The 115343-nt window shown below is 64.5% G+C and carries 91 protein-coding genes, 2 tRNA genes and 4 pseudogenes (1 of these 97 running past the window's edge); 59 read left to right on the top strand and 38 right to left on the bottom strand.

Translation table 11 applies throughout. The features are described from left to right. Window positions 1–2167: the 3' portion of an exodeoxyribonuclease V subunit beta gene (recB, locus tag BX591_RS23525; RefSeq protein WP_111933703.1), read on the top strand. 1532 nt of this gene lie to the left of the window's left edge; only the last 2167 of its 3699 coding nucleotides appear in the window; its start codon lies beyond the left edge, outside the window; its stop codon occupies window positions 2165–2167. Beyond that, the gene (gene recD / locus BX591_RS23520) at window positions 2164–4185 is read left to right on the top strand and encodes an exodeoxyribonuclease V subunit alpha (RefSeq protein WP_111933702.1); all 2022 of its coding nucleotides are present in this window, start codon (window positions 2164–2166) and stop codon (window positions 4183–4185) included. The genes recB and recD overlap by 4 nt, the downstream gene beginning before the upstream one ends. On the opposite strand, the gene BX591_RS23515 is transcribed toward recD, so the two are convergent. Beyond that, entirely contained in the window at window positions 4186–4827 is a 642-nt protein-coding gene (locus tag BX591_RS23515) for a VC0807 family protein (RefSeq protein WP_111933701.1), read from the bottom strand. A 165-nt stretch (window positions 4828–4992) separates the two neighbouring features. Between BX591_RS23515 and arfB the strand changes: the two genes are divergently transcribed. Then, window positions 4993–5397 (top strand): alternative ribosome rescue aminoacyl-tRNA hydrolase ArfB, encoded by a 405-nt coding sequence (gene arfB / locus BX591_RS23510; RefSeq protein ID WP_111933700.1) that lies wholly within the window; start codon window positions 4993–4995, stop codon window positions 5395–5397. A gap of 101 nt (window positions 5398–5498) precedes the next feature. On the opposite strand, the gene BX591_RS23505 is transcribed toward arfB, so the two are convergent. Further along, window positions 5499–6797 carry an EAL domain-containing protein gene (locus tag BX591_RS23505; protein WP_111933699.1) on the bottom strand — a complete coding sequence of 433 codons (1299 nt, stop codon included), beginning with the start codon at window positions 6795–6797 and terminating at the stop codon, window positions 5499–5501. A gap of 599 nt (window positions 6798–7396) precedes the next feature. Here BX591_RS23505 and BX591_RS23500 point away from each other — a divergent pair. Further along, the gene (locus BX591_RS23500; protein ID WP_111933698.1) at window positions 7397–7687 is read left to right on the top strand and encodes a putative quinol monooxygenase; all 291 of its coding nucleotides are present in this window, start codon (window positions 7397–7399) and stop codon (window positions 7685–7687) included. A 114-nt stretch (window positions 7688–7801) separates the two neighbouring features. Here the strand turns inward: BX591_RS23500 and BX591_RS23495 are convergent, their stop codons facing one another. From BX591_RS23495 to BX591_RS23485, 3 genes are all read right to left on the bottom strand, one after another. Continuing rightward, window positions 7802–8059, bottom strand: coding sequence for a hypothetical protein (locus tag BX591_RS23495; protein WP_035550951.1), 258 nt, complete (start codon window positions 8057–8059; stop codon window positions 7802–7804). 236 nt (window positions 8060–8295) lie between these two features. Beyond that, window positions 8296–8541, bottom strand: coding sequence for a hypothetical protein (locus tag BX591_RS23490; protein ID WP_111933697.1), 246 nt, complete (start codon window positions 8539–8541; stop codon window positions 8296–8298). A gap of 250 nt (window positions 8542–8791) precedes the next feature. Beyond that, window positions 8792–9469: a YdcF family protein gene (locus BX591_RS23485; protein ID WP_420849407.1), complete on the bottom strand. Its 678-nt coding sequence runs from the start codon at window positions 9467–9469 to the stop codon at window positions 8792–8794. A 307-nt stretch (window positions 9470–9776) separates the two neighbouring features. On the opposite strand from BX591_RS23485, the gene BX591_RS23480 reads away from it, so the two are divergent. After that, entirely contained in the window at window positions 9777–10103 is a 327-nt protein-coding gene (locus BX591_RS23480; RefSeq protein WP_111933695.1) for a hypothetical protein, read from the top strand. A 307-nt stretch (window positions 10104–10410) separates the two neighbouring features. On the opposite strand, the gene BX591_RS23475 is transcribed toward BX591_RS23480, so the two are convergent. Together BX591_RS23475 and BX591_RS23470 are read right to left on the bottom strand one after the other, a co-directional pair. Next, on the bottom strand, window positions 10411–10665 hold the full coding sequence (locus tag BX591_RS23475; protein ID WP_111933694.1) for a hypothetical protein: 255 nt from the start codon (window positions 10663–10665) through the stop codon (window positions 10411–10413). 296 nt (window positions 10666–10961) lie between these two features. Further along, window positions 10962–11357: pseudogene (locus BX591_RS23470) on the bottom strand (transposase); the annotation flags it as partial. Window positions 11358–11766: 409 nt separating this feature from the next. On the opposite strand from BX591_RS23470, the gene BX591_RS23465 reads away from it, so the two are divergent. The 9 genes from BX591_RS23465 (at window position 11767) to truB (ending at window position 24696) form a co-directional block, all read left to right on the top strand. Beyond that, complete coding sequence (locus tag BX591_RS23465; RefSeq protein WP_111933693.1) at window positions 11767–12669, top strand: LysR family transcriptional regulator; 903 nt, start codon at window positions 11767–11769, stop codon at window positions 12667–12669. 179 nt (window positions 12670–12848) lie between these two features. Next, entirely contained in the window at window positions 12849–14075 is a 1227-nt protein-coding gene (locus BX591_RS23460; protein WP_111933692.1) for a pyridoxal phosphate-dependent aminotransferase, read from the top strand. A gap of 370 nt (window positions 14076–14445) precedes the next feature. Next, window positions 14446–15501 carry an SMC-Scp complex subunit ScpB gene (gene scpB / locus BX591_RS23455; protein WP_111933691.1) on the top strand — a complete coding sequence of 352 codons (1056 nt, stop codon included), beginning with the start codon at window positions 14446–14448 and terminating at the stop codon, window positions 15499–15501. A gap of 63 nt (window positions 15502–15564) precedes the next feature. Further along, window positions 15565–17457 carry a 23S rRNA pseudouridine(2605) synthase RluB gene (gene rluB, locus BX591_RS23450; protein WP_111933690.1) on the top strand — a complete coding sequence of 631 codons (1893 nt, stop codon included), beginning with the start codon at window positions 15565–15567 and terminating at the stop codon, window positions 17455–17457. A 623-nt stretch (window positions 17458–18080) separates the two neighbouring features. Beyond that, window positions 18081–18539 (top strand): ribosome maturation factor RimP, encoded by a 459-nt coding sequence (gene rimP, locus BX591_RS23445; protein WP_035550921.1) that lies wholly within the window; start codon window positions 18081–18083, stop codon window positions 18537–18539. Then, entirely contained in the window at window positions 18536–20011 is a 1476-nt protein-coding gene (gene nusA, locus BX591_RS23440; protein WP_111933689.1) for a transcription termination factor NusA, read from the top strand. The genes rimP and nusA overlap by 4 nt, the downstream gene beginning before the upstream one ends. A gap of 94 nt (window positions 20012–20105) precedes the next feature. Then, window positions 20106–23078 (top strand): translation initiation factor IF-2, encoded by a 2973-nt coding sequence (gene infB / locus BX591_RS23435; RefSeq protein WP_111933688.1) that lies wholly within the window; start codon window positions 20106–20108, stop codon window positions 23076–23078. A 199-nt stretch (window positions 23079–23277) separates the two neighbouring features. Next, a complete protein-coding gene (gene rbfA, locus BX591_RS23430; protein ID WP_111933732.1) occupies window positions 23278–23643 on the top strand; it encodes a 30S ribosome-binding factor RbfA in 366 nt (121 codons plus the stop codon). 117 nt (window positions 23644–23760) lie between these two features. Then, on the top strand, window positions 23761–24696 hold the full coding sequence (truB, locus tag BX591_RS23425; protein WP_111933687.1) for a tRNA pseudouridine(55) synthase TruB: 936 nt from the start codon (window positions 23761–23763) through the stop codon (window positions 24694–24696). A gap of 129 nt (window positions 24697–24825) precedes the next feature. Here truB and BX591_RS23420 read toward each other — a convergent pair. The 4 genes and pseudogenes from BX591_RS23420 to BX591_RS23405 all read right to left on the bottom strand — a co-directional run. Continuing rightward, window positions 24826–26400 (bottom strand): annotated as a pseudogene (locus BX591_RS23420) (DHA2 family efflux MFS transporter permease subunit); the annotation flags it as partial. A gap of 19 nt (window positions 26401–26419) precedes the next feature. After that, entirely contained in the window at window positions 26420–27661 is a 1242-nt protein-coding gene (locus BX591_RS23415; RefSeq protein WP_111933685.1) for an HlyD/EmrA/EmrK family protein, read from the bottom strand. A gap of 78 nt (window positions 27662–27739) precedes the next feature. Next, complete coding sequence (locus BX591_RS23410; protein WP_111933684.1) at window positions 27740–29248, bottom strand: efflux transporter outer membrane subunit; 1509 nt, start codon at window positions 29246–29248, stop codon at window positions 27740–27742. A 46-nt stretch (window positions 29249–29294) separates the two neighbouring features. Continuing rightward, window positions 29295–29813 (bottom strand): MarR family winged helix-turn-helix transcriptional regulator, encoded by a 519-nt coding sequence (locus tag BX591_RS23405; RefSeq protein WP_111933683.1) that lies wholly within the window; start codon window positions 29811–29813, stop codon window positions 29295–29297. A 345-nt stretch (window positions 29814–30158) separates the two neighbouring features. On the opposite strand from BX591_RS23405, the gene typA reads away from it, so the two are divergent. From typA to BX591_RS23375, 6 genes are all read left to right on the top strand, one after another. Beyond that, window positions 30159–31985, top strand: coding sequence for a translational GTPase TypA (gene typA / locus BX591_RS23400; protein WP_111933682.1), 1827 nt, complete (start codon window positions 30159–30161; stop codon window positions 31983–31985). A gap of 386 nt (window positions 31986–32371) precedes the next feature. Then, a complete protein-coding gene (locus tag BX591_RS23395) occupies window positions 32372–35233 on the top strand; it encodes a 2-oxoglutarate dehydrogenase E1 component (RefSeq protein WP_111933681.1) in 2862 nt (953 codons plus the stop codon). A 157-nt stretch (window positions 35234–35390) separates the two neighbouring features. Continuing rightward, window positions 35391–36668 (top strand): 2-oxoglutarate dehydrogenase complex dihydrolipoyllysine-residue succinyltransferase, encoded by a 1278-nt coding sequence (gene odhB / locus BX591_RS23390; protein WP_111933680.1) that lies wholly within the window; start codon window positions 35391–35393, stop codon window positions 36666–36668. 146 nt (window positions 36669–36814) lie between these two features. Continuing rightward, window positions 36815–38245, top strand: coding sequence for a dihydrolipoyl dehydrogenase (lpdA, locus tag BX591_RS23385; protein WP_111933679.1), 1431 nt, complete (start codon window positions 36815–36817; stop codon window positions 38243–38245). Window positions 38246–38334: 89 nt separating this feature from the next. Then, on the top strand, window positions 38335–39432 hold the full coding sequence (zapE, locus tag BX591_RS23380) for a cell division protein ZapE (protein WP_111933678.1): 1098 nt from the start codon (window positions 38335–38337) through the stop codon (window positions 39430–39432). A gap of 162 nt (window positions 39433–39594) precedes the next feature. Then, window positions 39595–40044 (top strand): transposase, encoded by a 450-nt coding sequence (locus BX591_RS23375; RefSeq protein ID WP_111933677.1) that lies wholly within the window; start codon window positions 39595–39597, stop codon window positions 40042–40044. Window positions 40045–40153: 109 nt separating this feature from the next. Here BX591_RS23375 and BX591_RS23370 read toward each other — a convergent pair whose 3' ends face one another. The 4 genes from BX591_RS23370 to BX591_RS23355 form a co-directional block, all read right to left on the bottom strand. Continuing rightward, window positions 40154–40639 (bottom strand): DUF2147 domain-containing protein, encoded by a 486-nt coding sequence (locus BX591_RS23370; RefSeq protein ID WP_111933676.1) that lies wholly within the window; start codon window positions 40637–40639, stop codon window positions 40154–40156. Window positions 40640–40957: 318 nt separating this feature from the next. After that, the gene (locus BX591_RS23365; protein ID WP_111933675.1) at window positions 40958–42664 is read right to left on the bottom strand and encodes a ShlB/FhaC/HecB family hemolysin secretion/activation protein; all 1707 of its coding nucleotides are present in this window, start codon (window positions 42662–42664) and stop codon (window positions 40958–40960) included. Between the two features lie 318 nt (window positions 42665–42982). Then, window positions 42983–44413, bottom strand: coding sequence for a collagen-like triple helix repeat-containing protein (locus BX591_RS23360; RefSeq protein ID WP_111933674.1), 1431 nt, complete (start codon window positions 44411–44413; stop codon window positions 42983–42985). A 202-nt stretch (window positions 44414–44615) separates the two neighbouring features. Continuing rightward, window positions 44616–46136 (bottom strand): collagen-like triple helix repeat-containing protein, encoded by a 1521-nt coding sequence (locus BX591_RS23355; protein ID WP_111933673.1) that lies wholly within the window; start codon window positions 46134–46136, stop codon window positions 44616–44618. 658 nt (window positions 46137–46794) lie between these two features. Here BX591_RS23355 and BX591_RS23350 point away from each other — a divergent pair. The 14 genes from BX591_RS23350 to BX591_RS23285 all read left to right on the top strand — a co-directional run bounded on the left by BX591_RS23350 (window position 46795) and on the right by BX591_RS23285 (window position 60672). Next, window positions 46795–46971 (top strand): Flp family type IVb pilin, encoded by a 177-nt coding sequence (locus BX591_RS23350; RefSeq protein ID WP_111933672.1) that lies wholly within the window; start codon window positions 46795–46797, stop codon window positions 46969–46971. Between the two features lie 137 nt (window positions 46972–47108). Beyond that, window positions 47109–47609 carry an A24 family peptidase gene (locus tag BX591_RS23345; RefSeq protein ID WP_111933671.1) on the top strand — a complete coding sequence of 167 codons (501 nt, stop codon included), beginning with the start codon at window positions 47109–47111 and terminating at the stop codon, window positions 47607–47609. An 89-nt stretch (window positions 47610–47698) separates the two neighbouring features. Further along, window positions 47699–48127, top strand: coding sequence for a TadE/TadG family type IV pilus assembly protein (locus tag BX591_RS23340; RefSeq protein WP_244147098.1), 429 nt, complete (start codon window positions 47699–47701; stop codon window positions 48125–48127). A 115-nt stretch (window positions 48128–48242) separates the two neighbouring features. Next, window positions 48243–49199 (top strand): Flp pilus assembly protein CpaB, encoded by a 957-nt coding sequence (cpaB, locus tag BX591_RS23335; protein ID WP_111933669.1) that lies wholly within the window; start codon window positions 48243–48245, stop codon window positions 49197–49199. A gap of 40 nt (window positions 49200–49239) precedes the next feature. Then, entirely contained in the window at window positions 49240–50643 is a 1404-nt protein-coding gene (locus BX591_RS23330; RefSeq protein ID WP_111933668.1) for a type II and III secretion system protein family protein, read from the top strand. A gap of 132 nt (window positions 50644–50775) precedes the next feature. Beyond that, window positions 50776–52017 carry a fimbrial protein gene (locus tag BX591_RS23325; protein ID WP_111933667.1) on the top strand — a complete coding sequence of 414 codons (1242 nt, stop codon included), beginning with the start codon at window positions 50776–50778 and terminating at the stop codon, window positions 52015–52017. 3 nt (window positions 52018–52020) lie between these two features. Beyond that, on the top strand, window positions 52021–53391 hold the full coding sequence (locus BX591_RS23320) for a TadA family conjugal transfer-associated ATPase (RefSeq protein ID WP_111933666.1): 1371 nt from the start codon (window positions 52021–52023) through the stop codon (window positions 53389–53391). Next, window positions 53384–54403 carry a type II secretion system F family protein gene (locus BX591_RS23315; protein WP_111933665.1) on the top strand — a complete coding sequence of 340 codons (1020 nt, stop codon included), beginning with the start codon at window positions 53384–53386 and terminating at the stop codon, window positions 54401–54403. Before BX591_RS23320 ends, BX591_RS23315 begins: the two co-directional genes overlap by 8 nt. A gap of 2 nt (window positions 54404–54405) precedes the next feature. After that, window positions 54406–55416, top strand: coding sequence for a type II secretion system F family protein (locus BX591_RS23310; RefSeq protein WP_111933664.1), 1011 nt, complete (start codon window positions 54406–54408; stop codon window positions 55414–55416). 10 nt (window positions 55417–55426) lie between these two features. Continuing rightward, the gene (locus tag BX591_RS23305) at window positions 55427–56278 is read left to right on the top strand and encodes a tetratricopeptide repeat protein (RefSeq protein ID WP_111933663.1); all 852 of its coding nucleotides are present in this window, start codon (window positions 55427–55429) and stop codon (window positions 56276–56278) included. Between the two features lie 58 nt (window positions 56279–56336). After that, complete coding sequence (locus tag BX591_RS23300) at window positions 56337–56720, top strand: DUF3613 domain-containing protein (protein ID WP_244147097.1); 384 nt, start codon at window positions 56337–56339, stop codon at window positions 56718–56720. Window position 56721: 1 nt separating this feature from the next. Further along, complete coding sequence (locus tag BX591_RS23295) at window positions 56722–58494, top strand: TadG family pilus assembly protein (RefSeq protein ID WP_111933661.1); 1773 nt, start codon at window positions 56722–56724, stop codon at window positions 58492–58494. A 10-nt stretch (window positions 58495–58504) separates the two neighbouring features. Continuing rightward, a complete protein-coding gene (locus BX591_RS23290) occupies window positions 58505–59896 on the top strand; it encodes a sigma 54-interacting transcriptional regulator (protein ID WP_111933660.1) in 1392 nt (463 codons plus the stop codon). Window positions 59897–59943: 47 nt separating this feature from the next. Next, window positions 59944–60672, top strand: a complete 729-nt coding sequence (locus tag BX591_RS23285) for a DUF2968 domain-containing protein (protein WP_111933659.1) — start codon at window positions 59944–59946, stop codon at window positions 60670–60672. Between the two features lie 228 nt (window positions 60673–60900). On the opposite strand, the gene BX591_RS23280 is transcribed toward BX591_RS23285, so the two are convergent. Next, window positions 60901–61089, bottom strand: coding sequence for a hypothetical protein (locus BX591_RS23280; protein WP_111933658.1), 189 nt, complete (start codon window positions 61087–61089; stop codon window positions 60901–60903). Window positions 61090–61442: 353 nt separating this feature from the next. On the opposite strand from BX591_RS23280, the gene BX591_RS23275 reads away from it, so the two are divergent. Next, a complete protein-coding gene (locus BX591_RS23275; protein WP_111933657.1) occupies window positions 61443–61670 on the top strand; it encodes a hypothetical protein in 228 nt (75 codons plus the stop codon). Window positions 61671–61690: 20 nt separating this feature from the next. On the opposite strand, the gene hfq is transcribed toward BX591_RS23275, so the two are convergent. Beyond that, a complete protein-coding gene (gene hfq / locus BX591_RS23270) occupies window positions 61691–62209 on the bottom strand; it encodes an RNA chaperone Hfq (RefSeq protein ID WP_111933656.1) in 519 nt (172 codons plus the stop codon). A 348-nt stretch (window positions 62210–62557) separates the two neighbouring features. Between hfq and BX591_RS36560 the strand changes: the two genes are divergently transcribed. The 6 genes from BX591_RS36560 to BX591_RS23240 all read left to right on the top strand — a co-directional run bounded on the left by BX591_RS36560 (window position 62558) and on the right by BX591_RS23240 (window position 67226). Next, window positions 62558–62698 carry a hypothetical protein gene (locus BX591_RS36560; RefSeq protein WP_167444596.1) on the top strand — a complete coding sequence of 47 codons (141 nt, stop codon included), beginning with the start codon at window positions 62558–62560 and terminating at the stop codon, window positions 62696–62698. A 176-nt stretch (window positions 62699–62874) separates the two neighbouring features. Further along, complete coding sequence (locus tag BX591_RS23260; RefSeq protein WP_111933654.1) at window positions 62875–63405, top strand: sigma-70 family RNA polymerase sigma factor; 531 nt, start codon at window positions 62875–62877, stop codon at window positions 63403–63405. Further along, a complete protein-coding gene (locus BX591_RS23255) occupies window positions 63405–64328 on the top strand; it encodes an anti-sigma factor (RefSeq protein ID WP_111933653.1) in 924 nt (307 codons plus the stop codon). Before BX591_RS23260 ends, BX591_RS23255 begins: the two co-directional genes overlap by 1 nt. Window positions 64329–64666: 338 nt before the next feature. Then, window positions 64667–65149 (top strand): hypothetical protein, encoded by a 483-nt coding sequence (locus tag BX591_RS23250; protein WP_111933652.1) that lies wholly within the window; start codon window positions 64667–64669, stop codon window positions 65147–65149. A 33-nt stretch (window positions 65150–65182) separates the two neighbouring features. Next, window positions 65183–66760, top strand: coding sequence for an FAD-binding oxidoreductase (locus tag BX591_RS23245; RefSeq protein ID WP_111933651.1), 1578 nt, complete (start codon window positions 65183–65185; stop codon window positions 66758–66760). A gap of 43 nt (window positions 66761–66803) precedes the next feature. Beyond that, window positions 66804–67226 carry a hypothetical protein gene (locus tag BX591_RS23240; protein ID WP_111933650.1) on the top strand — a complete coding sequence of 141 codons (423 nt, stop codon included), beginning with the start codon at window positions 66804–66806 and terminating at the stop codon, window positions 67224–67226. On the opposite strand, the gene BX591_RS23235 is transcribed toward BX591_RS23240, so the two are convergent. The 8 genes from BX591_RS23235 to BX591_RS23200 form a co-directional block, all read right to left on the bottom strand. Further along, complete coding sequence (locus tag BX591_RS23235) at window positions 67223–68119, bottom strand: DUF1571 domain-containing protein (RefSeq protein ID WP_111933731.1); 897 nt, start codon at window positions 68117–68119, stop codon at window positions 67223–67225. The genes BX591_RS23240 and BX591_RS23235 overlap by 4 nt on opposite strands. A gap of 124 nt (window positions 68120–68243) precedes the next feature. Then, window positions 68244–70052: an AMP-binding protein gene (locus tag BX591_RS23230; protein ID WP_111933649.1), complete on the bottom strand. Its 1809-nt coding sequence runs from the start codon at window positions 70050–70052 to the stop codon at window positions 68244–68246. Window positions 70053–70201: 149 nt separating this feature from the next. Next, window positions 70202–71503, bottom strand: a complete 1302-nt coding sequence (locus BX591_RS23225) for an acetyl-CoA C-acetyltransferase (protein ID WP_111933648.1) — start codon at window positions 71501–71503, stop codon at window positions 70202–70204. Between the two features lie 37 nt (window positions 71504–71540). Next, window positions 71541–72512, bottom strand: a complete 972-nt coding sequence (locus tag BX591_RS23220; protein ID WP_244147096.1) for a MaoC family dehydratase — start codon at window positions 72510–72512, stop codon at window positions 71541–71543. A gap of 2 nt (window positions 72513–72514) precedes the next feature. Further along, window positions 72515–74008, bottom strand: a complete 1494-nt coding sequence (locus BX591_RS23215) for a 3-oxoacyl-ACP reductase (protein WP_111933647.1) — start codon at window positions 74006–74008, stop codon at window positions 72515–72517. A 216-nt stretch (window positions 74009–74224) separates the two neighbouring features. Then, entirely contained in the window at window positions 74225–76723 is a 2499-nt protein-coding gene (locus tag BX591_RS23210; protein ID WP_111933646.1) for an acyl-CoA dehydrogenase, read from the bottom strand. 330 nt (window positions 76724–77053) lie between these two features. Beyond that, window positions 77054–77944: a TetR/AcrR family transcriptional regulator gene (locus BX591_RS23205; RefSeq protein ID WP_111933645.1), complete on the bottom strand. Its 891-nt coding sequence runs from the start codon at window positions 77942–77944 to the stop codon at window positions 77054–77056. A 398-nt stretch (window positions 77945–78342) separates the two neighbouring features. Beyond that, complete coding sequence (locus BX591_RS23200; RefSeq protein ID WP_111933644.1) at window positions 78343–79557, bottom strand: MFS transporter; 1215 nt, start codon at window positions 79555–79557, stop codon at window positions 78343–78345. A gap of 416 nt (window positions 79558–79973) precedes the next feature. On the opposite strand from BX591_RS23200, the gene BX591_RS23195 reads away from it, so the two are divergent. Continuing rightward, the gene (locus BX591_RS23195; protein ID WP_111933643.1) at window positions 79974–81305 is read left to right on the top strand and encodes a chloride channel protein; all 1332 of its coding nucleotides are present in this window, start codon (window positions 79974–79976) and stop codon (window positions 81303–81305) included. 119 nt (window positions 81306–81424) lie between these two features. Here BX591_RS23195 and BX591_RS23190 read toward each other — a convergent pair. Together BX591_RS23190 and BX591_RS23185 are read right to left on the bottom strand one after the other, a co-directional pair. Then, window positions 81425–81511 (bottom strand) — tRNA-Leu (locus BX591_RS23190). A 238-nt stretch (window positions 81512–81749) separates the two neighbouring features. Next, window positions 81750–81836: transfer RNA gene (locus tag BX591_RS23185), tRNA-Leu, on the bottom strand. A gap of 341 nt (window positions 81837–82177) precedes the next feature. Between BX591_RS23185 and rnr the strand changes: the two genes are divergently transcribed. The 3 genes from rnr (at window position 82178) to rpiA (ending at window position 86396) form a co-directional block, all read left to right on the top strand. Further along, the gene (gene rnr, locus BX591_RS23180; protein WP_111933642.1) at window positions 82178–84691 is read left to right on the top strand and encodes a ribonuclease R; all 2514 of its coding nucleotides are present in this window, start codon (window positions 82178–82180) and stop codon (window positions 84689–84691) included. A gap of 199 nt (window positions 84692–84890) precedes the next feature. After that, entirely contained in the window at window positions 84891–85637 is a 747-nt protein-coding gene (gene rlmB, locus BX591_RS23175) for a 23S rRNA (guanosine(2251)-2'-O)-methyltransferase RlmB (protein WP_111933641.1), read from the top strand. 63 nt (window positions 85638–85700) lie between these two features. After that, window positions 85701–86396, top strand: coding sequence for a ribose-5-phosphate isomerase RpiA (gene rpiA, locus BX591_RS23170; protein WP_111933640.1), 696 nt, complete (start codon window positions 85701–85703; stop codon window positions 86394–86396). Window positions 86397–86539: 143 nt separating this feature from the next. Here the strand turns inward: rpiA and BX591_RS23165 are convergent, their stop codons facing one another. Next, window positions 86540–87880 carry a glycosyltransferase family 4 protein gene (locus BX591_RS23165; protein ID WP_111933639.1) on the bottom strand — a complete coding sequence of 447 codons (1341 nt, stop codon included), beginning with the start codon at window positions 87878–87880 and terminating at the stop codon, window positions 86540–86542. A gap of 168 nt (window positions 87881–88048) precedes the next feature. Between BX591_RS23165 and BX591_RS23160 the strand changes: the two genes are divergently transcribed. The 3 genes from BX591_RS23160 (at window position 88049) to BX591_RS23150 (ending at window position 90215) form a co-directional block, all read left to right on the top strand. Then, window positions 88049–89266 (top strand): glycosyltransferase family 4 protein, encoded by a 1218-nt coding sequence (locus BX591_RS23160; protein WP_111933638.1) that lies wholly within the window; start codon window positions 88049–88051, stop codon window positions 89264–89266. Between the two features lie 89 nt (window positions 89267–89355). Continuing rightward, complete coding sequence (locus BX591_RS23155; protein WP_244147095.1) at window positions 89356–89796, top strand: type II toxin-antitoxin system HigB family toxin; 441 nt, start codon at window positions 89356–89358, stop codon at window positions 89794–89796. Beyond that, window positions 89793–90215, top strand: a complete 423-nt coding sequence (locus BX591_RS23150; RefSeq protein ID WP_111933636.1) for a helix-turn-helix domain-containing protein — start codon at window positions 89793–89795, stop codon at window positions 90213–90215. The genes BX591_RS23155 and BX591_RS23150 overlap by 4 nt, the downstream gene beginning before the upstream one ends. Before the next feature lie 137 nt (window positions 90216–90352). Here BX591_RS23150 and BX591_RS23145 read toward each other — a convergent pair whose 3' ends face one another. The 10 genes from BX591_RS23145 to BX591_RS23100 all read right to left on the bottom strand — a co-directional run bounded on the left by BX591_RS23145 (window position 90353) and on the right by BX591_RS23100 (window position 104268). Next, window positions 90353–92755 carry a polysaccharide biosynthesis tyrosine autokinase gene (locus BX591_RS23145; RefSeq protein WP_111933635.1) on the bottom strand — a complete coding sequence of 801 codons (2403 nt, stop codon included), beginning with the start codon at window positions 92753–92755 and terminating at the stop codon, window positions 90353–90355. 22 nt (window positions 92756–92777) lie between these two features. Next, window positions 92778–93977 carry a polysaccharide biosynthesis/export family protein gene (locus BX591_RS23140; RefSeq protein ID WP_111933634.1) on the bottom strand — a complete coding sequence of 400 codons (1200 nt, stop codon included), beginning with the start codon at window positions 93975–93977 and terminating at the stop codon, window positions 92778–92780. Between the two features lie 38 nt (window positions 93978–94015). Beyond that, window positions 94016–94966, bottom strand: a complete 951-nt coding sequence (locus BX591_RS23135; RefSeq protein WP_176343116.1) for a glycosyltransferase family 2 protein — start codon at window positions 94964–94966, stop codon at window positions 94016–94018. A gap of 2 nt (window positions 94967–94968) precedes the next feature. Next, window positions 94969–96363 (bottom strand): undecaprenyl-phosphate glucose phosphotransferase, encoded by a 1395-nt coding sequence (locus tag BX591_RS23130; RefSeq protein WP_111933633.1) that lies wholly within the window; start codon window positions 96361–96363, stop codon window positions 94969–94971. A gap of 35 nt (window positions 96364–96398) precedes the next feature. Continuing rightward, window positions 96399–97133, bottom strand: coding sequence for a Crp/Fnr family transcriptional regulator (locus tag BX591_RS23125; protein WP_006048767.1), 735 nt, complete (start codon window positions 97131–97133; stop codon window positions 96399–96401). Window positions 97134–97762: 629 nt separating this feature from the next. Next, window positions 97763–100351, bottom strand: coding sequence for a glycosyl hydrolase 2 galactose-binding domain-containing protein (locus tag BX591_RS23120; protein WP_111933632.1), 2589 nt, complete (start codon window positions 100349–100351; stop codon window positions 97763–97765). An 81-nt stretch (window positions 100352–100432) separates the two neighbouring features. Beyond that, window positions 100433–101527, bottom strand: coding sequence for a DUF1839 family protein (locus BX591_RS23115; protein WP_111933631.1), 1095 nt, complete (start codon window positions 101525–101527; stop codon window positions 100433–100435). Further along, window positions 101524–102600, bottom strand: a complete 1077-nt coding sequence (locus BX591_RS23110) for an amino acid--[acyl-carrier-protein] ligase (RefSeq protein WP_111933630.1) — start codon at window positions 102598–102600, stop codon at window positions 101524–101526. Before BX591_RS23110 ends, BX591_RS23115 begins: the two co-directional genes overlap by 4 nt. Window positions 102601–102604: 4 nt before the next feature. After that, window positions 102605–104020 carry an acyl-CoA dehydrogenase family protein gene (locus BX591_RS23105; RefSeq protein WP_244147094.1) on the bottom strand — a complete coding sequence of 472 codons (1416 nt, stop codon included), beginning with the start codon at window positions 104018–104020 and terminating at the stop codon, window positions 102605–102607. Further along, complete coding sequence (locus BX591_RS23100; RefSeq protein WP_111933629.1) at window positions 104017–104268, bottom strand: acyl carrier protein; 252 nt, start codon at window positions 104266–104268, stop codon at window positions 104017–104019. The genes BX591_RS23105 and BX591_RS23100 overlap by 4 nt, the downstream gene beginning before the upstream one ends. A gap of 289 nt (window positions 104269–104557) precedes the next feature. Between BX591_RS23100 and BX591_RS23095 the strand changes: the two genes are divergently transcribed. From BX591_RS23095 to BX591_RS23045, 11 genes and pseudogenes are all read left to right on the top strand, one after another. Next, the gene (locus tag BX591_RS23095; RefSeq protein WP_111933628.1) at window positions 104558–105091 is read left to right on the top strand and encodes a GNAT family N-acetyltransferase; all 534 of its coding nucleotides are present in this window, start codon (window positions 104558–104560) and stop codon (window positions 105089–105091) included. A gap of 8 nt (window positions 105092–105099) precedes the next feature. Next, window positions 105100–106653, top strand: coding sequence for a hypothetical protein (locus BX591_RS23090; protein ID WP_420849408.1), 1554 nt, complete (start codon window positions 105100–105102; stop codon window positions 106651–106653). Window positions 106654–106664: 11 nt separating this feature from the next. Continuing rightward, window positions 106665–107843 carry a glycosyltransferase family 4 protein gene (locus BX591_RS23085; RefSeq protein WP_111933626.1) on the top strand — a complete coding sequence of 393 codons (1179 nt, stop codon included), beginning with the start codon at window positions 106665–106667 and terminating at the stop codon, window positions 107841–107843. Then, the gene (locus BX591_RS23080; protein WP_111933625.1) at window positions 107840–108997 is read left to right on the top strand and encodes a glycosyltransferase family 4 protein; all 1158 of its coding nucleotides are present in this window, start codon (window positions 107840–107842) and stop codon (window positions 108995–108997) included. Before BX591_RS23085 ends, BX591_RS23080 begins: the two co-directional genes overlap by 4 nt. A gap of 13 nt (window positions 108998–109010) precedes the next feature. Further along, complete coding sequence (locus BX591_RS23075) at window positions 109011–111428, top strand: NHL repeat-containing protein (RefSeq protein ID WP_111933624.1); 2418 nt, start codon at window positions 109011–109013, stop codon at window positions 111426–111428. Then, a complete protein-coding gene (locus BX591_RS23070) occupies window positions 111425–112546 on the top strand; it encodes a glycosyltransferase family 4 protein (RefSeq protein ID WP_111933623.1) in 1122 nt (373 codons plus the stop codon). Before BX591_RS23075 ends, BX591_RS23070 begins: the two co-directional genes overlap by 4 nt. A gap of 202 nt (window positions 112547–112748) precedes the next feature. Continuing rightward, window positions 112749–113169, top strand: a pseudogene (locus BX591_RS36990) (PAAR domain-containing protein). Window positions 113170–113172: 3 nt separating this feature from the next. Continuing rightward, window positions 113173–113676 (top strand): DUF4123 domain-containing protein, encoded by a 504-nt coding sequence (locus BX591_RS23060; RefSeq protein WP_111933622.1) that lies wholly within the window; start codon window positions 113173–113175, stop codon window positions 113674–113676. Further along, entirely contained in the window at window positions 113669–114154 is a 486-nt protein-coding gene (locus tag BX591_RS23055) for a hypothetical protein (RefSeq protein ID WP_111933621.1), read from the top strand. Before BX591_RS23060 ends, BX591_RS23055 begins: the two co-directional genes overlap by 8 nt. After that, a pseudogene (locus BX591_RS23050) lies at window positions 114051–114641 on the top strand (restriction endonuclease fold toxin 5 domain-containing protein). The gene BX591_RS23055 and the pseudogene BX591_RS23050 overlap by 104 nt, the downstream one beginning before the upstream one ends. Before the next feature lie 11 nt (window positions 114642–114652). Continuing rightward, window positions 114653–115216: an Imm52 family immunity protein gene (locus tag BX591_RS23045; protein WP_167444595.1), complete on the top strand. Its 564-nt coding sequence runs from the start codon at window positions 114653–114655 to the stop codon at window positions 115214–115216. Window positions 115217–115343 lie beyond the last annotated feature (127 nt).

The raw sequence follows: 115343 nt of genomic DNA, 5'->3' as shown, positions 1-115343 counted from the left end.
CTGGACGTTGCCACAAGGCGACGCCGCGCTGACCAAGCGCGACGCGCAGCGCGAAGCGAGCGAAGCGTGCGCCGCCGAGATCGTGCGCCTGTTGCGCGGCGCGCGACACGGCGCGGTGACGATCGGCGACGCGCCGCTCGCGCCGGGCAATATCGCGGTGCTGGTGCAAACGCACCGGCAGGGCAGTCTGATCAAGCGCGTGCTGGCGGCGTGGGGCGTCGGCAGTGTCGAGCTGGCGCAGGCCTCGGTGTTCGCCACGCTCGACGCCGAGCAGATCGAGCGCGTGCTGGCCGCCGTCGATACGCCCGGCGATCTGCGTCGTCTGCGTGCCGCGCTGGCTACCGACTGGCTCGGGCTCGACGCCACGTCGTTGTGGCGTCTCGAGCAGGTCGCCGACTCGCCCGCGCCCGCCGACGATCCCGCGCATGCCGCGGACGCGATGGGTTGGGTCGAGCGTTTTTCGCGCTATCGCACGTTGTGGCACGAACGCGGCTTCGCGGTGATGTGGCGCACGCTGATGCGTGAACTGCGCGTCGCGCAGCGGCTGGTGGCGGGTGCGGACGGCGAGCGTCGTCTGACGAACGTGAATCATCTGGCTGAGCTGGTGCAGGCACGCGCCGCGACCCAACCGGGGATCGCGCCCACCTTGCGCTGGCTCGCCGCGCAACGCACGCAGGGCGGCGGAGAAGATGCGCAACTGCGGCTCGAATCGGACCGCAACCTCGTGCAGATCGTGACCGTGCACAAATCGAAAGGGCTCGAATATGCCGTGGTGTTCTGTCCGTTCCTGAACGATGGCGCGTTGCGCGATCCGCCGTCGTCCGGGTTGCCCGACGCCCGCGAGTATCACGACGAGGACGGCACGGCGGTACTGCACTACGGTTGCGACGACGAAGAGGCCGAACGCGCATCGCGCTATGCGTCGCGCGAGCAGGCGGCCGAACGCGCGCGGCTCGTGTATGTGGCGCTGACGCGCGCGGTGTACCGCTGCTATCTGGTCGCCGGTACGTACCTGTCGTCGCGCTCCACCAAAGAGTCGCGCCGCAGCGTGCTGAACTGGCTGGCGGGCGGTGGCGCGCACAGTTTCGACGACTGGCTTGCTGAACCACCCGACGAAGCCGCGCTGGCCGCGAGTTGGCAGGCGTTGGCGGGCGGTGCGGTGACGCTGCAACCGTTACCGGAGGTGGCGCGCCGCGTGCCGCTGGAAAGTCTGCAGGACAGCGGCGCGCGGATGCAGGCGCGCGCCAGCCGCCGGCCGTTGCGCGATCAGTGGCGGATGGCGAGCTTCAGCGGACTGATCGCAGCAGGCAGCAGGGCCGAGGAGATGCACGCGGCGGCGGAAGAAGTGCGTCCCGATCACGACGAGATCGCGGATGCACTCGCGCCGCCGCCCGTGCTCGCGCCCGCGCTGCAAACGCCCCCTTTCGCCGAGGACGACATTCTCGCGTTTCCGCGCGGCGCGGCGGCGGGCGAGTGTCTGCATCGCATGTTCGAACTCGCTGACTTCAGCGATCCGGGCACGTGGCCGGATGCGATCCGTGGTGCGTTGCGCGAGCGGCCGGCGCCGGCCGTGCCGGAACTCGCCGCGCGTCTGCCCACGATGATGCATAACCTGCTGACGGACATCGTCCATACCGAACTGGTGCCGGGCCTGACGCTCGCCAGGTTGAATCCGCAACGGCGGTTGAACGAACTCGAGTTTCTGTTCGCCGCGCCGTCGCTCGATTTCCCGGCGTTGCGCGAACTGCTGATCGAACACGGCTATCCCGACGTCGCACTCGAGCCGGGCGCGCTGCGGGGTTTCGTCAAAGGATTTATCGACATGATCGTCGAGCACGACGGACGCTTCTGGGTCGTCGACTGGAAGTCGAACCATCTTGGCGACACCGTGGCCGACTATGCGTCGGCGCCGCTCGAAGCCGCGATGGCGAGTCACGCATATCACCTGCAGGCTTTGCTTTATACGGTCGCCTTGCATCGCTATCTGAAGACGCGGGTGCGCAATTACACCTACGACACGCATATCGGCGGCTACCTGTATCTGTTCGTGCGCGGCGTGCGTCCGGATTGGCGGGATGCCGACGCGGTGGCCGGCGTGCATGTGCGCCGGCCCGCATTCGAACTGGTGGCGCTGCTCGACGCGGCCATGATTGGAGGTGGCGCATGAGCACGATCGAGCAGAGCGCGTCGACGCCGCCGGAGATCGACGACATCGGCGTAAGTTTGCCCGCGCCGGCCGATTTCAGCGTTGCGCTGGCCGAGGGTTTTGCGCGCCGCATCGGCACCTTGGCACGGCGTGGCGGGGCATCGACCGACGCGGTGAAATGGGCGGCGCGGGGCGCGTTTGCCGCCAGCCGCGCGACCGACGAAGGCCACGTGTGCGTGCCGCTGGCGGTGCTGGCGCGGCGTTTCGATGCGTCGAGCGCCGAAGTGCGCGCGGCGTTGTTCGCGAGCGGCATGGCGAGTGATGGGTCGCGGAATTCGGCGGCGTTGCGGCCGCTGGTGATCGACGGGCAAGGGCGTTTGTACCTCGCGCGTTACTACGATTACGAGCGGCGCCTGGCACGCTCGCTGGTGGCGCATGCGGGGGTGGGTGACCTTACTGCGGAAAGGCGTTCCGAACAGTCCGATGCAGCAACGCTTCATCAACGCCTGCTGCGCTATTTCGGCCGGCCCAAAGACGACGAAGTCGACTGGCAGCGCGTCGCGGCCGTCATGGCGTTGTCTGGGCGCCTGACGATCGTCAGCGGCGGCCCCGGCACCGGCAAGACCACCACCGTGGTCGGCGTGCTGGCCTGTCTGCTCGATGCCCAGGCCGATTTGCGCATCGCCCTCGCGGCGCCCACCGGCAAGGCCGCGCAACGCATGCAGGAAGCCTTGCTCGCGCGCGCCGGCGAGCTGCCCCCCGAGCTGGCCGCGCGTTTGCCGCAGACGTCGTACACGTTGCATCGCCTGCTCGGCTCCGGGCCGGGCGGACGTTTCCGGCATCATCGCGACAATCCGTTGCCGTACGACGTCGTCGTGATCGACGAGGCGTCGATGATCGACGTCGCCATGGCCGCGCATCTGCTCGACGCGATCGCGCCGCGGACGCGCCTCGTGATGCTCGGCGACAAGGACCAGCTCGCCGCCGTCGAAGCGGGCGCGGTGTTCGCCGAACTCAGCGCGCGGCCGGCGTTCACGCAGCCCGGCTTGCAGCGAGTCGCCGATGCTTTGGGACTCGACAAGGCACGGCTCGCGCAGGCGCTGCCCGACGTCTCGCGCGGTGTCGACGAAGAGCCGGGTGGGTTGTTCGCCGACATCGACATCCACGCCGACACTGGTGCGCTTGACGACGGGGCGTCGTCCGCCTCCCATGCCGGCAATCCGCTCGCCGATTGTGTCGTCTGGCTCGAGCGCAACTACCGTTTCGGTCTCGATTCGCCGATCGGCCGGCTGTCGGTGGCGATCCGTAACGGCGCGGCTGGCGCGGCGCTCGACGTGCTCGTCACCGATCCGCTCGAGGCGTGCGCCGCGGCGCTGCACGAAGACACCCACGCGACCCTCGCGGAGCGCACCGTCGCACGGCTCGCCGCCGGCTTCGCGCCGTATGCCGACGCGCTGGCCAAAGCACTCGCCGCCGGGACACCTGACCCGCTGCCCCTGTTCGACGCGCTGAACCGTTTCCGGATTCTGTGCGCCACCCGTTCAGGACCACGCGGCGTCGATCAGGTGAATACGCTCATGGCCGCGCAGGTGCGGCGCTCGGCTGGGGTGACGCTGGCCGTGGGCGCGCATTGGTTCGCCGGGCGCCCGGTGATGGTGACGCGCAACGACTACGCGCTGGGCCTGTTCAACGGCGATATCGGCATTGCATTGCCGGGGGCGGGCGGTGCGTTGCGCGTCTATTTCCGTACCGGCGACGGCGGTCTGCGAGCGGTGTCGCCCGCCGCGCTCCCGCCGCACGATACGGCGTTCGCGCTCACGGTCCACAAGTCGCAAGGCTCAGAGTTCGAGCACGCGGTATTGATGCTGCCGGCGGTATTCAGCCGTGTGTTGTCGCGCGAACTGGTGTACACGGCGATTACCCGGGCACGTGAGCGGGTCGAGGTAATCGGCTCGCGGGCCGTGCTGGCGCAAGCGATCGCGACGCCCACGCAGCGCGATTCGGGGCTGGCGGCGCGCATCGCGGAGGCGTGGCGCTGATCAGCCTGTCATGCCGTCCGCCGGTACGCCTGCTTCGCTGCGTTTGCGCAGGCTCTTGCGGTACCACACGGTCCAGGCCGTTAGCGCGCCGTAAATGCCATAGCCGATGAATGGCGACACCACCAGGAAGCGCTCGATCGGCCACGTCAGCGCCATCCACGATCTGAGCGCCGTTTCGCCGGTCAGGCCGACGCCCCACACCAGCGTCATCATGCGTAGCGCGGCCGGCAGGCCCGGCCGTTCCTGCATCAACGCTTCGAAGCGCGCGGCGCCGCCTTCCATTTCACGCGCGACACTGGCGCGCGCGAGGTAAAAAATCAGCGGACGGCGCATTGGCAGAGAGAGCAGAAACGCCACGCCGATCGCGCCGGACACCAGCGACTCGCGCAACAGCAGCATGCGCGGACTGCCGCCCAGCGCCATGGCGCCGATCGACAGCACGATGCCGGCGACGACGATCACGCTGAGCGCGTCGACGCGCCGGAAGCGCACCAGTTCGATCAGGCTCCAGAGGATCGGCGGCACCGCGGAGGCGATCAGCGCGCCGGTTTCACCGAGCTGCGGATGCGAATACCGGTACACGAGCCACGGCAGCAGAAAATTGACCACCAGTTCCAGCACAAAACCCGGACGGAGTTTCATATGAATTTACGCTGTAAGCGGAGAGCGCAGTATCCGCGAACCGGGTGCGTCGACGCAAATAGTTTTTCGCATCGGCGCTCGTGTCCGATAGTCCGTAGCCCGTGACAGGCTGCGCGCCGCGCGCCTCGCTGTGTACACTGACGTCTCTTTGCCCAGACTCGCCTCATGACTTCCCGCTATCCGATCCCGCCGAACGAAATCGAGTTGACTGCCGTGCGCGCGCAAGGCGCGGGCGGGCAGAACGTCAACAAGGTGTCGAGCGCCATTCATCTGCGTTTCGACGTGCAGGCTTCGTCGTTGCCGGAGGTGTTGAAAATGCGTCTGCTCGCGCTGTCCGATCATCGCCTCACGCGCGACGGCGTGGTGATCATCAAGGCGCAGGAGCATCGCACGCAAGATATGAATCGCGCGGCGGCGCTGGCGCGGCTCGATGAGTTGATCGAGAGCGTCAGCGTGACGCGCAAGCCGCGGGTTGCAACCCGGCCCACGCGCGCATCGAATCGGCGGCGCCTCGACGGCAAGGCGAAACGCAGCGAGATCAAATCCGGCCGCGGACGCGTGGAGGAGTGATTGGCGTGGGTTGGGTGACGCGACTAACGTGTCGGTGGGCGGCTAGACGGGCAAACCCGCCGCGCTTCAGGTCGACCAGGCAGCGCGACTAACTACCGCGACTACCGCTTACCGCCGCGCCCGCCATGACGCACATCCACCGGAGTCGCGATCGGCACGAAGTCGACACACAGCACATGCGTCGCGCCGTCGCGCTCGAACGCAATCGCCGCGGTATAGCAGTCCTGACCGTCAGCCAGCGAATAATGCGGACCCATCATCGCAACGCGGCCCGGCGCGGCGAGCGCGTGTTTGAAATAGGCGCGCCGCGACCAGTTGCTGCGCGTCTCGGTATAGAGCGGCGCGAGCCGCAGCGGCGGTGGCGGCACCGAGGCGGCGGTGACCGAAGGCTGGGTTTGCTCGCCCTGACCGTCGGTCACGAACACCCGGCGCGCTTCGCTCAGATGCCAGATCTTTTGCGCCGCCTGACGCAGATCGCCGGTGGTTTTGAACGTATCGACGGCGGCCAGCACGCTTTCCGCGAAACCTTCGAAACCGAGGCGCTGGTGGCCCGCATGCTGGCGTTCGTAAGCGGCGAACTTGGTCCACATCGACTCGATCAGTGCCGGTACTTTGGCGCAGGCCGCCTGTACCGATCCCTTCGGCTGACCGAGCCAGAAACCTTGCACGAAATCGACGTCGGCCTGCATCAGGATCATCAGTTCTTCGTCGGTCTCGACGCCTTCGGCCAGCACCAGCGTGCCGGACTGATGCAGCATCGCGATCAGATGGCTGATCATCGAATCGTCGCCTTCGCGCTTGCCCGCGCGCGCCACCAGCGAACGGTCGAGCTTGACGATGTCCGGACGGAAGCGCCACACGCGATCGAAGTTCGAAAAGCCGGTGCCGAAGTCGTCGATCGCGATCAGGAAATCGCGTGGTTGCGACGCGGCGAGCATGCTGGCGACGGCGGATTCGTCGTCGGCGGGTTGCTCCAGCACCTCGATCACGATGCGTTCCTGCGGCAGGCCGAAATGCGCCGACAGTTCATCGATAAAAGTACGCTGCGGCCAACCCGTTTCGAACACCTGCGGACGCGTATTCAAAAACAGCCAGCCGGTGCTGATGCCTTGCTCCATGAAATTGGCCACATGCAGGCAGCGCGCGATGCGGTCGAGTTCGCGCGCGTCGGCGGCGGAGCGGGTGCCGGAGAACAGTACTTCCGGCGAGACCGGCAGGCCGACCGGATCGAACGCGCGCAGCAAGCCCTCGTAACCCACCACGCACTGATGCGTGACCGACAGCACGGGCTGGAACACGCTATGCAGCGTCAAGGCACGCCACGTCGCGGTCCAGCCGGACTCGTCCCGGACCAGATGCGGCAGCAGGCCGCTCAGAGTCACTTCGCTGACGCTTGGCATAGACGCGGGCATAAAGGCGGGCACGAGAGCGGACATGGTGACATCGCGGCAAGCAGGTGACGGGGCGCGCAAACTGCTGCGGCGCGCAACGGATGCACAGCCCATTCGTCGGCAGGGCAGGACGGATACAGCCCAGGAACGCGCAGAGCGATGCCAGCCATGCCGGACTCCGGCGGAGTATTCAAACCAGTCTAGCAGTTTGCAATTTGCATGAATGTGCGGGTTATCACAGAGCGGGGGCCGAACTGATGGCCATGCGAAACCGCTTGCAACAACGTTTTACGGCGGGCTTGCCGCGCCCGCATTTCGCGCGATCCGCTCGACTCTGTCGGCGTGCTCGCCGCGCATGGAGACAGCTTGCGCGTTGCGCAATCAATCGTCCGTATGAAACCGAGCGTAGCAGCGCGGTAAATGGGCACCCGCCAAAATTTAGGCCAGGACGGTGCTCAGACGTTTTGGGCGGCACGAACGGGCTTAGGCGGTTTTGTCAGGCGAGACGCGAGACGGTTCCGGCGGTCGTTTCGGGTCGCGGCGCCCGCCTGCACGATCGACGCCCGGCGGGTATGCTGCTGCTTCTTTTCGTCAATTGGAGGTCAGGCATGTCGGAAATCGCAGTGGTCGCAATCTCGGTCGCGAAACCGGGCTATGAAGAGCAACTGCGTCAGGCGCTCGAAGGGATCGTCGGACCGACGCGCAAAGAGCAGGGCGCGCTTCAGTACGATCTGCATCGCGACGTGCAGGAGCCGCGCCGGTTTGTGTTCGTCGAGCGTTGGGAAAGTCAGGCGGCGCTGGCGGCGCATGCCAAATCCGCGCACATCGCGGCGTACAAGCAAGCCGTGGCGGACTGGGTCGAGCACTCGGAAATTCGCGTGGTGTCGAAGATCGCGTAAGTGGTCGAACGGGCGATCGAACGATTCGTTCGATCGCCAGAAGCAACGGCGAGCGGCTGGCGGTCCGGAAAACGGGGCCGCGCGGCGCTCGCCGTTGGTGTTGACGGCGTGGGTTTAATGCGTGGCTTGCGGGACGTCGAGGATCAGGATGATGGTCCAGTCGGCGTCGCCGTCATGGTGATACTGGCGTTCCGCGACGATGAACGGTTGCTGCTTGCCGTCCGGGCCGAGAAACAGCACGTCGCCTTCCATCGGCAGGCATTCGACGGGCGGCAGCGCCAGAAACGCTTCCTGACCGCCGCGCGGCATCAGTTTTTCGATTTTTTTCGATGCTGCTTCGGTCCATTCGATATCTAGCTGGATGTTGCTCATGCTGTCCTCCGCACCAGGGTGCGCACGGGTTAGGGGAGTCCGGCCAGGCGCCGGACGGTGCGCGACTTTAGCACACCGTCAGCGAGGCGCCGCGGCTTTGCCGACGGACCATTAGACAACAAAAAAGCCGAAGCCGGCGGTGCCGGCTTCGGCTTTTCACCTTCGCGGCGAGGCCGCGGGTGACGGTTGTCGTGCGCTAAAAATCCCCGCTGCGGATGCGTGCAGCGAAGCGGCGCTTACGAACTGGCGGCGTCGGCCTTGGCGGCCTTCTTGTGATGATGCGGAGCCATCTTGTGATGTTTCATCGGCATGGCCGGTGCGCTTTCCATCGCCTGCTGACGGTTTTGCAAATCTTGCGCACGTTGTTCGACGTCGGCGGCCTTGGCCGGATCGGTGCTCATCATGACGCCGTTGTCCTGCGCATACGCCGCGCCCGTTACGGCACTGAGGGAAACCAGGATCGCCAGGGACACTTTCTTCATCGTTACCTCCGCAGAGTGGTTATGGACCCGAGTATTTGCCTGTCCAAACGGAAAGACAATGCATTCTAGCGAGCAATATCCGCTCCAGCAGATGCTTTTGTAACTGCAATGACAATTGGTTACATCTCGTTACGTTCCATCAACAGATCGTGCCCGGGACGATTCAGGTCCATCTGCTTCACCGAGATGCATGGCGGATACGCGAATATTCGCATCTCTAAATAACGCGGCGCGTTTTGCCGCCGACGTTTCAAAACCACCCCATCGCGCGATACACATAAAACTGCGCGATGCCGATCAGCTCATGCAACGCGGTTTCCGCGCTCACCAGGTTGTCATAACGCGGCAGTACACCGAGTTGTGCGCGGCGTGCGCTCGAGATCAGCGGCTGCGGTTCCAGACCGAAGCGCTGGAAGTCGAGCAGCGCGCGCGGCATCTGATACGCGGACGTGACGAGTATCACGGCGTCGTAGCGCGATCGGTTGAGAATGGACGACACGTTGCGGGCGTTTTCGTAGGTCGTGCGGCTGGTGTTTTCCAGCACGATATCCGCGCGCGGCACCTGGTCGCGCAGCAGATAGGGCAGGTAAGTATCGGCCTCCGTCGCGCTATGCCGCTGCGGATTGCCGCCGCTCACGATCACCTGGCAACTGGCCGCGCTGCGCTTGCAGGCGGTGTAGCTCTGCGCGCTCACGGCAATACGCGCGAGGACGTCGTGCGGCGGCACGAGCACATGGTCGCGGTCGTAGAGAGTGCCGCCGCCGAGCAGAATGATCGCGGTGCGCGGCGCAAATCTGGCTGGGATGGCGCTCTGTTCGCGTGGCTGCGCGAGGTCGAGCAATGGCGCGGTAAGCCAGCCTGCGGCGAGCAGCCAGAACACGGCGAGCGCGCCGGCGGCAAGGGGGCGGCGGGCGCCTTTCCATAGCACGATTGCTGCAAAAAAAAGCGCTAATAAAGTGAATAGAATCAATTTAAATGGGGTAACGTATGACTTTCGGGATAAATCTACGGGCTTGCTATCGCGCCGCAGCGGTTGCATCGTCGGTTCGTGGACAGAACGCTAACATGCCGTTCAGACGGGGGTTCCGAAAACGAGGCCAGGCAGCACCTGGCGGATTCGGCCGCACGAGATGCAGCCAGATTCCAGCCAAGGGCGGGTGCTGAGCGCGTCACTGGTGGCGCGGTGACGTGTTGGGCATAAATGTGTCATAGCTGCACTTTAAGAAAGAAGTGAGATGACCACGTATTCCAACGAAGCGGTACTTGAAGCGCTGCGGCGGGCGCAATATCGCCAGGTCCCATGGGCCAGAAGGCCGGGTGTTTTCCAATATCTTCGCACGCTGGGTCTGATGGACACCGTTCGTCAACGCACCGTCGCACCGGCTCCGGGATTTCACGCACCTGTCGATATCGCCGTGCTCACCGAGCGGGGCAGAGCCGAATTCAATCGGCTCGCGCACGACGAACGCCTGCTCAGCTGGACCGCACAGCGCATGAACGACTACGTCGTCACCCCTGCGGAAACGCGGCCAGCCGCCGCGCTCGAAGTCCTCCGGTCCTAGCGCCGTAGACAGGGACGCTGACGCTGCTTTCCGGCCGCTTCGCGCGGCTGGAAGTGGCGGTATTGCTGCGGCGGTCCTACTCTCGGGGCGCTCCTGTTTTTGCACACTACTTTCACCCGCTCCGCGCGGCGCCGTGGGCTGCTACGTGCTTGCCGCTCCCGCCCGGAATCGCCCAAAAAAAAGCCCGTATCGCGAGGATACGGGCGTACCGGATTTACTACTGCCACGCTGTGCTAATGGCATTAAATCAGACTAGCGCAATGCCGCCTGGTTCCCCAGCGATTCAATTCGACGACGCGGTCGCGCCTTAACGTCGGCGTGGCGCATTCTCACGCGGCATATCCGGCCGCGCACGCACGTTACTGGCGATATCGCCGCGCAGATCGCCACGCGGCGCCGGCGGCGTGAAATCACGGCCGCGCGCGTCACCCTGTTGCCAGGCTTCCAGGCTGGCCGTTCGTTCCGGCCGCCAGTTCCATCCTTCGGGGCGCTGCTGGGCAAGCGCCGGTGCGGCCATTGATGAAATCACAATGCCGCACAGAAGCAGTGACATTGGTTTCATGCTGAGCTCCCGTCAAGCCGATCGATTCACGGCCTGTTTGCATAGCCATAAGGTATGCCGGGTTGCGAAAGCACGCTGTAAGTAATAGTAAATGGATGTTTCATCCGCAACAAACGCGCGGCTTCAGGCGTCTGAAGTCGCGCGATATCGAGCTTGGCCCGGCGGGAAGGGACGACGGTGGTGGGCGCGCCGAGGGCGGTGCCCATCCGGAGCCGGCAGACGTCGATACGGACGCACGGCGGCCCAGATACACGCCGGGCGCCCGCAGGCGCCCGGAGGCAAAACAATTCGCGTCAGGCCATCTTGACCGGCGCGCGCCACGATTCCGGATTGGTCCAGAACGCGCCACGCAGACGGTCACGGCTCGGCGGTGCTGGCGGCTTCGCCGCGGTGGCGCCAATGCGGCCGCGCAGCGAAACTTCACGACCGCTCGTGTTGAGTCGCTTAACTATTTCGGCGAGCGTACCATCGGCTTGCCACTCGTCGAAACGGCGGCGGCAGGTCGGCGGCGACGGATAGCGGCCCGGCAGCTTGGACCAGCCTTCGCCCGTCGACAGCACCCACAGCACGGCATTGACGACCGCGCGTGCTTCCACGCGTGGCCGGCCGCGCCGCTCGCTGCGTGCGGGCTCCGCACAGAACAAAGCCTCGACCAGCGCCCACTCGTTGTCTCTCAAATCGTCGAACAGCATCATGTTTCACCTCAGCGAAGCTAACTCCGGTGCGCTGCCCCGCGCCGCGCACTCTCCATGCACTCGATAGGCGAGTGCCAAGGGGGGTCGGGCTTGCCACGGTCTGCTATGCAGTCAGAAGTCATGGCGCCGACCCTGTGTGCATGTAAATGCAGGAAGTGTGCCAAGTTGAGTCCGACCGCCTGAAAGCCCTGTGACAGCGGGCCAGCGCGGGCGCTAGCTAGGGGCGTATGAGAATCCAAAAAACCCATCCCGCAAATCAGGACAATCACCAATCTTGTGCAATCAGGCCCGTCCAGCGTGCGTTTGCGCCTTATTGCTGCATTGCAGCGATGTGCTTAAAAGCGAGGAGGGGCGCCGGTTTCACCATACAATGCGCATTAAACGGCGAAATTGATGAGGTTGGTAAATGAATGTGACGCTGCGGCAACTAAGGGTTTTCATTGAGGTCGCACGCTTGCAAAGCTTCAGCCGGGCGGGGGATGAGATCGGTCTGACGCAGTCGGCCGTCAGCCGTTGCGTGCGGGAATTGGAGGGTGAGATCGGCCTGAAGCTGATCGATCGGACCACGCGCGAGGTGCAGTTGACGGATGTCGGCGGCAATCTGGTGTCGAGCGTGTCGCGGTTATTGACCGATCTCGACGACGCCTTGCGCGAGATTCGCGAAATCGGCGAGCAACGCCGCGGCCGGGTGGTGGTGGCCGCCAGCCCGACGGTGGCGTGCCGCCTGATGCCCGGCGTGGTGGCGGCTTGCGGGCGGCAGTTTCCTTATGTAACGCTGGGTTTGCGCGACGACGTGCAGAGCGACGTGGTGCGCAAGGTCAAATCGGGCGAGGTGGATTTCGGCGTGATCATCGGCCCGTTTTCCGCCGACGATCTGCTCAGCGAGTCCCTCATGACCGATTCGTTCTGCGTCGTGTCGCGCGACGATCACCCACTGGCGCGGAAGTCGCAGGTGGCCTGGACCGACCTCGAAAGCCAGCAGCTCGTCATGCTCGACTACGCGTCGGGCAGCCGGCCGATCATCGACGCCGTGATGCAGGAATACGGCGTAAGCGCCACGGTCGTGCAGGAGCTGGGGCATTCCGCGACCGTTTTTGGGCTGGTCGAAGCCGGCGTGGGCGTGAGCGTCCTGCCGTGGCTGGCGTTGCCGCTGCCGGCCGGGGCTTCGCTGGTGGCGCGGCCGCTCGTGCCACGCGCCGAGCGCACGGTCGAACTGGTGCGACGGCGCGACCGCTCACTGTCGCCGGCGGCGGAAGCGGTGTGGGGGCTGATCCGCGAATTGCCGGCGCGTGCCGAGGATCTGGTTTGACGGCGCAGGCCGGGCGCCTGGGCGGGCGGCAATGCGCTTGCGGCGACCGTGGCCGAGCGCGGGCGCGTGTGCGTGCGCTTTCCCCGCCGGCCTGGTCGTCACCGAAACAACCCTCACGCTAAACTGTCGGCGCTGCTGAACGCCAAACCCTATCCTCCACCGTCTGTCTGGATGTCTCGATGAGCGAATCGGATCTGCCTGTGCCCTCCGTCCCCAACGCGCGTGACGCCGTGCGCGCACTCCGTCCTTCGCAAATCCGCGAAGTCGCCAATGCCGGTTTCGGCGTCGACGACGTGTTGCCCTTCTGGTTCGGCGAATCCGACCGGGTCACGCCGGCCTTTATTCGCGACGCCGCCAGCGCGGCACTGGCCGCCGGCGCAACGTTCTACACGCACAACCTGGGTATCGCGCCGCTGCGCGCCGCGCTCGCGCAATATGTCGGCGAACTGCACGGCTCGACGTCGCCGGACCACATTGCGGTGACGAGCGCGGGCGTCAACGCGCTAATGCTCGCGGCGCAACTGGTGGTGGGCGCGGGCGATCGTGTCGTCGCGGTGACGCCGCTGTGGCCGAATCTGGTCGAAATTCCCAAGATTCTCGGCGCGCAGGTGGAAACTGTCGCGCTCGGCTATGGCGAGCACGGCTGGCAGCTCGACATGGCGCGGTTGCTCGCGGCGCTGACGCCGGAGACGAAAATGCTGTTGGTCAACTCGCCGAACAATCCGACTGGCTGGGTGATGAGCCGCGACGAGCAGCGTACCGTGCTGGCGCATTGCCGGCGCCAAGGCATCTGGATCGTCGCGGATGAGGTCTACGAGCGCTTGTACTACGCTGACGCGGACGCCGTCGCGGGCACCACGCGATCGCGTACCGCGCCGTCGTTTCTCGATCTCGCCTCGCGCGACGAGCGCGTGATCTGCGTCAACTCGTTTTCAAAGGCCTGGCTCATGACCGGCTGGCGACTCGGTTGGATCGTCGCGCCGGCCGCGTTGATGGACGATCTGGGCAAGCTGGTCGAATACAACACGTCGTGCGCGCCCGCTTTCGTGCAGCAGGCGGGTATCGTGGCCGTCCAGCAGGGCGAACGCTTTACACAGGAGCTGGTGCTCGATCTAAAGGCGTCACGCGATCATCTGACGCGCGCGCTTTCGGGCATCCCGGGTGTCGACGTCAAGGCGCCGCCGGGCGCGATGTACCTGTTTTTCTCGATGCCGGGCGCAACCCGTAGTCTCGACCTCTGTAAATCGATGGTGCGCGAGGTGGGGCTTGGCCTGGCGCCGGGCAGCGCGTTCGGGCCGCAGGGCGAACGCTTCGTGCGCTGGTGCTACGCGTGCGACACGGCGCGGCTGGATGCGGGTGTCGAGCGTCTCAAACGCTTCCTCGCACAACACGGTGCTGCGGGTTAAGCGGCTCGAATGAATGGCGGAAAAGAGCGAGACGGGAGCCGTTCGAACGGGATTGACCAAGAAAACTCTGTTTTTTGTCCAATTACTCCCGTTTTTTCTCAAAAGCATGTCCGCCAACGTCTTGCTGGAAAATGCGCCGGGGATTTCGTCTTTACGCACCGATTGTTTTTGCGTAATATGGCGCTCAGTCACGCGGTTCCTTTCAGGAATTTCGCTGCTCCGTCCGGCTGGGTTTGGCTCGATAGTCTGTTTCGCCACCCCCCGGTGCGTGCTCCCATCAATATGACCGATCAGAATCGGGCGAGCGCGTCTTCAGTTCCAAATCGTCTGTTTGATCCGGTTCTTTGACCACAGGGTCTGACCTAGCTGCATGAATACCCAAGAGGCGAAGATCGTCCTCGAGACTGCCTTGATCTGCGCGCAGGAGCCGTTAAAGCTCGGCGAGTTGCGCAAGCTCTTTGCCGACGGCGTGTCGGCAGACACCGTTCGAACTTTGCTCGAAGACCTCAGGCATGACTGGTCGGGGCGCGGTGTGGAGCTGGTCGGGCTGGCGTCGGGCTGGCGGTTTCAAAGCAAGCCCGCGATGCGCTCGTATCTGGATCGTTTGCATCCTGAGAAACCGCCGAAATATTCGCGCGCGGTGCTCGAAACGCTCGCGATCATTGCCTATCGGCAGCCGGTCACGCGCGGCGATATCGAAGAGATTCGCGGCGTGACGGTGAATACGCAGGTCGTCAAGCAGCTCGAGGATCGCAACTGGATCGAAGTGATCGGTCATCGCGACGTGCCGGGGCGTCCGGCGCTGTACGCGACCACGCGTCAGTTTCTCGACGACCTCGGATTGAGGGCGCTCGACGAATTGCCGCCACTGGCCGATCCGTCGGCGCAGTTGAACGCGGACTTGCTTGGCCAGCACGCCATCGAGTTTGCCGACATCGGAACCGCTGCGCAGGCTTCGATCTCGGATGAAGAAGAGGGTTCACCAGGCGCGGCGATGGAATCCGGCGCTAGCGAGGCAGAGGTGATTGCGGATGAATCGCTTGACGCGATTGCCGCAGGCGAAGATCAGGATATTCCGCAAGCAGCAGGCGAGGCGCCGCTACCGAACGCTGGCATGGCCGGCTCCGCGTCCACGCCGGACACGCATCCGGCTGCCGCGAGCGCTCCGGCCGCGCAAGAACATGCCGAAGAAACGGCAAACGTTGAACCGCAGGCCGGCGTCGCCGAGTCTGCACCGCATCACGATCCGGTCTCCCAGACCGATCCGGCAATACCCGCGCACGACTCGGGCGTACTCCGCGATACGGAGCACGCCGCCGAGCCGAACCCGACCACGGCGGCGCACGACGATTCTGAAGATCATCGCGATGCCGCACAGGACGCAGGCATTCTGACCGACGACGAACCCGAGTCGCGCAGCGCCTGACGTAACCGAACTTTTTTGCCGCGCCCGCAATGGGCGTGCGCGACCTGACATTTTGAGGTTGTTTTGACACATACCCACGACACCGATTCGTCCGAATCCGACCGCGCCGTGCCGTCGGCGCGTGCTGACGAAACGCGCAACAAGCAAGCGTCGGCTGCCGAGGGCGAACGCCCTGCGCAGACCGCGGAAGCAGACGGCGAAGACCGTCCGCGCCGCGGCCTGCGTCGCGGCCCGCGCAGCCTGATCGCGCGCCGCCGCGCCGGAGCGAAGACGAAGGGCGCCGAAGGCGCGCCCGCGCAAGGTGCGCCGGTCGTCACCGAAGCGCCGCCGGACGGCGAAGTCGTCGCGCAAGTGCGGATGCCGCGCAAAGACGCAGGCGCGAAGGGTCAAGGGCAGCGCCGCAACGCGGCCGGTGGCGCAAAGCGTGAAGGCGGTCAGCGCGATGGCGCGCCTCGTGAAGGTCAGCGTGAGCGTCAGCCGCGTGAAGGTGGGCAGCGCCAGGGGCGCCGCGGCGCCGAGGCGCCGGCGGGCGCAACTGCATCTGCAGCGCCCGAAGGAGGCCAGGATGATCTGTTCTCGTACGTCACGTCGCCCGCATTCGATGCGGATAACGGCACGACCGGCGGCGCGCCCGCGCCGATGCTGCGCCGTGGCAAGCCTGCCGCGCCCAAGCGCGTGCTGGCCGCCGACGACGATGCACCCAAACTGCACAAGGTGCTGGCCGAGGCCGGCATGGGCTCGCGTCGCGACATGGAAGAGCTGATCGTCGCCGGCCGGGTGTCGGTGAACGGCGAGCCGGCTCACATCGGCCAGCGCATCATGCCGACCGACCAGGTCCGCATCAACGGCAAGCCGGTCAAGCGCAAGCTCGCCAGCAAGCCGCCGCGCGTGCTGCTGTATCACAAACCGACCGGCGAAATCGTCAGCCACGCCGATCCGGAAGGCCGTCCGTCGGTGTTCGACAAGTTGCCGCCGATGAAAACCGCCAAGTGGCTCGCGGTCGGCCGTCTCGACTTCAATACCGAAGGTCTGCTGATGCTGACCACGTCCGGCGACCTGGCGAACCGTTTCATGCATCCACGTTATAGCGTCGAGCGTGAATACGCGGTGCGTGTGGTCGGCCAGCTGGCCGAAGGCATGCGCCAGAAGCTGCTGCACGGCGTCGAGCTGGAAGACGGGCCGGCGAATTTCCTGCGCATCCGCGACGGCGGCGGCGAAGGCACGAATCACTGGTATCACGTCGCGCTCGCCGAAGGGCGGAACCGCGAAGTGCGTCGGATGTTCGAAGCGGCCGGGCTGATGGTCAGCCGTCTGATCCGTACGCGTCACGGCCCGATTTCGCTGCCGAAGGGCCTGAAGCGCGGCCGCTGGGAAGAGCTCGAAGACAATCAGGTACGCGCGCTGATGGCGTCGGTCGGCCTGAAGGCGCCGTCGGAAGAGCGCGGCAGCCGCAATTCGGCGCCGGAGCGCAAGCAGCCGGATCCGATGCAAACGTCGATGGGCTTTATCAACCGTGAGCCGGTGCTGATGTCGCATGGCCGCTTCGATCAGCAGCAGCCACGCGGTCAAGGCCGGCGCGGCGTGGCGGGTGGTGGCTTCGGCGGCGGTGCAGGCGGGGCCGGTGGCGCAGGTGGTGGTTTCGGTGGCGGCTACGGTAATCGCGGTGCGGGTCGCAGTGCGGGTGGTTTCGCGGGTCCGATGGGCGGTGGCGCGGCAGGCCCGCGTGGTGGCCGCGATATCGACGGCAATCGCGCGCCGTCAGGCAACGGCAATCGCGCGGCGGGCGGCGGTAAGCGCGCCGGCGGTGCCGGCCCCAATCCCGGCAACGGTGGCGGTCGCGGGCCGGGTGCCAACCGTGGCGGCAACGGCAACCGCGCCGGCGGCGGCAACGCTAACCCGGGTGGCGGCGCCAATCGTAGCGGCGGCGCACCGCGCGGCCGGACACGCGGGCGTTAAGGCAGCCTTGGTGAGGCCTTGAGCGGCTATTAACAGACTTAACGGGCTGCGACGAGCGGTCAGGTTCTTCGAGCTTCTGTTATGCAACCGTCAGGGCTCTCCTGGGGCGGCAGGTAATCTCTCTGTGACGGTCGGCCGCTCATCGTTCTTCAGCGATTGCAGGAGGCCGCCGTCGAGATCGATCGAAACGTCTCGTCGGTTCCTGCAACCCATAAAACCACGCTGTAGATAAAAGTAGGGGCAGGTTTCTTTTCCCCTCACTGTCGGGCGCGGGCGGGCGCGGTACAAGCCGCCTTGCAAAAGCCTCGCAATGCCGTCATATCCTCGAAAGATTCCCATGAAATCAAGCGGAAATGCGCTTCGCACGGCGTTCTGCGGTTTGCGTTTGTCCCGAAAAATGGCTACAATCGCGGAGTCGCTGGGCGTGCGGCTTTTTATGTGCGGCTCAGGTGCGACCACCGGTAATAAGATGATGGGCGTTTAGCCCATTTTTTTTTGCCGCTCAGTTCCTCGTGGTTCGGCATCTCGGGTAGCACGAACGTGCGCCAGCTTGGCGCGCGGCCCGCATTGGTTGTTTGCAAAACAAGCGGCAGGCTCGCTGCGCGAACATCTAAGAGGGCATTGTGCAACTGACGGAACTGATTGAAACCACGGTCGTGGGACTCGGCTACGAGCTCGTCGATCTCGAGCGCACCGGGCGCGGCATGTTGTGTATCTATATCGACCAGCCGGCCGGCATCGGGATTGAAGACTGCGAGAAAGTCACGCGTCAGCTCCAGCACGTTCTGACGGTCGAAAATATCGATTACGAGCGGCTTGAAGTGTCGTCGCCGGGTCTCGATCGCCCGCTTAAGAAACTGGCGGATTTCGAACGCTTCGCAGGCAGCGAAGTGGTAATCACATTGAAAAAGCCATTGGACGGACGGAAATCGTACCGGGGCATCCTGCATGCTCCGCAAGGCGAAACGATCGGTCTGGAATTTGAAGGGAAGGAAGGCGCCGCGATGCTCGATTTCACGCTCGCGGACATGGACAAAGCACGCCTCGTTCCGAAAGTTGACTTTAGGAGCCGCAAACAATGAGTCGCGAAGTGTTGATGCTGGTGGATGCGCTGGCACGCGAGAAGAACGTCGATAAAGACGTGGTATATGCCGCGCTCGAAGCGGCTCTCGCTTCGGCCTCCAAGAAACTCTTCGAAGAAGATGCGGATATCCGCGTCCATATCGACCGTGAAAGCGGCGAGCACGAAACGTTTCGTCGTTGGAAGGTCGTGCCGGACGAAGCCGGTTTGCAGGAACCGGATCAGGAAATCCTGTTGTTCGAAGCGCGCGAACAGCAACCCGAAATTCAGCTCGACGAATACATCGAAGAACCGGTGCCGTCGATCGAATTCGGTCGTATCGGCGCGCAGGCCGCCAAGCAGGTGATTCTGCAGAAGGTGCGCGACGCTGAGCGCGAGCAGATCCTGAACGACTTCCTCGAGCGCGGCGAGCACATCATGACCGGCTCGGTGAAGCGTCTCGACAAGGGCAACTTCATCGTCGAAACCGGCCGCGTCGAAGCGCTGCTGCGCCGCGATCAGCTGATTCCGAAGGAAAACCTGCGCGTGGGCGACCGCGTGCGCGCCTACATCGCGAAGGTCGATCGCACCGCGCGTGGTCCGCAGATCGAACTGTCGCGTACGGCGCCCGAATTTCTGATGAAGCTGTTCGAAATGGAAGTGCCGGAAATCGAACAGGGCCTGCTTGAAATCAAGGCGGCGGCCCGCGATCCTGGCGTGCGCGCCAAGATCGGCGTGATCGCGTACGACAAGCGCATCGATCCGATCGGCACGTGCGTCGGTATTCGCGGTTCGCGCGTGCAGGCTGTGCGTAACGAGCTCGGTGGCGAAAACGTCGACATCGTGCTATGGTCGGAAGATCCCGCCCAGTTTGTGATCGGCGCCCTCGCGCCGGCAGCTGTCCAGTCGATCGTCGTCGACGAAGAAAAGCATTCGATGGACGTCGTCGTAGACGAAAACGAACTGGCGGTCGCGATCGGCCGCAGCGGCCAGAACGTGCGTCTTGCCAGCGAACTCACCGGCTGGCAGATCAACATCATGACGCCGGACGAATCCGCGCAAAAGCAGAATCAGGAACGCGGTGTACTGCGTGACCTGTTCATGGCGCGTCTCGATGTCGACGAAGAAGTCGCCGACATCCTGATCGACGAAGGCTTCACGAGCCTCGAAGAGATTGCCTACGTGCCGCTCAACGAAATGCTTGAAATCGAAGCATTCGACGAAGACACCGTTCACGAACTGCGTAATCGCTCGCGCGACGCGTTGCTGACGCAGGCTATCGCGAATGAAGAAAAGGTCGAAAATGTAGCGCTCGACCTGAAGAGCCTGGACGGCATGGATGCCGACCTGCTCGCAAAGCTGGCTGAACACCAGGTCCAGACGCGCGACGAACTCGCCGAACTGGCTGTGGATGAACTGGTCGAGATGACCGGGATGGAAGAGGATGCCGCTAAGGCGTTGATCATGAAAGCACGTGAACACTGGTTCCAGTGAGAAATGACCATGGCGCACTAAATTGAACGCGGCCGTCAGGCCGCATGACCCGATGCTAACCGCAAGGAATCGGTCCTTGCATTAAGAGGAATGAATGGCGAGTAACAACGTAGCCCAATTTGCCGCGGAACTGAAAATGCCTGCAGGCGTGCTGCTTGAGCAGCTGCAGGCGGCTGGCGTCACCAAGGCGAGCGAAGCCGACGCTTTGTCCGAAACGGACAAAGCGCGTCTGCTCGACCACTTGCGCAAGTCTCACGGCTCGACTGATGCAGACAAGCGCAAGATCACGCTGACCAAACGGCATACGTCGGAGATCAAGCAGTCCGATGCGACGGGCAAAGCTCGCACCATTCAGGTCGAGGTGCGCAAGAAGCGCACTTTCGTCCGCCGCGACGAAGCCGCCGGTGAAGGCGGGGATGCATCGAATCATGTGGCCGAAGATGTCGAGGTCGAAGTCGACGATCTCGAACTGCAGCGTCGTGAAGAGGAAGCTCGTCACGAAGCTGAGCTGCTCGAAAAGCAGGCTCAGGAGCTGAAGGCGCGTCAGGAACAACTCGAGCGCGAAGAAGCCGAGCGTCAGGCGCGCGAGCAGGCTGCTGAAGCCGAGCGCCGTCGCGCGGAAGAAGACGCGGCGAAGAAGCGCGCAGCGGCTGCGGCCGAGGCGGCAACCCGCGAGAAAGCTCCGCAAACGGCAACGCAAGCCGCGCAGCCAGTAACGGCCAAGGCCGAGCCGGCCGCTGCCAAGGTCGCCGAGCCGGTGGTCGCGAAGGAAAGCGAGCAGGACGACGAACGCGCCGCGGCAGAACGCGCAGCGCAACGCGAAGCCGCGAAGAAGGCCGAAGACGCAGCGCGTCAGGCAGCCGAAAAAGCGCGCGCCGAGCAGGAAGAAATCGCCAAGCGCCGTGCCGCGGCTGAAGCCGAAGCACGTGCGATCCGCGAAATGATGAACACGCCGCGCAAGGCACAGGTCAAGGCGCCGGAACCGGCACCGAAGCCCGCCGAGCCGGCCAAGGCCGCAGAGGCCAAGGGCACGCTGCACAAGCCGGCGCGTCCGGCGGGTGAGGCGCCTGCACGTCCGGCTGCCAAGAAACCGGCTGCCGCGGCTCCGGCTGCTACAACCACGCCGGCTGTCGGCGACAAGAAGAAGCCGGGCGGCGGTAAGGGCGGCTGGCAGGACGACGCCGCCAAGCGCCGCGGTATCAAGACGCGCGGCGACACGAGCGGCGGTGTCGATCGTGGCTGGCGCGGTGGCCCGAAGGGTCGCGGCAAGCATCAGGATCAGAACACCACGTTCCAGGCGCCGACCGAACCGATCGTGCGTGAAGTGCACGTGCCGGAAACCATCACGGTCGCCGATCTGGCGCACAAGATGGCGGTGAAGGCGTCGGAAGTCATCAAATCGATGATGAAGCTCGGCCAGATGGTCACGATCAACCAGATGCTGGACCAGGAAACGGCGATGATCATCGTCGAGGAACTGGGGCACCACGCGGTGGCGGCCAAGCTGGACGATCCGGAAGCCATGCTGGTCGAAGGCGAAATCTCGGATGCGGAAGCGTTGCCGCGTCCGCCGGTCGTCACGGTCATGGGTCACGTCGACCACGGCAAGACCTCGCTGCTCGATTACATCCGTCGTGCGAAGGTAGCAGCGGGTGAAGCGGGCGGGATTACGCAGCACATCGGCGCGTACCACGTGGAAACGCCGCGTGGCGTGATCACGTTCCTCGACACGCCGGGTCACGAAGCCTTCACGGCCATGCGTGCTCGCGGTGCGAAGGCAACCGACATCGTGATTCTGGTGGTCGCAGCCGACGACGGCGTGATGCCGCAAACGAAGGAAGCGATCGCCCACGCGAAGGCGGGCGGCGTGCCGCTCGTCGTCGCGATCAACAAGATCGACAAGCCGGATGCGAATCCGGAACGCGTGAAGCAGGAACTCGTCGCCGAAGGCGTCGTGCCGGAAGAGTACGGTGGCGAATCGCCGTTCGTGCCGGTGTCGGCCAAGACTGGCGCGGGCATCGACGATCTGCTCGAGCAAGTGCTGTTGCAAGCCGAAGTGCTGGAACTGACGGCACCGGTCGAAGCACCGGCCAAGGGTCTCGTAATTGAAGCGAAGCTCGACAAGGGTAAGGGTCCGGTGGCAACGATCCTGGTTCAGTCGGGTACGCTGAACCGCGGCGACGTGGTGCTGGCAGGTAGCGCTTACGGCCGTGTGCGAGCCATGCTCGACGAAACCGGCAAGCCGACCAAGTCGGCGGGCCCGTCGATCCCGGTCGAAATTCAGGGGCTGTCGGAAGTCCCGCAGGCTGGCGAAGAAGTCATTGTCATGCCGGACGACCGCAAGGCACGTGAAGTCGCGCTGTTCCGTCAAGGCAAGTTCCGCGACGTCAAGCTGGCCAAGCAACAGGCCGCGAAGCTCGAGAACATGCTGGAACAGATGACCGAAGGCGAAGTGGCGTACATGCCGCTCATCGTCAAGGCCGACGTGCAGGGTTCGCAGGAAGCGTTGGTGCAGTCGCTGCTCAAACTGTCGACAGACGAAGTGCGCGTACAGATCGTGCACGGCGCCGTGGGTGGTATCAGCGAGTCCGACGTCAACCTGGCAACGGCGTCGAAGGCGGTCATAATCGGCTTCAACACACGTGCGGATGCGCAGGCTCGCAAGCTGGCGGAATCCAACGGTGTGGATATTCGCTACTACAACATCATCTATGACGCAGTAGATGACGTGAAGGCCGCGATGTCGGGCATGCTGGCGCCGGAGAAACGCGAAATCATCACCGGTACGGTCGAAGTGCGTCAGGTCTTCAAGGTACCGAAGATCGGCGCGGTGGCGGGTTGTATGGTCACGGACGGTTTCGTCAAGCGCTCGTCGTCGGTGCGCGTACTGCGCAACAACGTCGTCATCTTCACGGGCGAGCTCGATTCGCTCAAGCGCTTCAAGGACGACGTCAAGGAAGTCCGTCAAGGCTTCGAGTGCGGTATGTCGATCAAGAACTTCAACGATATCGTCGAAGGCGATCAGTTCGAAGTCTTCGAGATTACCGAAGTCGCGCGTACGCTGTAATTCACGCGGCACGGCTCAACGGGCGGAGCGGGCTTTAACGCCCGCTCCGCCCGTTGTTTTTGGGCCCGCCGTTTCGCGCAGGCGGTCTGACTTGTCGTGAATGGAATGGAGCCGCTCAGGCGTCGCGCCACGAACCATCGGCAAGTCGCCGCTGTGCGAACCCACTTTTTTGCATCCGCCCAGCGGATCACATAACACCATGCCTAAAAAACGTACTTCTCCCAATCGTAACGTGCAGATTGCCGATCAGATCCAGCGCGATCTGTCCGAGCTGCTGCGCGAGGTCAAGGATCCGCGGATCGGTATCGTCACGATTCAAAGTGTCGAACTCACGCCGGATTACGCGCACGCCAAGGTCTATTTCACGACGCTGACGGGTGACCCGCAACAGACGCTCGAAGCGCTCATCCACGCGGCCGGCCATCTGCACAATCAGTTGTTCAAACGTCTGCACATCCATACCGTGCCGACGCTGCATTTTCACTACGACCAGACGATCGAGCGGGCCGTGGAGATGTCGAAGCTGATCGACGAAGCCAACGCCAGTCGCGCGAAAGAAGATTGAGGGCGCGGCGGGCCCGGTTGCTGACGGCGTCGAGCCGAAAGCATCGAGCCGAAGCCATCAATCCGCAGCGCATCCCGCGTCGTTTTCCGTATCCATCGAAGACTCCGTCTTTCTGACATGACCGCACCTCAACGTCCCCGCGTGCCGCGTCGCGCGCTCGACGGCGTGCTGCTGCTCGACAAGCCGCTCGGCCTGTCGAGCAACGACGCGCTGATTCGCGCGAAGCGTCTCTATCTGGCAAAAAAGGCGGGCCATACCGGCACGCTCGATCCGCTCGCCACGGGTTTGCTCCCGCTGTGTTTCGGCGAAGCGACCAAGTTCTCGCAGGACCTGCTCGAAGCCGACAAGACCTACGAGGCCACCCTGCGCCTGGGCATTCGTACGACCACCGGTGACGCCGAAGGCGAAGCGATCGACACGCGCGTCGTCACGTGCGACGAGGCCGCCGTTCAGGCGGCCATGAGCCGTTTCCTCGGCGAAATCACCCAGATTCCGCCGATGTATTCGGCGCTCAAGCGCGACGGCAAACCGCTGTACGAATACGCGCGCGCCGGCCAGACGGTCGAACGGGAAGGGCGCCAGGTGACGATCCTCAAGCTCGACCTGCTCGCCTGCGCGCTGCCGGACGCGACGTTCCGGGTGACCTGCACCAAGGGGACGTACGTGCGCACGCTGGCCGAGGATATCGGCGAAGCGTTGGGTTGCGGCGCGCATCTGGTCGCACTGCGGCGCACCGGGGTCGGTGCGTTGACGCTGGAGAACTCGGTGACGCTCGACGCGTTGTCCGACGCCACGGAAGCGGAGCGTGATACGTGGCTGCAACCGGTCGATGCATTGCTGTCGACGTTCCCGGCAGTCGAGCTGAACGAAGACGCGACGCGCCGCTTCCTGCACGGTCAGCGGCTGAAACTGTCGGAGTTGAGCATCAGTGCTGAAGCGGCGAATGCGCCGCGTGTCAGGGTGTATGCGGCGGCAGGCCGTCTGCTTGGCGTCGCGAAGCCGGGCGAGGGTGTGCTGGCGCCCGAGCGGTTGGTGGTTACCGCGGAGAGTTAAGACGACACCAACGCGGCAGCCAAACGTACGCGCCACAAATGAAAAGGCGGGACCGCTCGATAGCGGCCCCGCCTTTTTTACGTCACGTCACACCAGATCGTCTCTAACGCGCGCTAACCCACCCGAATCTCAATGCGCCGCCGCAGCCGCCGCGCCTGCATCGCCACCCGCACGTTCCGGGCGCGCCATCCAGATCAACGCGATCAGCGCGACGAAAATCCCCGCTGACACAAAGAACAGATCGTTCACGCCCAACTGCGCGGCCTGCTGCGTGGCCATCGTGTTGAACAGACCATACGCTTGCGGCTGGCTGAAACCGGCTGCGCCCATCTGCCGGATCGACTGATCGAACACCGGGTTGTACGCGCTCGCCTGCTCAGCCAGTTGCGCGTGATGCATGATCGTGCGGTGATCCCAGGCCGTCTGGAAGATCGAGGTGCCGATACCGCCGCACATGATCCGCACGAAATTCGACAGCCCGGATGCCGCCGGAATCCGGTTGCCCGGCAAGCCGGACAGGGTGATCGATACCAGCGGGATAAAGAACCCGGCCATGCCGATCCCCTGAATCAACGTGGGTACCAGCAGCGAATAGGTATCGACGCCGGTCGTGTAACGTGAGCGCATCCAGAAACACAGCGCGAACACGAGGAACGACAGCGTCGCGATATAACGCGGGTCGGTTCGCGGCAGCACCTTGCCGGTAATCGGCGACAGCAGCACCGCGAACAGGCCGACCGGCGCCATCACGAGACCGGCTTCGGTGGCGGTGTAGCCGATATCGGTTTGCAGCCACAACGGCAGCAACACGAGGTTGCCGAAGTACAGCCCGTAACCGATCGACAGCGCGATCGTGCCGCTCGTGAAATTGCGCCGGCTGAACAGCGAAAGATCGACCACCGGATGCTCGGCCGTCAGTTCCCACACGATAAAGAATGCGAGCGAGATCACCGCGGTGAGCGCCAGCACGACGACGGTCGTCGACGAGAACCAGTCGAGGTCCTTGCCCTTGTCGAGCATGACCTGCAGCGAGCCGACCCAGAGGATCAGCAAGCCGAGACCGACACCGTCGATCGGTGCTTTTCTGATTTCCGAATCGCGGTTGCGGAAGATCATCCATGTCGCCCCGGCGGCAATCGCGCCGACCGGAATGTTGACGTAGAAGATCCACGGCCACGAGATGTTGTCCGAGATCCAGCCGCCGAGAATCGGCCCCGCCACCGGCGCGATCAGCGTGGTCATCGCCCACATCGATAAAGCCATTGGCGCCTTGGCGCGTGGATAACTGGCGAGCAGCAGCGTTTGCGACAGTGGAATCATCGGGCCGGCCACCGCGCCTTGCAGCACGCGCGAGGCGAGCAGGAAGGGCAGCGTCGGCGCGAGGCCGCACATCCACGACGAGATCACGAACAGAATGATCGACGCCATGAAGAGGCGCACCTGCCCGAACCGTTGGGTAAGCCAGCCGGTCAGCGGCACGGAGATCGCATTGGCGACCGCGAACGACGTAATCACCCACGTGCCCTGGTCGGACGACACGCCGAGGTCGCCCGAAATGGACGGAATCGACACGTTCGCGATCGACGTGTCGAGCACGTTCATGAACACGGCAAGCGACACCGCGATGGTGCCGATCACCAGTTGCGCGCCCTCGAGCGGCGGGTGAGGGACTTGCGCCTGAGCCTGAGCCATTAAAAAAACCTTGTATGAATCGTCGCGCCGCTTACATCAGTTTTGCTGCGGGTTTGGCCGAAGCCGCGGCCGCTTGCGCCGGCTTCGGCGTGCCGCCGTTCGGGCCTGCATTTTCCGAGATGATGCGGGCGATTTCCGCGTCGGCCTGATCGCCGTACTTCTCGAACACGTTGGTCTGGTAGACCGTGTTCGGCGCTTCGCCGAGCTGGCCGCCGCTCTGATCCTTGATGCTGACGTCGGCTTGCATCGACAGGCCGATACGCAGCGGATGCTTTTCAAGTTCCTGCGGATCGAGCGCGATCCGCACCGGCAGACGCTGTACCACCTTGATCCAGTTGCCGGTCGCGTTCTGCGCGGGCAGCAGTGAGAACGCCGAACCCGTGCCCGCCGAGAAGCCGACCACCTTGCCGTGATACACCACCGACGAACCGTACACGTCGGCCGTCAGTTCGACCGGCTGGCCGATGTGCATGTACTTCAGTTGCACTTCCTTGAAGTTCGCATCGACCCACACGCCGCCGAGCGGCACGATCGCCATCAGCGGGGTGCCCGGCGAAACGCGCTGGCCGACCTGCACCGAACGCTTCGCGACATAGCCCGTGACCGGCGCCGGCAGGTTGTTACGCGCGTTGTTCAGGTACGCGTCGCGCACCTTCGCGGCAGCCGCCTGCACGTTCGGGTGATTCGCGATCGTGGTGTTGGCAGTGAGGGCGCGGTTCGACGCCAGTTGTTGCTGGGCGGCGTCGACGGAGGCCTGCGCGCTCTTCACGGCGTCGCGGGCGTGCGAGATTTCTTCCAGTGACACCGCGCCGGTCTGCGCGACGGCCAGGCGGCGCTTCAGGTCGTCCTGAGCGCGCGACAGATCCGACTGGCGCTGGGCGACTTGCGCTTCGTACTGGTTGTCGTCGGCGAACAGGCCGCGCACCTGGCGCACCGTTTGCGCCAGATTCGCCTCGGCCTGCTCCAGCGCGACGCGCGCGTCGGCCGGATCGAGCACGACCAGCGGATCGCCGGCCTTGACGGTCTGCGTGTCGTCCGCGTTCACGGCGACCACGGTGCCGGTGACCTGCGGCGTGATCTGCACGACGTTGCCGTTCACGTAAGCGTCGTCGGTGTCTTCGTGGAAGCGCGCGACGAGGAAGTAGTAAAGGCCGTAGGCGATCGCGGCGATCAGGATCACGATGACGAGCAGCGTCATCATGCGCTTGCGTTTGCCGTTGTTCGCCGGTTGGGCCGGTTGGGGGTTAGCCGCGGGCTGCTGGGGGGTGCTCATTGATGTGCTCCGGGTTCTCTTGAACGTCGTCGTTTATTCGGGTGTTCTGCGTGTTGGGTGTGGCTTCGTGCGATGCGTTCAGTTGGCCGCCGCGGTCGCGGCGGTGGCCGATGCCGGAGCATCGGTCGGCGCCACGAGGCCGGTTTGCGTCGCGTCGAAGCCGCCGCCCAGCGCCTTGATGAGGCCGATCTGCATATCGCGGCGGCGCATCGTCAGGCTGGTGACCGTCTGTTCGGCGGCGAGGCGGTTCTGGTCGGCGGTCAGCACCTGCAACTGCGGCGACAGCCCGGCCTTATAGCGGATCACGGCCAGCTGGTACGCCTTGGTCGACGCGTCGAGCGCGCGCTGGGCATCGCCGGACTGCTGGTCGATCGAACGGATCGACGAGACTTGCGTCGCGACGTCCGACAGCGCGTTGATCAGCGTCTGGTTGTAGTTCGCCACGTCCAGGTCGAAATCGGCGAAACGGCCCTTCAACTGGGAGCGCAGCGCGCCGGCGTCGAAGATCGGCAGATGGATCGCCGGGCCGAGTTGCATCTGACGGCTGCCGGATTTGAGGAAACGGCCCCAGCCGAACGCGTCGAAGCCGACGCCGGCCGCGAGATTCACGTCCGGGAAGAATTCGGCCTTGGCTTCCTTCACGTCGTGCATCGCGGCTTCCACTTGCCAGCGTGCGGCGACGATATCCGCACGACGCGCGACGAGGTCGGCCGGCAGGTTATCCGGCAGCGCCACGGCGTTGCCGTTGGTCAGCACCGGCTTGTCGATCTGCAGGCCGCGGTCCGGGCCCTTGCCGAGCAGCGCGCCCAACTGGTATCGCACCACGGTGATCTGGCCGTCGAGGTCGGTCAAATTCGACTGGCTGGTCGCGATGTTGCCGTTCGCGGTCTGCCGCTCCACATTGGTGTCGAGACCGGCGGCCACGCGTCCGTTGGTAATGCGGCCGATATCCTGGCGGTTGGCGATCTCGCGGGCGGCGATATCGCGGAACGCATAGAGCTGCGCGAGCTGGTTATACGAGCTCGCCACCGACGCGGCGAGCGTGACGCGCGCCTGCTGCATGTCGGCCTCGGCGGCCTTTTCCTGCGACACGGCCTGGCCGAGACGCTGGCGATTCTTGCCCCACAGGTCGAGATCCCACGACGCGCTGGTGAGCACGTTGTTCTCGCTATACCAGGTGCCGCCGTACGGAGGCGGGTAGAGCGCGTTGCCGGAGAACAGTTCGCGGGTCCACGAATAGCTGCCGTTGACTTTCGGATACAGCGCCGAGCGCGAGCTTTCGATATACGACGACGCCTTCGCGAGCCGCGCCTGTGCCTGCGCGATCGACGGGCTGCCTTCCAGCGCTTCCGCGATCAGCTTGGGCAATTGCGGGTCGCCGAACTGGTTGGCCCAGTCGAGCGACGGCCACTGGCCGCCCTGGCCCGACAGACTCTGGGAGGACTCGTACTGAGCCGGCGACGAGATCTGCTTGTCGCTTTTCATGCCGAAGTAGTTCGCGCACCCCGTGAGGGCGAGCGCCGTCACCGCGGCGGCGACAGCGGTCCGGCGCGAAAGCGCGGACGCGGACAGGGAAAGGGATTTCATCGCTCGACTCTTTGAGTGGAATTTAATGATGGACACTGCAAGCAATCTATGACGATTTGCTGTCGAAATTGCTTGCTGCATCACGGGTTAGTCCCGTTTGTTCACCGGAATTGACGAGCACACGGCGCAACATGCTCTTCAGAAAGCCCACTTCCTCGGGGGTGAAACCGTTGAGCAGGTCGTCCAGCACACCGTTGAAAATGGCCGGCATTTTCGCCGCGATCGCGTGACCTTCCGGGGTCAGCGCGAGGCGCACCACGCGCCGGTCTTCATTGCTGCGCACGCGGGTCAGCAGGCCGCGCTTCTCCAGACGGTCGACCAGACGCGTGACCGCGCTCGCGTCGATGCCGTATTCGCGCGCCAGTTCGGCCGCCAGCAGACACTTGCCGCTCGCCACCATGAACAGGATGCTGCCTTGCTGGCTGGTGATGCCCAATTCGGCCATGCTGCGTTGCGTGACCAGATTCGACATGGTCGATTTCACGCGCGACAGCAGATAGCCGACGCTTTCGCCGAGCTGATACTGACTGAGGTCCGACGTGGGAGTAGGAGAATGCTCCGTCATGATTCTCGTGCGAATGCAATGGTTGACTAGGCAGGATTATAGGGGCCCATTGATTGACGCGGCAAGCGTTATTACAGCTTAGGCAAGGATCTATTGCGACTCAAGGCATGATGCGCGCGGGTTTGCGTAGGTTGCGCCGAGCGCCACGGAGAGAGAGTTGCGCGCGCAACGACAGGGACGCCAGCAGGGTCTATCGGGGAATACCAGAAAGCTTCATTTCTGCGTGCTATAATTTTGGGTTCCCAAAAGTGCGCTTTGGGCTTGTCGTGGTTTCGTGGTTTATCAGGCAACCGATAAGTAACCGGCATAAGCAAGCGGCGCACTCCAACTGTCTCCAGGTTTCCTATGACCCGCGCCCTACGCAACATCGCCATCATTGCCCACGTCGACCACGGTAAGACCACGCTCGTCGACCAGCTGCTCCGTCAGACCGCCACGTTCCGTGACAACCAGCAGGTCGTCGAGCGCGTGATGGACTCGAACGACATCGAAAAAGAACGTGGCATCACGATTCTGTCGAAGAACTGCGCGGTCGAGTACGAAGGCACGCACATCAACATCGTCGACACCCCGGGCCACGCCGACTTCGGCGGCGAAGTGGAACGCGTGCTGTCGATGGTCGACTCGGTGCTGCTGCTGGTGGACGCGGTCGAAGGCCCGATGCCGCAAACGCGCTTCGTGACCAAGAAAGCGCTGGCGCTCGGCCTGAAGCCGATCGTCGTGATCAATAAGGTCGACCGGCCGGGCGCGCGGATCGACTGGGTGATCAACCAGACGTTCGACCTGTTCGACAAGCTGGGCGCAACGGATGAACAACTCGACTTCCCGATCGTCTACGCATCGGGCCTGAACGGCTACGCGGGTTTGACCCCGGACGTGCGCGAAGGCGACATGCGTCCGCTGTTCGAAGCCGTGCTGAAGCACGTGCCGGTTCGCCCGGCCGATCCGGCTGCGCCGCTGCAATTGCAGATCACGTCGCTGGACTATTCGTCGTACGTTGGCCGTATCGGCGTGGGCCGTATCACGCGCGGCACGATCAAGCCAGGCATGGCGGTTGCCGTTCGTTCGGGCCCTGACGGCGCGATCCTGAACCGCAAGATCAACCAGGTGCTGTCGTTCAAGGGTCTGGAGCGCGTGCAGGTGGAGTCGGCTGAAGCCGGCGACATCGTGCTGATCAACGGTATCGAGGAAATCGGTATCGGCGTGACCATCTGCGCACCGGAACAACCGGAAGCGCTGCCCATGATCACCGTCGACGAACCGACGCTGACCATGAACTTCCTCGTCAACTCGTCGCCGCTGGCCGGTCGCGAAGGCAAGTTCGTCACGAGCCGTCAGATTCGTGACCGCCTGATGAAGGAGCTGAACCACAACGTCGCGTTGCGCGTGAAGGAAACCGGCGACGAAACCACGTTCGAAGTGGCGGGCCGCGGTGAACTGCACCTGACCATTCTGGTGGAAAACATGCGCCGCGAAGGCTACGAGCTGGCCGTGTCGCGTCCGCGCGTGGTGATGCAGGAAATCGACGGTGTGAAGCACGAGCCGTACGAAAACCTGACCGTCGACATGGAAGACGGCCATCAAGGTGGCGTGATGGAAGAGTTGGGCCGCCGCAAGGGCGAAATGCTCGACATGGCGTCGGACGGTCGTGGCCGTACGCGTCTCGAGTACCGTATTTCGGCGCGTGGCCTGATCGGCTTCCAGTCGGAATTCCTCACGCTCACGCGCGGCACGGGCCTGATGAGCCACACGTTCGACTCGTATCAGCCGGTCAAGGAAGGCGCGGTCGGCGAGCGTCGCAACGGCGTGCTGATTTCGCAGGACGACGGCGCGGCTGTCGCGTACGCACTGTGGAAGCTGCAGGATCGCGGCCGTATGTTCGTGTCGCCGGGCGAGCCGTTGTACGAAGGCATGATCATCGGCATTCACAGCCGTGATAACGACCTGGTCGTGAACCCGATCAAGGGCAAGCAACTGACCAACGTGCGTTCGTCAGGTACCGACGAAGCGGTGCGCCTCGTGCCGCCGATCCAGATGTCGCTGGAATACGCGGTCGAATTCATCGACGACGACGAACTGGTCGAAGTCACGCCGCAATCCATCCGTCTGCGCAAGCGTTACCTGAAGGAACACGAGCGCCGCAGCGCAAGCCGTAAGGGCGCAGTGGACTAAGCAGCGCAATGGATCAAGCACGCGGATAACCGGGCGCCAAACCCGGTTCGCTGTCAGGCAAAAGCCACCTTCGGGTGGCTTTTGCCGTTTCTGCGCGCATCTAACTCAATGCGCCCTGATGCAAGTTGGCAGACTATTGGCCCCGTTTGCCGCAGAAGACTGTTAACTATCTTGAAAGTGGCCCGAAAGCCCCGTCGGAAAAGGCTTAAGCGGCAATCCGTCTGCTATCTGGAGTATCGGTTCTGTGATATGCTCCCCGGGTGCAAAGTTTTAGGTCCTTCCAAGCAAGACTTGATTCGCGCAATCCGCCAAACGGTCAGGCCGTGTCGCGGAAGGTTCTGTAACCCGCTATTTCTCGAGAAACTCGAAGAAAGGTGAGCGTAAAAATGATGAAGCAATTCCAGTCGAACTCTTATCTGTTCGGCGGCAATGCTCCGTACGTAGAAGAAATGTACGAAGCGTATCTCGACAATCCGGCGTCAGTGCCCGAGAACTGGCGCAGCTATTTCGACGCGTTGCAGAATGTTCCTGCATCGGACGGCAGCAATGCCAACGACGTGGCCCATGGCCCGATCGTCGAATCGTTTGCTCAACGGGCCAAGGCTAACGCCTTCATCCCGCGCGCGGCGTCTGGCGGCGAAGACCTCGCTACCTCCCGCAAGCAAGTCTATGTGCAGTCCCTCATCGGCGCATATCGCTTCCTCGGCTCGCAATGGGCCAATCTCGATCCCCTGAAGCGCCGCGAACGTCCCGCGATTCCCGAACTCGAACCCGCGTTCTACGACTTCACCGAAGCCGACCTGGACCAGGAGTTCAGCGCCACGAACCTGTATTTCGGTTTCGAGCGCGCATCGTTGCGTGAGATCGTCAAGGCATTGCGTGACACGTACTGCGGCACGATCGGCGCCGAGTACATGTACATCAGCGATCCGGAACAGAAGCGCTGGTGGAAAGAGAAGCTCGAGTCGATCCGCTCGACGCCGAATTTCTCGAACGACAAGAAAAAGCACATCCTGAATCGTTTGACGGCCGCTGAAGGCCTCGAGCGCTTCCTGCACACCAAGTACGTCGGCCAGAAACGCTTCTCGCTCGAAGGCGGCGAAAGCTTCATCGCGGCGATGGACGAGGTCGTGCGTCACGGCGGCGCCAACGGCGTCCAGGAAATCGTCATCGGCATGGCCCACCGCGGCCGTCTGAACGTGCTGGTCAACACGCTGGGCAAGATGCCGGCGGACCTGTTCGCCGAATTCGAAGGTAAGCACGTCGACGACCTGCCGGCCGGCGACGTCAAGTACCACAAGGGTTTCTCGTCGGACGTCTCGACCGAAGGCGGCCCGGTTCACCTGTCGCTCGCGTTCAACCCGTCGCACCTCGAAATCGTCAACCCGGTGGTCGAAGGGTCGGCGAAGGCCCGTATGGACCGTCGCGGCGACGACAGCGGCCTGCAGGTTCTGCCGGTGCAGATCCACGGCGACGCGGCGTTCGCGGGCCAGGGCGTCGTGATGGAAACGCTGAACCTCGCGCAAACGCGCGGTTACGGCACGCACGGCACGCTGCACATCGTCATCAACAATCAGATCGGTTTCACGACGTCGGATCCGCGCGACTCGCGCTCCACGTTGTACTGCTCGGACGTCGTCAAGATGATCGAAGCGCCGGTGCTGCACGTGAACGGCGACGATCCCGAAGCGGTCGTGCTGGCTACGCAGCTGGCCATCGACTTCCGGATGCAGTTCCACAAAGACGTGGTCGTCGACATCGTCTGTTTCCGCAAGCTGGGTCACAACGAGCAGGACACGCCGGCGGTCACGCAGCCGCTGATGTACAAGACCATCGCCAAGCACCCGGGCACGCGCGCGCTGTACGCTGAAAAGCTGGTGCAGCAAGGCGTGATCACGGCGGAAGAAGGCGACGATTTCGTCAAGGCCTACCGCAAGGCCATGGACGAAGGTCACCACACGGTCGACCCGGTCCTGTCGAACTACAAGAGCAAGTACGCGGTGGATTGGGTGCCGTTCCTGAACCGCAAGTGGACCGACGCAGCCGACACGGCCGTGCCGCTCGCGGAACTGAAGCGCCTTGCCGAACGCATCACCACGGTGCCGGAAAACTTCAAGGTTCACCCGCTGGTCGAGCGCGTTCTCAACGACCGTCGCGCGATGGGCCGTGGCGAAGCCAAGCTCGACTGGGGCATGGGCGAGCACCTGGCCTTCGCGTCGCTGGTCGCCTCCGGCTATGCCGTGCGCCTGACCGGTCAGGACTCGGGCCGTGGCACGTTCACGCACCGTCACGCGGTGCTGCACGATCAGAACCGCGAACGCTGGAACGACGGCACCTACGTGCCGCTGCAGAACATCGCCGAAGGTCAGGCGAAGTTCAACGTGATCGACTCGGTGCTGTCGGAAGAAGCGGTGCTCGGTTTCGAATACGGCTACTCGACCGCTGAACCGAATACGTTCGTCGCGTGGGAAGCGCAGTTCGGCGACTTCGTGAACGGCGCGCAAGTCGTGATCGACCAGTTCATCTCGTCGGGCGAAGTGAAGTGGGGCCGCGTCTCGGGTCTCACGATGCTGCTGCCGCACGGTTACGAAGGCCAGGGTCCGGAACACTCGTCGGCGCGTATCGAGCGTTTCCTGCAACTGTGCGCGGATCACAACATGCAGGTCGTTCAACCGACCACGCCGGCGCAGATTTTCCATCTGTTGCGCCGTCAGATGATCCGCCTGTTCCGCAAGCCGCTGATCGTCGCGACGCCGAAGTCGCTGCTGCGCCACAAGGAAGCCGTCTCGGATCTGTCCGAACTGGCCAAGGGCGCGTTCCAGCCGATCATCGGCGAAGTGGACGAAGCCGTGGACGCGAAGAAGGTCAAGCGCGTGGTGGTCTGTTCGGGCCGCGTGTATTACGACCTCGTCGCGCATCGCCGCGAAGCGAAGCAGTACGACGTCGCGATCGTCCGTATCGAACAGCTCTATCCGTTCGCGCACAAGCAGTTCGAAGCGGAAATGAAGAAGTACGACAACGCGACCGAAGTGGTCTGGGTGCAGGACGAGCCGCAGAATCAAGGCCCGTGGTTCTACATCGAGCATCACCTGAAGGAAGGCATGAAGGACGGGCAGAAGCTGGCGTACAGCGGCCGTCCGGCTTCGGCCTCGCCAGCAGTCGGCTACTACGCGAAGCACTACGAGCAGCAGAAGGCGCTGGTCGAAGGCGCGTTCGGCCGTCTCAAGAGCTCGTCGATCGCTAAATAAGCAAAACAGACGAACCGGGAAAGCGCGCTGCGCTTTCCCGTGCCGCCGCTCACCGAACTAACGAAGGTTTATTACCAGGTTCACAAACGGCAGGCATGGTTCGCAGGCGGTCGTCGTTCACCGCGCCGTCACCCGATACGTATTCAGGATATTCATAATGGCTATTGTTGAAGTCAAGGTTCCCCAGCTGTCCGAGTCGGTCTCGGAAGCCACGATGCTGCAGTGGAAGAAGAAGCCCGGCGAGGCTGTCGCCGTCGACGAAATTCTCATCGAAATCGAGACCGACAAGGTCGTGCTCGAAGTGCCGGCACCCGCAGCCGGCGTGCTCGCGCAAATCATCTCGAACGACGGCGACATCGTCGCCGCCGATCAGGTGATCGCGAAGATCGACACCGAAGGCAAGGCTGGCGCCGCTGCCGTCGAAGCCGAAGTGAAGCCGGCTCCGGTCGCTGAACCGGCACAAGCCGCTGCTCCGGCCGCGCAAGCCGCATCCGCAACGGGTGCGAACACCGCAGCTTCGCCGGCTGCCGGCAAGCTGATGGCGGAGAAGGGCCTCGCGTCGGGCGACGTCGCCGGCACGGGCCGCGACGGCCGCATCACCAAGGGCGACGTGCTGAGCGCGGGCGCTCCGGCTGCCAAGGCCGCACCGGCACCGGCCGCTGCCGCACCGAAGGCGGCCAAGCCGTCGCTGCCGGAAGTCAAGGGTCCGGCCTCGGCCGACCAGTGGCTGAAGGACCGCCCGGAACAACGCGTGCCGATGTCGCGTCTGCGCGCACGGATCGCCGAACGTCTGCTCGAGTCGCAGCAAACCAACGCCATCCTGACCACGTTCAACGAAGTGAACATGGCTCCGGTCATGGACCTGCGCAACAAGTACAAAGACAAGTTCGAAAAAGAACATGGCGTGAAGCTCGGCTTCATGTCGTTCTTCGTCAAGGCGGCGGTTCACGCGCTGAAGAAGTACCCGCTGGTGAACGCGTCGATCGACGGTAACGACATCGTCTATCACGGCTACTTCGACATTGGTATCGCGGTCGGTTCGCCGCGCGGCCTGGTGGTGCCGATCCTGCGCAATGCAGATCAACTGAGCCTCGCTGAAATCGAGAAGAAGATCGCCGAGTTCGGTCAGAAAGCGAAAGACGGCAAGCTGTCGATCGACGAAATGACCGGCGGTACGTTCTCGATCTCGAACGGTGGTGTGTTCGGTTCGATGCTGTCGACCCCGATCATCAACCCGCCGCAATCCGCGATTCTCGGCGTGCACGCCACCAAGGAACGCGCTGTGGTCGAAAACGGCCAGATCGTGATCCGCCCGATGAACTACCTGGCGCTGTCGTACGACCACCGCATCATCGACGGTCGCGAAGCGGTGCTGTCGCTGGTGGCCATGAAAGACGCGCTGGAAGATCCGGCTCGTCTGTTGCTCGACCTGTAAGCCCGAGTCGGGTTGGGCCGGCGTCGGCTTGTCATCGCACGATTCGACGCCATATAAGCACTACGTCTTTCCAGCATTCCGCAGCATAGGAACGCCGCGCGCCTCGAAGCGTGGCCGCGCGCCGTTCCGCCATCAAAAGGATTGTCATGTCCAAAGAATTTGACGTCGTCGTGATCGGCGCAGGCCCCGGCGGTTATATCGCCGCTATCCGCGCAGCGCAACTCGGCAAGACCGTCGCGTGTATCGAGAAATGGAAAAACCCGGCCGGCGCGCTGAAGCTCGGCGGCACGTGCCTGAACGTGGGTTGCATTCCGTCGAAGGCGCTGCTCGCGTCGTCGGAAGAATTTGAAAACGCATCGCATCACCTCGGCGACCACGGCATCTCCGTGGAAAACGTCAAGGTCGACATCGCGAAGATGCTGGCCCGCAAGGAAAGCATCGTCGAGAAAATGACCAAGGGTATCGAATTCCTGTTCCGCAAGAACAAGATCACGTGGCTCAAGGGTCACGGCAAGTTCACCGGTAAGACGGACGCCGGCGTGCAGATCGAAGTGAGCGGCGAAGGCGAGACGGAAGTCGTCACGGCAAAGAACGTGATCATCGCCACGGGTTCGAAGGCGCGTCATCTGCCCGGCATTCCGGTCGACAACAGGATCGTTGCCGACAACGAAGGCGCACTGACGTTCGACACCGTGCCGAAAAAGCTGGCCGTGATCGGCGCCGGCGTGATCGGTCTGGAACTCGGTTCGGTGTGGCGTCGTCTGGGCGCGGACGTGACCGTGCTTGAAGCGTTGCCGGAATTCCTCGGCGCGGCTGACCAGTCGCTCGCTAAAGAAGCCGCCAAGCAGTTCAAGAAGCAGGGTCTCGACATTCACGTCGGCGTGAAGGTCGGCGAAATCAAGGCAACGGACAAGAGCGTCACGATCGCCTACACGGACAAGGACGGCAACGCGCAATCGCTCGAAGCCGACCGTCTGATCGTGTCGATCGGCCGGGTGCCGAACACCGACAACCTCGGCCTCGAAGCGATCGGCCTGAAGGCCAACGAGCGCGGCTTTATCGACGTCGACGACCACTGCGCGACGGCGGTGCCGAACGTGTATGCGATCGGCGACGTGGTGCGCGGCCCGATGCTCGCGCATAAGGCGGAAGACGAAGGCGTGCTGGTGGCCGAGATCATCGACGGTCAGAAGCCGCATATCGACTACAACTGCATTCCGTGGGTGATCTACACCGAACCGGAAATCGCGTGGGTCGGCAAGACGGAACAGCAACTCAAGGCGGAAGGCCGCGAAGTCAAGACGGGCCAGTTCCCGTTCATGGCGAACGGCCGCGCGCTGGGCATCAACAAGGCGGATGGTTTCGTCAAGATGATCGCCGACGCGAAGACCGACGAACTGCTCGGCGTGCATATCATCTCGGCCAACGCATCGGACCTGATCGCGGAAGCCGTGGTGGCGATGGAATTCAAGGCGGCGTCGGAAGATATCGGCCGCATTTGCCATCCGCACCCGTCGCTGTCTGAAGTCATGCGCGAAGCGGCTCTGGCCGTGGACAAGCGCGGGCTGAACATGTAATACGCGCACGCCTGACTGAACGCAATTCGGCATCACCACGAAGGCGGGCGGGTTCATTCCCTCCCGCCTTTCTTTTTTGCAGCAACCCAATGAACGTCACCGAATACTACGAAAAAGAACTGCAGACGCGCGGCTATCAATCGGACCCGGCGCAGCTCGCGGCGGTCGACCGCCTGCAGCGGTGTTTTGAAGAGTGGACCGAGTACAAATCGCGTCGCTCGAATGCGTTCAAGAAGCTGATCATTCACCCGGATCTGCCGCGCGGCGTCTACCTGTGGGGCGGCGTGGGGCGGGGCAAGAGCTTCCTGATGGACAGCTTCTACATGATCGTGCCGGTGCAGCGCAAAACGCGACTGCATTTCCACGAGTTCATGCGCGAGGTGCACCGCGAACTGGAAGAGCTGAAAGGCACCGCCGATCCGCTCGACGAACTTGCGCGCCGGATTGCCAAACGCTACCGGCTGATCTGTTTCGACGAATTTCACGTGTCGGATATCGCCGACGCGATGATCCTCTACCGTCTGCTGGACAAGCTGTTCGAGAACGGCGTGCAGTTCGTGATGACGTCCAACTACGATCCCGACACGCTGTATCCGGACGGCCTGCATCGCGACCGCATGCTGCCCGCGATCGAACTCATCAAGAGCAAGCTCGACGTGATCAACGTCGACGCCGGCATCGACTACCGGCAACGCACGCTGGCGCAGGTCGAGGTGTATCACACGCCGCTCGGTGCGGCATCGGACAAAGCCTTGCGCGATGCGTTCGCGCGCCTTGCGGCGGTGCCCGACGAGAGCCCGATTCTGCGCATCGAAAAGCGCGAGCTGAAGGCGCTGCGTAAAGCGGACGGCGTCGTCTGGTTCGATTTCGCGACGCTGTGCGGCGGCCCGCGCTCGCAGAACGACTACCTCGAACTGGCGAGCCGCTTTCACGCGGTGGTGCTCTCCGGCGTGCCGCAGATGTCGGTGCGCATGGCGTCGGAAGCGCGCCGCTTCACGTGGCTGATCGACGTGTTTTACGACCACAAGGTCAAGCTGCTGATGTCGGCGGCGGTGCCGCCGGAAGAGCTGTATGTCGACGGCCCGATGGCGAACGAATTCGCGCGCACGGTCTCGCGCATCGTCGAAATGCAATCGAAGGAATACCTCGATACGCCGCGTCGTATCGTGGATACGTCGCTGACCTGAGCAGTCGCGTCAACCGGCCGGGCTATTCTTTTACGATAGGTCGCGCTCCGCTCAGTGAACAGGCGACGCGCGCCGACGTATTTTCAAGATTCGGACTGATCTTATATTCCGGCTGCGGACGACTGGATATCTTCTGTCGTGGTTCTGACGAAGGAGAAACCCATGGATCCGTACCGTGATATCAACGATGAAGAATGGCAACGCGTTGCACCGTTGCTCCCCGAACTGCGGCCGCGCGCCGAACTGCGCGGCCGGCCTCTCGCCAATACCCGTTCGGTGCTGAATGGCGTGCTGTGGGTCATGTACAGCGGCGCCACCTGGTCCGCCATGCCGCGTAAATATCCGTCTTATCAGACGTGTCATCGCCGCTTCAAGACGTGGTATGCGTCGGGCGTGCTCAAGCGCGTGACGGAGCAACTGTTCGGCGCAGCGAGCGAAGAGCTTTGCAGTTTGATGGAAGCGCGCATGCGCACGCATCCGGGCGGGGAACCGAAGAGCGTCGAGGCCGACCCCACGCGCACGGTCGCGCCGGCCGTGTACAAACCGGCATCCACGAAACCGCTTCCGGTTTCGCCATTCGCCTTTGGGTCGCCTTTCAAGCACGCTGCATGACGACACCGATCCCACTCACTTCACACAAACAAAACGGCCGAACGATGGCGATCGTCGGCCGTTTTTTCATGCGTCAATCGAAGCCACGCCAAGGCGGCCTCACGCTGACTTACTGCTGACGCACCCACGTCTGCGAGCGGCCCAGCAGCGCAATGCCGATATAGCCGCGCACCACCAGTTTGTTGCCACCGTCTTCCAGGTGCATCTTGCACTTGTAGAGCTTGCCATTTTCCGGGTCGAGAATCTGCCCGTGATCCCAGCTGTCGCCGTCCTTCTTCATGTCGTTGATGATCGTCATGCCGAGAATCGGCTGATCCTTGCGCGCGTCGGTGCAGGCGGTGCAGCGGCGATCCGGCTGGTCGTTCGGTCCGAGCCCCTTGACCACCTTGCCGGTCAGCGAACCGCCGCTGTCTTGCGCGATCTGTACGAGCGCCTTGGGCTGGCCGGTGTGATCGTCGATGGTTTGCCACATGCCGACCGGGCTGTCGGTTTGCGCCATGGCGGTCATGGCGCTGGCCAGCAATACGCCGGCGAGTGCGGCCTGCTTTGCCGTGCGAAGCGCGATGGCACGCGCGCGTTGAGTGAATTGCATCATTGTCTTCCTCCTTGATTAAAGACAGCGCGATCGTGGTCGCGCAGCGTTATCGGCACCTCGGGCGGGCTGCTGGTTTCTGCCGCCGTGATGCCTTGTACGGCCCCTCTGTTTCTCTGCTCCGCCTGGGTGGCGGCGCGTGGGTTGCGCGCCGCCGGCCGCACATCGTCAGCGCAGAATACGTGAAAGTGCGCGCGTCGTTTGATAGTGGACCCTCTAATCAGAACGCGGCACTTTCGCGGCTCAGACATCGCTCGATGTTTCGCTCAGGCATCGCTCAACCACTGCTCAACCACCGCTCAAGCGCCTATCGCGCGAGCTTCAATTCAACTGGTACGAGAAGGTCGCGTTGACGCGCGGCGCGCGCGATGCGCTTTCCACCGGCGCGTCGCCGATCGCCTTGGCCACCGACAGATCCAGGCTGTAGTACTTCGCATCGGAGATGCGGAAACCGAACGCGATCGAAGAAAGCCGCGACGGCGACGGCGTGCCCGCATGCAGATAAACACGCGCCATGTCGAACGATACATACGGCGTGAGCGTGCGCAGATAGGTGAAGCCCGGCGTGAACGGCCGGTTGATTTCGAACATCGCACCCCAGCCGGAATCGCCCGACGCTTCGCCCGGTTGGTAGCCCTGCGCGAAACGTTGCGCGCCGAACGAGATCTGTTCCGAAGTCGGCAGCGAGACGGCGCTGTACTGGCCCGTCAGCGACACCGCGGTGCCGATCTTCATCGGCCAATCGTTGCTTTGCGAGAAGCTTGCGCCGGTGCGCACGAAGGTGATCGACGCCGGGTTCGTGACCGGCGAGCCGGGCACGTTCGAGTCGCCGGCTTTGGACGCGCCGAGAATATCGAACGCCTTCGCCACGTTGATACTCGCGCGGCGCACCTGGCCGGTCTGTACGTTGGTGTAATCGGCCTGCAATTGCATGACGCGCACCTGCGAACGCAAGCCGATCTGCGCGCCGCTTATCGTGTTGTTGTAGCGATCCTCGTCGTGCGACGCGTACACCGACGCCGTGCCGATCACGCTCTGCGTGTTGCTCAACAGGAGCGGATAGGCGAGCGAGCCGCCCACCTTGTCGTTGATCACCGTGCGCTCGATGTAGGAGGGCAGGCCGGGGTTGTCGACCGGATTGCCGCGATAGTGGGTCGCGTCGATTTTCGCGATCAGCCCGTTGCTGCCGATCGGCACCGCCGCGTGCGCGGCGAGATACGTGACATTGTCGCGACCCTTCGGCAGCAAGGCCGACACGCTCAACTGTTCGCCGAGCGCGGTCAGGCCGTTTTCCGTGGCGGTCAGCAGTCCCTGCACGCCGGGGTGATTGAAATCGATCCCCATGCTGACGTCGAACGGCTTGCGGTCCACGTTCAGTTCGAGCGTGGTGGCGCCGTCGGTGTTCTGCGGCGGCGGCACGTTCGCCGCCACCTTCACGCCCGGCAGCAGGCCGAGCACGTTGATATAGCGTTCGAAGGTGGCGCGCCGCAACGGCCGGTCGGCGACGATGTGGTCGGCGATCGCGCGGATCTTGTCTTCGACCGCGCCGGGCTTGCCTGTCACCTTGACCGCGGACACGTAGCCTTCCACCACGGTCACGCGCACCACGCCGCCTTCGAAGGTCTGCGCCGGAATGAACGCGAACGAGAGCGCATAGCCGCGATCCTGGTAAAGCTTGGTGACGCCGTTGGCGACCTGGATCAGATCGCCGATCGTGGTGTCCTTGCCGACGAGCGGCGTGAAGCGTGCCGCGACTTCGTCGAACGGAATCGACTTCACGCCCTCGACCTGCACGCGCGAGGGCGTCAGATGGCGGGCCAGCAGTTCCTGAAGTTGGGGTGCTTGCGGTGCGACCTGCACGGTCACGTTGGGTCCTTTGTCGGGCGCCTTGATCTGCGGCAGCGAGTCGAGCGGATTGCCGCCGACGGCGCTGCCCGGGCGCGCCTGGGCTTGTGCCTCCACCTGCATGGCGCTCGCCGCGAGCGCCGCGAGCACGATGGTCCATTTGCTGCCGTACCCGAGTTTCATCGGATTTTCCTCGTATGCCGTTCTTGTGCCGCGGCGTGCCGCCTGGCCGGGCGGGTCGCGATCGCTTATGTGTGGCTCGACGCATACTGCCATGCTTGCTTGTATTACGTCACGCGCTCCGTGGAGCTTGAGCGTCGATGGCGCAAGCGCGGAGCACGTGATGAATCGGACTGCTTATGCGTGATGCTTAAACTGCTTCGCTAGATACCCGATGTGTCTGGTCTCCACGCTCCGGCGAGACGCGCTTCGAGGTGCGTTTCGAGGTACATCTCGCCGGACAACCTCCGCGTGCGGCATTCATCGATGCCGTTAGGTGGACTATTTATGGCTGGCCGGCAGCAGACCGCCGAGCAGTGTCGTCAGGCCGCCCGTCGGGCTGCTCGAGCCGCTCGTCGAACCCGCTGCGGAACTGAGCGTGCCGGTCAGTTGCCCGACCAGTCCCGTGACCGGCGCGAGCGCCTGGCCGCTGCCGCTTGCGCCGCCGGTGACGCCGGTAACGCCACCCAGCGCACCCGTCAGCGACGACAGCGGACCTGCGCCGCTACCCGCGCCGCCCAGTGCGGAGGTCAACGAGCCCAACGGCGTGCTGCCCAGCACCGACGTCAACGAACTCAGCGGCGAGCCGCTCAATCCCGAGCTCAGCGCGCCCAACGGCGTGCCGCCGAGCGCCGACGTCAGACCGGAGAGCGGCGTGCCGCCGAGCAGCGTCGACAGCGAGCCGACCGGGTTGCTGCCGAGCCCGAGGCTCGCCAGCGAGCTTTGCAGCGGCGCCAGCGGGCTGCTGTTCGCCGGCGGCCCATTGACCACGCCCACGTTGGTGGCGCCGACCAGGCTCGTGATCAGCCCGGGAATCGGCATCGCGCCATTCGGGCCGTTCGGATTGACGAAGCCGCCGGCGTTCGTCACGGTGTTGCCGAGCGATCCGACCAGCGTGCCGAGGTCCGCGCCGACCGGATTTTTGGTCGCCCCGCCCACTTGCGAGGCGGCCGAACTCAACGCGCCGCCCACTTGTGCGAGCACGCCGCCCAGCGGCGCACCGAGCCCGCTCTGCGTGCCGACCGTCTGCGTGACGAGTCCGGCGGTCGTGACGATCGGTGTGATCGCGGTGCTGAGTGGCTGGGTGATCTGTTGCACCGGCCCGGAGTTGACCACGTTGCCGAGCGTCGCGCCGCCCGCGTTCAGCGCGCCGGCGGTGGTGGCGAGCGCACCGGCCAACGGCGTGGTGAGCGGCGACAGCGGCGCGAGATTGCCGGTGCCGAGACCGCCGACCGCGGTGCTCAGACCTTGCACCACACCGCTCGTCGAACTGACCACGCTGCCGAGGCCGCCCACGGTCGCGCCGACCGGATTGGCGCTCGTACCGATCTGGCCGAGACCGTTGCTGACCGCGTTGGCGGCCGCGTTGAGCGTGCCGCTGGTGCTCGACACCGCGTTGCCCAGCCCTTGCGTGACCTGCGGGCTGAGGCCGGGAATGGTCGTCGAGGCGATCGTGTTGCCGAGGTCGCTGGTGGTTTGCGCGGCGGCGGTGACGAGGCCGCTCGTGCTGGTGGTCGCGACGGTGCCGGAGCCGCTGCCGCCCGAACCCGAGCCGCCGCCGCTACCGGTGCCTGAGGTAGTCGGCGGCGCGCTGACGGTGCTGCCGCCACACGCGGCGAGTACGCTGGCGACCGCGACGGCGATCAACGGTGCGCGCAACGACGACACAGTCGCGCACGCCGCATGGAGAGTAAAAAAACGATGAGTGGACATGGTGCTCCTCTGTGTCTTTTAGGGGTGTCGTGTGTGCGTTTGGTCAAGTGCGCCGTTGCAACGGGTTTCTGAGCGGCGCGGCCCAGTTCGGCCGAGGTCGGGCAACCGGGTGCGGCCGATGGGCCGCGTTCCGGTTTGCCGTTCCTTGTAGTGCGTGTGCTATCGGTACGATGTGACTGCCTGCGAATCGCGCGGCAGCGGCTTACTTCTTGCCCAGTCCGCCGAGCAGTCCGCCGACGAGCGAGGTCACCGGGGCCAGCGGGTTGCTGGCCGATCCTTTGCCCGAGGTGGTCGACAGCGACAGGCCGGCGCCGGAGTTGGTCGCGGCGGTCGTGGTCGTCGAGGTCGGCGTGGCGGCTGCCGTGGTGGTGACGCCGCCAAGTGCGCTGGTGACGCCGGACAACAGGCCGGTGACCGGTGCGAGCGGGCCGCTGCTGCCGCCGGCTGCGCCGGACAGGCCGCCCGTCACGCTCGACAGCAAGCCGGTCACGGGCGCGAGCGGGCTGCTGCCGCCGCTTGCGCCGCCGAGTGCACCCGTCAAGCCGCTGAGCGGGCTGCCACCGGCGCCGCCGGTCAAACCGCCGAGGGTGCTGGTGAGCGGTGCGAGCGGGCTGCTGCCGCTGCCGCCGGCGAGGCCGCCGAGCACACCCGTGAGCGGTGCGAGCGGACCGCTGCTGGTGCCGCCGCCCAGGCCGCCAAGCACGCTGGTCAGCGGAGCGAGCGGGTTGCCGCCGCTGCCGCCGGTGAGCAGGCCGCCCACCGATGCGACCGTGGTGCCGGTGTCGGTCACGGTATGGCCGAGCGCGGCCGTGATCGGGTTGCCGCCGGTTGCGCTCAACAGTGCGCCGGCCGTGCCGAGCCCGCCGCCCACTTTCGACAACAACGAGTTCAGCGGTGCGCCGAGTCCAGTGGTGTTGCCGACCGTTTGCGTGGTAGACGCCACCATCGTCGTGATCGGCGTGATCGCCGTGCTGAGGGTTTGCGTGACTTGCTGGACCGGACCGGTCGAGAGTGCGTTGGTGAGCGTGCTACCGCCGTTCGTGACCGCGCCGCCGAGCGTCGTGACGACGCCACCGAGCGGCGAGGTGAGCGCGGACAACGGCGCGAGCGGGCCGCTGCCGAGGCTCGTCACGAGGCTGCCGGCGTCTGTCACCGCGCCGCCGACATGACCCACGACGCCGCCCAGGCTCGACACCGTCGTGCCGACCGCGTTGCTGCCGGTGCCGAGTTGACCGAGGCCTTGCGAGACGCCGCCGCCGAGCGTCGACACCGCAGCGCCGACTTGCTGCACGATGCCGCCGGCGGCTTGCGTGGTTTGCGGGCTGACGCCCGGCAGGTTTTGCGAGCCGATCACGCTGCCGATGCTCGACACCGTCTGACCGGCATCGCCGATGATCCCGCCGCCGTTGTTCACCACCGTGCCGAGCGCGTTGGCGACCGGGGTCGTGCCGCTGGTGCCCGAGGTGCCGCTGGTGCCGGAGCTGCCCGAGGTGCCGCTCGTGCCGGACGAACCGACCGTGGTGCCCGAGGTGCCGGAGCCGCCCGAGCCCATCGAGCCGCTGCCGCTGGTGGACAACGTGCCGCCGGCGGAGCCGCTGCCGTTGCTGCCGGTGCCGGAACTGAGGCTGCCGGAGCCGCCGCAGGCGGCCAGCGTCAGCATCGCGGCAATGCTTGCCGCCATCAGGGTGGTCCGTACCGTGGTGTTGGTCGTTTGAATGTTCATGTCGCCCTCGCATCGCATGTGGTTGTTGGGTGCTGCTGCGTGCCTATCTCTGCATGAGCCGTGCCATTTCAGCTGAGCAATCCACAGGTTTTTTTCAGCGCATGGCGCAGAGCCATGCGCAATGCGGCTCTGCGATGTTTTGATGGAGTGGGCGCTAAATCAGAAAGACGGTATTTGCAGCGATGCATTTCGCATTAACGAGCGCTGCGTAACGTAACGAGCCGCGCACGCCGTTACGGTGTAAGGCGTAACGCAAGCGCAAAGCGGGGACTGCCGCGCTTGAAACGTTCTGTTCAAACAAATAATTAGTGCAGCGAATCTAACTTATGGTTAGTACTATGTGCTGCAACGCACGAACGGACGTTAACCTGTGTGAAGCGTTAAAACGCATAGGCTATAGGGATCAGGGAAGCGGACAATTGCTTAAATAAGATTGTTCGGCTATAAAACCCGAAAGCAGTGCGGATTGGTGAGGGAGGTGCGTTATCGAACAGACAGCTGACACTGACGCGTTTTATTGAGGCAAGCTGCAAGGCGAGTGTTACCGCGGCGCAACAAACAGGACCAGGAATGAGAGCTCAATGGTCCGTAGCGCTAAAGAATGAGCGGTTCGATGCAGCAGGCAAACAAACGAAATAGACGAAGTCCGAGGGTAAAAATGAAAAAGTTCACACTACGGTTCCTGAGAGATAACAAGGGCGTGACGGCCATCGAATATGGACTGATCGCGGGGTTGATCGTGCTGGTCATCGCGGCCAGCGTCACGACCATCGGCGGCAATCTGAAAACCGTGCTGACTGCGATCGCCGGACAGATAACCGTCCCGGCGGCGTAAAGCAACGCTGAAAGTCCCGCGGAACAGCCGGCAATTCAACGCCCGCTCGTTTCGCGGCCTTTTTATGCCATAGCCATTATGGTTAATGCGGATTGCCTGGCAATTCGCATGGCTTTGCTTCGCCTGTCGAGTGCGAAATGAAAGTTTTTCTCGGGGTCGTGATATTCGTGGCTTGGGCCGTGGTGGTCGCAGTTTGCGACTATCGCCGCCGACGCATTCCCAATTCCGTTGTCGTGGCTGGATTCGTCGCGGCATTCGGGTGCGCGCTCGTGCAATCGGGCCCATTCGGTGTTTCCCTTACACAAGCATTAACGGGCGCGTTGATCGGGCTCGTCGCGCTATTGCCATTTTTCGCGCTCGGGGTAATGGGCGCGGGCGATGTCAAAGTGTTCGCGGTGCTGGGCGCGTGGTGCGGAATGCATGCGCTGCTCGGCTTGTGGATGGCGGCGAGTCTTGCCGCAGGAATTCATGCGCTGTGGTTGCTGACGGTGACGCGCACCCGGCTGGCCGACCTCGGCCGCGACAGCGGCCCGACCTTCGAGGTAGTCGGCAAAGCGTCCACGCCTTTTGCGGCGTGTCTGACGATCGCCGCAAGTGGCTGGCTCGGGCTGCAGGTGCTGAGCGGAGGCCTGCGATGAACCCGCGGCGCCTTCACGCTCGCGCTCCGTTGGCGGCGGCCCGGCGCGTTCGCCCGTCCCGCGCTCGGCGCGTGGCACAGCGCGGCACGATGACCGTCGAATTCGCGCTGATATTTCCCGTGTTTTTCACGGTGCTGTACGCCATCGTCAGTTTCAGTCTGATCATGCTGGCCCAGCAGATCATGACACTGGCCGCCGAAGAGGGCGCACGCGCCGCCTTGAACTGGACCAGCAACACGTCGCTGCAAAGCGCGCTGACCAATCGCGGCAATAACGCGTGTAGCGCGGCGAATCAGTTGACTGCCTCGCTCGCGAAACTAGCCGGCACCGCAATCACCTGCACGCCGACTTCCGCGCCTTGCGGGGCCGGTAACGCGATGCAATGCATCAATGTCGCGCTGACCTACAACTACGCGAGCAAGCCGCTCGTGCCGGCTTTGCCGATCATGCAGAACGTGCTGCCCAACACGTTGAGCAGCCTCGCCACGGTTCAACTCAACCCGGAGAATATCCAGTGACGCACGCGCCGGCTCCACGCCTTTCCGTCGCTGCCCATGCGCAGGCGCTTGAGTTCCAGCGCGCGTGTGGTCACTCGCACGGCAATGCATCGTTCAACCGACGCAGCGGGTTCTCATGCCGAATCTGACCAAAATTCTCGCGGGTGTGCTCATCGTGCTCGCGCTGCTGCTGGGGATCCTCGCGTGGACGTTGTCGCGCCGGCCGCCGCCGACCACGGTCACGGCCGCGCCGCAAGCGAGCTTCGCCGTGGTCGTGGCGACCCGCGTGCTGCCGGCCGGCAAGCCGATCACGGCCGACGAACTGCGCGTGCAGTCGCTGCCGATCAATCCGAACGGCACGTTCACCGATCCCGCACAACTGACCGGCCGCGTGCCGAACGCCGATATCGGCGTGGATTCGCCGATTCTGGAAACGCAGTTGGCGTCGGGGCTCGCCGAGCGCGTCGAACCGGGCGAACGGGCGCTCGCCGTGCGGGTCGACGAAAGCAATGCGGTCGGCAACCGGCTGCGGCCCGGCAATTTCGTCGACGTGTTCTTTACGCTCAAGCGTGACGGCTCGATGGGCGGCAACGGCGAAATCGACCGTACCCAGGCGCGTCTGTTGATGTCGAAAGTGCGCGTGCTGACGTTCGGCAACGCGACCGCGAGTGGCGACAGCGCGGGCGATCCGAACGGCATGGTGCGCACGGCGGTGCTGGCGGTGCCGGTGGCCGACGTCGATCGTTTGATGCTCGCCGAAAGCGCGGGCCGTCTGATCTTCGCGTTACGTAATGCCAAGGATCCCGAAGTAGCCGATCAGAGCGCGTTGCCGGCTTATCCGGGCGTGCTGAAAACTGCGCTGCGCCCGGGCGCGGAGCCGTTGCAGGACTCGACCCGTGCCGCGGCCGGCGTGGCGCTCGATGCGTTGTCCGGCAGTAGCGGCCCGGCGGGGGCGGGCGCACGGCTGCCGCCCTTGCCGTCGCTGCCGTCGCATATGCCGGTGCCGGCGACACGCGTCACGGCCAGTACGAACACTACAAAGAGCGGTATCGAAGTGATACGGGGTGGGCGAGCCGAAACGGTCGCCTGGTAAGGGGTTTAGGGAGCGGGCGGCCTGACTCGGCCATGACTACATGACAAAACGGATTGTTGTATCTGGCATGACCGCCTGGCTTGGGCTGACGCTGCTGGCGGTATCGGTGGCGACCGACGCGGCCGGACCGGTGGTGGTACAGCGGGGCCAGGCCACGCAGGCAGCGACGCCGCTACCGGGCGAGGCCGCGCAAAGCATCGAACTGACGGTCGGCGCGCAGCGTTCGCTCGCGGGCGGTCACACGTTGCAGCGGGTGGCGATCGGCGATCCGGCGGTGGCCGACGTGCTGATCATCAAGGGTGACAAGCGCGGCGGCGTGCTGCTGGTCGGCAAGGCGGCGGGCACCACCAGTCTGATGGTGTGGGAGCGCGATCGAGACGTGCCGCAGACCTATACGGTCAACGTGATCACGCCGGCGGCCGCCTCGTTGCTCGGTCCCGACACGCCGAGCCTGAAGGTGCTCGGCGGCACGGCGGTGGTGGCCGGTTCGGCGGCGACGATGGAAGCGCATCAGCGCGCCGTGGTCGCGGCGGAGGGCTCGCTCGGCAAGGACGGCTCGGTGTTCGACACGTCGACGGTGGCGAGCCGCGCGGTGGTGCAGGTCGATGTGCGGGTGGTCGAGTTCAGCCGCACTGTGCTGAAGGAGATGGGCTTCAACTTCTTCAAGCAGAACAACGGTTTTTCGTTCGGTTCGTTCGCGCCGTCGGCGCTGACCTCGGTGTCGGCCACGGCGGGGCAGCAGCCGCAGGTGTCGAGTACGACGCCCATCACGTCGGCGTTCAACCTGCTGTTCAACTCGGCCACGCATGGACTGTTCGCGAATCTGAGTTTGCTGGAAAACAACAACCTCGCGCGCATTCTGGCCGAGCCGACGCTGGTGGCGCTGTCCGGCCAGAGTGCGAGCTTTCTCGCCGGTGGTGAGATCCCAGTGCCGGTGCCGCAGGCGTTGGGTTCGACCTCGATCGTCTACAAGCCCTACGGCGTCGGGCTGACGTTGACCCCGACGGTGCTCAGCCCGCAGCGCATCGCGCTGAAGGTCGCGCCGGAAGCGAGCCAGCTCGACTTCACGAATGCGGTGACGATCAGCGGCGTGTCGGTGCCCGCGTTCACGACGCGACGCGCGGATACCACCGTCGAACTCGGCGACGGCGAGAGTTTCGTGATTGGCGGGCTGATCGATCGGGAGACCGCGTCGAACGTGTCGAAGGTGCCTTTGCTCGGCGATCTGCCGGTGATCGGCACGTTCTTCAAGCAGTTGAACTACCAGCAGAACGAGAAGGAGCTGGTGATCATCGTGACGCCGCATCTGGTGTCGCCGCTGGCCAAGGGCGCGACCTTGCCGTCGACGCCGGGCGAGCAGTCCGAACAGCGCGACGCGCCGGTGTGGCGTTCGTTGATCGGCGGCGTGGTGACGCGAGACGCCGCGCCGGGCTTTTCGAAATGAACGCGGCGCGCGCGCGGGCGCCGCGCCGGTGGACTGAAGCAGCAAGCCGCAGGACGTGCGATCAGCGCACGTCCGCCGGCGGGCAGGACGAAGCGGCGGCCTTGCAGCCCATGCCGCATGAGGATGTTCCCCATGAACGCGAGAACGCATTCATTGACTGAACGGGCGGTCACCGACTATTTCGTGTTCGCGTCGCTTACCGACCAACACGTGCGCTGGCTTACCGATACGCTGGTAGGCGCGGGCGTGGTCGAGGCCGCCACACTCGATCCGACCATGCTCATGCAGCGCATCGCGACGCTCAACGCGTCGCTGGTGTTCGTCGACTTTTCGGGCGGCCGCGCGGCGGCGGCGAGTGCGGCCGCGAGCGCGGTGCGCAGCGCCTATCCGGGCATGCAGATCGTCGCGCTCGGCACGCTGGCCGAACCCGAAAGCGCGCTGGCCGCGCTGCGCGCCGGCGTACGCGATTTCGTCGATATGTCCGCGCCGGCCGAGGACGCGCTGCGCATCACGCGGCAGGTGCTCGACAACCTGGTCGAGCCGGTCAGCCGTCATGGGCACGTGACCGCGCTGCTCGGCGCCCGCATCGGCATGGGCGTCAGCACGCTGGCCGCGAACCTCGCCGTGATGCTGCAACGGCGCGACGTCGCGCAGGGGCGTCAGGCCGCCTTGCTGGATCTCGGTCTGCCCGCCGGCGACGGCTCGCTGCTGTTGAACACGCGTAGCGAATTCAATTTCGTCGAAGCCGTGCGCAATCTGCGCCGCTTCGATCAGACCTTCGTGTCGACCGCGCTGTCGCATCACACGAGCGGCCTCGCGCTGACCACGTTGCCGCCGAATCTGGCTGACATGCGCGAGGTGTCGTACTCGTCGTCGATCGGTTTGCTGAACCGGCTGCGGGCGTTTTTCGACCAGCAGATCGTCGACCTCGGCGGCTTTGCCAATAGCGAATTCATCGCGCACGTGGTGCAGGCGGCCGACGAAACCTGGCTGCTGTGCGACCAGGGCGTGGCGTCGATCGTGTCGGCCGTCGGCGTGCTCGACGCGCTGCGCGAAGAGGGCGTGGACACCGCGAATGTGCGCCTGATCGTCAACAAGTTCGACGCCGATCTCGGCCTTGCCGCCGCGCAGATCGCGCAGCGCCTGGACATTCCGCTGCTCGCCACCTTGCCGGAGCGGCGCGTCGCGCTCGGTCAGGCGGTCAACCAGGGGCATCTGCTGGTCGACGCCGCCGCGCGCGATCCGTATGCGCGCGCGCTCGAACCGCTGATCGAACGTCTCGGCGGCGCCCAGCGCGCGGCCGCGCAGGCGCACGGTAAATCGGCGCTTGGCGCGCTCAAGCGTTTCATCCCAACCACTCACAAGCGGTCATAGACGATGGCAAAAGAGATCGAATTTGCCGACGACGCGCCGTCGTTCGCGCACAGCCAGCAGTTCCAGGATATCAAGAACGCTGCGCACGAACATCTGCTGACGCGTATCGAGGAACTCGGCTCCGAGTTCGGCCGCTGGTCGCGCAATGCGATCAACCAGTTCGTGGATCTGGAGATGGACAGCTTCGTCAGGCTGCGCCGCATTCCGATCAACGAGAGCGAGGTGCGCCTGATCGCCGAGGCGCTGACCAAGGAACTGGCCGGCTTCGGACCGATCGAGGACCTGCTCGCCGATCCGGCCGTCGAAGATATTCTGATCAACGGCTACAACGACGTGTACGTATCGCGGCACGGCATTCTGACGCGCATTCAGGTGCGCTTTGCCGACAACGCGCATCTGCTGCGGATCATCCGCCGCATTCTCGCGCCGATCGGGCGGCGGCTGGACGAGTCGAACCCGATGGTCGACGCGCGTCTGCCGAACGGCGGCCGGGTCAACGTGGTGATCGAGCCGCTGTCGATCGACGGCCCGATCGTGTCGATCCGGAAATTCCGTAAAGATCCGATGCGGCCGGACGATCTGCTCGGCAACGGCACCTACAACGCGGAAATCGGCGCGTTGCTCGAAGCAGCGGTGGCGGCGCGCTGCAATGTGCTGGTGTCGGGCGGGACGAGCTCGGGCAAGACCTCGCTGCTGAACGCACTGGCGTTTCATATTCCCGAGCCGGAGCGGGTCGTGACGATCGAGGACACGGCCGAGCTGTCGCTGAACCATCCGCATGTGGTGCGGCTCGAAAGCCGGCCGGGTGGTTTCGACGGCGCGGGTGTGGTGACGATCCGCGACCTGCTGCGCAATACGCTGCGGATGCGGCCGGATCGCATCATCGTCGGCGAAGTGCGCGGCGGCGAGGTGCTCGAAATGCTGCAGGCGATGAACACCGGCCACGACGGTTCGATGGGCACCGTGCACGCCAGCTCGCCGCGCGAATGTCTGTACCGGCTCGAAATGCTGGCCGGCTTCGCGGGCTTTCAGGGCACCGAGTCGAGCTTGCGCCGCCAGATCGCCAACGCGGTCGACTTCATCGTGCAGATCGGCCGGCTCTCGAATGGTCGGCGGCGGATTCTATCGATCACGGAAGTCACCGGGCTGTCGGACAACATCATCGCGACCCAGGAGCTGTATCGCTACGAGCCGGTGATGACCGCCGAGGGCGACGAGCTGGATAGCTGGGTCTCGCTCGGGATCCATCCGCATTCGCCGAAGCTGGTGCGGTTCCGGCAGGCGTTGGGCGGCAGTGAGCAACGCGGCAACGCGTTCGGCAATGCGGGGTTTGGCGGCGGTAACGGCGGCTTCGGTGGAGGCTTCAATGTCTAGCGCGGTGCTGGTCGTCGCGGCGCTCGCGCTTCTGTGCGCGGCGCTGGCGTTGCTGCTGTGGCAACGCAGCGCGCAACGCAAAGGCCAGGTGAGCACCGAACGTTTTATCGATAGCCGGATGGCGGCGGCCATGCCGGGCGCCGCGGGACCGGCCGGACTCGCGAGCGGCCCGCGCGTCGCACCCACCCGTGCCGGGGCGCAGGTCGCGATCGCGCCGCAAGCGCCGCCCGCCGACGCGGGCTGGCTGGCTTCCTGCCGCTACCTGGTGGCGCGCGCGCGCTTCATGCTGCGCCACCTGCTGGAGCGCGCGGGGATCGTCGATGCCAAACGGCCGTTCGCCACCAGCGCGGCGATCGTGCTGCTGTTGTGCGGCTGGGCGGGGCTCGCCCGTGGCGTGCTCGCCGCGCTGGTGGTGTTCGGGATGTGCGGCCTGCTGATGTATTTTTTCCTGACGATGCGCGTGAACAAGCGTCGGCAGTTGATCGTGCGGCAGTTGCCGCTGTTTCTCGACGGCATCGTGCGTTTGATCACGCTCGGCAATAGCGTGCCGGCCGCGTTCCAGGCCGCGCTGCAAACCACCGAGACGCCGTTGCGCGAATGTCTCGACAACGTCTCGCGGATGTTGCGCACGGGCGTCGAAATCGATCGCGCGCTGTATCAGGTTTCGTTGATCTACGGCGTGCGCGAACTCGAACTGGTGGGCTCCGTGCTGCGTCTGTCCGTGAAGTACGGCGGCCGCGCCGACGTGATGCTCGACCGGATGGCGTCGTTCATGCGCGACCTCGAGCAGGCCGAGCGGGAGCTCGTGGCGATGTCGTCGGAAACGCGGATGTCGTCCTGGGTGCTGGGGGCTTTGCCGGTGGGCATCGGCGGGTTTCTGATCGTCTCCAACCCTTCGTATTTCGCTTCGATGTGGTTCGATCCGAGCGGGCGGCAACTGGTTTATCTGGCGTTCGCGTTGCAGGTGGTCGGCGCCTGGCTGCTGTACCGCATGGCGAGCCTGAGGGATTGACGATGCAAGCCCATCAACTGTTCGCACTCGCGCTGGCGCTCGCGGCGCTCGCCCTGCTGCTGGTCGCCGGTCTGGTGCTCGCGCGGGTGGCCGCGCAGCGGCGCACCGAACGCACCCTGGGCCATGCGCTCGACGAACGCGCCTTGCAGGCGGCTGCGCTGAACGCCGCAGCGGCTCGCGCGACGGACGGCGCACCCGCTGCGTCGAAGACGGCGGTGCGCACCGCGCGGCCGACGGGTTTCAAAGGCGTGTTCGAGCATCTCGTGCAGGTGGGGATTCGCTGGCTCGATACGCCGTTCGGACGCCAGGTGGTGGCCGAAGAAGATCGGCGCCTGCTCGAACAGTGCGGGTTCGTCGATACGCGCACGCGCGGCCTGTTCCTGGTGTCGCGCCTGCTGGGCGCGCTGGCGGCGCCCGTGGTGGCCGGTACGCTGGCGCGCGGACAGGTGGACGGCACGCGCTACGTGGTGCTGGTGGTCATTGCGATGATGGCGGGTTTCATGCTGCCGAAGATCCTGCTGAAACGCCGCGCCGGCAAGCGCCGCCGTCGCGTGGTCGACGAGTTGCCGCTGCTGGTCGATTTGCTGCGGCTGCTGCAAGGCGTGGGTCTGTCGCTCGATCAAAGTTTGCAGGTGATGGTCAACGATTTTCGCAGCGTGTTGCCGGTGCTCTCGAACGAGCTCGAAATCGCCCAGCGCCAGTTCGCCACGGGCCGCACGCGCGAGCAGTCGCTCAACCGGCTGGCCAGCAGCTACGACAACGAGGATCTGCGCGCGGTCATCCGTCTGCTGGTGCAGGTCGACCGGCACGGCGGCGCGGTGCAGGAGCCGCTCAAGCAGTTCGGCGACCGTCTGCGCAAAACGCGTCGCGCGATGCTGCGCGAACGCATTGGCCGGCTCGCGGTGAAGATGACGGGCGTGATGATCGTGACGCTGTTGCCCGCGCTGATGATCGTCACGGCGGGTCCTGGCGTGCTGGCCGTCACGCGTTCGTTTCATGCGGTGCATCAGTAAGGATTGCTCCATGGTTCAGTGTCTGCCTTTCGATCTCACCCGGCGCGTGTTGCGTTACGCGCCGGCTGTCGCCGCTTGCATGCTACTCGGCGCTTGCACGTCGCAGGTGCTGACGGGTTACGGCGTCGGGCCGCAGGCCGAGCGGGCGGCGATGGCGCAGCAACAGGCCAATCGCGATCCTGCGCCGGACACGCCCGGCGTGTATCTCGGCCTGATCGACAAGATGCAGGCGCAAGGGCTCTACTTCGCGTCGCTCGCGCATATCGACGCGTACGAAAAGCAGTACGGCGCGAGCCCGGACACCCATCTGCTGCGTGCCGACGCGCTGCGCATGACCGATCAGCCGGACGCGGCGGCGCAGGCATACGGTCTTCTGCTGAAGACGCCGCTGGCCGCGCGCGGCTACCGGGGGCTGGGCTTGATCGCCGGTGCGGGCGGCGATTTCGCGCGCGCCGCGCAAGCGTTGGAGCAGGCTTCGCAACTCGAGCCGACCGACGCGGTGACGCTGTCCGACCTCGGCTATGCGCGACTGCGTAACGGCGATGTGGATGGCGCTCGCGTGCCGCTGATGAAAGCGGCCGAGCTCGATCAGAACAATCCGAAGATCGTCAGCAACGTGGTGCTTTATCTGCTCGCCAACGGCGAGCAGGCGCAGGCGCAGGCGGTGATGAATCAGCAGAAATTGACGCCGGACGTGCGCGCCGCGATTCGCAGCGACACGGCGAAAGTGGCGGCGGCCGGGCGGGTTCAGACGCGCGGCGCGTCGGCGCCGGCGCAGCCGCGAGCCGGACAGATGGGGACCGTCGCGAGCGTGCAGGGTATCGAACCGGCGCCGCGTTTGCTGCAGCGGTTCGCGCAGTGACCGGGCGAAGGCGAGGCGAGCGTCGCACGAATGCCGGTCGGGAAATCAGGGGGCGGACATGACAGACAGAACACGAACATGGGGTGGGGTGGCGCGGCGGCTGGCCATGGGCGCCGCGCTGGCGGCGTCGATCGGCGCTTCCATCGGTGCACTTGCGCAGACAAACGACGCAGCGCAGGCCGCTCAGCCCTCGCCGACGATGCAACCACCGGTGCGCGCCAGCGAAGTGGGACACAGCACGCGTACGTGGCTCGACCTGCAGGGTAGCAACGCGCAAGCGGCGCCGGCGCTGCCGATGCTCGGCACGGAAGCCGGTCTCGCCTACCGGCGGTACATGGAATCGTTCAAGAGCAAGATTCCCGATCTGTACGGTTCGATGCTCAACACGACCGGCAGCGGCGGTGGCGGGTCGGGCGGCGCGACCGGCGGTGGCGCGAACTGATATGCGTGGCCGTCTGTCGTCCGCGACTCGCTCCGACCGCTGCGCGCACCCGCGAGCGGTGCGCCGCGCCGGCACGCGCAGGCACGGTCAACGTGGCGCGATCGCCGTACTCGCGGTGATCTGGCTGAGCGTGGCGATCGCGGCGCTCGGCGTGCTGGACGTCGGCAATGTGTATTTCGCGCGCCGGTCCTTGCAGCGCACGGCCGATCTGGCGGCGCTGGCGGCGGTGCAAATGATCAGCTCGTCAGGCGGCTGCGCGGCCGCGACTACCGCCGCGCAACAGAACGCGGCGGCCAACGGCTTCAGCGCCGGCGGCACGACGACGATCGCCACCACCTGCGGACGCTGGGACACCAGCACCAATACCTACTTCGGCACGACCGGCAATCCGCTGAATGCGGTGCAGGTGCAGACCAGCCAGGTGATACCGTATTTTTTCCTCGGACCGAGCCGCGCCGTGACGACGACCGCGACCGCGCTGGCATCGAACATCGACGCGTTCTCGCTCAGCACCGGCATCGCCACGATCAATACGCAACAGTCGGCGTTGCTCAACGCGATTCTCGGCGGTTTGTTGAACACCAGTGTGGCGTTGACCGTGGGTAATTTCCAGAGTCTCGCGGGGGCGACCATCAAGCTGTCGGATCTGATGGTGGCGCTAGGTGCTTCGTCGATGCAGGGCCTGCTCTCGACCACCGTGAGTTATCAGCAATTGATGCTGGCGATGGTCCAGGCGTTGCAGGCGGGAGGCGATACCGTCGACGCCGCGATCCTGCAGACGCTGGCCGTCACGGTGCCGGGCGGACAGAACATCACCATCGGGGACAACGGGCCGAGCGCGCCGGGGCTGCTGGCGTTGGGCCTGTCCAACCCGAACGCCGCGGCGACCGCGACGATCGACGCGCTCGACGCGGTGATGGTCGCCGCGCAGATCGCGCAGAGTAATCCGAACGGCACGGGGCCGGTGATCAACGTGAATGCCGGTCTGGCCGGTGTGGCTGGGCTGTCGCTGCAGATCACCCAGCCTCCGGTGCTGGCGGTGGGCGAGGGTGGCACCACCACGGTCGGCGGTGTCTCCACGGCGCGCACCGTAGCGCGCACGGCGTCGATCAATGCGGTGGTGACACTGCTGCCGATCGCGCTGCAGCCGATCAACCTCGGCGTGGCGACGATCTCGGCGCTCAGCACGCCGATCGTGCTGAACCTGAAGGTCGCGGCGGGCAAAGCAACGCTCAGTTCGGTGGACTGCGAAAGCAGCAAGGCGGCCACCAACGCCACGATTCAGGTGCAGCCCAGCATCGCGGCGCTGTGCCTCGGCACGAATTCGAGCTGCGGCGGGCCGATCGTGCTGGCGAACATTTCGGTGATCCTGGTCGGCAACGTGGCGAGCGTCCAGTTGGACGCTCTCGGGCCTTACTCGCTGACGCCCGGCTCGACGCCGATCGTGTTCAACGGTTCGTCCGGCAGTTTTGATTCCACGGCGAGCGCCAATTCCAATCCGGTCGGTACCGACGCTTCGGCGCTGGCCACACCGCTGCTGGCGGCATTGCCTTCGGCGCTGCATATCGAGGTATTCGGTAACTACGATCTGTCCGGCTTGCTGACTCCGCTGCTCAGCCTCGTCACGACCGCCGTAACGCCATTGCTTCAAACCGTCTTCAACCTGCTCGACGCCGTGCTCATTCCGACGCTCTCGCTGCTCGGCGTGCAAGTCGGCACGGCCACCGTCCACAACATGTCGCTGACATGCGGCGTCCCGCAACTGGTCAACTAGCCTATCCACGATGAGAACCACCGCCAAAATCGAGGAACTCGATATCTACGTCTGGGAGGGCAAGGCCGATATCGTCGACCGGGTCGCGCGCTGCATGGCGAGCTTCGACGTCGAAGTGATCCGCGCGGACGATGTCGCGATCTCGCCTGAACGGACCGCGTCGCGGCCGTCGCTCGCGATCATCAGCGTCTCGGTGATCGACAGCGGCGCGCTGATCCTGCGCGACTGGCAGGCCGCGCACGGCATCCCGGTCGTGTGGGTCGGCGCCGCGCCGCGCGACCACGATCCGGCCAGCTATCCGTCCGAGTACTCGCACATTCTGCCGCTCGACTTCACCTGCGCCGAGCTACGCGGCATGGTGATGAAGCTGGTCGCGCAGATCCGCGCGCACAGCGCCAAGACGCACGAATCCGACGCGATGATCGCCAACTCGGAGTGCATGCAGGCGCTGCTGCACGAGGTCGACACGTTCGCCGATTGCGACACGAGCGTGCTGGTGCATGGCGAGACCGGCGTCGGCAAGGAGCGCATCGCGCAGTTGCTGCACGAAAAACATAGTCGCTACGGGCAAGGCCCGTTCGTCGCGGTGAACTGCGGGGCGATTCCGGACGGGCTGTTCGAATCGCTGTTCTTCGGTCACTCGAAAGGCTCGTTCACCGGTGCGGTAGTGGCGCACAAGGGCTACTTCGAGCAGGCCGACGGCGGCACGCTATTCCTCGACGAAATCGGCGACCTGCCGCTCTATCAGCAGGTCAAGCTGCTGCGCGTGCTCGAAGACAGCGCGGTCACGCGGATCGGTTCGGCCACGCCGGTGAAGCTCGATTTCCGGCTGGTGGCGGCCTCCAACAAGGTGCTGCCGCAACTGGTGAAGGACGGCACGTTCCGCGCGGATCTCTACTACCGGCTGGCGGTGATCGAGTTGAAGATTCCGTCGCTGGAAGAGCGCGGCGCGGTCGACAAGATCGCGATCTTCAAGGCATTCATTTCGCAGGTGGTCGGCAATGAGCGTCTGTCGGCGTTACCCGATCTGCCGTACTGGCTCGCCGACGCGGTGGCCGACACCTACTTCCCCGGCAACGTGCGCGAGCTGCGCAATCTCGCCGAGCGGATCGGCGTGACCGTGCGCCAGATCGGCGCGTGGGACGCGGCCCGTCTGCAGCGGCTGCTGGCGCTGGCGCGCAGCAACCAGCCGGTGCCTGCCGAGAGCGTGGCCGAGGTGCTGGTGGACCGCAGCAAATGGGACATGGCGGAGCGCAACCGCGTGCTCGCCGCGCTCGACGCAAACGGTTGGCGTCGCCAGGATACGGCGCTCTATCTGGGCATCAGTCGTAAGGTTTTGTGGGAGAAGATGCGCAAGTACCAAATTTTCGACGAAGAGCCCGAAACCCGCGAAAGTGAGTAATAATGAGACGGTTGTACTAAAACAAAAACTGTTTAAGCAGGAATTACATGGACCACAAGTCGAAACTACGACAGATCACCCTGGCCGCTTTCATCGCGTTGGGGGCCGTGCAAGGCGTTTATGCGCAAGCTCTGCCGGACGGCGGCGCGAGCGCAGGCGGCGGTGCTGGCGTCGTTTCCCAGCCGGGCACGACGACCGCGTTGCCGGCCACGCCGCAAGCCGGAGCGGCCCAGACCACCGCTTTGACGCCGGACGAGGCGAAGCAATCCGCCGCGGGTAATGTCGCGGAATTGCAGCAAATGATTCACGGCTCGGATCTGGCGGAATTGCGCACCACCTACAACGGCAGCTACGGTGCGAGCCTGCTGTTTTATGGCAAGGAGATGACGTACTACGTGGCGTTGTTCCAACAGAAGAATTTCTGGCGCGTCATCAAGACGCAGGACGCCACGCGGGCCGACATGATCTATAAGGATTTCGTGCGTCAGACGCTGCAACTGTCGGATGTCGAAATTCGCCGCACGCAACTCGAGGCACAAAAGGCCTTCACGGAACGCATGATCGCGCTGTCGCAAGATCGCGCGAATCGTCTGCAGGCCGACCTCGACGTGGCGCGTCAGCAGCAGAGCATCGTGGCGAGCCAGCAGCAGCAGAGCCGTGCCGAAGCCTCGGCGCTGGCTCAGCAGAAGGCTGCCGCGCAAGACCAGTTGCGCGCCGCGCAACGCCAGGTGCGCGATCTGCAGCGTCAACTGGAAAGCGGCTTGCCGTCGCACTGAGTGCGATGGTCTGAAGACCTCGCGGATCGGTCGTGCCGTGTGAATGGCGCTGCGCGGTTTGCCGGGGGATAGGGCGGGTTGAGCGCCTTATCGTTGTCTTCGAGCCGTTATCCATGCGGACATAATCACGCACAAGCAGACACAAGCAGGCGGCTTTCGGGCCGCCTGATTCATTGTGGGTCGCCTTCGGCATCGCCCCCGGCAACCGCGCTCTGCGGTGGCGTACCGCTAATGCCGCTTCTTTCCCTGCGAAGACGTTTCTTTTTCCGGCGAGCGATGTGGATCGGTCGTGTCGACGGCGATCGGATCGCTGGCGGGAAAGCTCTCGTCGAGCGCCTCGTCGAGGCGGCTGTCGTCGGACTCCACGGGCGGCTCTGCTTGCGCGGGATGAGCCGCGGGGTGCTTCTTGCTGGTCATGACAGACTCCATTCGAAGAGAGGCGGTCACCCAGAATAGCGCATGGCGGCCGTCGGCGACCATCGGTCAGATGGCCTAAGGCGGTGGCACACGGCAAGCATGCCATGCGATCGCGGCGCATGGAAAACCACCCGCCGATATCGACGCCAAACAGCACTTCAAATCATCCGGCATCAACTCGTTTTTCGTGTGTCGCTGGCTGGCATCGACGGCAAGCAAGGGGCCGCGACATTCACCGGCCGCGTGGGCCGGCGCTCACACCCTGTCGCACGACGTGAACCGGCAGTGTCCAATTCGGCAGGGACGCAGGCTGACACTCGCGGACCCTCGCGAATCACCAGGCAGCGAATCACATGGACCGGAAAAAGACCGCGAGCAGGCCGCGCTTCAACGCGCTGCACGTCGTGGAAGCAGAACTGGAACACCTGGATTGGGCCACGCGGCAACCGGCGCTACGCATGCTGGACGCCGGTTATTGGCGTCGCCGCGTGATGGCGGTGAAACATGGATTCGAACTGACAGAGCAGCAGCTAGTGCGTCTGGAGAAAATCTTGATGCGGCTCGGCCATCCTAAGGAATAGCCGAGCGCCGAAGCGGCTGCTTACTCGCTGCCGCCGTTGTTGCCGTTGTTGCCGTTACCACCATGACCGCCATGGTTGCCGCCGCCGTGGCTACCGCCGTCGCCACCGCCCGTGCCGAACAGACGCCGGCGGCGCGTCACGACCACCGGGCCGTCTGACGTGCTGCTGCTGCGATCGGGTGTGGGCCGGTCGGAAGACGGTGCGCCATACGACTCGCGCGGTTCACGCGGTTCGCGCGGCTCACGATGGTCACGCGGCTCACGCGAGCCGTGCGGCCCCCGCGTGGTGTGCTCGCCATGTGACGGACGCCCCGCGCGCGGCGCCGGACGCGTGCCGGTGTCGAGCTGGATCGTCGAGATCGCGCGTTTGTAGATGCCTTGCAGGCCGACAGGCGTGCGCAGCATCACCAGGTACTGATCGAACGACTCGATGCACCCCGTCAGGCGAATGCCGTTGACGAGATAAATCTCGACGCGCTTTCGTTCTTTGCGCGCTGCGTTCATGAAGTCGTTTTGCGGATGCGATTCTGCGGAAGCCATGGACAATTCAGGTTAGAAAGACGGTTGTTCGCCGCGATTCTACCCTGTGTGGGGGCGGAACGCGTCGGCGGGCGAACTCCGTCCACTATAACGGCTTGCGCGCACATAAGCATCTGATAACGCCTGGCTGTAACGTTGCGTTACGAATCTGCCGATGAATGGCGCATTGTTCCGCCATGCCCGGGTGGTCGGGGCGTCGATGGCGGAAAAAGAAGGGGCGTGACGAGGTCGCGAGCGGAATAAATCGTCGCTCGTCTGCGTTATGACAGGTAGGGCAGCGACGCATCGTGCGGCGAGGCCGACTGAATGTGAGGCCGACGCGTGCCGTCGGCGGTGAGGAGATTCGACATGAAACCGTCCCGCGTACTTTCCGCGATCTTCATGCTGCTCGCGCTTGCGCTAGGTTCGCTTGCGGCGAGCGCCTGCACCTCGGCCACCGACTCCGGCGCGTCGAGCAGCAGCGGGAGCGGCAGCAGCGGCGGCTATTGAATGCCACGAGTGCTGTTAGTGCCACGAGTGCAGCTAGTGCCGCCAGTGCCGCCAGTGCCGCCAGTGCCGCTAATGTTCCGGGTGCCTCCGAACCTGCCGCGTCGCGCGAGTTTTCCCGAGCGGAATCCAGGCAAGCTGGCACGGCCCGGCATTTTCCTGGGAGCGTCGCAGACGGGATGAACTTCGAAGCGGAAGTGATCTCCTGGCTGCCGCAGTTGCGTCGCTACGCGCGCGCACTGACGGGCGACAGCGCATGGGCCGACGACCTCGTGCAGGATACGGCGGAGCGCGCGCTCGCCCGTTGGACGGCGTTCCGCCCGAACAGCAATCTGCGCGCATGGCTTCTCACGATTCTGCGGCATCTGTATATCGATCAGCTACGCGGCCGCCGCGAGATCACCGTAGACGACGACAGCGCGCCGTGGCGTAACCTGGAAGCGCCGCAGGGCGAAGTGGACGGCCTGGTGCTGCGCGATTTGCAGCGCGCGTTGTACTGTCTGCCGCTCGAACAGCGTGAGGTGCTGTTGCTGGTTGGGGTGGAAGAACTGTCTTATCAGGAAGCGTCGCGTGCGCTCGGCGTGCCGGTCGGCACGGTGATGTCACGGCTCTCGCGTGCGCGTGAGCATTTGCGCGTGTTGTTGTCGCAAGGGCCGGCTCAGGAGCCGGCGCGCAAAACACCGCCGTTGAAAGTGGTGAGAAATCCGTGATGAATAACGACGACCACGAAGCTGGCTTACCCGACGGGCTCGATCTGCGAGCGCTGTCGGCGTGGGTCGACGATGAACTGCCGCCCGCCGAACGTGCCGCACTCGAAGCGAAACTCGAGCAGCATCCGCAGGCCGCCGCGCGGGTCGCGGCGTGGCGCGCGCAGAAGGCCGCGCTGCGGGTGTTGTGCGGTGTGCCGCTGCAGGGTGAATATGGCGACCGCGGCGAACGTAGCGACCGCACTGAACATGGCGAACGTAACGTGCATGGCGACCGCAACGACCGCGAGCGTCACGAATATGGCGACCGCGCCGACGCGACACCCGAGCCCACCTTTATCGTCGTGCGTCGTGCGGCGCCGTGGTGGCAGCGCGTCGGCATCGCGGCATGCTGGCTCGTCGCCGGCGCGGGCATCGCGCTGGCTTTGGGGCCGCTCGCGCCGCGCCTGACGGGCGGCGCGTGGGGCGGTCTGGGCAGCCAGCCGCCGAGCTTCGCCGAGCGTGCGGACGTTGCCTATGCGGTGTATACGCCGGAGCGGCGTCATCCGGTGGAAGTGGCCGCGAGCGACGAAGAACATCTGATCAACTGGCTCTCCAAACGCCTGAACCGGCCGCTGTCGGTGCCGTCCTTGCAGGAGTACGGTTATTCGCTCGTCGGTGGGCGTTTGTTGCCCGGCGAGGCGGGGCCGGCCGCGCAGTTCATGTACGAGAACGCCGGCGGCGCGCGGCTCACGCTGTACGTGACCGGCACCGCGCGCGACGAAACCGCGTTCCGCCTGTTCCGCGACGGCAACCGGCGCACCTTCTACTGGATCAGCGACGGCATGGGCTACGCGTTGTCCGGACCGATCGCGGAGGGCAAGCTCCGCTCCATCGCCGTCGACGTATGCAGCGCGCTCGGCGGCAAACCGGAGACGTGGCAGTGAGCTTGCAAGCGTGGCCGCGCACGGCGTGTTGCGATGAGTTCGTGTGGTGCGTTGCGAAGAAAAAAACGGATGAAAGCGGCGGATAAAGACGCGCTGTTCCCGTTCGACGCCGTCGCGCCGCAACACGCGGTAACAGAAACACCTCGCGCTTCGTTCGCCGGGCCGGAATAGCTTCACGCGACGCTTCGTTTACTCATTGCTCGATCCCGCAAGCGCGTGCCCCGATGCATGCATGCGCAACTTCTCCGCAGGATGTCGGGCAAGGCAAACCGACGGGGTCTTTACGGTGTCGATGCGTTCTTCGCGTCGCAACGCCGGCGCGTCGAGGCAGCGACATCATGTTCACCTTTCATCAGTTCGGCACGAGGCTCGGTTCCGGCGTAGCCTGTCTGTGTCTGGGCGCGCTGTGCGCCATCCCTGCGGCCGCGCAAACGGGCGCGCAAATGGACCCGGACGCGCCGTTGACCGACACCTCGACGTGCCGGTTCGTCGTGGGTCAGGCGGAGATCGACGGCGTCGTGCAGCAGGTCAGCGGGCGCGCGTGTCTGCAACCGGACGGCACCTGGCAGATCGTTCAGGACGACGCCGGGGCGCTCGCGCCGGCCTATTACTACGATCCGTGGTACTGGGGCCCGCCGGTGGTGTTCGGGGTCGGCGTGTCGGTTATTTTCGTCGACCGGTTTCATCATTTTCATCACATGGATCATGTCCGCTATGTGCGTGGTTCGTATGGCGTGGGTGGTCGCGGTGGCTGGCATGGCGGCTCGTCCATGCATGTGTGGAGCGGCGGGGCGCACATGGGGGGTGGCATGCATCGCTAGCGCGCCGCGGCTGTCGCTCGCCAGGGAGCTTCCTTGAACCGCAGCCTGCCGCCCGAACTATCCGCCGCGCAATTCGATCGCGCGCTTGCCGGTTGGCGAGCAATCGTCGGCGCGCCGCATGTCGTGACGTCGGCGGCGGGACTCGCCGCGTATCTCGATCCGTTCGCACCCGGCGAGCCCACCGCGTTTTCGGCGAGCGCGGCGCTGCTGCCGGCCTCCGTCGATGAAATCCGCGCCGTGCTACGGATCGCCAACGAATACCGCATTCCGTTGTGGACAGTTTCGACCGGCCGCAACTTTGCGTATGGCGGCGCGGCGCCGCGTTTGTCCGGATCGGTCGTGCTCGATCTGCAACGGCTGAACCGCATCCTCGAAGTGAACGAGACGCTGGCCTATGCGCTGGTCGAACCGGGCGTGAGTTACTTCGATCTGTCCGCGCATTTGCGCGACAAGGGCTACCGGTTGTGGGTCGATCCGCCCGCCGCCGGGTGGGGCAGCGTGGTCGGCAATACACTCGAACGCGGCTTCGGCTATACCGACTACGGCGATCACGCGGCGACGCAATGCGGCATGGAAGTGGTGCTTGCCAACGGCGACGTGTTGCGCACCGGCATGGGCGGGATCGATGTCGGCACCGCATGGCAGCTGTATCGGCCGGGCTACGGACCGTCGTTCGACGCGATGTTCATGCAGTCGAATTACGGCATCGTCACGAAGCTGGGGGTCTGGTTGATGCCCGCGCCGCCCGCCTATCTGCTCGGTGAAATCCAGTTTCAGCATGAAACGGATCTCGACGCGATCGTGGAAATCTTGCGGCCGTTACGGCTCGACGACACGATCCGCAACAACGCGGTAATCGAAGGCGGCTTGCGTCGCGCGGCGGGACTGTCGTCGCGCGCACAGTGGTACGACGGCGCGGGCGCCATGCCGGAGAGCGCGGTGACGGCCATGCTGGAGAAACTGCAGGTCGGCCGCTGGAATCTGCATTTCGCGCTGTACGGTACGCCGGAATTGATCGACGCGCGCTACGCGATCGTGCAGCGCGCCTTTGCTCGCGTGCCGCAGGCGAGGTTGTCGGCCACACGCTATGCGGGCGATGCGCAGCCCGTGGCGGGCGGGGATCGCAACCTCGCCGGCATTCCGGCGATGAGCGCGTTTCGCATGCTCGACTGGCGCGGCGGCACGGGCGCGCATGTGGACTTCGCGCCGGTGTGTCCGGCGAGCGGGCGCGACGCATTGCGTCAATACATGATGATCAAGACGCGCGCCGCGGAATACGGCTTCGATTACTACGGGGGTTTTACGGCGGGCGTGCGTCATCTGCATCACATTTTCGCGGCGATTTTCGATCGTGACGACGCGAACCAGCTCGAGCAGGCCGGCGCGTTATTGCGTTCGCTGATGAGCGATGCGCGTGCGGCGGGATACGGTCAATATCGGGCGCATCTGGCGTATATGGATTTTGCGGCCGCGCAGTACGGATTCAACGACGGCGCGCTGTTGCGGCTGTCGGAAACGATCAAGGACGCGCTCGATCCGAACGGCATCCTTGCGCCGGGCAAGCAGGGGATCTGGCCGGAGAAATGGCGGGACCGGCGGGGCTATACGTGAACGGGGCGGCGAACCGCCCGCGTCGCGGCGACAGGATCAGGCCATGGACCGACGCACTTTCATGTTGAGCGGCGCGTGGTTGTCGAGCACCGCAGCGGGTGGCGCCTGGCCCTCGCTTGCGCGGGCCGCCGTGCCTCGCGATACGCTGGCGATTGTCGACACCACGCTGACGCACGGTCCGGCGTGCGCCGACTACGCCAGGCGTTTGAAGCTCGCGCTCTTCGAACCGGGCGACGACATCGGCGCGCTCTGGTACACCACGCTTGCGCCGCGTCTCGATGATCGAACTGTGTGGTGGACGCAGCCGTCGTTGATCGGCCTCATGCGTGGTTCCGATTACTTTGTGCTCAAGCAACTCGCCACGCGCGCAGGATATCGGGTCGAGGTGCGCGGCGGACGCGACAAGGCGTCGATCTCGCCGTTCGCCCCTGTCCCCTTCGTTTTCACCGCCCACCCGCAGCACTAAAACTTATACGCCTTGTTCTTCGGATCGAAGGTCGAATCGTCGAAGGTTTTCGGCGTGATGGTCTCGAACACGATCTTCTCGAAGAGCTTGCCGTCGTTGTTATACGACTCGACGGTGCGGAAATACGGATGCCGCAGATCGAGTCCGAGCGTTTCCTTCTTCGCATAGAACTGCGGCTGGCCGGTCGGCGTTTCGAAGGTGAAGGCCACCACGCGCACGCCGTCGATGGTTTGGACTTCCACCTGGGTCGAGCGCGGCAGGCCGGCCTCGACATATTTCTTGCCTTCGGACAGGTACTGGGCGGCAATGTACTCGGTGCCGAGATCGCGCACCTGGTGATTCGATTGCGCGCGGGCCAGCGCGCCGTTCAGCGAGGTCCACAACGGCATCACGTTCATGATGCCGCCGAGATGCCCGTACATTTCATCGGTGCGCTTGGACTCGTCGTAGATGATTTCCTGGCCTGCATGCGCGCCGTCGGGCAGCCACTTTGCGTAGATCCGCAGCGGGTCGTGCGCGAGACGCACCAGCATGTGATCGGGCTTATCGGGCCACTGGCCATGAATGCGTTCCGAACGCGCCATCGTGAACTCGTACGACGGGTAGCCGTTCGGGCCTTCCTTGATATAGCGCGGCAAGGTCAGCGGATCGAGCGACTGGAACAGCGCGACCAGTTGCGCGTCGTCGAGTTTTTCGAGCGCACCGCTCTGTTGCGCGGCGCGCAGCCACTTGACCTGCTGGTCCAGCGTGAGCTTGCCGACCTGGGAGGACGGCGTGGTCGGCGCCTTCACGCTGGAGGCCGTATCGAGCGGCGGCGGGGTGTCGTCGTTTTGCGCGAACGCGCACGGCGCGGCGAGACCGAAGGCCAGCGCCGCCAACGCGGCGGCCAGCATGGCGTGTGACGTGGTCTTGCGCGCTGCGCTGCGCGGGACCTGAGCCATGACCGCCGAGGAGCGGTGTGACAGGCGGTGCATCATGAATCTCTCCGAAATTAAGCGACGCAAAGCGCCTTGCCTGTCAGGCAGCCTTTTGCTTCGCGAGTTCCTCGTCGCGCAGCGCGCGGCGCAGAATCTTGCCGACGTTGGTTTGCGGCAGCTCGTCGCGGAACTCGACGAGCTTCGGCACCTTGTAGCCGGTCAGATTCTTGCGGCAATGGGCGATCACCTGTTCCGCGGTCAGCGACGGGTTGCGCTTGACGATGAACACCTTCACGCGCTCGCCCTGGGATTCGTCGGGCACGCCGATTGCCGCCACCTCGCGCACGTCCGGATGCGCGGCGATCACGTCTTCGATTTCGTTCGGGTAGACGTTGAAGCCGGACACCAGGATCATGTCCTTCTTGCGGTCGATCAGGCGAATGAAGCCGCGCGAGTCCATCACGCCAATGTCGCCGGTGGCGAGCCAGCCTTCGTCGTCGATCACCTTGGCGGTTTCGTCCGGCCGATTCCAGTAGCCTTTCATCACCTGCGGTCCCTTCACGCACAATTCGCCCGCCTCGCCGATGCCGGCCCAACTGCCGTCGTCTTTCCTGAAGCGCACCTGGGTGGACGGCGCGGGCAGGCCGATCGAGCCTTCGAAGTCGCGCATGTTGCTCAGGTCGACCGGATTCATCGAGACGATCGGCGAGCATTCGGTGAGGCCGTAGCCTTCGATGATCGGCTTGCCGGTGACGGCCTTGAAACGCTCGGCCACCGACTTCTGCGTCGCCATGCCACCGGCCATCGCGAGTTTCAGGTTCGAAAAGTCGCGCTTGCAGAACTCCTCGTTGTCGAGGAACGCGTTGTAGAGCGTATTCACGGCGGTCATGCCGGTAAATTTCTCGTGACGGATGATCATCATCACGCGCTTCATGTCGCGCGGATTGGCGATCAGGATGTTGCGCCCGCCGAGTCCCATGAAGATCAGCGCATTCACCGTCAGCGAGTAGATGTGATAAAGCGGCAGCGGCGTGAGCACGGTTTCGATCTCGCCGGTCAATTGCCCTTCGGACCACGCTTTCGCCTGCAGCAGGTTGGCGATGATGTTCTTGTGCGTGAGCATCGCCCCCTTGGCGACGCCGGTGGTGCCGCCGGTGTATTGCAGGAACGCGATGTCGTTATGCGCGAGACGCACGGGCGTGACCGGCCGCGTGTAACCGGTGGCGAGCGCACTGAGCAGCGGCACGGCTTGCGGCAGGTTGTAGGCGGGGACCATTTTCTTCACGTGCCGCAGCATGAAGTTGAGCAGACGTCCCTTCAGATTCAGACCGTCGGCGAGCAGATCGCCGAGCCCCGTCACGATGACGTTCTGGATCCTGGTGCCGGGTAGCGAGTCTTCCACCGTCTTCGCGAAGTTCTCGAACACGATGATCGTGGTCGCACCGCTGTCTTTCAATTGATGCGCGAGCTCGCGCACGGTGTACAACGGATTGACGTTGACCACCACGCCGCCGGCTTTCAGCACGCCGAACAGGGATACCGGATACTGGAACGTGTTCGGCAACATGATCGCGACACGCTCGCCGGGCTGCACGCCGATACTTTGCAGATAGGCGGCGAACGCGGTGGCCTTGCGGCCGAGCTCGCCGTAGGTCAGGTTGGCGCCGACGCTCACATACGCGACCCGCTCGCGGAACTTCGCGACGCACTCGTCGAAGAACTGCGGAATCGATTCGTATTGGCCGACGTCGATGTCATGCGGTACGTCGTGCGGATAGGAGGCGTACCAGATGCCGTCGGTGTTCGGTGCGGCGGAGGCGGCGCGGGTCGCGCCGGTTGCGTGCGCGGCATGCACGGCGCTCGACGCCTGATCGGCGGGCGAGAGCGGGGATTGAGCGGGCTGGGTCATCGGTCGTCTCCTGAAGCGGTGGCTTCATCTGTTTGTGTGCTGGTCGTGTGGCCAGTCATCCGGGCGTGCGTCGAAGCGATCCAAAACAAAGTTTGCAGCAATCTTTCGCGAAGCAACACTATTCGTTGGGGCCGGCCACGCGCGCCGGCTCAACGCTCCAGAATCGCCACCACGCCCTGGCCGCCCGCCGCGCAGATCGAGATCAGCCCGCGCGCGGTGCCGGCCGGTTTGTCGAGTTGCGCAAGCATCTTCGCCAGGCCGGCGACAATGCGCCCGCCGGTCGCCGCGAAAGGATGACCGGTCGCGAGCGAGCTGCCGTTCACGTTCAGTTTCGTGCGGTCGATCGCGCCGAGCGGTCCGGGCAAGCCGAGCTGCGTGCGGCAATACTCGTCATCCTGCCACGCGGTGAGCGTGCACAACACCTGGGCGGCGAACGCCTCGTGAATTTCGTAGAGATCGAAGTCCTGCAGCGTGAGGCCGGCGCGCGCGAGCATGCGCGGCACGGCATAGGCCGGCGCCATCAGCAGGCCTTCTTTCTTGTCGAAAAAGTCGACTGCGGCGGTTTCGGACCAACTCAGATAAGCGAGCACCGGCAGGCCATGTTGCGCGGCCCATGCCTCGCTCGCGAGCAGCACGGCGGAGGCGCCGTCGGTGAGCGGCGTCGAATTGCCGGCGGTCAGCGTGCCGGCGTCGCGGTCGAACACCGGCTTCAGACTCGCGAGTTTTTCGAGCGTGAGGTCGGCGCGCAGATTGTTGTCGCGCGAGAGGCCGCGATACGGCGTCATCAGATCGTTGACGAAGCCGCGTGCGTACGCTTCGTTGAGCTTGCGGTGGCTGTCGTAGGCGAGCACGTCCTGCGCCTCGCGCGAAATGTTCCAGCGCTTGGCCATCAGCTCGCAATGCTCGCCCATCGACAGGCCGGTGCGCGGCTCGCCATTGCGCGGCAACAGCGGCTTGAAGAACATGCCGGGCCGCAGCTTGGTCAGCGCGCCGACGCGCTGGCCGGTGCTGCGGCTGCGATTCACCTCGAGCAGGATTTTGCGCATCCGCTCGTTGACGCCGATCGGCGCGTCCGAAGTCGTATCCACGCCGCCCGCGATGCCCACCTCGATCTGCCCCAGCGCGATCTTGTTGGCGACGAGGATCGCCGCTTCGAGTCCGGTGCCGCAGGCCTGCTGCACGTCGTAGGCGGGGGTTTCCTTCGCGAGCGTGGTGGACAGCACCGCTTCGCGCGTCAGATTGAAGTCGCGCGAATGCTTGATGACGGCGCCCGCCGCGACTTCGCCCAGTCGCTCGCCATGCAGGTTGTAGCGATCGATCAGGCCTTGCAGCGTGAAGGTCAGCATGTCCTGATTCGACGCGGTCGCGTACGCGGTGTTCGAGCGGGCGAATGGAATCCGGTTGCCCCCGACAATGGCGACGCGGCGCACGGCTGGCTGCGGGTGAGTCATGCTCGGCTCCTTGAGGTTCTTGTTGTGATGAGGCGGCTCATAGCAGTTTCCACTGCATGCGGCCACGCAGATGCGGTTTTTCGCCGCCGATGTCGCGCACTTCGATATCGCGTTCGATCAGCGAAGCCGACGCGCTCCACAACGAGGCTTCGCCGGGCAGCAGCATCGGCAATTTGAATTCGGCGCTGAGCGTGCCTTCGGCGAGCGGCTTGGGCGGCTGCAGCGCGGCGGCGGCGCGCGCCAGGGTCCACATGCCGTGGGCGATCGCGCGCGGGAAACCGAAGGCCTTCGCGGACAGCGCGCTGAGGTGGATCGGGTTGTAGTCGCCCGAGACCTTCGCGTAGTCGCGGCCCAGTTGCGACGGCAACTGCCAGCGCGCGATGCGCTGCAGCGCGTCGGGCCCGAGTTCGAGCGGCGCGAGCGCGCTGCCGGTTGCCGGCACGCCGCGTTTCAGATAGACGCTGTCGCCGTCCCACACCGCTTCGCCGCGCCGGTACAGACGCGTGTGCAGCACGAACGCCTGACCCTTGTCGTGGCGCAGCAGCGCGCCGAATTCGACTTCCACGCGCAGCAGATCTTTATAGGCGAGCGGGCGGCGCAGGCGCACGTGATTGGCCAGATGCACGAGTCCGAGCGCGGGCCACGGAAACGCCGGATCGGTCAGCATCAGCAGATGCAGCGGAAACGCGAGCAGATGCGGATAGGTGAGCGGCACCCCGTGCTCGGGGATGAAGCCGCACACCCGCGCATAACGCCAGACCGCGCCCGGATCGAGCGCGACGGCGGGGCGCACGAGGCGTAGCGCCGGCAGTTGCGTGGGCCGGCCGCGCTTGACGATGCCGGACAACGCGCGCGCATAGAGTTTGGCGGGCGCGGGCAGCGGTTCGACCACAACGGTTTTCGGCCGCACCGCGTTGGGGCGCGGGTCGCCGAACGCACCTGAGGCACCTGAGGCACCTGAGGCACCCGAGGCGCCGCGGTCGTCGGACGGATCGCCGGGCTCGGCCATGCTCACGCTCCAATCAAACTTTGGCCGCACACGCGCACGATCTGGCCGGTGACCCCCGCCGACCCCGGATGCGCGAGCCACGCGATGGTCTGCGCGACATCGACCGGCTGGCCGCCCTGGCTCATCGAGTTCATGCGGCGGCCGGCCTCGCGGATGGCGAGCGGAATCTTCGCGGTCATCTGCGTTTCGATAAAGCCGGGCGCCACCGCGTTGATCGTGATGCCGCGCGCGCGCAGATGCGGCGCCATGCTCTGAACCCGGCCGATCACGCCGGCCTTCGAGGTGGCGTAATTGGTCTGGCCGAGATTGCCCGCGATGCCGCTGATCGACGACACCGCGACGATCCGCCCGCCGTCGCGCAGAATGCCGGCGGCGAGCAAGGCGTCGTCGATCCGTTCCTGCGCACCGAGGTTGATGTCGATGACGTTTTGCCACGCGGCGGCGGTCATCTTCGCGATGGTTTTGTCTTTCGTGATGCCGGCGTTGTGGACGACGATGTCCACGCCCTGTTCGTCGAGCGCGGCGGCGATCTGTGCGGGCGCTTCGGGCGCGGCGATGTCGAAGGCGAGGGCGCTGCCGTTCAGTTGCCGCAGGGTGGCCTCGAGCGCGTCGCGCGCCGACGGGATGTCGATGCCGATCACGTGCGCGCCTTCGGCCGCCAGCGCGCTCGCAATCGCGGCGCCGATGCCGCGTGCCGCGCCCGTGACGACCGCGCGCCGGCCGGCGAGGGGTTGGGCCCAGTCGAATCCGGGCGGCGGCGAGGCGGCCCCTGCCACGTCGTTTGCGCCGCTGCCCAGGCTCGCGTCCGACGCGTGGCGCAGGCCGCTCGCGCCGCTCGAAGCGCTTTCGCCCGCCGTGCCGATCCGCACCACCTGGCCCGACACATACGCCGACCGTGGCGACAGAAAAAATCGCAACGTCGCTTCAATCCCGCTTTCCGCGCCGTGCTCGACGTACACGAGGTTCGACGTGATACCGCGCCGCGCCTCCTTGCCGAGCGAGCGCGTGAGGCCCTCGAGCGCGCGCTGCGCGGTCCACTGGCGCGGCTTCGCGCAGCGCTCCGGCGGCCGCCCCAGCACGACGATGCGACCGCACTTGCCGAGCGAGCGCAGCGTGTCGTGAAAGAAGCCATGCAGCGGTTCCAGCTGGCTGCTGTCCTCGATGCCGCTCGCATCGAACAGCAGGGCGGCGAGCTTGCCGTGCGAGCCGCCCTCCGCGGCTTCGAAGCGGCCCGTCATCAGGCCGCGGCGATTCGCCAGCGGCACCCATAGCCCCGCGCTTTCATGCGCGACGCTGGTCACGCCGATGCTCGCCACCAGATTGGCGAGCGCGTCGAGCAGATGCGGTTCGCGGCCCGCGCCGAGCGCCACCATGCCGCCGAATTCAGGCTGGTCCGCGCGATAGCGGTGCAGCACCTCGGGCTTCGGCAAGCCGAGCGAACGCGCGAGGCGCGCACCGAATGGCGAGTTGACGAAGTTCAGGTATGAGTCGTTCATAGCGTGATTTGCTCCGCTGGCCACGTCCCGTACGCGCCGCTCCCGGCCGGTGCTTCGAAGCTTGAGCCGGTGGGGCTCGCCTCGTCGAGCGCCGCTTCAGGGGGCGCGCCGAAGGAGGGCCCCTTGCGGGACGTCAAACGTGTGTCAGTGTGCACTGAGTTCGGCGCCACGGGTGCGCCATCCCGGGATGTTTTTTTCATACGGTTCTGGTGGCGCTCAGGCCGCCAGTTCCAGTGCCTTGTCGAGCGATTCCTTGCGCTTCTGCAAACTCTCGAACAGGTCGAAGTCGGCCGGGAAGTCGTCGACCTTCACGACGTGCGCGCCATAGCGTGCATAGTCGTCCAGCACGCGGCGCTCGTCGGCGTCGATCAGGCCTTGACGCTGCGCCACGTCGGTCCACGCGCCCAGTTGCGGCAGGCTCTGCGGCATCGGCTCGAGCAGGCCCTGCTTGACGGCGTCGCGCAGCTTTTGCTCGATCTGCGTGAAGCGCGGGTTCAACTGGAACACCAGTTCGCCGTAGCCGAGCGCATCCACGTCCGGGTGCGGCACGTACGAGTCCGACACCAGGCGCTCGCGTGCCGCGCCGGGCGTCTGCATCAACTCGGCGATCTCGCTGCCGAGACGGTCGGACGGCTCGCGGTACGGCAGTCCGAACGGGAACGCGAGCGCGCGCACGAGGCCTGCGGCGAGACGGTTCGGATAGTTGGCGAGCACGCCGTCGAGTGCGTGTTGCGCCTTGTACAGCGAATCTTCGACGCCCCAGCGCACCAACGGCAGGTCGTCCTGCTGACGGCCTTCGTCCTCGAAACGCTTGAGCGTTGCCGAAATCAGATAGAGCTGCGATAGCACGTCGCCGAGCCGTCCGGAGATACGTTCACGACGCTTCAGATCGCCGCCGAGCACGAACATGGAGACGTCGGCGAGTAGCGCGAAGGCGGTCGACAGACGGGTGGCCGCGCGGTAGTACGCGTGCAGCGGTGCGTACGCCGTGCGCGGCGCGGCGATCACCGCGCCGCCCGTGATGCCGTAGACCAGACTGCGCACCACGTTGGAGAGCGTGAAGCCGACGTGGCCGAAGAAGGCGTCGTCGAAATCGCGCAGTGCCTTGGCGTGATCGGTTTCGCGGGTCGCGGCCATTTCCTTCAGCACGTACGGATGACAACGAATCGCGCCCTGACCGAAGATGATCAGGCAGCGCGTGAGAATGTTCGCGCCTTCCACGGTGATCGCGATCGGCACCTGCTGATAGGCGCGCGCGAGAAAGTTCGACGGCCCCATGCAGATGCCCTTGCCGGCGGCGATGTCCATGCCGTCGTTGATGACCATACGGGCGCGCTCGGTGATGTGATACTTGGCGATCGCCGAAATCACCGACGGCTTTTCGCCGAGATCGACCGCGTGCGCGGATAGCCGCCGCGCGGCGTCCATCACGTACAGGTTGCCGCCCATGCGGCCGAGTGCTTCCTGCACGCCCTCGAACTTGCCGACGGCGGTGCGGAACTGGCGGCGTACCGCCGCGTAGGCGCCGGTGCCGCGCACGGCGATTTTCGCCATGCCCACGTTCGACGACGGCAGCGAAATCGCCCGGCCCGCCGCGAGACATTCCATCAGCATGCGCCAGCCGTTGCCGACCTGCGCGCGACCGCCGATCACCCAGTCGAGCGGGATGAAGACGTCCTTGCCGGAGTTCGGGCCGTTCTGGAACACCGCGTTCAACGGCCAGTGACGGCGGCCGATATTCACGCCCGGATGGTCGGTCGGAATCAGCGCGCAGGTAATGCCGGGTTCGTCGTTCGGGCCGAGCAGATGGTCCGGATCGAGCGCGCGGAACGCGAGACCGAGCACGGTCGCGATCGGGCCGAGCGTGATGTAGCGCTTGTCCCAGGTGACGCGAAAGCCGAGCGTTTCACGGCCTTCGAACAGGCCCTTGCAGACGATGCCGAGGTCGGGAATCGCTGCGGCGTCCGAACCCGCGTACGGACTCGTCAATGCGAAGCAGGGGATTTCTTCACCGCGCGCGAGGCGTGGCAGATAGTGGTTCTTTTGCTCTTCGGTGCCGTAATGCATCAGCAGTTCGGCGGGGCCGAGCGAGTTCGGCACCATCACCGAGACGGCGGCGGCCGAGCAGCGCGTGGCGAGCTTCATGATGACCTGCGAATGCGCATACGCGGAGAACTGTTTGCCGCCGTACTGCTTCGGAATGATCATGCCGAGAAAGCCGCGTTCCTTGATGTATTGCCAGGTTTGCGGCGACAGGTCCTGCCAGACCATGGTCGTTTCCCAGTCGTTCGCGAGATCGCAGAGCCGTTCGCATTCGACGTCGAGGAACGCCTGTTCTTCCGCCGTCAGCGTGGCGGGACCGTAGCCGAGCAGCGTGTCCCAGTGCGGGCGTCCCGAGAACAGTTCAGCGTCCCACCAGACCGTGCCGGCCTCGATCGCGTCGCGTTCGGTCGGCGACATCTCCGGCAGGATCTTGCGGAACACGTCGAGCACGGGTTTCGCGAGCCACGCGCGACGCAGCGGCTTCACCGCGAGGACGAGGGCGGGGAGGACGAACACAATCGCAAGCAACGTCGTCGCCACCGGGCCCGCTGCGCCGCTGATATGCGCGGCCGCGACCCAGACGATCAGGAAGGCCAGCCACCAGGCAGCGCGCGCCTGAACGTAGACGAGCGCCAGGGCGGCAATGACGAGCACTAGGATGAACCACGGCATGACGTTTCCTCCTGTTTCGATGGTGCGTGCGAACGCCTCCACGGGGCGCGGACGGGCTCGCGTTCTGTTGATTCTGTTGATTCCGTTGCTTCGGTTCGCGGGCGGCGTTGCCGGTGTCTTGATTCGGTTACTGGTTCCTGGTTCGACACCGCGACGTCGCTTAGGTGCGGGTTTTAGACGGGCCGTTCGACTCGGGTATTTTCATGAGCACGTTTCATTCCGCGTTTTGCGTGGACGGACCGTTACGGTGCCGTCCACGTTGATCTGCCCGACGTATTGCTTTGGCGTTGCTTTTGCCTTGCTTTTGCGTTGATCCGCATGCGGTTGCGCTTAAGCCGTGCCGTGCAGCGCGTGTTGAAACGAACTGGCGTCCATGGTGCCGCCGCGGCGTTCGCCGTCTCGCGCATCCGTTGAATCGGATTCCGTCGACTGCATTGCGCCTTGCTCCGTCGATCGCATCGCGCCGGCCGGGCTCGCCGCCTGCGCGGCGCTTTCCAGCGGACAATCCACACCGCTCTCCGTCGCGTCGCCCAGCACCGCGGCGAACGCGGCCAGTTGCGTGCTGTCGGGCAGCGGCGCCTTGAGCGCGGCCACCATCAGCGACGCCAGACGCGCGATCAACTGCAGATCGTTCATCGACTTGCCCTGCGAGAACTCGGAGATCAGGCTGTCGGTATCGGTGCCCGCCAGCACACCCGACAACGCGCCGATCGCGAAGTGCAGACGCCAGCCGAGTTCCTCGCGCGGCAGATGCGGCAGCGCCCGCTGGAACGCGTCGAAAAAGCGCACCGCCACCGACTCGTAATGCGCATTCAGAAAGTCGCGAATGAACGACGACGGGTCCGTGTACGCGCGCCCCAGCAAGCGCAGAAACGCCTTGCCGCCCACCCGCGGATCGCGCGACAGACGCAGTGCCGGAATGAACATCGCGCCGAGCACGTGCTCGCAGGTCAGACGCGCGCCGAGCATTTCGTCGAAGCGATCGAGCAGTTTGAGGCGCTCCTGATTCAGCCTGTCGAGGCGGCGCGACAGCATCGAGTGAATCAGCGATTCCTTGCTGCCGAAGTGATAGTTGACCGCCGCGAGATTCACTTCGGCACGCGAAGTAATCTGGCGCAGCGACATCGCCTCGTAGCCGCATTCGATAAAGAGGGTTTCGGCGGCGTCGAGGATGCGGGACTTCGTATCGCCGGCGTGCCGGCCTGTTGTGCGAACTGCCATGTTGCGTCTCCCAGTTGCCGGGCGTCCGGCCCGCAAACAAGCGATTCAAATGTTGATTTGAAACAGCCGTTTTTTTCAGGATAAGAAGAATGAGGACTGCGATCAAGTGTCCGCTGTGGACTAACTCCTCTAGAAGACCTGACGAAAGTCTGGCTTTCCCGGTTTGCGCGGTGCGTCAAAACGCGCGGAAATAAAAAAGGCCGTTCCGATCGAAATCGGAACGGCCTCGTATGGCGTTGCTACTCTGATTGGTCCTGCTTTTGGCCCGGCTTACTGCTGCATTCTGTTGGCGACGCTGGCTTCTCGTCGTGGCGGATCGAGCCGCCTTTGTGCCTATTGTGCCCTAATGCGACGGCGAGTGGGCCGGCAAAATAGCTGTTTAGTTCGAACGCTTGAATCTAGGCCACGGCCTCTTTCGCCGACTGCGTCATGTCGATGCCGCGACGCTCGCGGCTAAACGGAATCAGCACCGCGATCACCACCGCGACGATGCCGATCACCGTGCCCATGATCAGCGCGTAGTTGTTGCCGTGCGCTTCCGCAGCGCTCGCTTGCAGCGGGCCGTTCACCGAGGCGATCAGATTGCCGAGCTGATACACGAGACCGGGGAACGTAGCGCGGATTTCATCGGGCGAGATTTCGTTCAGGTGAACCGGAATGACACCCCATGCGCCTTGCACGGAGATCTGCATCAGGAACGCGCCGAGCGCGAGCAGAATCGGCGTGCTCGAAAACGCCCACAGCGGCAGCACCGGCAACGCGATCAGCGCGGCGATGAAGATGGCGCGCTTGCGGCCGATCCTCTCCGACAGCGAGCCGAAGAACAGCCCGCCGCAAATCGCGCCGACGTTCAGCGTGATCGTGATCCACGACACCGTATGCGCGTCGAACTGATGCTGCACGCGCAGGAAGGTCGGATACAGATCCTGCGAGCCGTGCGAGAAGAAGTTGAACGCGGTCATCAAAATGATCGCGTAGATCGACAGCCCGACGTTCTGCTTGAGCGTGGCCACCAGGCCCGGACGGGCTTTCTTTTCGAGCGTCTGGAACGCGGGCGATTCCGGCACGTGCGCGCGCACATACAGCACGAGCAGCGCGGGCAACACGCCGACGAAGAACATGCCGCGCCAGCCGATGTATTGATAGAACACGCCGAACACCACCGACGCGAGCAGGTAACCGCTCGGGTAGCCGGCCTGCAGCAGACCGGAAACGAAGCCGCGCGACTTCGGCGGCACGGTTTCCATGGTCAATGCGCCGCCGACACCCCATTCGCCGCCCATCGCGATACCGAACAACGCGCGCAGCACGAGCAGGGTGGTCAGATTCGGCGAGAAGCCGGACAGCAATTCCAGCAGCGAGAAGCAAGCGATGTTGACCATCAGCGTGGGACGGCGGCCGTATTTGTCGGCGAGCCAGCCGAAAATCAATGCGCCGACCGGACGCATCATCAAGGTCAGCATGATGCCGAAGGCAACCGCCGGGATTTTCGTATTGAACTCCGCCGCGATATCTTTCAATACGAACACCATTAGAAAGAAATCGAATGCGTCGAGGGTCCAGCCCAGATAGGCGGCGATCGTGACGTTTCTCTGTTCCCGTGTCCAGCTCATTGATTGTTCTCCTGAGTCCCCAATTACCCGTGTTTCACGACGGGCGGCTCTGCAGCCCCGCAGCCCCGTGGCATGGGCTTCGAGCGAGTGTACGCCGAGCGTTAAGCGCTTGCATGAATGAACGCGCTTTTATCCGTATTAATCCCTGGAACGGATTTGATATCGCATTGCGATGCAGGCTTTATGTTTGGTTAATGTAATTATTGTAGTAATTTAGTTTGGATTTAAGTTAGTTATTTGTAATGTAAATTCAATACCGGTTCGGCGGATGAACTGTGGAAGGCAGATTGGCAAGCCACAGGTTCACTCAACCTATGCGTATAGCGCATTAGTCGAGATTAAAAATCAATTGGACTCATGTTGCGTTGCGAAATAACATGCCGGGATTCTCTCCACTTCGCTTTTGCCTACGCGCCATGTCCGTCAAATCCATCGCTTCACCATCCGTACGCCGCAACCAGGGCTCATTGCCGGCGTTGGCCGCGGTTACGTTGCTGACCGGTCTCGGCGCGGGTCTTGGCGGCATGTTGCTCGCGCTCCTGCTGCACGGCATTCAGCACCTCGCGTACGGTTATAGCGTCACGCATCTGATCAGCGGTGAAAGTTTTCTGCAGGGCGTGAGCGCGGCGGCGCCCGAGCGTCGCCTGCTGGTGCTGACGCTGTGCGGGTTGGTGGCGGGGTTCGGCTGGTGGGCGCTGTACCGTTTTGGCCGTCCGCTCGTGAGCATCCGGCAAGCCGTCAAATCCGACGATCCGTCCATGCCGCTGTTGAGCACGACCGTCCACGCCGTGCTGCAGATCGTCACCGTCGCCTTGGGTTCGCCGCTCGGCCGTGAGGTCGCGCCGCGTGAAATCGGCTCGATGCTGGCGGGCTGGTTGTCGCGGCGTGCGGGTTTGTCGGTCGCACAGAGCCGCATCATGGTGGCGTGCGGTGCGGGCGCGGGTCTCGCCGCGGTCTATAACGTGCCGCTCGGCGGCGCGGTGTTCGTGCTCGAAGTACTGCTCGGCATGTTCGGCTGGACGGCGTTGGTGCCGGCGATCGTGACGTCGGCGGTGGCCGCGCTGGTCGCGCAGGCGGGGTTGGGCAACGAGCATCAGTATCTGGTGCCGTCGCTGACGTTGAGCGCTTCGCTGGTGACGTGGTCGGTGGTGTGCGGGCCGATTTTCGGCGCAGCCGCATGGGGTTTCGCCGAACTCACGAAGCGTTCGCGCGCAGCGGCGCCGAAGGATTGGCGTCTGCCGGTGTTGTCGCTGTTGAACTTCGCGATCATCGGCGTGCTGGCCATGCATTTTCCGCAACTGCTCGGCAACGGCAAAGGACCGGCGGGTCTCGCGTTCGACGGCGGCTTGACGATCGGCCTCGCCGCGATGCTGCTGGTGCTGAAGGTCGTGATCACCGTCAGCAGTTTGCGCGCGGGCGCGGAGGGCGGCTTGCTGACGCCGGGGCTCGCGAATGGCGCCTTGCTCGCGATCGTGCTCGGCGGACTGTGGAGTCTGTTCTGGCCGGGCGCTTCGTTGGGCGGCTTCGCAGTGGTCGGCGCGACGGCGTTCCTGGCCGCGTCGATGCAGATGCCGATTACGGCGGTCGTGCTGATGTTCGAATTTACGCGTGTGAGCCAGGATTTTCTGGTCCCGGTGCTGTTCGCGGTCGGCGGTGCGTATCTGGGTTTTCAGGCCTGCGCGAAATGGTTGCCGTCGCTGCAGTTGGGTTTCGGTTTCAATGGCGGGGCGGGGAGTAACGCGCGATAGGGTCTTTTGCGCTGGCGAATATCGCGCTTGCTAAAATCTTTGGACAACAAAAAACCCCGTAAGACAATTAATCTTACGGGGTTTCTCGAACTACTTTCGGCTTAAGCCGGAACAACTTGTGGTGCCCAGGAGAGGACTCGAACCTCCACGGTGTTGCCACCGCTAGGACCTGAACCTAGTGCGTCTACCAATTCCGCCACCTGGGCACGTCTTCAAACTAGACCGCTATTTTAGCGTGAAGATTCAGCGTGTCAACCCTGCCGACAAACAAACTTCGCTGCTTCAATCGCCCGGTTAAATCGGGCGGCGAAGTGAGACTTCACCACCGACTACCGTCCTGCCAACTTCATGAAAACGAGCTGATCGGTTCCGAACAACATGAGCCGTATCAACCAGCCTCACACAAATAGTAAAGCCGCCCGGAGGCGGCTTTACTTTTGAATCTGGTGCCCAAGAGAGGACTCGAACCTCCACAGTGTTGCCACCGCTAGGACCTGAACCTAGTGCGTCTACCAATTTCGCCACCTGGGCAGGTGATGAACAGCAAAGAACGCCATTATAGCGACCGATTCAGGCCTGTCAAGCGTTTCTGGGAAGTTTCTAAGAACTTGCTTAAACATCGCGATAGCGGGTCCGCACGTCTTTCGCGGCGACGCCATATCGACGGCACAGCGACTATTGACGGGCCGCTTGGCGCGCGAGACGGGTGTTAGAATGCCTCGCAGTAGTTCGTTGGCACGGTGCACACACGCCCGTCGGACTCAGCCTTGAACGAGCCGGACCCGAGAGAGTCTTTCCTGTGCAATCGCAAGTGCAACTCAAGCGCCAAGCAAACGCTTCCTAAAGCCGAGCCACATCGCCGACCGACGTCCATGCAACGAGAAAAAATCATCGACAAGCCCTTGAGCAAATTCCCGTATCCGATTCCAAGCCGCGAAGAAATTCTGGGCGTCCTGCGCACGAGCGAAGCGCCACTTGCCGCGAACGACATCGCCGAAGCCCTGTCGATCAAACGCCAGGAACGCGAAGGATTTTTCAAGCGCTTAGGCGCCATGGAGCGCGACGGCCAGATCCGGCTCGATCAGCGCAATCTCTATCAACTCACGCATCCGTCGAACTTCGTCGCGGGCCGGGTACAAGGTCATCGCGACGGTTTCGGTTTCCTGATTCGCGACGACGGCCAGGACGATCTGTTCCTGCCCACCGGCGAAATGCAGAAGGTCATGCACAACGACCGCGTGCTTGCGCGCATCGTCGGCTATGACCGGCGTGGGCGTCCGGAAGGGCATGTCGTCGAGGTCACGGACCGCGCCAACAAGCGCGTGATCGGCCGTTTGCTGAGCGAGAACGGCGCGCTGATCGTGGCGCCTGAAGACAAGCGCATCGGCCATGACATCCTGATCCAGCAGAACACCAGGAAGGCCAAGGTCGGCCAGGTGGTGGTGGTCGAGCTGACCGATTTCCCGAGCCGTCATTCGCAGCCGCTCGGCCGCGTGGTGGAAGTGCTCGGCGATATCGACGACCCCGGCATGGAAATCGAAATCGCGGTGCGCAAATACGGCGTGCCGCACGAGTTCAGCCAGGCCGCGCTCGACGAAGCCGCCAAACTCCCTGACGAAGTGCGCCCGGTCGACGCGCGGCATCGCATCGATCTGCGCGACGTGCCGCTCGTCACGATCGACGGCGAAGACGCCCGCGACTTCGACGACGCCGTGTACTGCGAGCCGGTGCAGGTGGGTCGTGGCGAGGGCTTCCGTCTGATCGTCGCGATCGCGGACGTGTCGCATTACGTGCATCCGAAGAGCGGGCTCGACGCCGACGCGATCGAACGCAGCACCTCGGTGTATTTCCCGCGCCGGGTGATTCCAATGCTGCCGGAGAAACTGTCGAACGGCTTGTGTTCGCTGAATCCGCACGTCGACCGTTGCGTGCTGGTGTGCGACATGATCGTCACCGCACGTGGCGAAGTGAAGGCGTATCAGTTCTATCCCGGCGTGATCAATTCCGCCGCGCGTCTGACCTATACGGAAGTCGCCGCGGTGCTGAAAAACACCAAAGGTCCGGAGGCCACGCGCCGCGCTGCGTTACTGCCGCAGTTGCAGAATCTGTACGGCGTCTACAAGTCGCTGTTCGCGGCGCGTCAGAAACGCGGCGCGATCGACTTCGACACGACCGAGACTTACATCGTCTGCAATGCGCAGGGCAAGATCGAACAGATCATCCCGCGCACCCGCAACGACGCGCACAAGCTGATCGAGGAATGCATGCTGGCCGCGAACGTCTGCGCGGCCGACTTCCTCAAGCGCAACAAGCATCCGGGTCTGTTCCGCGTCCACGCGGGTCCGACCGCTGAAAAGCTCGAGAATCTGCGCACGTTCCTGCGCGGTATGGGCCTTTCGCTAGCCGGCGGCGACAAACCGCATGCCAGCGACTACGCCGCGCTGATGGCGCAGATCCGCGAGCGGCCCGACGCGCAGATGCTGCAAACCATGCTGCTGCGCTCCATGCAGCAAGCGGTCTACAGCCCGGACAACATCGGCCACTTCGGTCTCGCGTATGAGGCGTATGCCCACTTCACGAGTCCGATCCGCCGTTATCCCGACCTGCTCACGCACCGCGCGATCTACGCGATCCTGCAGGGCCGCAAGTATCAGCCGGAGCCGCCGCAAGGCGTCGAGTTGAATACGGCGCTGTCGCCGCGTGCTCGCGCCATGCAGCAGTCCGACGAGGAAAAACGCGGCCGCGCGCGCGCGAACAACGTGGCGATCTGGGAAGAGCTCGGGCTGCATTGCTCGGCCAACGAACGCCGCGCCGACGAAGCCTCGCGCGACGTCGAAGCCTGGCTGAAGTGCTACTTCATGCGCGACAAGCTCGGCGAAGAGTACGGCGGCATGGTGAACGGCGTCACGTCGTTCGGCATTTTCGTGCAGCTCGATTCGCTCTTTATCGAGGGCCTCGTGCACGTCACCGAACTCGGCTCGGATTACTTCCAGTACGACGAGATCAAGAACGAGTTGCGCGGCGAGCGTACCGGCATCCGCTACCGTTTGTCGGACCGTGTGCGCGTGCAGGTGAGCCGCGTCGATCTGGATGCGCGCAAGATCGACTTCCGCCTCGTGCGCGATACGCCGATCAAGCCGCCGGCAGCGCGTGCGGCGTTGGCCGACAAGTCGTCGGGTGAAAGCGGCGGGGCGCGCGTGCGCTCGTTGCCGCCCATGGACGGTGGCGCCGGTGGTAACGCCTCCGCGCCGGGAGCACGGCGCAAGAAGGCCGCGCCTGCGCAAACCGCTGCGGTCAAGGAAGCACGCGCGGCGCGCGGCGCGGCGAAGAAGCATGGCGCTGCGGCCAAACCGGCAGCGAAATCGCAGGCTCGCAAGAAGCGCTGAAGCGGCCTTGTTTTAGAACCGCGCGCATCGGGTACGGAGCAACGTACCGGTTGCGCGCGGTGTTCGTTTTAACGCGGTCAAGTACTCGAGCGAAACCTGCAAACGGGTGGCGTAACGAAGCGCCTTGCCAAATACTCAAGCTCGTCTTCATCACAGCAGCGCGCGTTGCAGTCGCGCTCAATCAAAGGTTGTATCAGTCATGTCACGTCTCAAGGTTTTATACGGTTTCCACGCAGTGACCGCGCGTATGCGTCACGACGCGTCGACGGTCGAAGAGGTCTATTACGACGCCACGCGCAAGGATCGTCGCATGACCGAGTTTCTGCACGCGGCGAAAGAAGCCGGCGTGCGTCTGATCGCCGCCGACGAAACGCGTCTGTGGGGCCTCTCGCACACGGAGCGTCACCAGGGCGTGGTTGCGCGCGCAACCGACATGCCGCTCGCGCAGAACCTCGCGGAACTGCTCGACGGTATCAACGGTTCGGCGCTGATTCTGGTGCTGGACGGCGTGACCGATCCGCACAACCTCGGCGCGTGTCTGCGGGTGGCGGATGCCGCTGGCGCGCATGCGGTGATTGCGCCGCGCGATCGCGCGGTCGGATTGAACGCGACGGCGGCGAAGGTCGCGAGCGGCGCCGCCGACACGGTGCCGTACATCACCGTGACGAACCTGGCGCGCGCGCTGCGTGAGTTGAAAGATGCCGGCGTGTGGGTGGTCGGCACGGCGGACGAGGCGACCAAGAGCCTGTACGAAACGGAACTGGATGGCCCGGTCGCGTTGGTGATGGGTGCGGAAGGCGAGGGCATGCGCCGTCTCACGCGCGACACCTGCGATATGGTCATGCAGATTCCCATGGCGGGGACGGTGGAGAGTCTGAATGTTTCCGTGGCGAGCGGCGTGTGTCTGTACGAAGCCGTGCGTCAGCGGTCGGTGAAGAAGAAGTAATCCCCGAGCGCGCGTAGGTCACTCCGGTAAACTAGCGGTTTTTACTGCAAGCCAGCCTCTCCCATGACTCAAGACGAACTCAAGCAACTGGTCGGCCAGGCCGCCGCCGACTACGTGAACGCCACCGTGCCCGAAGGCTCGATCATCGGTGTCGGCACCGGCTCCACCGCGAACTGTTTCATCGACGCGTTGGCCGCCAGCAAGTCGCGCTATCGCGGCGCGGTGTCGAGCTCGCTCGCCACCACCGCGCGTTTGCAATCGCACGGCTTCAAGGTGCTCGACCTGAACGAAATCGATTCGCTGCGCGTGTACGTGGACGGCGCCGACGAGATCGACCACAGCGGCGCGATGATCAAGGGCGGCGGCGGCGCGCTGACGCGCGAGAAAATCGTCGCGTCGGTGTCGGACGTATTCGTCTGCATTGCAGATGCGAGCAAGCTGGTCGACACGCTCGGCAACTTCCCGCTGCCGATCGAAGTGGTGCCGATGGCGCGTACCGCGATCGGCCGCCGCATCACCGCGCTCGGCGGTGTGCCGGTCGTCCGTGTGACGAAAGAAGGTGTGCCGTTCATTACCGATAACGGTAACGAAATCATCGATGTCAAAGGTCTGCGCATTAGCGACCCGCGCGCGCTGGAAATGCATATCAACGCATGGCCGGGTGTGGTGACCGTAGGTCTGTTCGCGGGACGTGGCGCGAATCTGTGCCTGCTCGGCACGGACACCGGCGTTGAAACGATCGAGTACGGCCGGGACTGATCGAGCTTCGATTGAACCGCGCGTGAGTCTGTCGAGAAAGGCTCACGCGCGTATTCTTCAGTGGGTTTCCTTCCAGAAGCCCACGGCGGTTAGCCCATCTACTGGCGCCGCGTCCCGCGCACCAACCCACGCTTCTACCCACCTCAACGCGCAGCCTGCCGGATCGCCTGCGTCATCTTCTCCAGATACTGCTCCACCGAAAACGCCGACCGTGCATCGTCCCGCGCCTGTCGCGCAAGCCGCTGCGCGAGGACGGGATCGGCTCGCAACGCGTCGATCGCCTTCACCAATGCGTCGACATCGCCAGGCTCCACCAGCCAGCCATTCTGCCGATGCCGCACGATCTCGGTCACGCCACCCGCCGCCGCCGCAATCACCGGACGCGCTGCCGCCATGCCTTCGACGATCACCCGCCCAAACGGCTCCGGTTCCGTCGACGTATGCAGGATCACATCCATCGCGCTCATCCACGCGGGCACGTCGTCCTGAAAGCCCGCGAAATGGACACGATCCGCAATGCCGAGCGCGGCTGCCTGTTCGTGTAAACGCTGCGCGTACGCGTCCTCGCCGAACAGCGGTGCGCCGACCAGCACCAGATGCGCGTCGGGCAAACGGGCGATGGCGTCGAGCGCGATATGCTGGCCTTTCCACGGCGCGAGCCGGCTGAACAGACCCGCGAGCCATGCATCGGCGGGCAGACCGAGCCGTCGCCGCAACGGGGCGACGCCGGTACCGTCGGCGCCATCGGCACCTTCCACAAGACTGAACGCGGCCGCATCGATGCCGTTGTAGATCACCGGTACCGAGTCCGCCGCCATACCCGTCAACGCCGCGAGCGAGCGCGCCGAGGCCTGCGAATTCACCACCACCTGATCGACCGCGAAACGCACCAGCCATTTGACGACATTCAACTGCACGCGGCCGAAATGGTTGCGCGTGAGAATATCGTGCTGATACCAGATGACTGGTTTGCGATGCAGCGGTTTGCCGAGCACGCCGAGCACCAGCGCCTTTTGCGTATTGAGAAACAGCACGTCGAAATGGCGTGCGCGCGCGGCGATCGCCCGTACCTGGCGAAACATGCCGGGTATGACGCGCAGACAGGCGAGGCCCGAAGCCTGCCGCGCGATGCCGGAGACGCGCGCGTCGTTGATCACCTGCACGCGCGCGCCGAGCGCTTCGAGCCGCGTACGGAACGGGCCGTCGGACAACAGCACGACTTCGCTATGAGCGGCGCAGTGTCCGGCCAGTTGCAGTAGTGCGAATTCGGCGCCGCCGAGTTCGCCGCTTTGATCGACGAACAGCACGCTCGGCGACCCGGCTGCGGCACACATGCCTTTGATTGCCGCCACGTCCGCAGCAGGAGGCGCAACAGGCACAGCAGAAGCCCCCAACGCATTCGACGCAGCGGTCGACTCGATCGATACGGGCGGAATACGCGGCAAAGCATGGGCAAGAGGCGAAGCGTCGATCGTCGGGCGCATAGGAAGGCGAGTGATTGAGAAGCGTGGATTCGCAAGAGGCGAAGCGCGAGACTCAATTATTCGCGCACTGTCGCGTGTCGAATGTGGGCACGCGCACGCACGGCAAACGATGCGCCACATACACTCTTCGCTAAGCCCTGGAGGCGTCTATCAATAGGTGGGGAGATCATGAGAGTGGCGATCGTGCACGACTGGCTCGTCGCACCGGGTGGCGCCGAGAAGGTGCTCGAACAGATCATCGAATGTTTTCCCGACGCGGATCTTTTCAGTCTTGTCGACTTCCTCGAAGACCGCAGACCGCTCGGCGGCAAGCCCGTCACCACGTCGTTCATTCAGCGTCTGCCGTTCGCCCGGCGGCGTTATCGCGCGTATCTGGCGCTGATGCCGCTCGCGGTCGAGCAGTTCGATCTGTCCGGCTACGATCTGATCATTACGAGCTCCTACGCGGTCGCCAAGGGTGTGCTGGTCGGCCCGGATCAAACCCACGTGAGCTACGTGCATTCGCCCATGCGCTACGCGTGGGATCTGCAGCATCAATATCTGCGTGAAGCGAATCTGCTGAGCGGCCCGAAGTCATGGGCCGCGCGCGCGTTGCTGCACTATCTGCGCGGCTGGGACTCGCATTCGGCGAATGGCGTCGACCGCCTGATCGCCAATTCGCAATTCGTCGCGCGGCGTGTGATGAAAACTTACCGGCGCGACGCGGCCGTGGTACCGCCGCCGGTCGACGTGCACGAATTCGAACTGTGCACGAACAAGGAAGACTTCTATCTGACCGCGTCGCGAATGGTGCCGTATAAGCGCATCGATCTGATCGTCGAGACGTTCAGCGCGACGCCGCACCGCAAACTGATCGTGATCGGCGACGGGCCGGAAATGGCGGCGATTCGCGCCAAGGCCGGCCCGAACGTGACGATTCTCGGCTACCAGCCGTTCGAGGTGCTCAAGGATCATTTGCAACGCGCGCGCGCGTTCGTGTTCGCCGCCGAGGAAGACTTCGGCATCGTGCCGCTCGAGGCCCAGGCATGCGGCACGCCCGTGATCGCCTACGGCAAGGGCGGCGCGCTCGAAACGGTGGTGCCGATCGGCGAGCCGCATCCCACGGGCGTGTATTTCGCGCGCCAGACCGTGGTGTCGATGCTCGGCGCGATCGACCGCTTCGAACGGCAAAGTGATCAGATCACGCCGGCCGCCTGTCGCGCGAACGCCGAGCGTTTTTCGGCTGCGGTGTTCCGGCGCGCGTTCATGGCCGAAGTGACGCGCACGATCGCCGCGGGCGGGCTGCGCCAACGACTCGGTCTCGTGGAACGCAACGAGGTCGATCTGGCCGCGCCCGAACTGGGATGGCCTGGCGAACCGGCACAGGAAAGCAGTTGGGGACGTTGAAGCACGCGGTCGCGTCGATTCGCGGCTAGGTGACGTCGCCAGATTGTCTCATTATTCGCGTCTTGCGAAGTTCGCGTTACGCGGATAAAATGCTTTCTGTCGTATCGCAGTACCCGACCAGCAGGCCTTTGTCTTATGCCATCCGGCCAGCTATCGGCGTCGTACCGTACTGTTTAGCCTTGCAGGTAGAGCGTGCATGTTCAGCACGCCAAACCATGCGAGGAAATCCAATGCGGGTCATTTCAAAGAAAGCGTTGCTGGACTTTATAAACAGACATCCGGGCGCGCGCAGTGCGCTAATGACGTGGTATTCACTGGCGCAGGCTTGCCTCGCGTATGGCTATAACGACCTGAAGCAGACGTTCGCCTCCGCGGACTACGTGCCGCCGCAATACACCGTTTTCGATGTAGGCGGCAACCGGTTCCGGATCGTCGCGGCGATTCACTACAACAGGCAGTCGTTATTCGTTCGTCACGTATTGACGCATGCGGAGTACGACCTTTGGACGAGGAAGAATTTAAACTCATGAATGCCGATCGCCTTCCGGGAGCTTTTCCCGACATCGCTCAAACCTGGGCCTCGCTGCAAACCCAGTTGCCGATCACGCCCATCCGCAGCGAATTGGACTACCAGCAGATGGTGCGCCTCGCCAACTCGCTTGCCGATCACCTGAATGGCACTGAAGAGGACCCGCTCTCCGATCTGTTCGCGATCGTGACCGACCTGATCGAACGCTGGGAAGAGCAGCACGTCGAGATTCCTAAAGCCGAACCGCGGGAGGTGCTGCGGCATCTGCTGGAAACGCACGGGCTCAAGCAGAAGGATCTGATGGGTATCGCTTCGCCCACCGTGGTGAGCGATATCCTGGCCGGCCGGCGGGCAATCAGCAAAAAAGTCGCCAAAGCGTTGGCCGTGCGTTTTCATACCGACGTCAGCGCGTTTCTGTAGAAACGGCACAGCGTGGTTTGCGTGCTGCGCACGCAAACCACGCCGCTCCGGCGTCGAGTGAATGGAAAGGGGCTGCGCCTGATTCAGGCGCAGCCCCTTTTTGGTGGAGGTTCTCTCAACCTACCCGGCAACCCGGTCTATTGCGGCGCATCGATATCCGGCGGATCGCCGGCGGAATACGTGTAGGCGTACGCGTAGTCATAGGTGCCGTTGCGATTGTGGCTCTTCAAAGGCACCGCATTCATCACGCCGCCCACCACGCGGGCGCGCGCGCGCCGCAGTTTCTTCAGCGCTTCGGCCAGGTGTCCTTCGGTGTGAGCGCCGGCGCGCATCACCAGCACCGTCGAGCCGGCCAGATTGGCCACCACCGCGGCATCGGCCACGGCCAGCAGCGGCGGCGTGTCGACGATCACCAGATCGAACTCCTGCTCGAAGCGCGCGAGGATTTCGCTGAAGCGCGCCGACGTTAACAACTCCGACGGATTCGGCGGATAAGCGCCCGCCGCGATGAAGTGCAAGCCGTCCACGCCGGTGGCGCGCGCCGCGGTTTCCAGATCGACCTGACCCGTCAGCAGTTCGGTCAGCCCGCCATGCGGCGAGCGGCCGAGATATTGCGCGAGCCGGCCGCGTCGCAGGTCGGCGTCGATCAGCAGCACGCGCTTGCCGGACTCCGCGATCAGCGCGGCGAGGTTCGCGCACAGGAAGCTTTTGCCGTCCGACGGTGCCGGGCTCGTGATCGCGACGATACGGTTCGGCGCTTCGAGCAGGCCGAACTGCAGCGTGGCGCGTAGCCCGCGCAAGCCTTCCACCGTCGAATCGTACGGATGCGTCTTGACCAGCAGCGGCCGCGTCGGCGTTTTGCCCGACGAAATCACGGTCTGCGTGCCGACCGGCACGCTGGCGCGGCGGCGCGCCTTGCTTACTGCCGCCGTCGCGCCGGGGCGCAGCCGCGCGATCACGCCCGACGGCAACGCGGGCACCTCGGTCGGCGTGGAGCGCGGCGCGGGCAGGGCGGCCCGGCGCTGGGCGCTCAACTGCTTGTCGGCGCGCGCCTGTTCCGGACTGAAGGCGATCGAGCCGAAAATCGGCAACTGAAAACGCCGCTCGACGAACTCGGGATCGGCCACGCCGGTGAAGAACGTGCGGCGGCAAAACGCGAACAGAATGCCGCCGATCACACCGAGCAGCGTGCCTGCCGAAATAATCAGCGCGGATTTCGGTCGCACCGGCTGCGACGGCAGCAACGCGTCGTCGATGATGTGCACGTTGCCGATCGTCCCGGCACGCGAAATCGACAGCTCCTGGGTTTTGTTCAGCAGCGCCACGTAGATTTCCTCGGCGACCTTGGCGTCGCGTTGCAAAGCGAGGGCATTGCGCTCGGAACTCGGCAGCGTGGTGAAGTGATCTTCGAAGCGCGCTTTCTCGCGTGTCAACGCGGCCATTTGCGCATCGACCTGCTGCACTTCCGGCGCTTCCTGCGTGAAGCGTTGCAGCAGTTGCGCGCGCTGAATGCGCAACGTCGCGATCTGCTTCTCGTAATCGAGGCCACCGGCGAGATACACGCCGGCTTCCTGAGTCGGCTGGAACGAACCCACTTTCGACTGATACTGCGACAGCGCGGTCTCCGCCTTCTTCACCTCGTCGCGCAGATGCGGCAATTCGCTGTTCAGGAACGTGAGCATATGGCTCGCTTCTTCCTGCGCGCGTTCGGTGCGCTGCGCCAGATACGAGGCGGCCACCGCGTTGGTGATCGCGGTGATCGCGTGCGGATCGGTGCCCATGTACGACAGTTGCACGACGCCGGTGTCGCGGCCTTTCTCGCTGACCTGCAGGCCGGCGGCGAGACCGGACACGGCGTCGAGCTGGTTGAAGCGCGTCACGTAGAAGGTCGTGCCGGGGCGCGCCACGAGCTTCCTGACGAACAGCGTGACGTCGCCGCCGGTCGCGGGCTGGCCGGCCACGCCGGTCAGGATCTCCTGGCCGTACGCATCGGTAAGTTGATAACGGCCTTCGTCGAGGACATGCAGCGTCAGCCGCGCGCCTTCGAGCGCTTTCGGCACCGTGATCGAATCGACCTCGAATTGCTCGCCGCCCCATGCATACGAACGCATGCCGAGGAAGGCGCCGAGCGGCTGTCCCGGATGAGTGAACATCGACGTGATCTTGCCGAGCACCGGCATGGTCTTCGCCGCCGTGCTGAAGTTCAGCTTGAACTGCTCGACCACCGGCTCGACCACCGCGCGGCTCTTGATGATTTCGATCTCGGCGTCGGTATGCATCGGGCCGGCGGTCGGCACGAGCGACGGCGAATTCGGGTTCTGCGCGCCGCCGTTATTGCTTTGCGTGTCGACCTGCAACAGGGCGTCGGCGGAATAGATCGGGGTGGCGATCTTCGTATAGATCACCGCGGCCAGAATGATGCTGCCGGCAATACCCAGCACCCACCAGATCTGATCCATCACCGTGCGCAGCAGATCGCGCATCACCGCGTCTTCGTCGCCGCCGGGCGGTCCCGGCTCCAGCATGTCGTACGTACTCATAGGAGACTCCGTTGCGTGCGCGTCATCGGGAGAGCTGCACGGTGTAGAACAGCGACTGCAGCGTCGGCGTGATCTGTTCGAGCGCACGGTTGAAGCGCGCCGCATTCGAGACCTGCACGTACACCACGTCCTTCGGTTGCAATTCGAACTTGGTCATCAGCATCAGCGCGTCGACCTGGGTCATGTCGAGCTGATAGACATCCGGCGTGAGCGTTTTGTCGGCCCCGCGCACCACGTAGACAAAACGCGGGTCGCCGGTCTTGACGTCGAGGCTGCCTGCGCCCGTGAGCGCGTCGGCGAGCGTCAGGCGGCCGCGGTTCATCGGCAGCGAGGTCGGCTTGTTGACTTCGCCGAGCACGAACACGCGGCTGTTCGAGCGGTCGGGCACGTCGATGATGTCGCCGTCCTTGAGCAGCACGTTCTGCTGCGGATCGCCGGTTTCGAGCAGCGCGGCGACGTCGACGGTGTAGCGTTTGCCGTTGCGCGTCACGCCGACGTTCTGCAGGTCCGCGTCGGGCAACGCGCCGCCCGCGCGATTGATGGCATCGAGCACGGTGAGCGGCGCGTCGGTGATCGCTTCCGAAGCCGGCGTGCGCAGGTTGCCGGTGACCTGCACCGACTGGCTGTTGAAGCCCGAGACGCGCACGTCGAGCTGCGGATCGCGAATGGTCTTCGACAGACGCTTCGTCAACATTTCCTGAACCTGCTGCGCGTCCAGGCCTTGCACCTTGATGCGGCCCACGCGCGGGAAGAAGATCGTGCCGTTGTTGGCGACCCGCACCGCGAGACCCCCTTCGCCGCCGCCCGTCAGCGCCGGCGCGATGGGGGTCGCGCCTTGCGTCTGCGTCGGTCCGGGCGAGGGCGCCGCGCTGCTGCCGGCGCCTGGCAGCGGCGGCAGGCTCGCCACGCCGGTGCCGCCGCCGGTCAGTTCCGGGTGATCCCAGACGATGATGCTCAACTGGTCGCCGATACCCAGCCGGTAGTCGTAGCCCGCGCGGGTCTGGGCGCTCAGGCACGACAACGGGCAGACGGCCGGCACCGCCGCCGCGCGCTGCTGGCGGAAGTACGCGACGTCGATCGCATGCACCGGAAACTTGTCCGCGGTCTGCTCGGGCGGCGCGGGCGGTGTCAGGCGGTTGGTGTCGAGATACGGCCCCGGCGCCAGCGAACAGGCGCATAGAGATGCCGCCGCGAGCCCGGCGGCGATCGTCTTGATAGTCATTGTTTGGTCCCTCGCGTGAAGCCTGTGCGCCATGCTCTTCAACGCACCGCTTCCTGCCATGCCCCGCGCATTGCGCGTAAACCGACCCACCATTTGCGCAGCGCCAGTACCACGCCGCCGCGCTCGAATGCCAGCGACAACGCGCGCACGAAACCCGGGTCCGCGCGGTTGCCGATCAGCGTCGAGTACGCGACGAATGCCCATCGGCCCGCAGGCGTCAAGGTTTCGCACATGATGAGTCGGAGATTAAAAGACGCGTTATAGAAAGCCGCGTCGTTGAATGCGAAGCGTTGGTCGTCGTCGAAACGTTCCGCGGGGTAATGATCGACGGCCACCCGCGGGTCGTACATCAGCTTCCAGCCGGCGTGCTTGACGCTCAGGCTGAACGCCATGTCGTTATGAACCTGCGCGCCGGTGCCGCGCAGACGCACGTCGAAACGCAGCGCGCGCACCGCGTCGCGCCGGTAGCTCATGTTCGCGCCCTTCAGAATGTCGACTTCGCGTGCGTCGCCGACGCCGAGGTGATGATTGCCGGTGATCATGCCGGCTGCCGTGACCTTGCCCACGCGCTGCCGTTCGCCGTCCAGCACGCGGCCTTTTTCATGCACCCAGTCGCGTCCGCCGAGGCCGCCCAGACGAGGGTCGTCCTCGAACGCGGCAGCGATCCGCGCCACCCAGTCGGCGTGCGGCGCGGCGTCGTCGTCGGTGATGGCGAGCACGTCGCCGCCGGCGGCATCGAGCCCGCGATTGAGCGCCGCGACCTGGCCCGGCACATCGACCAGCGCCACCGTGAGCGGCAGCTTGCCCGGCACGGCCGGATCGCGCAGCGCGGCGTGCGTCATGGCGTCGTCGCCGCGCGCTATCACGATGACTTCGTCCGGCGCGCGCGATTGTCGTTGCAACGCCGCGAGGCAGCGCGTGAGGTCGGCCGGCCGGCGATAGGTCGGCACGATCACGGAGACTTTCAGCAACGGTTTCCCGAGTGGCATGGTCAGAATGCGTTGTGGCCGACAAAGCCTTTGAAAATCGTGATCAGCACGATCTTCATGTCGAACCAGAACGACCAGTTATGGATATAGAACAGATCGAACTTGACGCGCGCCTCCATCTTTTCCACCTTGGTGGTGGCGCCGCGATAGCCGTTCACCTGGGCCCAGCCGGTAATGCCCGGCTTGATGCGGTAGCGATACATGTAGCCGTACACCTGATCCTTGTAGAGATCGTCGTGTTCGACCGCGTGCGGACGCGGACCGACCACCGACATCTGTCCGAGCAGCACGTTGAGAAACTGCGGCAACTCGTCGAGGCTGGTGCGGCGCATGAAGCTGCCGAGTTTCGTGACGCGCATGTCGTGACGCGTGGCCTGCGTGATCTGGCCATGTGCTTCGTGATGCACGGTCATCGAACGGAATTTGTAGATCGCGAACGGCTGGCCGTCCACGCCTTTGCGCGTCTGGCGGAAGAACACCGGTCCCGGCGAACTCAGCTTGATGCCGATCGCGAGCACCACGAACACCGGCGCGAGCGCGAGCAGCGCGGCCGCCGCGAACAGCCGGTCGAAGATCAGCTTGGGCCACATTTGCGGCGACGAGAAGGGCGTTGCGCTCAGATTCAGCGTCGGTAAACCGACCACGTCGACCAGCGCATGGTTGAACAGCGACAGGCTGCGCACGTCCGGAATGAAACGGAGATTCACGAAGTCGTTCCTGAAGAGCCGCGTGAACCGGTAGATGGTGTGTTCCTCCGAGAGCGGCAACGCGAGCCACACTTCGTTCACATGTTCGTCGCGCACCTTGTTGACGAACATATTCAGATCGGTCAGCACCGGCAGGCGTTTCATTCGCGCGCCATGGGCGCCGGTGCCGTCGATGCGCGTGTCGCTCGTATCGAACACGCAGACCGGTTTGAAGCCCGCTTGCGGCGCGTGCTCCAGATGGGCGAGCAGCGTGCGCGAGAAGCCGGGCGCCCCGACGATCGCGACGGTGCGAAAGTTCATGCCGCGACGGCGCACGCTGCGCAGCGCCACGTGCACGACGCACTTGGTGACGACGATCAACGCGCCGGAAATCAGCGTCGAATAGCCGAACCATAAACGCGACACCGCGTCCATGCGATGCAGCGTGAACGCCAGCACCAGGGCGGTGGCGACGACCACCAGCCAGGCGGCGGCGACGCGCGCCAGCATCGAGCTCAAGGCTTTGCCGCGCCACGTGTCATACACACCGAAGCCGGGGAACAGCAGCAGCACCAGCACGCAGTTGAAGGCGATCAACAGGCGCTCGGTGTCGGACAACGCGATCGGCGTCGAAAAGCGCATCCAGTGAGCGAGCAGGCCTCCCGCAATCACGAAGAGTGCATCGAGGCATCGCGCAGTATTCCTGAACATGATTGAAATCACCCGATAGTCGAACGAACCCGCACTTATTCGACCGTTTCGGCCTGGCGCAGACGCGGCAGCAGGCGGTCGAATTCGCGCTTCACGAGGCCGTAGCATTCGCAGGCACGGGCTTCGAGGCCTTTGCGGTCGAGCACCTTGATATGCCCGCGGCTGTGGTGAATCAGGCCTTCGTCGTGCAACTTGCCGGCCGCTTCGGTAATGCCTTCGCGGCGCACGCCGAGCATGTCGGCGATCAGTTGCTGGGTGACGGTCAGATCGTTCGACGCCACGCGGTCCACTTCGATCAGCAGCCAGCGGCACAACTGCTTGTTCAATGCGTGGTGACGATTGCAGGCGGCGGTTTGCGCGACCTGGGTGAGCAGTGCGTGCATGTACAGCAGCATCAACCGGCGCAGGAAGTCCGAGCGCGCGAACTGTTGCTTGAGTGCCTGTGCGCTCATGCGGTATGCGAAGCCGGCGCATTGCACCTGCACGCGGTTCGGCATGGTTTCGCCGCCTGTCAGCACCGGCACGCCGGTCATGCCTTCGCGGCCCACTGCGGCGATTTCGACGGAGCTGCCGTCTTCCATCGTCGAGAGCATCGAGATGATCGCGGTGGTGGGGAAGTAGACGTGATGGATACGTTGACCGGAGTCGCACAGCAACTGCTCAGTGCGCAGGTGAACCAGTTCGAGATGCGGAGCTAGCGCCTGCCATTCGTGGGAAGGCAATGCGCCGAGCAAATGGTTGCCGTGCAGATCTGATTGAAGTGTCAACATGATCGGTCCTCGCGTGGAAGTCGCGCGCTGCGTGACTCCCTGTTTTTGATCCGATGCCTGCATCCTTATAACGACGTGCTGCCTGGCGAGCAGCGAGGATGAACAGGACCGGCCCCGTATTGGCCTGGTGCGCCGCCGCCGTTTTTGTAGATCTCGTTTGCGGTGACGCGGTGTCGCGCTCTTCCTTTAGCGAGGAGCGTGCCAACGATAGGGAAAACCAGCACTGGTGCGGCGCAGCGAGCGAAGACTTGACGACGCGCGAAGCAAAATGTGGCTTTTTGTTTCATATCTGTACAACACACGAATCGGCGGCCGCTCTCGCGCGAGGGGTTTTTATCCGACTTAACTTGTTGATCGAATTGAGTTTGTGGGTGCTTTGCGAGGCCTTGAAGAGGGTGTCTCAGGAATGCAATGCCCTTTGCATGAGGGTTGTCGAGGGGTGTCCGGGATGTGCCGGATTTGATTCAGAAGTGTTCGATACGCTGCGTACGGTGCCGTACGAATCGCCCGGTTCGCGCCGCCGTTAGTCGGGCAAATTCCGACAGTCATTCCGCAGACCAGACAGGCGGCTTCGCGCAGCGCGAGGTTTCATGCGGTTCTTGAAGGACCGGCCTGACCGGCGTGTGAATTCAGCCGTAAAAAGTGGCGGAAATAGCATTGACGGCACGCACTTCGCCGGCCGGCGCCACGCATGTTGCGTCAGCTTTAAACACCGGGTTGGATGCGGACGCAACCATATCGCGAAGTTCGGCGCGAAGTTCGACATGTGGGATCAGCGGCACGACGCAAGGGCGATTCGGCGGCAGATGAAACCAGTCGCGCGCAGCCCGGTAGTGTGTGTCATTGATATGAACGAAGCGCGCGAAGCGCTTCGCTTCGATGACGAGTTGCCAGCCGTCGCCCGCCGGATTGCGCTCGACCGTCACGCTCAAGCCCAGATCATGGCGCTCGCCGGCGCGCCGCTGCGGCAGATGAAACGCTTCCGACACGACCCGTCCGTCCGCCGCGTCACGCAGTGTCGCGATCGTGACGTCGTGTGCGCGCGGGCCGAAGCGGTACGCGTGCGTGAAGTCGAAGAACTGGCCGAGGCAATCGGCAGCGCTCAGCCGCTGTGCGCTGTGCGGCGCGAGTTCGAGGTCACGGCTCGCGGACGCCACTTTCACACAGCCGTCACGCAGGCACACCAGTTCCAGTTGCGCGTGCAACGGTTCGGCACGCTCGTTCAGCAGATGAATATCGAGGCCGTTGAGGCCTTCGTCGGTGATGAGCACCTGGGTGGGTTGGAGCGTCTGCGCGAGGCCGTGCAGCGCGCTTTTAGGCCGTCCCGTGGCGTCGATCACGCCCCAGCCCGCGCCGGCGCGCAGATCCTGCAACTGCCAGACCAGCGCGCCGCCGCAACCGGAGCCCGCGCGGCGCCATTCGGCGAACACGTCGCTCATCAGATCGGCGACCACCGCGCGCGACAGATCCAGGTAACGCTCCGGGTCTTCGTAGCGCAGGCGCGCCGGGTCCACGCCGTAGAGCGATTGGAGGTAGTGGTCGCGCACGTCGTCGAAATCCCAGCCCGCGCCGGGGTCTCGCGGCACCGCGGCTTTCCAGCGCGGATCGTGCGCGTGAATCGTGCCGAGCGCGTCGTGCAGCGTGGCGTTGTCGGGCACGTTGGCGAACGCGAGGCACTCCGCGGCGAACCGCACCTGGGTGCGGCGCACGTCGTCGAGCGGTCGTTGATACGCGCCGACGCCGTAGTAATGGGTAATACCCTCATTAGTCGAAAACGGCCACACGCCGCCCGACGGCGAGTTGCCGACGTACGGCACATCGGGGCGCTCGCGCGCGGCGATCGCGGGCAACAGTTCGGTGAATAAAGGTTGCGCGCGCATCGAAGGCGGCAGGCCGAACATGGCCGCCTGCTGGTCGACTTCGCTGCCGCCGCAGAGCACCGCGAGCGCCGCGAAGCGCCGCGTGCGGGTCAGAAACTGGCTCGCTTCGCGTTCGATCGACGCGCTGAACGCAGCGTCGTTCGGGTAGTCGAAATTCGCCAACGCGAAGTCTTGCCAGATCAGCAGGCCGTATTCGTCGGCGAGTGCGTAGAACGTATCGGATTCGTACACCATGGTGCCGCCCACGCGCAGCATGTTCATGCCCGCGTCGCGGGCCAGCGCGAAGGCGTGACGCAGTTGCGCCTCGCTGCCGGCGAGCGTGACGAGATCCGCGCTGGTCCAGCAGGCGCCGCGGCAGAACACGGGTGTGTCGTTGATGCGCAAGGCGAAGCCCATGCCGTCCGCGCCGCGCTCCACGTCGATACTGCGAAAACCGATCGAGCCGAGCGAGAGCGACCACGGCCCGGCTGACACACTGGCGTCATCGAGCTGCAATGTCAGCGGATATAACGTGGGCTCGCCGTGCGTGTGCGGCCACCAGCGTTGGGCGTGAAGTACACGGACGCTGCCGCTCAGTGTGTAGGCGTCGGTCCATTGCAAAGACGAAACGGCATCGCCGCAATTTAACGATGCATGACAGTCGTCGCCAACCTGCGGATGCACAAAACGTAGCGTTAGCGAAACAACGCCGTCGTCGTGATCGACGCGACTCGTCAGATCGAGCGTGTCGATCGCGTGGCGCGCGTCGCTCAGCAATTCGATGGGCCGCCATGGTCCCACTGCCTGCACCGAAGGACACCAGCCCGGCATATGGCCAAGCAAGGTGGTGCGCACATTGCGAAGTGTGGGCTGCGTGACGAGGCGTGGCCGCCAGCGCGCGCGCGAGCGTTTGGCCGTGAGCGCGGGAGTCAGCGAGCGGAAGCACAGCGCGAGCGTGGTGCGGCCGTTCAGTTCGACGTCGAGATCGTGAGCGACGAACATCGAATCGGAATCGAGACGCTTCACGCCGTCCACCCAGACTTCGGCGAGCGTGGCCAGACCGTGCAGCCGCAGGCGACGCCGGCCGCTGCCGTTGAGCGTGAGTCGATACCAGTGATCGTCGAAGGCGAGCGGGGCGGGATGCGTGAGGTCGAACTGGCCGGCGGCACGCCGGGCGCTCGCGATCGTGCCGGGCACCGGCGCGGCGAGCCAGCCTTGCGCGGGCAGGTCGGCGGGCGACGCGCAAGCGCCCGGTGGCGTGCTCACGCATTGCCAGCCGCTGTCGAGGCGTTGCGGCCAAGGCGAGTCCATCGGCGAAGCGCACGCTTCGGCTTCGGCCGGCGTCGGGTCGATCGTCATTGCATCCACGGCGAATTCCCGATAGTTCCTTGAAGCGTCAGACGATTCATCACAACGTCACACCATCACGACGTTGCAACGTCATGCCACCAGCGCGGCGAGCGGCGGCAGCGTCTTTTCATAAGCGCTTTCGAGTACGTCGAAACAGTCTTCGCACAGATCGCGGCGCTTGCGGGCAATCGCCCGCACGAGCCGGAACTGCATCACCATCGACTCCGCCGCGATGCTTTGCGCGGCGGCCGGGATCGCGGCCGGCATCTCGAAGCCTTGCGCGCCAAGCCACAGCAGGTACTTCGACAGAAACTCGAAGTTCGCGCCGAGCTGACGCATCAGGTTGAACGAGTACGGGTGGAAGAACGCCTCGCCGCGTTCGAGCAACTGGTCGAGATGCGCGGGAAATGCCGCGCGCCATTGCGACACCGGGTTGGTCAACGGCCGCCGGCTCAGATGCGCGCACAACAATTCCGCCGAGGTTTCCGCGAGCGCGGTGCCTTCCAGCGCGGGTCGCGCCTGCTTGGCGAATTCCACATAGGGAAAAAGTAGATCAGGCTGTTGCGCGAATTGCGGGAGCTTGCGGAACACGCCGTCGTAATCTTCGCCGTCGAGCTGGTGATAGCCGGTGTTATGAAAATAGCCGAGGCGGCGCGCCGCGGGATCGATAAAGTCGATGCCCACCGTGGTCTTGGGATGCTCGCGCCGGTACGACGTGGCGCGCGTGTTGGGCAGATAGAAGCCGTCCACTTCCACCAGCACGGTATGGCCGCGCTGGGTTTGTGCGAGCACGCGGGCTTCGAGCGAATCGTAGATGGCCAGTTCCTGCACCTGGGTGCCGTACAGCCGCTCCAGGTCTTCGAGCGGGAATTTGAAGAACGTAAATTGATCGCCTTCGAAGTCCTGCGTGACGGTGAACGCCAATGCCGCGCGCGGATCGAGGCCGAAGCCGTGCAGCAGTTCGATCCACAGATCGACGTAGCAATTGGTTTCCTGCCACACGCGCTCACCCTGATGCAGCGCATGCGGCGCGTGCTGCCGCAAATGAGCGGCGGGCGTGACGCGTACGGCGGGCGCGACAGGCACGGCCGGGGAGGCGCCGTCCTGAGCGGGCAAGTCCACGCGGCGCCCCAACGGGAAAGCCGCTTGCGGCCCCGTGGGTGCAGGGGTCAGCGACGGGTTCATGCGCTTTCTCCGGCACCGTTCGCTGCGCTCGGCAGCGTCCGCATGCCGTGCGTCACGCGTGCCTCGGTATCGCCCCACAGCAGCGCGCGCACGTCGTCCGGCCACGCATTCACGTCGAGCCCGTGATGCCGGAACAGCGCGAGCGTGATGCGCTCCATGCCGAAGCCGACGCAGCCGGTGTGCGCAACCGCGCCGTCGTCGCAGGCAATTTTCCAGATCGCGCCGAAATGGTCCATGTGATAGTTGAACGACAGGCAGGCGGTCTTGCCGCGCGGATCGGCGATCGGAATCAGCAGTTCGAACTTGAGCGCCTGGGCGCGCTGGCTGTCGGCGACGATCTTGCCGCCGCGGCCGAAGAACGGGTCGTTGGCGAGATCCACTTCGACCGGCAGTTGCAGCAGCGTGACGAGCAGCGAGCCGCGTTCGATCCACATCTGACGGAACGCCATCACCTGCTCGGGACTGCCCAGACGCACGTATTCGCGCTGCCGGAACATCTGCATGCGGCCGGGATCGAGCGACGGTTCATGGCGGAAGCAGTACGACAGCACGTCGATGGTGCGGCCATCCGCCGGCAGCGGACCGCGCCGCGCCATCACCGGATAGATCGGATAGCAGGCGGCCGGCGTCAGCACCACGCGAGTGGGCTTCTGCTGTTCCATCCACGCATCCGCGCGGTCGTCGTCGCGCTCGCTCATGGCGTCGTCGAGCGCGCGCAGCAGACGCTGGTGGCCCATGTCGTTGCCGCAGAACGAGTGGATCGTGCCGGCCAGATTCGGGAAGCTCTTCAGATATTCGCTGTCTTCGAAGTCGGTGCGGCGCATGGCAGGCGGAAAGCGCAGTACTTCCGGCTGCTGGTCCGCACCCAGATGCGTGATCGCCACGTTCAGGCGGTCCAGCACGTCTTCGAAAATCTGGCTGCGGCCGTACAGGCCGTTTTCACCGGTGTCGATCAGCAGGCCCGCGGCGATCAGTTCGTCGCGGAAGTCCGGCGCGGCGGGCTGGTCTGCGGCAGCGGCAGCAGCGGCGTCAGTCGCACCGGCCAGTGCGGCGGTGTCGGTCATGTGGTTCATTGTGTCAGGCTCTCCCCGGAGCGGCAGGCCGTTGCGCGAGCAACAGACTCGCCGTGTTCTGTGCGATGCGGTCGTTGTTGATCATCAGCGGCGCGGAGTGCAGGTCGCGCAAATGGCGGCCCACGCTATATGGTGTGCCGTTCTTGTAGCCCGCCATGCCGCAGATCATCAGCACCTCATGCACGACCTGCAGCGCCATGTTGGAGATGCTGGTCTTCAGCGTGTTCATGTCGGAGGCGAAGCCGAGCTGGGCCGCGAGCGGCGCATCGGCCTGCGAGCGGCCATGACGCGCGTCGTGCGCGGCGCGGGCGGCGTCCAGCGCGACCGCGAGGCGCGCCTGCATCATCTGCAGCAGGCCGACCGCTTCGGCCAGGCGCAAGCCGGCCGGCGGCACCGCGCCGGGTGTCGAGCGGGCCTGGGCGCGGAAGAAGGCTTTCGCGCGATTCACCGCGTCGCCGGCCACGCCGGTCCAGACCGACGCCCACAGCGTATGCGAGACCGGCAGCATGGTCTGGTCGGCGATCTCGGCGAACGGGACCGGCAGAATCTGTTCGGCGAGACCGCCGGCGACCAGCCGGAAGCCTTCGCTGCAGGTGCCGCGCATGCCCATCGCGTCCCAGCCTCCGCGTTTTTCGAGCTGCGTTTCTTCGCGTAACGCGACGATCAGCACCTGATCGGCCGCGGCCGATTCGGCGGTGCGGCGCGCGGTGACCAGAATGCCGTCCGCGTGCGCGCCGTACGAAATCGTCGGCGCGAGCTTTTCGATCCGAAAGCGCGCGCCGTCGAGTTCGACCGAACAGGCGCTGGTGCGCATGTTGCCGCCGATGGTTTCCTCGGACGTCGCCGAAGCCAGCAGCCATTGCCGCTCGACCAGTTGCGCGAGCAACTGCCGATGCCACGCCGAGCCGCTGCCATGCGCGGCGATACACGCCACCTGGATCTGATGCATCGCGAACACCATCGCGGTCGAGGCGCAGCCCTGCGCGAGGATCTCGCAGATCGCACCGACTTCCGCGAGCGACAGTCCGGCGCCGCCGAAGGCGACCGCCACCATTACCGAGAGCAGGCGCTCGCGTTTGAGCGCCTCGAAGGCCTCGCTCGGGAACCGCGCGTCGCGGTCCACCGCATCGGCGAATTGCGCGGCAATCGCGGCGCAGCGTTGCGCGGCGGCGCGCCAGCCGGGCTCGGGTTCGACCGCTGTTAGCACGACAGCGGCGGCGTCGCCGGGTTGTGCGGCGGCGGCCGTGGCCCGATCGGCTTGTGCGTCGGCGGCTTTTGCGGCTTCGGCTTGTACGGCTTCGGCCTGTGCTGCATCGGCCTGTGCTTCGGCGGCGTGAGCGGCAGCGGCCTGAGCTGCGGCGGCCTGCACGAGCGGCCCCGCCGCCTGGGCGGCGGCCGCATCCAGCAGCGGCGTGTTCATGCTGCCGCCTTCGCCTGTTGCAGTTCGGTGATCGCGGCGGCCATCGAATCGATACTGGAGAAGAGCCGGCGCGTCAGCAAACGGTCCGGAATCTCGATGTCGAACTGATCTTCGATGGCCAGCATCAGGTGCACGGTCGCGAGCGAGGAGAGGCCTGCGGCGTACAGATCGGCGTCGTCGGCCAGGCTATCCGGGGGGACGTCCAGGCGAGCCGATTCGGAAAGGATGCGTCGCAATGTGGTTTTCATGGTGTGGTGGCCCCTGATTGTTGAACTTGAAAAGTCTCTTGGTTGGTTCCGACTGACAACGACTGCATGTGGTGGTTTGGGGGAGCGATTGCCGCGATGGGCACGTCCGCTTTCCAGTAAGTCGTATTTAAGAATTGTCAAAGCCCAGCGTCAGTGCGATGGCGCACGGAAACACGCGTTTCGGGGACGTACCGTGTAGCCATGACAACGTGCCGGCGTGTCGAGCCAGGCCGTCGAGGGCGGCGGGCGAGGCCGCGCACGCTGAACTTATTGACCGTTGGGGAACGTGATGAACTGGAAAACGCTGGAATTCGAGCAGCTTTCGGCACGCGAGCTATATCTGATTTTGCGCGCGCGCAGCGCGGTGTTCGTGGTCGAGCAGTCGCATGTCTGTCTCGACGCCGACGGCCGTGACGAAAACTCGCTGCACGTGTTCGCGGTGGAGGACATCTCGCGGCCCATGCCGATCCTCGCTTACGCGCGGGTGCAACCCGGCGATGCGGAAGATCCGGAAATCACCATCGACAAGGTGCTGACGAGCCCGCTGCGGCGTGGCGACGGCACCGCCGAACTGTTGATCGAACGCGTGCTGCAGGCGATCGCCGAACGCTGGCCGGGACACGCCACACGCGTGAGCGCGCCGCTCGGCTTGCGCGACTTCTACGAGCAATTCGGCTTTCGCAAGACCGAAGGGCCGTATCTGGAACACGGCGTGCCGTTCATCGGCCTGACCCGTCAGGTGCGCAGCAGCGCACCGCGCTTCGGCACGCGCCGCCGCGAGCGCGACGGCGCGGCGCTGGTCAATACGTTCGAGCTGTTGTGATGGGGCGAATGCTGGTCACGCCTGCGCGTGCCGCTCAACTTGCCGTCCCGAAGCCACTGAAGCCGCCCGGGCCGCCCGTCGGCGAAGCGGGGCCGCAGCCGGCCACCTCGGCCGGGTCACCCAAAGGTCTGCGTCATCCGCTGCGCCTGCCGTTGGCGTTGTTCGCCGTGACCCTGCTGCTGGTGCTGCTGCATCAGGGCAGGCTGGTCGAGTTTTTCTTCCCCCTCGGCGCGTTCGGCGTCGCCTTGGTGTTGTACTGGCGCTCGCCCGCGCATTACCTCGGCTTCGTCTGCTGGCTGTTTTTCCTCACGCCGGAGGTGCGGCGTCTGGCCGACTTCGTCAACGGTGCCTTCAACGAACAGAGTCCGATCATGGTCGCGCCCTTGCTGGCCGTCGCGCTGACCGGGCTGACCTTGCTCAAGCACGTCACGCTGCTGGGCCAGCGCCGCGCGGCGCCGCTGGTGCTGATCGTGATCGCGTTGTTCTACGCGTATGTGATCGGGATGGCGCAGGTCGGTCCCGCGCCGGCCACCTACACGCTGATCAACTGGCTGTATCCGGTAATGGTGGCGTTCTACCTGACCGTGACATGGCGTCATTACCCCGACTATCACCGGGTGCTGCTCAAGACCTTCGTGTTCGGCGGACTGCTGATGAGTCTGTACGGCCTGCTCGAATTCGTTTCGCCGATGCCGTGGGACGCGTTCTGGCTGATCGCGTCGAAGATGCAATCCGAGGGCCAGCCGGTGCCGTTCGGCATGCGCGTGAGCAGCACGATGAATTCGTGCGGCCCATTCGCGGTCACGCTGATGGCGTTGCTGCTGATGTCGTTCGCGGCGCGCGGCAAGGCGCGCATCGTGCTCGGCTGCGTGGGCGTTCCCGCGCTGCTGCTGACCAGCGCGCGCAGCACGTGGGGCGGCTTCGCGATCGCGCTGGTGTATTCGTTCGCGATGCTCGACGGCAAAAGCCGCCTGCGTCTGCTGGCCGGCGTGCTCGGTCTGGCCGTGATGGCCGCGCCGCTGATGATGATCGACCAGGTCGCGGAGCCGGTCATGGCGCGCTTCAGCACGATGCAGGACCTCGGTCAGGACAACAGCTATCAGGCGCGCGCGGAGTTCTACAAGAGCTTCTTTTCGTCGGCGTTGACGGATATCGCGGGGCAGGGGTTCGGCTCGATCGGGCTGGGTACCAAGCTGTCCGATAACAAATCGCAGGCTATCGTCGATTTCGACAGCGGCCTGATGGAAGTGCCCTTCGTGATGGGCTGGCCCGGCACGCTGCTCTACACGACCGGCGTGCTGATGCTGATGTGGCGCGCGTACCGTGCGAGCCGCCTGCATCCCGCCGATCTGATGGCGGTGTCGGGCGTCGGCGTGGCCGTGGCGATTTTCTCGATGATGATTTTCATCAACACGCTGACCTCCGTGTCGGGCATGTTTTTCTTTCTCGGCGTGACCCTGCCGGTCATTTCGCTGCGCTATGCACGCGAGCGCCAGACGCCGCGGCCCGCTTCCGGCCCGCTCGCTCGACGCGCCGAACAGTACATGACGCAAGTCAGATGAAGGACCACAGGATGAGGATTCTGATCGTCACCCATGTCGTGCGTAAAAACGATGGGCAAGGGCGAGTCAACTACGAGATCGTGCAGGCGGCGCTCGCGGCGGGGCACACGGTGACGCTGCTCGCCGCCGAAGCGGCCGCCGGGCTGATCGACCATCCGCGCGTGCGTTTCGTGCGGATTGCCGGCAGCCGTCTGCCGACCAAGCTCGTGCAATACCAGATGTTCGCGTGGCGCTGCGGCGCGTGGATTCGCGCGCATCGCGACGAGTTCGACGTGGTGCACGTGAACGGTTTTATCGCGTGGGCGCGCGCGGACGTCAACGCGGCGCATTTCGTGCACGACGGCTGGTATCGCTGCGGCTTCTATCCGTTTCGATTGCTGCACAACCTGTATCACGCGTATCAGGTGATCTACACGCTGCTGAATATCGCCTGCGAAAAATGGGCCTTCCGGCACGCGGACGTGATCGTGCCGGTCTCGCAGAAAGTGGCCGGCGAGGTGCGCGCGCTCGGCATCGGCGCGGCGCGCGTGCAGGTGATTCATAACGGCGTCGACGTCGGCGAATTCACGCCCGGCGCGCCGGAACGCGCGCGATTCGGCTTGCCGGCGGCGCCGTTCATGCTGCTGTTCGCCGGCGATCTGCGCATGTCGCGCAAGAATCTCGACACCGTGCTGCACGCGCTCGTGCAGACCCGCCCCGACGTGCATCTCGCCGTCGCCGGGATCTTGCACAACAGTCCGTATCCGGCGCTGGTGGCGTCGCTCGGTTTGACGCAGCGGGTCCACTTCACCGACATGGTGATGGACATGCCCGCGCTGATGCGCTCGGTCGATGCGTTCGTGTTTCCGTCGCGCTACGAGCCGATGGGTCTGGTACTGCTCGAAGCGCTGGCCGCCGGCTTGCCGGTGATCACCGTGCGCACGGCGGGCGGCGCGGAAGTGATCACGGCCGACAGCGGCGTGGTGCTCGACGATCCCAACGACGCGACAGCGCTGGCTGATGCGATAGAACGTCTGGCCGGTGACCCGGCCTATGCGCGAAGTCTCGGCGCGGCCGCGCGCGAAGTGGCGGGCTCCTTGAGCTGGCACGCGATGGCCGAGCGTTATCTGGCCGTCTATGAACAGGTACACGCGCGGCGCACGGCCCGCGCGGTGCCGTCCAACTGCGCGAGCGCGCCGGTGAAATCATGAGTGGCACTCCAATCGATTCCTTGCAGATCGGCATGCACTGGTTCAACGAACGGCCCGGCGGGCTCGACCGGATGTTCAAGGCGCTGATCGACACCTTGCCCGACCAGGGCGTCAGCGTGCGCGGCATGGTGGCGGGCAGCCCCGGCGTGTTCGACGCGTCGGGCGGGCGCGTGCTGGCGTTCGCCGGCGCGCAGGAGCAACTCGGCGCGCGGTTGTGGGGCTCGCGAGTGCAGTCGCGTGCGCTGCGCGCCGCGAAGATGCCCGATGTGGTCGCCTCGCATTTCGCGCTGTACGCCGCGCCGACCGCCGGCGTGTTTCGTCGCGTGCCGAAGGTCGTGCATTTTCATGGGCCGTGGGCGGCCGAATCGTATCCGGGCGGTGGCGGCGGCTGGTCGCGCGCGGCGCGTGTCGCCGTCGAACGCTTCGTCTATCGTGGCGCGACGCGCCATATCGTGCTGTCGCGCGCGTTCGGCCAACTGCTTCACGAGACCTACGGCGTGCGCGAGGATCGGATTCGCGTGGTGCCGGGTTGCGTCGATGTCGCGCGATTCAATGTGCGCGCAACCCAACTCAAGGCGCGCGAACGGCTCGGTTTGCCGCAGGATCGTCCACTGCTGTTCTGTATGCGCCGCCTGGTGTCGCGCATGGGGCTCGAGGATCTGATCGACGCGATGGCGATCGTCAAACCCGCACTGCCCGATGTGCTGCTGACCATCGCGGGGACCGGGCCGTTGGAGGAGCAGTTGCAGGCACGGATCGTTGCGCGCGGGTTGGAGCGCAACGTTCAGCTCGCCGGTTTCGTCGCGGACGACAAAGTGCCGCTGTGGTATCGCGCGGCCGATCTGTCGGTGGTGCCGACGGTGTCGCTCGAAGGCTTCGGTCTCACCAGCATCGAATCGCTGGCGGCCGGCACGCCGGTGCTGGTGACGCCGGTCGGCGGTTTGCCCGAAGCGGTGGCGCCGCTGTCGGCGGAACTGGTGTTGCCGTCGGGCGGCTTCAAGGCGATCGGCGAAGGCATCATGGAGGTGTTGCTCGGACAGCGCGCGGTACCGGACAGTGCGGCGTGCCGCGCGTACGCGCGCAAGCATTTCGACCGGGCGGTCGTGGCCGCGCAGGTCGCCGCCGTCTATCGCGAAGCGATCGACGCGTTCTGACGCGGCCGTCATCATGCGACGTCCCACGCGCAAAACTTTCGAACGTGCGGCGTGCGCCGCGGCGCTGGCGTTGCCGGTGCTGGTGCTGCTGTGTGCGGGCGGAACGGGCGGCGCCGTGACGGGCGCCGGCGCGACGCTGGCGCGGGCCGCCGAAACGGCCGGCGCGCGCGCGTTGAGCGTCGCCTCCGCCGCGGTGCCGGCGGCCGAGGCGCTGGCGGCGCTCGCGCATCCGTCGTTGTCGTATCGGACTTCGTGGGTCGGCAATACGTGGGGCTACGCGGACAAGCGCTGGATGCAGATCGACGTGCAGGCGATCGCCGTCGCGCCGAACGGCGACGTGTTCACCAATGCGCCGTGGGACGAAGGCGGCGGTGAACTCGGCCAGTACCGCAACGGCGAACTGGTGAGGCACGGTGGCGAGTCGCACGGCTGGGGAATGATGGGCGGCGACGCGATCGCGGTGAACGACGAGTATGTCTACACCGCGCAGACCGTGGTGAGCCTCGGCAACGAGGAAGCCAAACACCGGCCGACACCGCGCGAGGGTGAAGAGTGGACCGGCGTGGCGCGCCGCAGTCGTGCGGACATCACCGACGGCGTGCCGTTTGCCGGCCAGGTGAAGTTTCCGGGCGGCCATCTCGCGTATCTGCTGATTTCGGCGTATCCGGCGAAGGGGGACTACGCGATTCGAGGCCTCGCCGCGGATGAAACGCGGCTCTTCGTCGCGAACCAGCTCGACAATCGCGTGCAGATGTTCGACGCGCAAACCATGCAGCCAGTCGGCAGTTTCCCGGTGCATGAGCCCGGCCGTCTCGCGCTCGCGCCGGATGGTTCGCTGTGGGTCATCGAGAACAGCCGCACGGAGGGCGCGCGGCGCGTGGTGCACCATGCGCGCGACGGTGCGCGGCTCGGTGAGCTAACGTTGCCTGACGGTGTGGTGCCGGTGGACCTGACGGTCGATACGCGCGGACGTCTGCTGGTCGCGGATAACGGCGTGCGTCAGCAGATCCTGATTTTTACGGCGGCTTTACAAGCTGGCTCGCAACCCGGCGCGCAACCCGGCGCGCAACCCGGCGCGGGCATGCAGCTGTCGGCGAGCTTCGGCCAGCAGGGCGGGATTTACGCCGGTCGGGCCGGCGCACCGGGGCCGCAGCGCTTCAACGGATTGACGGGCGTCGGCGTGGATCGCGCCGGCAACCTCTACGTGTCGATGAACGGCGCGGGACCCCGTCCGTTCGGCGCGGGGCCGAGCACCTTCGACGGCGCGCTGCTCGAAAGCTACACGCCGGACGGTGCGCAGCGCTTCAGTCTGCAAGGGCTGCTGTTCGTCGACGGCGCGCAGTTCGTCGACGGCGAGCCGCCTTCCATCTACACCGGCAGCAAGCGCTTCACGCTCGATCTGTCGCGGCCCGCCGGTGAAGAGTGGTCGTACGCCGGCTACACGGCCGACCGTTTCCGCTATCCGTACGATCCGTATTTTCATCTGTATCTCGGCGGTCAGCGCGGCATGCCGATGGTGCGCGACGTGCGCGGCCACCGCCTGCTTTATACGACGGACATGTACTCGTCGTATCTGCGTATCTATCGTTTCGCCGCCGACCGCGAGACCGCGATTCCGTCGGGCCTTTTTTCGCAGGCGCATATCGACGGCGCGTGGCCGCCCAACCAGCCGCCGCAGGGCGAATGGATCTGGCGCGACGCGACCGGAAAGGGCGATTTCTCCGCGTCGGCGTTCGATCAGAACAGCGGCAGCACCAACGCACCGTCATTGCGAGCGTGGTGGGTCGACAGCCATGGGGACATCTGGCAAGGCACCGAATCGCAGGGCATCCGGCAGTTTCCGTTTCAGGGTTTCGACCACGCGGGCAATCCGATCTACCGCTACGCGGCAATGCGCCAGTACCCGCCGCCCGCGCCGTTCTACCGGATCGCGCGGATGAACTACTTCCCCGACGACGACACGATGTTCGTCTCCGGCTCGACGCCCGCGCATCCGTTCGTGCAGGACAACTGGAACAGCGCGGGCTCGCAGCTCGCGCGTTACGACCACTGGAAGAGCGGCAAACCGGTACTGCGCTATGTGATCGGCTTGCCCGATCGCGGCGCGCCGGACTGGTCGTCGATCAGCGGCTTCGCGGTGGCGGGCGACTATGTGTTCGCGATCGAAACACGCAGCGCGATCGTGCGGGTCTACGACCGCGCCTCCGGACGCGACGTGGGGCGCCTGTCGCCCGGCAGGGAAGTCGGCTCGAAAAGCGGCTGGGCCGACGTGCCGATGCCGCTCACCGCGCACCGCCTCGCGTCGGGCGAATACCTGGTGCTGGCTGAAGAAGATGCTTACGGCAAAGCGCTGATGTATCGCTTCACGCCACCGGCCGCGTCGCAAACGGCGGCGCCACCTCATTCAACGAATGTTGCGCAAACCCCATGAAAATCATTCATCTCGCCAATCACGCGCGTTGTATCGGCAATGGCATCGTCAACGTGATGATCGATCTTGCGTGTCTGCAGGCGCGCGCCGGGCACGACGTGATCGTGGCCTCGGCGGGCGGCGGATTCGAGGAACTGCTCGCGCGGCACGGCGTGCGCCATGTGCTGTTGCCGCAGTCGCCGAAGCCGGCTCGCGTGCCGGCGATGGTGGCCGGATTCCGGCGGCTCGTCGCGCAGTTCGATCCGGATGTCGTGCACGCGCACATGATGACCGGCGCGTTGATCGCGCGGTTTAGCGCGTTCAGCCGGCGCTTCGTGCTGGTCACGACGGTGCATAACGAATTTCAACGGACGGCTTCGCTGATGGGCGTCGGCGATCACGTCGTAGCGGTCAGCGATGCGGTGGCCGTCGCGATGGCGCGGCGTGGGATTCCGCAGGAGCGGCTGAGCGTGGTGCGCAACGGCACGATCGGCACGCCGCGGCTGGCCGGGTCGCCGGTGGCGTCGACGCCGCATCTGGCGCATCCGTGCATCGTGACGGTGTCGGGAATGTATGAACGCAAGGGCATCGGCGATTTGCTGAATGCGTTCGCGTTGTTGCGCCGACGTGTGCCGGACGCGGTGTTGTATCTCGTCGGCGACGGGCCCGATCGCGTTGCAATGGAAGCGCTCGCGGTGACGCTGGGCGTCGCGGAGCAAACGCGCTTTGAAGGTTTCGTGGCCGATCCGCGCGTGTATCTCGCACAGGCCGACGTGTTCGTACTCGCCTCGCACTATGAGGCCGCCGGGCTCGTGCTGTGCGAAGCGCGCGAGACAGGGCGCGCGATTGTCGCGACTCGCGTGGGCGGTATTCCCGAGATGCTCGACGGCGGTGAGGCGGGCGTGCTGGTGCCGGTGCAGGATCCGGTTGCGCTGGCCGAGGCGCTTGGACATGTGTTGACGAACGACGATGCGCGCGCGGCGTTGTGTGCACGCGCGCCGCTCAATCTCGACAAGTTCGGCGTGCAGCAGGTGAGCGACGGTTACCTGGCGATTTATGAACGGACGTTGGCCAGTTGCCAGCCGCGCCGGTTTGCGACGATGGTGACTTCGAATCTTGCGGTGCCTGAGAAGTCTTGAGGAAGCGCTTGCTCGAAAAGCGGCGCGGTATGAGCGTTGGTGAGACGGATTACTGAACAATCTTATTTGTTCTGATTTGTGAGTTTTTTGTTTGAGACGGAGCGGGTCTAGACGGCCGCGCTACCTGCTAGTCAAGGCAGGTAGCGCGGCCGTTTGCGTTATGAAATCCTTCGTCGCCTGTTTGATGAACGAAGGAAAATAAGTGGTGAAACGCGCCGTCATTTGCGAGGGAGACACGACGTCACACGGCGGTCGTGTACTCGAAGGTAACGACAAATCAAGGCTCGACGGACGAGCGATAGCCGGCGTCGGACAAGGTTTTTTGCCCGCTTTGCAAGGGCGTGTTTGCGATTTCGGACGATTTGCTCGGGCGTCGTTTTCCGCATCGTATGCATGGGCGCGATACGGCGGTTGACGGCATGCGCGCCACTTGCGGCGCGGTGCTGATCGCGTCGCAATCCCGCATGACAATCGAATATAGCGGGGAGGTTGATCCTTATCACGGCGGTGATGTGAGAGCAGGATCAGCCGATGTTCAATCGTTCCGCTCCGCGCCGACGCTTTGCGTCGAATGTTTGAGAGCCGCTACCGAAAGCGGTGCGACGACCGTGATGCGAGAGTAGGGCATGCCGTTGTCCCAACTCGAACGTTATCTGACGCGACGTCGGGTACAGACCTCGTTGCCGGTTCGGCTTTACGCGCTCGTCGATGGTCTGCTTTATGGCGATGCGTTCGGCGCGAATGCGCTTGAGCGGTGTTCTGCCGCCATTGCTTTGTTCGATGAGACGCCGGACGCTTCGCTAGCCGATGCGGGGCCGTGGTTGATCGATTTCGAAGGCGCTTCGACGGCGACGCGGCAGGCGGTGCTGGAGCTTGCTGCTGGGGCTGCGGGGGTGTCGTGGCTCACTACCGCGTATCGGTTTGAATCGCTCGCGCGGGATATGCGCAAGCGATTAGACGTGCGGATGCCGAACGGTGGCACGGCGCTATTGCGCTTTTACGACGCTCGCGTGATGGGCGATATCGCGCGGGTGTTGTCGTCGTCGCAACGCGCGGCGTTTTTTGTGCCGACGTTCGATTGGCTGGTGCAGATTCATGGCGAACTGATCAGGGTGCATCCCGATGATTGAGCTGACTTTGGAACAGGTGGCGACGCTGGCTGATATCGACGCTAAAGGTTTTGTCGAGCGGGTGCGGCAGGATTTGATAAATGAAGAGCCGCGACTGGTGGACGCCGCTTTTCTTTGGACGCGCTTGTGGCGTGCTTTAAATGTCGCGCGAGGAATCGGTATTCGGGACGATGCCCATCTCGTCGAGTTTCTGCGACTCGAAGCTTATTCACCTGGCTTCTACGAGAAGCCTGCGATGCGTGCCTGGATCAAGCGTTCGGGGCATTCGGGTAACTCGGGTCACTCCGCCGATGAGCGGTTTCATGATTTTCTGTGTGTATTGCGTTGGCGGATTGAACATCCTGAGTTTGTGGGAGGGTTGACGTATGGGGACGATATTGGCGCCGTTGCTGGAGAGCGCCGTCGCGGAGTTTGGGCCGGTTTTGTTGAGCGCTGGAAGGGCTTTATTGGGTGGCGCGGCAACGGGGGCGGTGGGTAGCGTGGCGGGTGATGCTTCCAGGGATGACAGCAAGGCAACGTCTGCCGTCCGAACGTTGCCGCGGACCGGGGAGAATTGCAAGAAATGTCCACCAGAAGGCGGAGCCAGAATGCGCAGGCACCATGGTGTCAATTAGGATGCTTATCGGTATCAGGCACGTATCACTGGCTTTGCGTTCGATATAGAGCAATGCCAGTGGAGCGACGAATGGAATTGGCTAGGAATTGACTTCGACGGATTTCGGCCCGCCAACTGTCTATTGCAGGAAGCAAAGGGAAACTACGATCAGTTTTTTGCCGCGCCCGACAAGCCCTTGAAGTGGTTCCGGGGATTCAAAACCATGTCGGAAACGATCGGCAAGCAGGCCCGTGTCACTCGCGCGAATCCACCTGCCAAGCTCGTATGGTATTTCCAAACGCCGTGGACACGGAGTTTTATGCTCCCTGTGTTGCGGGAGTTCGCCGTTACCTATGTCTATCAACCGTAGTGAACGTACCAATGGATATCAGGCTTCAATTTCGCGATGAGTTACTAACCTCGACCGATTTCCCAGCGATCCTGACTCGTATTCACCATGTGGCGGCCGCAATGGCCAGTATCGACCCACGGTTCGCCGACTGGTATGCGCAAGGGGACAGTCGAGAGGAAGCACACATGTATCGTGCATTCGAGAACGGACAGCCTTCTGCTGCGCTTGTCGCCGTGCTCCGTCATCGATACGCGAACGATTCCTCGTTCACGTCCGTTGGACTATGGGACGGAGATGAAGACCCTGACGCAGGGGCGACGCTTGCCTGTCTCATTGGAGACAAGTTCCTGCCGGATTCTTTCGAGGTCAGTCTGTATAACGACGCCGTGTTCGGCGAACTCAAGTCGATGGAGGTTATTGTGTTGGCAGCGATCGAGGCTTTCGCCCCTGCCTACGTAGCGGTGGCGCCGCACGCTTACGCTGAGAAGCAGGTCTTCGACGACAAGCTTGGCGTTGGCTGGATGCTTTACTTGCCAACGGTCATAACGACACAGCTGAACCGCCCCGGATTTGGTGGAGGCTCCAACTCTTGAGAAAATGGAGCCATGAACAAGTCGAACAAATTTTCTGCTGAAGTCCGGGAACGTGCCGTGCGCATGGTGCAAGAGCATCGGGGCGAGTATCCGTCACAGTGGGCGGCGATCGAATCCATCGCCCCCA

The organism is Paraburkholderia bryophila, assembly GCF_003269035.1.
GTDB lineage: Bacteria > Pseudomonadota > Gammaproteobacteria > Burkholderiales > Burkholderiaceae > Paraburkholderia > Paraburkholderia bryophila.
The sequence above is the reverse complement of the archived record's forward strand: the minus strand, read 5'-3'. Positions and strand labels throughout refer to the sequence as shown.

What these genes read in the sequence shown, in the direction of transcription:
- BX591_RS23045 (WP_167444595.1), top strand. Translation starts at nt 114,653, where the DNA reads ATGGATATCAGGCTTCAATTTCGCGATGAGTTACTAACCTCGACCGAT.
- BX591_RS23095 (WP_111933628.1), top strand. Translation starts at nt 104,558, where the DNA reads ATGAACTGGAAAACGCTGGAATTCGAGCAGCTTTCGGCACGCGAGCTA.
- nusA (WP_111933689.1), top strand. Translation starts at nt 18,536, where the DNA reads ATGAGTCGCGAAGTGTTGATGCTGGTGGATGCGCTGGCACGCGAGAAG.
- scpB (WP_111933691.1), top strand. Translation starts at nt 14,446, where the DNA reads ATGAATACCCAAGAGGCGAAGATCGTCCTCGAGACTGCCTTGATCTGC.
- BX591_RS23255 (WP_111933653.1), top strand. Translation starts at nt 63,405, where the DNA reads ATGAATAACGACGACCACGAAGCTGGCTTACCCGACGGGCTCGATCTG.
- BX591_RS23055 (WP_111933621.1), top strand. Translation starts at nt 113,669, where the DNA reads ATGATTGAGCTGACTTTGGAACAGGTGGCGACGCTGGCTGATATCGAC.
- typA (WP_111933682.1), top strand. Translation starts at nt 30,159, where the DNA reads ATGACCCGCGCCCTACGCAACATCGCCATCATTGCCCACGTCGACCAC.
- BX591_RS23085 (WP_111933626.1), top strand. Translation starts at nt 106,665, where the DNA reads ATGAGGATTCTGATCGTCACCCATGTCGTGCGTAAAAACGATGGGCAA.
- BX591_RS23395 (WP_111933681.1), top strand. Translation starts at nt 32,372, where the DNA reads ATGATGAAGCAATTCCAGTCGAACTCTTATCTGTTCGGCGGCAATGCT.
- BX591_RS23165 (WP_111933639.1), bottom strand. Translation starts at nt 87,880, where the DNA reads ATGCGCCCGACGATCGACGCTTCGCCTCTTGCCCATGCTTTGCCGCGT.
- BX591_RS23090 (WP_420849408.1), top strand. Translation starts at nt 105,100, where the DNA reads ATGCTGGTCACGCCTGCGCGTGCCGCTCAACTTGCCGTCCCGAAGCCA.
- cpaB (WP_111933669.1), top strand. Translation starts at nt 48,243, where the DNA reads ATGCCGAATCTGACCAAAATTCTCGCGGGTGTGCTCATCGTGCTCGCG.
- BX591_RS23100 (WP_111933629.1), bottom strand. Translation starts at nt 104,268, where the DNA reads ATGAAAACCACATTGCGACGCATCCTTTCCGAATCGGCTCGCCTGGAC.
- BX591_RS23060 (WP_111933622.1), top strand. Translation starts at nt 113,173, where the DNA reads ATGCCGTTGTCCCAACTCGAACGTTATCTGACGCGACGTCGGGTACAG.
- BX591_RS23115 (WP_111933631.1), bottom strand. Translation starts at nt 101,527, where the DNA reads ATGAACCCGTCGCTGACCCCTGCACCCACGGGGCCGCAAGCGGCTTTC.
- BX591_RS23460 (WP_111933692.1), top strand. Translation starts at nt 12,849, where the DNA reads ATGAGCGAATCGGATCTGCCTGTGCCCTCCGTCCCCAACGCGCGTGAC.
- BX591_RS23350 (WP_111933672.1), top strand. Translation starts at nt 46,795, where the DNA reads ATGAAAAAGTTCACACTACGGTTCCTGAGAGATAACAAGGGCGTGACG.
- recD (WP_111933702.1), top strand. Translation starts at nt 2,164, where the DNA reads ATGAGCACGATCGAGCAGAGCGCGTCGACGCCGCCGGAGATCGACGAC.
- BX591_RS23340 (WP_244147098.1), top strand. Translation starts at nt 47,699, where the DNA reads ATGACCGTCGAATTCGCGCTGATATTTCCCGTGTTTTTCACGGTGCTG.
- BX591_RS23295 (WP_111933661.1), top strand. Translation starts at nt 56,722, where the DNA reads ATGCGTGGCCGTCTGTCGTCCGCGACTCGCTCCGACCGCTGCGCGCAC.
- BX591_RS23325 (WP_111933667.1), top strand. Translation starts at nt 50,776, where the DNA reads ATGAACGCGAGAACGCATTCATTGACTGAACGGGCGGTCACCGACTAT.
- BX591_RS23155 (WP_244147095.1), top strand. Translation starts at nt 89,356, where the DNA reads ATGCTTTCTGTCGTATCGCAGTACCCGACCAGCAGGCCTTTGTCTTAT.
- BX591_RS23320 (WP_111933666.1), top strand. Translation starts at nt 52,021, where the DNA reads ATGGCAAAAGAGATCGAATTTGCCGACGACGCGCCGTCGTTCGCGCAC.
- BX591_RS23465 (WP_111933693.1), top strand. Translation starts at nt 11,767, where the DNA reads ATGAATGTGACGCTGCGGCAACTAAGGGTTTTCATTGAGGTCGCACGC.
- BX591_RS23500 (WP_111933698.1), top strand. Translation starts at nt 7,397, where the DNA reads ATGTCGGAAATCGCAGTGGTCGCAATCTCGGTCGCGAAACCGGGCTAT.
- BX591_RS23250 (WP_111933652.1), top strand. Translation starts at nt 64,667, where the DNA reads ATGTTCACCTTTCATCAGTTCGGCACGAGGCTCGGTTCCGGCGTAGCC.
- BX591_RS23505 (WP_111933699.1), bottom strand. Translation starts at nt 6,797, where the DNA reads ATGCCAAGCGTCAGCGAAGTGACTCTGAGCGGCCTGCTGCCGCATCTG.
- BX591_RS23080 (WP_111933625.1), top strand. Translation starts at nt 107,840, where the DNA reads ATGAGTGGCACTCCAATCGATTCCTTGCAGATCGGCATGCACTGGTTC.
- BX591_RS23285 (WP_111933659.1), top strand. Translation starts at nt 59,944, where the DNA reads ATGGACCACAAGTCGAAACTACGACAGATCACCCTGGCCGCTTTCATC.
- BX591_RS23075 (WP_111933624.1), top strand. Translation starts at nt 109,011, where the DNA reads ATGCGACGTCCCACGCGCAAAACTTTCGAACGTGCGGCGTGCGCCGCG.
- BX591_RS23225 (WP_111933648.1), bottom strand. Translation starts at nt 71,503, where the DNA reads ATGACTCACCCGCAGCCAGCCGTGCGCCGCGTCGCCATTGTCGGGGGC.
- BX591_RS23160 (WP_111933638.1), top strand. Translation starts at nt 88,049, where the DNA reads ATGAGAGTGGCGATCGTGCACGACTGGCTCGTCGCACCGGGTGGCGCC.
- BX591_RS36560 (WP_167444596.1), top strand. Translation starts at nt 62,558, where the DNA reads ATGAAACCGTCCCGCGTACTTTCCGCGATCTTCATGCTGCTCGCGCTT.
- BX591_RS23355 (WP_111933673.1), bottom strand. Translation starts at nt 46,136, where the DNA reads ATGAACATTCAAACGACCAACACCACGGTACGGACCACCCTGATGGCG.
- BX591_RS23410 (WP_111933684.1), bottom strand. Translation starts at nt 29,248, where the DNA reads ATGAAATCCCTTTCCCTGTCCGCGTCCGCGCTTTCGCGCCGGACCGCT.
- BX591_RS23110 (WP_111933630.1), bottom strand. Translation starts at nt 102,600, where the DNA reads ATGAACCACATGACCGACACCGCCGCACTGGCCGGTGCGACTGACGCC.
- BX591_RS23105 (WP_244147094.1), bottom strand. Translation starts at nt 104,020, where the DNA reads ATGAACACGCCGCTGCTGGATGCGGCCGCCGCCCAGGCGGCGGGGCCG.
- BX591_RS23230 (WP_111933649.1), bottom strand. Translation starts at nt 70,052, where the DNA reads ATGACCCAGCCCGCTCAATCCCCGCTCTCGCCCGCCGATCAGGCGTCG.
- BX591_RS23515 (WP_111933701.1), bottom strand. Translation starts at nt 4,827, where the DNA reads ATGAAACTCCGTCCGGGTTTTGTGCTGGAACTGGTGGTCAATTTTCTG.
- BX591_RS23415 (WP_111933685.1), bottom strand. Translation starts at nt 27,661, where the DNA reads ATGAGCACCCCCCAGCAGCCCGCGGCTAACCCCCAACCGGCCCAACCG.
- BX591_RS23315 (WP_111933665.1), top strand. Translation starts at nt 53,384, where the DNA reads ATGTCTAGCGCGGTGCTGGTCGTCGCGGCGCTCGCGCTTCTGTGCGCG.
- BX591_RS23480 (WP_111933695.1), top strand. Translation starts at nt 9,777, where the DNA reads ATGACCACGTATTCCAACGAAGCGGTACTTGAAGCGCTGCGGCGGGCG.
- lpdA (WP_111933679.1), top strand. Translation starts at nt 36,815, where the DNA reads ATGTCCAAAGAATTTGACGTCGTCGTGATCGGCGCAGGCCCCGGCGGT.
- BX591_RS23310 (WP_111933664.1), top strand. Translation starts at nt 54,406, where the DNA reads ATGCAAGCCCATCAACTGTTCGCACTCGCGCTGGCGCTCGCGGCGCTC.
- BX591_RS23200 (WP_111933644.1), bottom strand. Translation starts at nt 79,557, where the DNA reads ATGAGCTGGACACGGGAACAGAGAAACGTCACGATCGCCGCCTATCTG.
- BX591_RS23220 (WP_244147096.1), bottom strand. Translation starts at nt 72,512, where the DNA reads ATGGCCGAGCCCGGCGATCCGTCCGACGACCGCGGCGCCTCGGGTGCC.
- BX591_RS23120 (WP_111933632.1), bottom strand. Translation starts at nt 100,351, where the DNA reads ATGACGATCGACCCGACGCCGGCCGAAGCCGAAGCGTGCGCTTCGCCG.
- BX591_RS23300 (WP_244147097.1), top strand. Translation starts at nt 56,337, where the DNA reads ATGACAGACAGAACACGAACATGGGGTGGGGTGGCGCGGCGGCTGGCC.
- BX591_RS23405 (WP_111933683.1), bottom strand. Translation starts at nt 29,813, where the DNA reads ATGACGGAGCATTCTCCTACTCCCACGTCGGACCTCAGTCAGTATCAG.
- BX591_RS23370 (WP_111933676.1), bottom strand. Translation starts at nt 40,639, where the DNA reads ATGATGCAATTCACTCAACGCGCGCGTGCCATCGCGCTTCGCACGGCA.
- BX591_RS23145 (WP_111933635.1), bottom strand. Translation starts at nt 92,755, where the DNA reads ATGAGTACGTACGACATGCTGGAGCCGGGACCGCCCGGCGGCGACGAA.
- infB (WP_111933688.1), top strand. Translation starts at nt 20,106, where the DNA reads ATGGCGAGTAACAACGTAGCCCAATTTGCCGCGGAACTGAAAATGCCT.
- BX591_RS23215 (WP_111933647.1), bottom strand. Translation starts at nt 74,008, where the DNA reads ATGAACGACTCATACCTGAACTTCGTCAACTCGCCATTCGGTGCGCGC.
- arfB (WP_111933700.1), top strand. Translation starts at nt 4,993, where the DNA reads ATGACTTCCCGCTATCCGATCCCGCCGAACGAAATCGAGTTGACTGCC.
- BX591_RS23235 (WP_111933731.1), bottom strand. Translation starts at nt 68,119, where the DNA reads ATGCTGGCCGCCGCGTTGGCGGCGCTGGCCTTCGGTCTCGCCGCGCCG.
- rpiA (WP_111933640.1), top strand. Translation starts at nt 85,701, where the DNA reads ATGACTCAAGACGAACTCAAGCAACTGGTCGGCCAGGCCGCCGCCGAC.
- BX591_RS23125 (WP_006048767.1), bottom strand. Translation starts at nt 97,133, where the DNA reads ATGTTGACACTTCAATCAGATCTGCACGGCAACCATTTGCTCGGCGCA.
- BX591_RS23205 (WP_111933645.1), bottom strand. Translation starts at nt 77,944, where the DNA reads ATGGCAGTTCGCACAACAGGCCGGCACGCCGGCGATACGAAGTCCCGC.
- hfq (WP_111933656.1), bottom strand. Translation starts at nt 62,209, where the DNA reads ATGGCTTCCGCAGAATCGCATCCGCAAAACGACTTCATGAACGCAGCG.
- BX591_RS23305 (WP_111933663.1), top strand. Translation starts at nt 55,427, where the DNA reads ATGGTTCAGTGTCTGCCTTTCGATCTCACCCGGCGCGTGTTGCGTTAC.
- rlmB (WP_111933641.1), top strand. Translation starts at nt 84,891, where the DNA reads ATGTCACGTCTCAAGGTTTTATACGGTTTCCACGCAGTGACCGCGCGT.
- rnr (WP_111933642.1), top strand. Translation starts at nt 82,178, where the DNA reads ATGCAACGAGAAAAAATCATCGACAAGCCCTTGAGCAAATTCCCGTAT.
- BX591_RS23280 (WP_111933658.1), bottom strand. Translation starts at nt 61,089, where the DNA reads ATGACCAGCAAGAAGCACCCCGCGGCTCATCCCGCGCAAGCAGAGCCG.
- zapE (WP_111933678.1), top strand. Translation starts at nt 38,335, where the DNA reads ATGAACGTCACCGAATACTACGAAAAAGAACTGCAGACGCGCGGCTAT.
- BX591_RS23345 (WP_111933671.1), top strand. Translation starts at nt 47,109, where the DNA reads ATGAAAGTTTTTCTCGGGGTCGTGATATTCGTGGCTTGGGCCGTGGTG.
- BX591_RS23360 (WP_111933674.1), bottom strand. Translation starts at nt 44,413, where the DNA reads ATGTCCACTCATCGTTTTTTTACTCTCCATGCGGCGTGCGCGACTGTG.
- BX591_RS23195 (WP_111933643.1), top strand. Translation starts at nt 79,974, where the DNA reads ATGTCCGTCAAATCCATCGCTTCACCATCCGTACGCCGCAACCAGGGC.
- BX591_RS23375 (WP_111933677.1), top strand. Translation starts at nt 39,595, where the DNA reads ATGGATCCGTACCGTGATATCAACGATGAAGAATGGCAACGCGTTGCA.
- odhB (WP_111933680.1), top strand. Translation starts at nt 35,391, where the DNA reads ATGGCTATTGTTGAAGTCAAGGTTCCCCAGCTGTCCGAGTCGGTCTCG.
- truB (WP_111933687.1), top strand. Translation starts at nt 23,761, where the DNA reads ATGACCGCACCTCAACGTCCCCGCGTGCCGCGTCGCGCGCTCGACGGC.
- BX591_RS23475 (WP_111933694.1), bottom strand. Translation starts at nt 10,665, where the DNA reads ATGAAACCAATGTCACTGCTTCTGTGCGGCATTGTGATTTCATCAATG.
- BX591_RS23240 (WP_111933650.1), top strand. Translation starts at nt 66,804, where the DNA reads ATGGACCGACGCACTTTCATGTTGAGCGGCGCGTGGTTGTCGAGCACC.
- BX591_RS23130 (WP_111933633.1), bottom strand. Translation starts at nt 96,363, where the DNA reads ATGTTCAGGAATACTGCGCGATGCCTCGATGCACTCTTCGTGATTGCG.
- BX591_RS23260 (WP_111933654.1), top strand. Translation starts at nt 62,875, where the DNA reads ATGAACTTCGAAGCGGAAGTGATCTCCTGGCTGCCGCAGTTGCGTCGC.
- BX591_RS23330 (WP_111933668.1), top strand. Translation starts at nt 49,240, where the DNA reads ATGACAAAACGGATTGTTGTATCTGGCATGACCGCCTGGCTTGGGCTG.
- BX591_RS23275 (WP_111933657.1), top strand. Translation starts at nt 61,443, where the DNA reads ATGGACCGGAAAAAGACCGCGAGCAGGCCGCGCTTCAACGCGCTGCAC.
- BX591_RS23210 (WP_111933646.1), bottom strand. Translation starts at nt 76,723, where the DNA reads ATGCCGTGGTTCATCCTAGTGCTCGTCATTGCCGCCCTGGCGCTCGTC.
- BX591_RS23150 (WP_111933636.1), top strand. Translation starts at nt 89,793, where the DNA reads ATGAATGCCGATCGCCTTCCGGGAGCTTTTCCCGACATCGCTCAAACC.
- BX591_RS23490 (WP_111933697.1), bottom strand. Translation starts at nt 8,541, where the DNA reads ATGAAGAAAGTGTCCCTGGCGATCCTGGTTTCCCTCAGTGCCGTAACG.
- BX591_RS23070 (WP_111933623.1), top strand. Translation starts at nt 111,425, where the DNA reads ATGAAAATCATTCATCTCGCCAATCACGCGCGTTGTATCGGCAATGGC.
- BX591_RS23135 (WP_176343116.1), bottom strand. Translation starts at nt 94,966, where the DNA reads ATGCCACTCGGGAAACCGTTGCTGAAAGTCTCCGTGATCGTGCCGACC.
- BX591_RS23290 (WP_111933660.1), top strand. Translation starts at nt 58,505, where the DNA reads ATGAGAACCACCGCCAAAATCGAGGAACTCGATATCTACGTCTGGGAG.
- rbfA (WP_111933732.1), top strand. Translation starts at nt 23,278, where the DNA reads ATGCCTAAAAAACGTACTTCTCCCAATCGTAACGTGCAGATTGCCGAT.
- BX591_RS23140 (WP_111933634.1), bottom strand. Translation starts at nt 93,977, where the DNA reads ATGACTATCAAGACGATCGCCGCCGGGCTCGCGGCGGCATCTCTATGC.
- BX591_RS23495 (WP_035550951.1), bottom strand. Translation starts at nt 8,059, where the DNA reads ATGAGCAACATCCAGCTAGATATCGAATGGACCGAAGCAGCATCGAAA.
- BX591_RS23365 (WP_111933675.1), bottom strand. Translation starts at nt 42,664, where the DNA reads ATGAAACTCGGGTACGGCAGCAAATGGACCATCGTGCTCGCGGCGCTC.